Raw genomic sequence first — 100,894 nt, 5'->3', positions numbered from 1 at the left:
TGAACGGAGTCCGAGAAGTCGAAATTGAAATCCAGGAGCACGCTCGATGACGGTCGAAGACGATCAGGAATCGGAGAAAGACCGTGAGGAAGCGTCAGCCCAATCGATGCTCCCCTCGGCTCCACCAGGCGTCTTCCTTTCTCTATGATACCGGCAGTGCGATCCCCGCGCTTGTCCATGCGCAATATTTCCATTATTCGCCAAATATGGAAATGATCTCCGCCTCCGAAACCCTGTCGGCCCTCGCGCATGAAGGCCGACTCGCCCTCTTCCGCGCGCTGGTCAAGGCGGGTCCGGAGGGTCTGGCTGCCGGCCGCCTGGGCGAGGCCGTCGGCATGGCGCCCAGCACCCTGTCGAACAATCTGGCCATCTTGACGCGGTCCGGGCTGGCGACCTCCGTGCGCGACGGGCGCTCCATCATCTATGCCGCCGACTATCGCCGGATGAGCGAGCTGCTGGCTTTCCTGATGGAGGACTGCTGTGACGGGTCGCCCGAGATCTGCGCGCCGCTGGGCGATGTGCTGTTGCGGATGTCCTGCTGTCCGCCGGATGCCCGGCCCGGAGCTGCCTGAGCGCCATGTCGATCTTCGAACGCTATCTGACCCTGTGGGTCGCCCTCTGTATCGTCGTGGGTGTGGGGCTGGGCGCCCTGATGCCGGACGTGTTTGCCGGGCTGGGCGGGATGGAGATCGCCGCGATCAACCTGCCGGTCGCGGTGCTGATCTGGCTGATGATCGTGCCGATGCTGGTGCGGATCGATTTCGCCGCCCTGGGCCAGGTCAGCCGCCACTGGCGCGGCATCGGCGTGACGCTATTCATCAACTGGGCGATCAAGCCGTTTTCCATGGCGCTCCTGGCATGGCTGTTCGTCGGCGGCTTGTTCCGAGAGTGGCTGCCTGCGGATCAGGTCGACAGCTATATCGCCGGGCTGATCCTGCTGGCGGCGGCGCCGTGCACGGCCATGGTATTTATCTGGAGCCATCTGACCAAGGGCGAGCCGCACTTCACCCTGACCCAGGTAGCGCTCAATGACGCCATCATGATCGTGGCCTTTGCCCCGATTGTCGGCCTGCTGCTGGGGCTCTCGGCAATCATCGTGCCGTGGTCGACCCTGACGCTGTCGGTGCTGCTCTATATTCTGGCGCCGGTGGTGGTGGCCCAGATCATCCGCCGCCTGCTGCTGGCCCGGGGGCAGGACCTGTATGAGCGGGCGCTGGCCCGTATCCAGCCTGTGTCGCTGGCCGCCCTGCTGATCACCCTGGTGCTGCTGTTCGGATTTCAGGGCGAGCAGCTTCTGGCCCAGCCGCTGGTCATCGCCCTGCTGGCCGTGCCGATCCTGACCCAGGTCTATCTGAATGCGGGCCTCGCCTATGGGCTGAACAGGTTGACGGGGGAGGCGCATTCGGTGGCCGGCCCCTCGGCCCTGATCGGGGCCAGCAATTTCTTCGAGCTGGCTGTGGCGGCGGCGATCGGCCTGTTCGGGATCGGCTCGGGCGCGGCACTGGCGACCGTCGTCGGGGTGCTGATCGAAGTGCCGGTGATGCTGTCGGTGGTGGCTATCGTGAACCGCTCGCGCGACTGGTATGAGGCAGGCCGCGCGGTCCAACGCGTCCAGAAGGAGCCCCGTCCATGACCGTCACCGTCTATCACAACCCGAAATGCGGTACGTCGCGCAATGTGCTGGAAATGGTCCGGGCCTCGGGGGTCGAGCCGAAGGTCGTCGAGTATCTGAAGACCGGCTGGACGGCCGATCAACTGACCGATCTGGCCGAACGGACGGGTGAGGGGCTGAAGGGTCTGCTGCGGGTGCGGGGCACCTCGGCCGAGGACCGTGGACTGACCGCCGACGACGTCAGCGATGAGATCCTGCTGGAAGCGATGGTCGAGGACCCGGTGCTGGTCAATCGCCCGATCGTGGTCACGCCGAAGGGCGCCGCCCTCTGCCGCCCGTCGGAGCGGGTGCTGGATATGCTGGATCAGCCGCCGTCGCGCTTCGTCAAGGAAGACGGCGAGATCGTCGGCAAATAGGCTTGGTGCCTATTGATCCTCGTCAAAGCGACGGGCCACCAGATCGCGCAGGGCGGCGACCGCCGCCTCGGCATCCGGCCCCTCGGCCGCAATCGTCAGGCCGCAACCGTTGCCGGCGCCCAGCGTCAGGAGGCCCATGATCGACAGGGCATTGACCGTGACGCCGTCGCGCGTCACGCGGATGTCGGCCTCATACTCCGAGGCCAGTTTCACGAATTTCGCCGAGGCGCGGGCGTGCAGGCCGCGCGAATTGCAGATGTCGACGACGGTGCTGGCGGTCGGCGGGGTGTCGGCGTCGCTCATTTTTCCCCCGACAGCACCCACGAGGCGACCGAGATATATTTGCGGCCGGCGTCCTGCGCGTGGGCCACGCACGCCTCCATCGGCTCGCGTCCCCGCACGCTGGCCAGCTTGATCAGCATGGGCAGGTTCAACCCGGCGATGACCTCGGCGTGAGTCTCTTCCATGACGGAAATGGCGAGGTTGGAGGGCGTGCCGCCGAACATGTCGGTCAGCAGGATGACGCCGTCCCCGTCGTTGACCGCCCCTGCGGCATCGACGATGTCCCGGCGGCGGCGCTCCATGTCGTCGTCCGGCCCGATGCAGATGGCCGCGACGCCGCGCTGCGGCCCGACGACATGCTCCATGGCCGCCAGGAACTCCGACGCCAGACCGCCATGGGTTACGATCACAAGCCCGATCATACAGCCTTCACCACGACGGCTTCCGCCCCGACAGCATCCCCGGCCGGGACGTCCGGTCCGGGCCACAAGCCGCGCTTGATAGGGCAAAGCGGGCCCGGGTTAAAGCATCAAGGTGAGGCGGGTCGCCGCAGAGCCTCTGCGAGGGCCAGCGCTACAAGGCGGGGAGCGGCGGTGCTGTGGGCCCGCAGGGCGAGGGCCGGGAGCGCTGTATCCAGCCACACGGTTTGCGTCGGCTCGGGCAGTCGCTCGGGCTCTTCGGCGGTCAGGGTGACGGCCAGCGCCAGCCGGCAGTGGTCCAGACAGGGTACCGACAGAATGCTCAGCCCCCGCGCCTCGATCAGGCTCCGGGTCGGCTCGGGTGCGCGGGCCCACAGCCGCCCGCCGCTGGTCCAGACGAGCGCCCCGTCGTCGGCCACAAGCCGCCATCCCCGTCCGATAAGGGCCAGCGCCAGTCCTGACTTGCCCATCCCCGGAGGCCCGCTGAGGGCCACGCCGACCCATCCATCGGGAGACGGGCGGGCGACCACTGTGGTCTGGATTTGGACCGGACCCGTCACGCGCGCGGCGGCAGGGTGACGGTGAACCGGGCGCCCGCCACCCGGTCGGGGCTTTCGGGGTCGACGATGTTCTCGGCCCGGACCTCGCCGCCGTGGGCCTCGACGATCTGGCGAACGATCGACAGGCCGAGGCCGGAGTTGGTGCCGAACACGGTCCCCTTGGGCCGTGAGGTATAAAAGCGCTGGAAGACGGTCTCGAGATTCTCCTCCGGGATGCCGGGGCCATCGTCCTCGACCCGGATGCGCAACAGGGGCGAAGCTTCGTTCAGCCGGTCCAGAATGATCCGCACGGACCCGTCCGGCGGGCTGAAGGAGCGGGCATTGTCGATCAGATTGCGCAACACCTGACCCAGTGGACCATCGCGGCCGATGATGCGGGTCGGCCCTGGCGTCTCAATGGTCAGCTCAAGCGGTACATCCCCCGGCTTGGGCGAGGTCTGGTAGACATCGACGATGTCAGTGAGCAGGGCCGCGAGGTCCAGGGTACGCGGCCGGTCGCGCGCCAGCTCGGCATCCAGCCGCGAGGCATTGGAGATGTCGGTGATCAGACGGTCCAGCCGGCGGACATCCTGTTGCAACAGGGCGGTCAGCTTTTCGCGCTGGGCCTCGGCCTTGACCAGCGGCAGGGTCTCGAGCGCCGAGCGGATCGAGGTCAGGGGATTCTTGATCTCGTGCGAGACGTCGGCGGCGAAGCGCTCAATGGCCTCCATCCGGTCGGACAGGGCGCGCGTCATGGTCTCCAGCGACCGGGCGAGGTCACCGATTTCGTCGCGGCGCTCCTCCAGATCGGGCAGGGAGATGGCCCGGGTCTGGGCCAGACGTACGCTGTCCGCCGCCGCCGAGAGCCGCATGACGGGGCGCGCCACGAACAGGTGGAGCAGCAGGGACGAAAACAGCGACACGACCAGCGCCACGATGGCAAACGGCATCAGGGCTGCGCGCTGGGCTGCCAGAATTTCGTCGACGTCGGCGGCCTCCAGTGTCAGCACGCCCAACACCTGTTCCACATGCCGGACGGGGATCGAGACCGAGACCACCCGGTCGCCGCTTTCGGACCGTCTGAGCTGGGCCTGGGGTTCGCCGGTCAGGGCCGCCTCGACCTCGCCGGCCAGGGCCCTGCGGGCTTCCTCAAGCCGGGCCGATTCCCGGCGGGTCTGCTCTGGATCGACCTCGGCGGGAGGGCTGCCGGCGGGAAGGGCGGGCTCGAGCGGCCGGCCGGGGATGGTATCGGAGACCTCATAGCTGTCGATCACCAGCGCGCCGTCGGCATCGTACAGGCGCGCCCTCTGATTGCGCGGCACGAAGGTGTCGCGCAGCACAAGCCCGGCCTCATACGGATCGAGCGCCGGATAGGGCACGCCCTGGGTGGCGTCACGGTCGCCCAGAACCTTGGCCAGCAGCTCGGCCTGGGCGGTCAGGGCGTCCTGGCGTGCCTCTATCAGGCCCCGCCGCCATTCGTTGAGGGCCAGGGCCCCCACGAACAGGATCAGCAGGCTGAGCAGATTGAGGGCAAGGATCAGCGCGCCGAGGCGCGATCCGACCAGGCGCCGCGGCCGGGGCCGGTCCTCGCGCGCCTCGCCGGGATCAGCTTTCGCGGTATCGATAGCCAACGCCGTACAGGGTCTCGATGGCATCGAACTCCGGATCGACGACCCGGAACTTCTTGCGCATGCGCTTCACGTGACTGTCGATGGTGCGGTCGTCGACATAGACCTGGTCGTCATAGGCCGCGTCCATCAGGTTATCGCGGCTCTTCACGAAACCGGGGCGCTGGGCCAGGGCCTGCAACAGCAGGAACTCGGTGACGGTCAGCTTGACCGGCTTGCCGTCCCAGGTGCTCTCGTGGCGGGCCGGGTCCATGGTCAGCTTTCCGCGGCGGATGGCGCGCGCGGCGCTGTCGCCGGCCCCCTCGCCTTCGCCCACGCCAATGCCCGAACGACGCAGCAGGGCCTTCACCCGCTCCAGCAGCAGCCGCTGGCTGAAGGGTTTGTGAATGTAGTCGTCGGCGCCGAGGTTGAAGCCGAGGATCTCGTCGATCTCCTCGTCCTTGGACGTGAGCATGATGACCGGGATCTGCGAGCTCTGGCGGAGCTTGCGCAGCACCTCCATGCCGTCCATGCGCGGCATCTTCACGTCGAGGATGACGAGGTCCGGCGGGGAGGCCAGCAGCGCCTCGAGACCCGAGGCCCCGTCATGATAGGCCGTGATCTTGTGTCCGTGGCTTTCGAGCGCGAGGGACACGGAGGCGACAATGTTCTCGTCGTCGTCGACCAGGGTAATATTCGCCAAGGTTTACTCCTCAGAGGTTCGGCGCGGCACGCCGCCAGACGATCCAACGCGCAGCAAGCGTAACCGTTCGGATGCAATCGCGGTGACATTAGGGCGCGTCGGCCCGTGTCGCCATAGCGAAACCCCGCCTTAAGGCCTCATGGGGCACAACGGAGGCCAGTTGCGTTCTCAGGTGTATCATGGCCGGCCCCGTTCACTACGAAGTCTTCATCCGAAAGACCGCCCCCGCGCCATGGGCCCTGCTGATGGCGACAGAGAGCCGTACCCACGCCATCGAGACCGCCGAGGATACTCTGGCCGACAACCGTGCCGTGGCGGTCCGCGTGACCAAGGAGACGCTCGACTCCGAAACCATGGAGTTCTCCAGCGTCACCGTGTTGACCCGGGGCGCACCCGAGGTCCGCAAGAAGCGCGTCATTCCGGATGAGGAAGTCGGTCCACGCTGTTCGGGCGTGCAGGACTTCTACACGCCCCATGCCCGCGAGCTGATCGGCCGGGTGCTGGAGGACTGGCTGACCCGGCGCGGCATCACGGCTTTCGAACTGCTGCATCGCCCGGATCTGGCGGAGGTGCTCGAAGCTTCGGGCGTCGAGCTTCAGCATGCCGTCCAGAAGGTCTCCGTTCCCGAAAGCCAGGCGGTCGGCCAGCCGGTCCACGAGCTGATCCGCCACTACCAGAAGCTGGCCGACACTGCGATCGAGCGGCTGGTGGCGGCCGGCCGGTCGCAGCGGTTTCCGGGGCTGGAGGGGCGCTCGCTCGCCGATCTGGCCCACCGGCTGGCCGGGACTGCGGATCGCGCCTTCATTATGGGCGGGATTGTCTCGGGTGAGTTGAAGGACCTGAAGGGGGCCCGTGCACGACTGGACCGGTTGATGGACATGGCCGATGCCGCGCCGATGGACGGTCCGCCGCGCGCCATCGTCATGGTGGCGATCGAGCAGATCCTCTGCGAGATGATGGCCCAGCGCACCAGCCTGGCCGACATTCTCGGGCCGTCTCTGGACCAGGGCGCCAGCCTCGCGGCCGTGGTGCGAATGGTTGCTCCGACGGAGATCGAGGCCCTGATCGCCCAGGACCATCGCCTGCGCCTGCTGATCCCGTCGATAGAGGGCCCCGCCCGGCGGCTGGGCATGCGCCTGCAGGGGGCGGAATATCCGCTGTTGTCGGCCGCGCTGGCGCGCATGGTCCTGCGCGAACTGCGCTCGCCCCGGCGCCTGCGGCCGACCGATCCGGAGGGCGAGATCGACATCCTGCGGGCGCTCGCGGTGTCGCTGACGGCGACCGCCGGGCGCCTGCTGACGCTGGAGGAGGTGCAGGAGGCCTTCACCGAGCGCTCCAAGAGCCTGATCACGGCGGATTTCGTCGCCGCCTTCGTCAAGCCGTGCAGCACGGTGCTGTGCGAGGCCGAGCATCTGATGCGCCTGTGCGAAAACGTAACCGGTGCCGCCAACAAGCGGTCCGCCGCGCGCTGGCTGCACGCCTGCCTCAGTTCGCTGCGGTTCGAGACCGAGATGCGCAATGGCGATACGCCCCCGGGTCAGGTGCTGGCCACCCTCGCCGGACTCCAGCGGGCGGCGCGCAAGGTCGATCTGTCCGACACGGATGAGGGCCAGATCTGCGAAGCGCTGGGCAAGGTCGGGGCCTCGGTCGAACGGGCGGCCCGTCTGATCGACCAGATGGTCCGCGCGCCCGTGTCGGTGCCCCACAAGCTGCAGGTGCTGCTGCGACTGGCGGCCGGGGAAACCGGTCCGCAGGGTCCGGTGACCGACCGTGCCCGGGCCGAGGCGCTGAAGCTGCTGCGTCACCCCAAGGTGCGGGCCGAACTGGGCTCCACCCCGGCCGAGCTGGAGCCCATTCGCGAACTGATGCGGACGGCGGGCCTCGCGGCCTGAGCCGGCTCAGTCGAAGTCGAAAATCTCGAAAATACTGTCGCGCTTCTTCTTGCGCGGGCGGCTCCGGTCGTCATGGCGCCGGTCATCACGATAGGGGTCGTCCCGATGCGTCACCCGTCCCGGAGGCGCGGACCACGCCGGGGCAGGGGCGGCCGGGGCCGTCGCCCTGCCCTCGTCAGCAGCGGACGCCATCAGCTTTTCCAGCTCGCCCCGATCCAGCCATACCCCCCGGCAAGCGGGGCACATGTCGAACTGGACGCCAGAGCGCTCCAGCGTCTGCATGGCGGAATTGTCATTGGGGCACATCAGAAGGGGCATGGTCTCTCCGGGCACGGGACCGCCTGCTCTGCGGCAGGCCGTTGATCAGGAAGCAAATGCACCCGGTGCCGGTATCGTCTGAATGGGGTCAGGACCGACACCGGGCGCACCCGATGCGGTCCGACATCACACATCCCGGGGCGGAGGACGAGGGGGGCCCCGGAACGTGCCAGAGGGGCCCGTCCCGCGTCGCCAATCTCTCCGGCTTTACGCGACGGAACAAGGTGACAGGACGTCACAGGCCCGGCGGCGACCTTCCATCAGACGACCTGTCCTGCCGCCCAGCCAGAACTCCAGGCCCACTGGAAATTATAGCCACCCAGCCAGCCGGTTATGTCGACCGCCTCGCCTATGATGAACAGGCCCGGGACGCGCCGGGCTTCCATGGTCGTCTGGTCCAGTTCAGCGGTATCGACCCCGCCCAGCATGACCTCGGCGGTGCGATAGCCCTCGCTGCCGACCGGGGTGACGGTCCATTGGTTCAGTTGCTCCGCCAGCCGCGCCAGCACCTTGTCGGGCAGGTCGGCCATATTGCCTGACAGGCCGTGGTGGGCGGCGATTCGCTCGGCCAGCCTCTGGGGCACGATCCGCGACAGGATGGTGGTGACCTGGCGCCGGCCCTCGGCCTGCTTCTGGGCCTTCAGCCAGTCGAAGGTGGCCACCTCCGGCACAAGGTCGAGGCGGATGGCCTCGCCCTCGCGCCAGTACGAACTGATCTGCAGGATGGAGGGGCCGCTCAGGCCCCGATGGGTGAACAGCAGGCCTTCGCGGAACCGGGTGGTGCCGGTGGGGCGGCCCGTCCGGGGCGCGCCCTTCGGCAAGGTATGGGCGACCTCGGCCTCGACCGACACGCCCGAGAGACCCTCCCATCGCGAAAGAAAGCCGGGCTCGAAGGTCAGGGGCACCAGCGCGGGACGGGTTTCGGTCACGGCCAGGTCGAAAGCGCGGGCCGTGTCCAGTGCCCAGTCCGTCGCCCCCATCTTCGGGATGGACTTGCCGCCGGTCGCCAGCACCAGAGAGCGACCCCGCTGGGTGGTGCCGTCCGACAGGGACAGGACAAAGCCGTCGGCCTCCCGCGTCACCCGATCCACCGACAGCCCCAGTGACAGAGCGACGCCTGCATCGCGCATCTGGTCCGTCAGCATGCGGATGATCTGTTTGGCGCTGTCATCACAGAACAGCTGGCCGAGGGTCTTTTCGTGCCAGGCGATGCCCGCCTGATCCACCCGCTTGATGAAGTCCTGCTGGGTGAAGCGCTTCAGGGCCGAGGTGGCAAAGCGCGGGTTGCGGCCCAGGAAGGCATGCGGGCCACAGCCGAGATTGGTGAAGTTACAACGCCCGCCGCCCGAGATACGGATCTTCTCGCCCGGCGCCCGGGCATGGTCGATGATGCGCACGCTCCGGCCGCGACGTCCGGCCTCGATGGCCGCCATCATGCCGGCGGCGCCGGCTCCGACGATCAGGACATCGACATCCGTGGAAGACACGCGGGAAACCCTTTTCCGGCGACCGCCGTTGTGTGGCGCATCGCTTTGTGAGAGGCGGGTTCTAGCAGGGGGGTGTTGTCCATGACCATGACCTACGGCTTGCTGATGGCTGGCCTGGTGCTGCTGATCCTCGGCGGCGATACCCTGGTCCGTGGGGCCACCACGGCGGCGCGCAGCTTGGGGGTGTCGCCCCTGCTGATCGGCCTGACACTGGTCAGTATGGGGACATCCGCCCCGGAATTGGTCACCAGCCTGACGGCTGTGCTCCAGGGCTCGCCCGGCCTGGCCATGGGCAATGTGGTCGGCTCGAACATCGCCAATGTGCTGCTGATCCTGGGCGCGACCGCCCTGATTGCCCCCATCGCTGTGGACCGGGGTGCCTTCCGTCGCGATGGCTGGATGCTGATCCTCTCGACGGCGGTCTGCGTGGGCGCGGTTCTGGTCGGCACGATCGATGCGCGCTGGGGCGCCGCCATGCTGGTGCTGCTGCTGGCCTATATGGTCTGGGCCTGGTGGGGCGAGCGCCGGCACCGCGACCGCGAGGCCCGCAAGTTCGAACATATGACCGAGGATGCGCCCGACGCCCGGGGGGGCTTCTGGTCAGGACTGGGGCTGGCCGTGGTCGGGATCGCCCTGACCATCGGCGGGGCCCGCCTGCTGGTCGACAATGCGGTAATCGTCGCGCGCGACATCGGCGTATCGGACACGGTGATCGGTCTGACCGTGGTGGCGGTGGGGACGTCGCTCCCAGAACTGGTCACCTCGGTGGTCGCGGCCTTCCGGCGGCACGCGGATGTGGCGCTGGGCAATGTCGTCGGCTCCAACATCTACAACGTGCTGGGCATTCTGGGCGTCACGGCCGTGGTCACGCCCATACGAGTGCCGCCCGAGATCATCCGGCTGGACATCTGGGTCATGGTCGCGGCCACTGCCCTCGTGATCCTGTTCGTGCGCACGGGGATGCGCATCGTCCGCATCGAGGGCCTGGCCCTGCTGGTGGCCTACGGGGTGTACGTCACCTGGCTGGCGCGGGACCTGCTGCCGCTCGGCTAGTGGGCGTCGTCCCAGTTGTTCGCCGCCCGGGCGTCGACGACCAGCGGCACGCTCAGCGCGACGGCCGGCTGGGCCGCGCTCTCCATGACCTGACGGATGACGGTGATGGCCCGCTCGGCCTCGGCCTCCGGGGCCTCGAACACCAGTTCGTCGTGGACCTGCAACAGCATGCGCGTCTCGAGCCCTTCAGCCTTCAGCGCCCCCGGCATGCGGATCATCGCGCGGCGGATGATGTCGGCGGCGGTGCCCTGGATCGGGGCATTGATGGCCGCCCGCTCGCCGAACTGGCGCTCGGCGCCCGACTTGGAGTGGATGGCCGGAATGTGCACCTTGCGGCCGAACAGGGTCGACACGAAGCCGGCCTGTTTCACCTCGGCCCGGGTGCGGTCCATATAGGTGCGGATGCCCGGGAAGCGCTCGAAATAGGTCTTGATGTAGGTCGCGGCCTCGCCGTTATCGATGCCCAGCTGGGCCGCGAGGCCAAAGGCGGAAATGCCGTAGATGATGCCGAAATTGATGGCCTTGGCGCGCCGCCGGGTCTCGGATGACATGCCCTCGACCGGCACCCCGAACATTTCGGACGCCGTGGCGGCGTGAATGTCGAGGCCCGCGCGGAAGGCAGACTTCAGCTCGGGGATGTCACCGATGTGCGCCAGCAGTCGCAACTCGATCTGGCTGTAGTCGGCGCTGATCAGCACCTGTCCCGGTGAGGCAATGAAGGCCTGCCGGATCTGCCGTCCCGTTTCGGTGCGGATCGGAATGTTCTGCAGATTGGGGTCGGAGCTGGCCAGTCGACCGGTCGAGGCCGCAGCCAGCTGATAGGCCGTGTGCACCCGGTTGGTGGCCGGGTCGGCGGCTTCGGTGAGGGCGTCGGTATAGGTGCCCTTCAGCTTGGCCAGCTGGCGCCAGTCCAGAATGACCCGCGGCAGGTCGTGGCTCTCGGCCAGCGCCTCCAGCTGGGCGGCATCGGTGCCCCACTGGCCCGAGGCCGTCTTCTTGCCGCCGGGCAGGTTCATCTCGCCGAAAAGGATCTCGCCGATCTGGCGCGGGCTGGCGATGTTGAACGGGCGACCGGCCACTTCGTGGGCGCGGGCCTCCAGCTCGGCCATCTTCAGTCCGAACTCGGACGAAAGCCGCTTCAGACGATCCGGATCGACGCGGATGCCGGCCAGCTCCATGTCGGCCAGCACGGCGGGCATGCCCCGCTCCAGCGTCTCATAGACGGTGACCAGCCGCTCCTCGGCCAGGCGCGGTTTCAGGATCTGCCACAGCCGCAACGTCACATCCGCGTCCTCGGCCGCATAGGCGGTGGCGGGCTCCAACGCCACGTGGCGGAAGCTCTTCTGCGACTTGCCGGTGCCGCACACCGATTTGAACGGGATGGGCTCATGACCGAGATGCATACGCGACAGCTCGTCCATGCCGTGTCCGTGCACCCCGCCCTCCAGCACATAGGAGATCAGCATGGTGTCATCGATCGGCCCGACCGCGATGCCGTGACGGGCCATGACGGCCAGGTCGTATTTGATGTTCTGTCCGACCTTGAGCACCGCCGGGTTCTCCAGCAGGGCCTTCAGCAGGGGCAGGGCCTCGTCCGGCGAAATCTGGTCGATGGCTTCAGGGGCCGCGTCGCCGTCGAAATCCAGCCCGCCCGACTGTGCCTTCGGCTCGGCCTCGTGCGTCAGGGGGACGTAGCAGGCCTCGCCCGGGGCAACGGCCAGCGATACGCCACACAGGCCCGCATGGCTGGACGACAGGGCGTCGGTCTCGGTGTCGAAGCCGACCACGCCCGCTTCGGTCGCCCGCGCGATCCAGGCCTTGAGGTCGTCCACGGTCCGGACGCAGGCATAGGCGGTGGTGTCGAAGATCTGGGCCACCTCGGCGACCGCCGGACGGGGCGCATGCCGGGGTGCGGCCACCGGCGCGTTGAGCGCCTTCGGCCGGCCGTTGGGCGCGGGCTCGAGCGGGGTGGCCTTGCCGTCGCCGACCCGTCGCGCCAGCGAGCGGAACTCCATCTTTTCGAGGAAGGCCGACAGCGTCTCCGGGTCGGGATCGCGCACGGCAAAGTCGGCGATCGGCTCGGGCGCCGGAGCATCGCACGTCAACCGCACCAGCTGCCGGGACAGCAGGATCTGCTCGGCGTGGGTCTGCAGGGTCTCGCGCCGCTTGGGCTGTTTGATCTCGCCAGCCCGGGCCAAGAGGGTGTCGAGGTCGCCGTACTCGTCCAGCAGCTGGGCGGCCGTCTTGGGACCGATGCCGGGCGCGCCCGGCACATTGTCGACGCTGTCGCCGACCAGGGCCTGCAGGTCGATCATCTTGTCGGGCGTCACACCAAACTTCTCCATGACCGCCTCCTCGGCCATGACCCGGTCCTTCATCGGATCCCACATCACGACCCCGCCGCCGATCAACTGCATGAGGTCCTTGTCGGATGACACGATGATCGTCTCGCCCCCCGCATCCCGCGCCTTGCAGGCATAGGTAGCGATCAGGTCGTCGGCCTCGAAGCCCGGCAGTTCGACGCAATGGACGCCAAAGGCCGCCGTGGCCTCGCGGACCAGGGCGAACTGCGGCACCAGATCCTCGGGCGCCGGGGGGCGATGGGCCTTATAGTCCGCATACAGATCATTGCGGAAGGTCTTCTCGGAATGGTCGAAGATGGCGGCCAGATGGGTCGGTCCGCCCTCGCCCTTCATCTCGCGCAACAGCTTCCACAGCATGTTGCAGTATCCCTGCACCGCCCCGACGGGCAGGCCGTCCGACTTGCGGGTCAGCGGCGGCAGGGCGTGATAGGCCCGGAAAATGTAGGCCGAGGCATCGATCAGCCACAGGCGCAGGTCGCCGCCGGATGCGGAGGTGTCAGATTCGGGGAGGGAGGGCTCGCTCATGCGGTGACCATAGAGCGGCCGGGGCCGTCCGTCAGCCGCCAAGCACGGCGCCGCTCGTCAGAACTCGAACCAGCTGTCGCCCGGCTCGCGATCGCCCGGATCCAGCCGCTGTTGCCCCCAGGCGAAGATCATCAGCATCTGGTGGCTGCGAATGCGGAACTGGCCCGTCATCGGCACGATAGCGCCCAGCGCCTCGCCGGTCCTGGAATCGTAGACGAAGCCCGAGAACTCGGCGACGCCCACCCGGTCGCGCCGGCTGTAGACCGACAGTTCGGGAAGGGAGACGACATTGAAGCTGTCGTTGATCGGCAGGCGCACGGCCGGGATGCCGAACACGCGACGCATCTGCTCCAGCGACAGGGCTCCGGCCCGGATTTCCAGAATGACGTCGGCCTCGTCCCGGGTGCGGGCGAGGCGATAGCCGCCCTCGGCCACCGCGCCGCGAATGGCGCTGACGGCATAGGGGGCGCTCTCGGCGCGGAAATAGGTGTCGTCCACGAACACCCGCGTTCCGGGCGGCACCGGCAGGCGCAGGCTCTCGACCGCCGCGTCGGTCGCGCGCGCCACCAGCAGCTGTTCGGTCGCCGTCCGCCCCGGGTTGGTCTCGGTGGTCGAGGCGCAGGCCGCCAGCGTCAGGGCCATCAGGCCGGTCGCGAGCGCGCCCCTCACCAGCTGCCCTCGTTGGGCATGGAAATCCAGGGCTCGCACGGCGTCAGGGCCTCACCCTCCTGCAGCAGTTCGATCGAGATTCCGTCGGGCGAGCGCACAAAGGCCATGCGGCCGTCGCGGGGCGGGCGGTTGATGGTGATGCCCGCGTCCATCAGACGTCGACAGGTCGCGTGGATGTCCTCCACCTTATAGGCCAGGTGGCCGAAATTCCGGCCGCCGGTGTAGGTCTCGGGATCCCAATTGTACGTCAGTTCCAGCTCGGGCGAGCGGTCTGCGGCAGAGCGGTCCATGTCCTTCGGCGCCGCGAGGAAGACCAGGGTGAACCGGCCCGCCTCATTGTCCATGCGCCGCACCTCGGTCAGGCCGAGATGGTCGCAGTAGAAGCGGAGCGAGGCGTCCAGGTCGGACACCCGGACCATGGTGTGCAGATAGCGCATGACGTCAGGCCGGTTCGGGGAGAGGGAACAGGAGGGCCGAGGTCTAGCCGCTCACCGTCCGTCCGGGGAATCAATTCGCGTAAAAGGCGGAGGCGGTCGCCTCAGTGCGCGTCGTGTCGGGGGGCCGGGTCGCGATATTCGGCGTCGGCCACCAGCTCGGCGACCAGCACAAACCGGCGGTCGCAGTAGCCGCATTCGACGAAACCCTCATCGCCGATCTCCATATAGACCAGCGGATGTCCAAGAGCCCCGCCACCGCCGTCACAGGCGACGCGGTGATGGACGACGGCGATTTGCTCGGGGGTCAGTTCCGAGGAACCGGGAGCGGGAAGCGGGTGACGCGGCGGCATTTGTGAACCCTGATCTTGGCGTGGAGGCGGGCGAGGCATACCTATGCGGCGCGCCCATCGGCGTCAAACGCCTGATCTTGCCTCCCGGGACCTCATGACTTCTGATTCCTCGCTACCCGACTCCGCCATCCGTATCCGGGGTCTGACCAAGACCTACGCCGGGTCAAAGAAAGCTCCGCCCAAGGAGGCACTGAAGGGCATCGATCTCGAGATTCCGCGCGGGGCCATGTTCGGCCTGCTGGGCCCCAACGGGGCGGGCAAGTCGACCCTGATCAACATTCTGGCCGGCGTGGTGAAGAAGACCTCGGGCGAGGTTTCGATATGGGGGCGCGATATCGACACCCAGCCCCGGGATGCCCGCGCCGCTCTGGGGGTGGTCCCGCAGGAAATCGTCGCCGACGTCTTCTTCACGCCGCGTGAGGCGCTGGAGGTCCAGGCCGGGTTCTATGGCGTGCCGGCCGACGAGCGCCGGTCCGACGCCCTCCTGGCGGCGCTGGGCCTGTCGGACAAGGCCCATGCCTATGTCCGGGCCCTGTCGGGCGGGATGAAGCGGCGACTGATGGTGGCCAAGGCACTGGTGCACGCCCCGCCCGTGCTGATCCTCGACGAGCCGACCGCCGGGGTCGACGTCGAACTGCGTCGCCAGCTCTGGGAGTATGTGCGGCGGCTGAACGCCGAGGGCGTGACCATCCTGCTGACCACCCACTATCTGGAGGAAGCGCAGGAGCTGTGCGACTCCATCGCCATCGTCAACCGGGGCCAGGTCGTGGCCTGCGAGCCCACGCCCCAGCTGCTGCGCCGGCTGGATACGCGCAATGTGGTGGTGACGCCCGAAACGCCGCTGGAGACGCCGCCGGTGCTCGACGGCTTCGATGTGACCGCCCGGTCAGGCGGCGGCTTTGCCGTCACCTACCGCAAGGGGCGCTCATCGGTGGAACAGGTGCTGGCCGCCGTGCGTGCGGCCGGGGTGACCATCGCCGACATCTCGACGGAAGATCCGGATCTGGAGGACGTCTTCCTGGCCCTGACCTACGGCGACGAAGCCCAGGGCGATCCCACGAGGGACTGAGGCGCCTCAGTAGGCCATCACCGTGCCCAGCAGGAACCGTGCGCCGGACTGGCCCAGTGTCTGGTCGGTCGCGGCCTGCAGCTCGCGCGCCAGCCGTTCGACGTCCGGCGGGGCATCCCCCCTCAGACTGCCGGCCACGCGGGTGATCACGCTGTTGTAGGCGGCGCGCAGACGGGGAGCGGACTGTCCGGCGCGCGTGTGCAGGGCCGCATCGGCCACATCCAGCCCGGTCTCGACCGTCAGCACGCCCCGACGCCCGCCCGAACGGGTGTAGTTGGCTGTCGAGGTGCCGATCTGGATATAGGTCTGGCGGGTTCCACCGCCGCCACCGCCGCCCGACATGGCTGTCTCCCGAAACTGTCGTCGGGCCAGTCCTGCCACACCGGGCTTAAGGGCCGGTTACGCTGCGCTTGCGACCCCGGCAGGGCGATCCGTGATCATCGGCCTCAGGTCCAGCTGATCGAACAGACGGGTGTCGGCGTCGGCGTCCGGGTTGGCGGTGGTCAGCAGGCGGTCGCCCACGAAGATCGAGTTGGCCCCGGCAAGGAAGCACAGGGCCTGCATCTCGGGGCTCATGGTCTCGCGGCCTGCGGACAGGCGCACCATGGACCGGGGACAGACAATCCGGGCCACGGCGACCGTGCGGACGAATTCGATCGGGTCGATCTCGCCCTCGCGCTTCACCCGCTCGCCCAGCGGCGTCCCGGTGACGGGCACGAGGGCATTGACCGGCAGGCTGTCCGGATGGGCAGGCAGGGTGGCCAGGGCGTGCAACAGGCCCGCGCGGTCCCGCCGCGCCTCACCCATGCCGACGATGCCGCCACAACAGGTGCTCATCCCCGCGTCCCGCACATGCTTCAGCGTCTCCAGCCGGTCCTGCCAGGTCCGGGTTGTGACGACGTCGGCGTAGTAGTCGGGCCCGGTGTCGAGGTTGTGGTTGTAATAGTCGAGGCCCGCTTCCTTGAGCTGGCGGGCCTGATCGGCGGTCAGCATGCCCAGTGTCGCGCAGGTCTCTAGCCCCAGTGCCTTCACGCCCGAAATCATGGCCGCCAGCTTCGGCGTGTCCCGGTCCTTCAGCTCGCGCCAGGCCGCGCCCATGCAGAACCGGTCGGCGCCTCCGGCCTTCGCCGCCATGGCCTCGGCCAGCACGGCCTGGGTATCCATCAGCTTTTCAGCCTTGAGGCCCGTGTCGAAGCTGGCCGACTGCGAGCAGTAGCCGCAGTTCTCGGCACAGCCGCCGGTCTTGATCGACAGCAGGCGGCTCAGCTGGATTTCCGACGGGTCGAAGGTCCGGCGGTGCACCTCGGCGGCCTGGAACACCACCTCCATGAACGGCTGTTCGAACAGGGCCTCGACCTCTTCAAGGGTCCAGTCGTGGCGGGGGGTGGCGAGGTCACGGGTCATGGGGCGCTTGATGCGACGACCCGCGCGGCGGGGCAAGAGGGGCGCGGGATATAAGGATATCCTTATATGATTGTTGCCCCGGCGGCCCTTGCGGTCTATAGCGGCCCCCTGTCCGTGACCGGCCGAAAGGCCCCTGCCGCGAAGGTACCCCATGACCGACTACATCGTTCGCGACATTTCGCTCGCGCCCTACGGCAACAAAGAGATTGCCATCGCCGAGACCGAAATGCCCGGCCTGATGGCGCTGCGCGAGGAATATGGCGCGGCCCAGCCGCTGAAGGGCGCCCGTATCGCCGGCAGCCTGCACATGACGATCCAGACCGCCGTGCTGATCCAGACGCTCGAAGCGCTGGGCGCCGAGGTCCGCTGGGCCTCGTGCAACATCTATTCGACCCAGGACCACGCCGCCGCTGCCATCGCGGCCAACGGCACGCCGGTGTTCGCCACCAAGGGCGAGACGCTGGAAGAGTACTGGGACTATGCCCACAAGATCTTCGAATGGGCCGATGGCGGCTATCCGAACCTGATCCTCGACGACGGCGGCGACGCCACCCTGCTGTGCGTGCTGGGCCCCAAGGCCGAGAAGGACGCCTCGATCCTCGACAATCCCGAGAACGAGGAAGAAGAGGCCCTCTATGCCGTGATGAAGCGGTATCTGAAGGAAAAGCCGGGCTTCTATTCGGCCATCCGTGACGCCATCGGCGGCGTCTCGGAGGAAACCACCACGGGCGTGCACCGCCTGTACCAGATGGCCGAGCGCGGCGAGCTGCCGTTCCCCGCCATCAACGTCAACGACAGCGTCACCAAGTCCAAGTTCGACAATCTGTACGGCTGCCGGGAGTCGCTGGTCGACGCCATCCGTCGCGGCACCGACGTCATGCTGTCGGGCAAGGTCGCGGTGGTCTGCGGCTATGGCGACGTGGGCAAGGGCTCAGCCGCTTCCCTGCGTCAGGGCGGCGCCCGCGTGATCGTGACCGAGATCGACCCGATCTGCGCCCTGCAGGCGGCGATGGAAGGCTATGAGGTCCAGACCCTCGACGACGTGGCCGACAAGGCCGACATCTTCGTCACCGCGACCGGCAACAAGGACGTCATCACCGTCGATCACATGCGGGCCATGCGCAACAACGCCATCGTCTGCAACATCGGCCACTTCGACTCCGAGATTCAGGTCGCGGGCCTGAAGAACATGAAGTGGGACGAGATCAAGCCGCAGGTCGACCACGTCGAATTCCCGGACGGCAAGAAGATCATCCTACTGTCGAAGGGGCGTCTGGTGAACCTGGGCAACGCCACGGGCCACCCCAGCTTCGTGATGTCGGCCTCCTTCACCAACCAGACGCTGGCCCAGATCGAACTGTGGACCAACAAGTCGAAGTACGAAAACCAGGTCTACGTCCTGCCCAAACATCTGGACGAGAAGGTCGCGGCCCTGCACCTCGACAAGCTGGGCGCCAAGCTGACGACCCTGTCCAAGGCCCAGGCCGACTACATCTCGGTGCCGACCGAAGGGCCGTTCAAACCCGACCACTACCGCTACTAGACCGAAGTCGGTTCAGCTGACCTTGAAACGGGGCCGGAGGCGTTTGCTTCCGGCCCCGCTTTTCATGCCCGTAGGGGCTCAGAAGGTCGCCACCACCGACAGCCACAGGCGGCGCGGCTCCTGGTTGTTGGCGTACTCCGGCGTATAGGCGACCGGGGTCCCGTAGGGCAGCAGACTGACGAAGTCGGTGTCGAACAGGTTATAGATCGTCGCATTGACCGTGACCCGGTCATTGACGGCGTATGACCCGCCGAGGTGGACGAGGCCGTATTCGGCATAGTCGCCCCAGGCGTCGCGCGCCGCCCCCAGTCCGCGGAAGCGTTCGCTGCGGTACTCACCGCGCAGGGTGGCCGAGAACCGGTCCGTTGCCTGCCAGCGCAGCCGGGCGTTGACCATGTGCTCGGGCGTGTTGGTCAGGGGCAGGCCCTCGGCCGCGCCGCTCTTTTGCTCGCTGTCGGTCCAGGTGTAGTTGCCCGACACACTCCAGTCCGGCGACAGGTCCCGCCGCGCCGACAGCTCCACCCCCCGGGTGACCGCCTCGTCGATGTTTACCCGCTGACCGAAGGTGGCAAAGTTCGGCCAGAAACCGACGTCGATGCAGCCGGTCGTCGGATAGCCGCCGGCGTCGTACTGGGCCTGGGTCAGGCCGAAGGTGCAGTTGGCCACGGGCGTACCACTGGCGATCTTGTCCTCGAACCGGTTATGGAACAGCGTCACACTGGCCCGGAAACCGCCCCCGTTGTCATAGAAGGCCGCGACCTCGGTCGAGGTCGAGGTCTCCGGCTTCAGACCCGGCGAGCCCAGCAGCGGCAGCCGCCCCTGCTGTCCGAAGCCGTTGATGCCCTCGGCCAGCTGTTCCAGCTGGGGCGTCTTGAAGCCCTGGCTGATGCCGCCCTTGAAAGTCCACGCCTCGCTTGCGTTCCACACCAGATAGGCGCGCGGGCTGAAGTGCGAACCGAATTTCGAATGGTCGTCGTGGCGCGCTCCGACGGTCAGGGCGAGGCCGTCGGCCAGGCGCCACTCATCCTCGAGAAAGACCGCCCACTGGGTGTGCTCAAAGGTCGTCGGCGCGACGCCGTCAACCATCTCGGCCTCCCAGTACTGACCGCCGACGGTGAAGGTGTGGTCTCGCCACTGCGAAAACAGCTTGGTGTCGAAGATGCGGTTCTCGCTCTCCAGGGTCCGCGGGTTGCCGGCGCCGGCGACGCCGTTGGGAATGATCCGTCCGATCGTCTCGGTGCGTCCGATCGACAGATTGCTCTGCAGCTCGCCAAACGGAAGGCGCCAGTCGTGGGCCAGGGCGACCTGGTCGCGGTTGAACTCCAGCGCGTCAGCATAGCCGCCGGCGGTGGTGTTGGTCCCCATCTGGCGGTTCGAATTGTCGTACCATTGGCGCGCCACATCGATGTCGATCCACAGGTCGTGATCGGCATGCGGCGTCCATGACAGCCGGGCCCCGGCCGTCCAGATCTCGTTCTCGGTCGAGCTGCGGCCGAATCCGCCGACCGGTGTGGGGACACCGTTGACGTCCTCATAGGTCAGGCTGGATTGCTGCCGCCCGGACCAGCTGCCGCGCACGGCCAGACCCAGCCGGTCGGTGACCAGCGGCCCGCTGGCATAGAAGTCGCCGCCGTAGAGGTCGCCGAAGGCGTCGTCGGATTGCAGGGTGTAGTTGGCCGAAACCGCGCCGCCCCAGACGTCGCCGACCTTGCGGGTAATGATGTTGACCACCCCGCCCATGGCGTCAGACCCGTACAGGGTCGACACCGGACCGCGCACCACCTCGATCCGCTCGATGGCTGACGCCGGCGGCAGGAAGCTGGTCGACGTCTCGCCGAAGCCGTTCGGCGTCACGCTGCCGGCGGTGTTCTGGCGCCGGCCGTCGATCAGCACCAGGGTGTAGTCCGAGCCCATGCCGCGGATATTGATGGTCTGGCCCCCCGTCTTGCCGACCGCCGTACCGGTATCGACGCCCTCGACCCCTGACAGGATTTCGGCGATCGAGCTGGCCCGCTGCTGCTGGATTTCCGCGCGCGAGATCAGGGTGATGCTGGCCGGCGCCTGACGCACCTGTTGCTCAAAGCCGGCGGCGGTGACCACCACCTCCTCCAGCACGGTCGGCTCTTCACCTCTCTCCGGTTCGACGCTTTGCGCCGCCGCTCCGCCCGCCATCATCAAGGGAAGGCAGGCGCTCGCCAGCCAGGCTCCGCGACGGGTGAGAGAAGAGATGACAGCCATGAGAACGCCCCTTGTTTGAGAGCGCTCGTCAAGCCGAAGTTGCGAACCATTTGCAAGCTAATTCTGCGAACGTGTCGCATTTTCAATTCAATCCGCCGCTGGCGCTGCGACCGGCGCGGGCCTAGAACTGGATCATGGGCAACATCGTCGACATCCTGATCCTCGGCGCCATCGCGGCGGTCGCCATCACCCTGGGCTTTGGTCTCAAGGCGCTGTTCACGCCGGGGGACGCGGCCCGCAGCCGCTCGAACCATCTCATGCGCCTCCGGGTCGCGCTTCAGGCCGTGGCCGTCGTGCTGCTGGTCGCTGCCATGTGGTGGAAATCCACGCACGGGGCCTAGGCCATGGTGGTGCTCAACAAAATCTACACCCGCACCGGCGACGAGGGTCAGACCCGTCTGGCCAATGGTGCGCCGGTGTCCAAGACCGATCTGCGGGTCGAGGCCTATGGCGCGGTCGACGAGCTGAACGCCGTCATCGGCCTGGCCCGCCTGAACTCCGGCCAGAACGACCGGATCGACGCCATGCTGGCCCGCATCCAGAACGAACTGTTCGATCTGGGCGCCGATCTGGCCACCCCGCTCGACCCACCCCCCGAATGGGAGGCCTTGCGCATCATCGACAGCCAGGTCGAACGGCTGGAACAGGAAATCGACTGGATGAACGAGAGCCAGAAGCCGCTGGACAGCTTCATCCTCCCGGGCGGGTCACCGCTTTCGACCCATCTGCATCTGGCCCGGACGGTCTGTCGTCGGGCCGAACGGTGCGCCGTGCGTCTCGCCGAGGCCGGGGTGGCGGTGACGCCGGCCGCGCTGCGCTATCTGAACCGGCTGTCCGATCACCTGTTCGTGGCCGGTCGCCGGGCCAATCACCACGGCGCCGACGACGTCAAATGGCGCCCGGGCGCCACGCGCTAGCGCCTATTTGCCCTGCAGGGCCCGGACGCGGGCCCGTTCCGCATCGGTCGCTTCCTGCCGCGCCCGCCTTTCGGCCGCCACCTGTCGCTCCAGCTGGACCAGCTCCTGTCCCTTGGCCTTGGACGCCTCGGCCCGCGATACGCCCGGCGGTCGGCCGGTGATGTCGGGAATATAGATGGGCGTGGCGCAGGTGCGGGTCTCGATATCGTACCAGTTGCCCCTGGCCTCGCAGCGTTCGCCCGGCGTCACCCAGAAGAAATGGAACACCAGAACGCCCGCGACGATTACCCCGAACACGCTGAAGAACAGGACGGTCAATCGCGGAAGGGTCAGAAAGCGACGCATGGGGGCCTCAAGGCTCGATTACAGGGCGCGCGGCGCCTTTGCCGCAGAAAGCTTGACCCCACGTTACATTGACAGTCCGGTTCGACCGTTCCATGTCCCTCGCCACATATTGCGGCGTTTCAATGGATAGACTCATGAAGGTTCTCGTCCCTGTCAAACGGGTGATCGACTATAACGTCAAGGCCAGGGTCAAGGCCGACCAGAGCGGTGTCGACCTGGCCAACGTCAAGATGAGCATGAACCCCTTTGACGAGATCGCCGTCGAGGAGGCCGTCCGCCTGAAGGAAGGCAAGGGGCATCACGCGGCCAACACGGCCGAGGAAATCGTCGCCGTTTCGGTTGGCGTGACCCAGGCCCAGGAAACGATCCGCAACGCCCTGGCCATCGGCGCCGACCGCGGCATCCTGGTGCAGTCCGACACGGATCTGGAGCCGCTGGCCGTGGCCAAGGTGCTCAAGGCCGTGGTCGATGAGGAAAAGCCCGATCTGGTGCTGATGGGCAAACAGGCCATCGACGGCGACAACAATGCGGTCGGCCAGATGCTGGCCGCCCTGCTCGACTGGCCCCAGGCCACCTTCGCCTCGAAGGTCGAGATCAAGGACGGCAAGGCCCAGGTCACGCGCGAAATCGACGGCGGCCTGCAGACGATCGAGGTCGCCCTGCCGGCGGTCATCACCGTCGACCTGCGCCTCAACACGCCGCGCTATGCCTCGCTGCCCAACATCATGAAGGCCAAGAAGAAGGAGATCGCCACCAAGGCGGTCGCCGACTACGGCACCGATACGGCGCCGCGCCTCAAGGTCATCAAGGTCACCGAGCCGCCCAAGCGCGAGGCGGGGGAAAAGGTGGCCGACGCCGCCGAACTGGTTGCCAAGCTCAAGTCCAAGGGAGTCATCTGATGGCCGTTCTCGTCATTGCGGACCACGACGGCGTGACCGTCCGGGACACCACCCACAAGACCGTGACCGCTGCCTCGAAGATCGGCGGCGACATCGATATCCTTGTCGTGGGCGAAGGCGCCAAGGGCGCGGCCGACGCCGCCGCGAAGATCAAGGGCGTGCGCAAGGTCCTGCTGGCCGAGAGCGCCGGTTTGGGCAAGGTGCTGGCCGAGGCCGTCGAGGCCACCGTCCTGCCGCTGGCTGGGGGCTATGACGCCATCCTCGCCCCGGCCACGACGGACGGCAAGAATTTCGCCCCGCGCATCGCCGCCAAGCTGGATGTCGCCCCGATCTCGGACATCATCGAGGTCGTCTCGCCTGACACCTTCGTGCGCCCGATCTATGCCGGCAATGCGCTGGAGACGGTCCAGTCTTCGGATGCCAAGAAGGTCATCACCGTCCGCCCGACCGGCTTCGATGCCGCGGAAGAAGGCGGCTCGGCCTCGGTCGAGTCCGTCACGGGCGGTGATGCTCCGAAGACGACCTTCGTCTCGGAAGAGATGGTCAAGTCGGATCGTCCGGAACTGGGTGCGGCGAAGATCGTCGTCTCCGGCGGCCGGGCCCTTGGCTCATCCGAGGAGTTCCACGCGGTCATGGATCCGCTGGCGGACAAGCTGGGCGCCGCCGTCGGCGCCTCGCGCGCCGCGGTGGATGCCGGCTATGCCCCGAACGACTATCAGGTCGGCCAGACCGGCAAGGTGGTCGCTCCCGAGCTCTACATCGCCATCGGCATTTCGGGCGCCATCCAGCACCTGGCCGGCATGAAGGACTCCAAGATCATCGTCGCGATCAACAAGGATCCCGATGCCCCGATCTTCCAGGTCGCCGACTATGGCCTGGTCGCCGACTACAAGACCGCCGTGCCCGAACTGATGACGGCGCTGGGCTGATCCGTTCTGCAGACTGAAGGCAGGGGGCGCGGCGTCACGGACCCGCGCCCCCTTTCTCGTTCACCCACAGGAGCGCCCGTGACCATCGAAAGCGAAGACCAACTGGAAAAGCTGCGTGCGGTCGGCGGGCTGGTTGCGCGAACCCTGGCCGCCATGGGCAAGGCGCTGGAGCCCGGCATGACCACGCGCGAGCTGGACGCCCTCGGGCGGGCGATGCTGGAGGCGGAAGGCGCCCGCTCCGCGCCCGAGCTGACCTACGGCTTTCCCGGCGCGACCTGCATCTCGGTCGGACCCGACTGCGCCCACGGCATCCCGGACGACACGCGGGTGAAGGCCGGCGACCTGATCAACATCGACGTCTCGGCGGAGCTGGACGGCTATTTCGGCGACACCGGGGCCAGTTTCGCGGTGCCGCCGACCCGGCCGCGCGTCGAACGCCTGTGCCGTGACGGCCGTCGCGCCATGTGGGCGGGCATCCGGGCGGTCAAACCCGGCGGGCGCCTCAATGCCATCGGTCGTGCCATCGAAACCTTCGCCGACCGGAATGGCTACAGCCTGGTCCGCAACCTCTCCAGCCATGGCGTCGGGCGGTCCCTGCACGACGATCCGGCCGAGATCGCGACCTGGTACGAGCCCGAGGACCGGCGCGTGATCCCCGAGGGCTTGGTCTTCACCATCGAGCCCTTCCTCTCGCTGGGCGCGGACTGGGTCGATGAACGTGACGATGGCTGGACGCTGTACCCGCCTCTGGAAGAGCCCACGGTCCAGTACGAGCACACCCTGGTGGCGACCCGGCGGGGGCCTGTGATCCTGACGCTGGCCTGATGGCCCGACTGTTCGTGAAGCTCACACCCGGGGCGGCGCAGGACCGGCTGGATGGCTGGGACAGCGATCCGGAGGGGCGGCCCGTGCTCAAGGTGCGGGTGCGCGCCCGCCCGGTCGAGGGCAAGGCCAATGAGGCGCTCGTCCGTCTGGTCGCCGATGCCCTGGGCGTGCCCCGTCGTGCCGTCTCTCTCGTGCAGGGTGACCGCAGCCGGATCAAGCGGCTGGAGGTCGACGGCCTCGACGACGACAAGGTCCGGGAGCGCCTTACAGCTTTGTAATGAATCGGGCTTTGACGCGGCCAGCGGAAGCCTCTTGTAATCGCGTCTTCGCTCGCCCTGCCCGGGGCGTGTGACGATCCGGTTGACTGGGGAGCTGACCACCATGTTCACATCACGTCTGCGGGGGTCCGCGTCCGGGCCGCTCGCCCTTGTTCTGGCGGCCACGCTTGGCCTGTCGGCCTGTGCCACGACCGATGAGGGGTCATCCTCCGGCAATGGCGAGGCCACGCCCGCGCGCGAGGCTCGGGCCCTGCCGACCGGTATGGATGCCGCGACCAATCCGGACCCCTATCCCTCGACCTATCGCGGCCTGCCGCGTGAGAACCTGGCCATCGTCGGCGCCACGGTGCTGACCGGTGACGGCCGCAAGATCGAGAACGGCGTGGTCATCCTGACCGACGGCAAGGTCTCCGCCGTGGGCGACGCCTCGACGGCCGTCCCGGGCGGGCACCGGGTGATCGATGCGCGCGGCCGCTATGTGACGCCCGGCATCATCGATGTGCACAGCCACCTCGGCGTCTATCCGTCCCCCGGTGTTCAGGGGATGAGCGACGGCAATGAGGCCACCAACCCCAACACCGCCGAGGTCTGGGCCGAGCATTCGGTCTGGCCGCAGGATCCGGGCTTCAACACCGCTCGCGCCGGCGGTGTGACCACCCTCCACATCCTGCCCGGTTCGGCCAATTTGTTCGGCGGTCGCGGCGTGACCCTGCGCAATGTGCCCTCGGTCACCATGCAGGGCATGAAGTTCCCCGACGCCCCCTATACGGTGAAGATGGCCTGCGGCGAGAACCCCAGCCGCGTCTATGGCGGTCGCGGCCGCTCGCCGGCCACCGGCATGGGCAATATGGCCGGCTATCGCGCCGCCTTCATCGCCGCCCGGGACTACAAGCAGAAGTGGGACAAGTGGCGCGAGACGGGCGAGGGCTCGCCGCCGACCCGCAACCTGCAGCATGAGACACTGGTGGGCGTGCTGGACGGCTCGATCCTGATCCAGAACCACTGCTATCGCGGGGACGAGATGGCCCTGATGATCGATATGTCGAAGGAGTTCGGCTATCGCATCACCACCTTCCACCACGCGACCGAGGCCTACAAGGTGGCGCCCCTGCTGGCCCGCGAGGGCATCTGCGCGGCCATGTGGACCGGCTGGTGGGGCTTCAAGATGGAGAGCCTCGACGCGATCGAGGAGAACGTCGCCCTGGTCGACGCGCCGGAAGGCTCCTGCGCCGTGGTCCACTCGGATGACGCCGAGCTGATCCAGCGCCTGAATCAGGAGGCCGCCGCAGCGCTCGCCGCCGGTCGCCGTGCCGGAATGGACATCAGCGAGGAGCACGCCATCAGCTGGATCACCCTGAACGCCGCGCGCGCCATCGGCATCGACGACCAGACCGGCTCCCTCACGCCCGGCAAGCGCGCCGATGTGGTGATCTGGAGCGCCGATCCCTTCTCGATCTATGCCCGCGCCGATCAGGTGTTCGTGGACGGGGGCCTGGCCTTTGATCGCTTCGACCCGGCCTATCAGCCGGTCTCCGACTTTGAACTGGGTCAGCCGGGCTATGGCCTGTCGGCCGCCGGTACCCGTCAGGGAGCACGCTGACATGACCCTTCGTCTTTCACCTCTGAAGTCGCTGGTCCTCGGCGCTGTGGCCGCCGTCGGTCTGGCCGCAGCGCCCGCCCTCGCCCAGGACACCGTCGCCGTCACCGGTGGTCGCGTGCTGACCGGCACATCGGTCATCGAGAACGGCACCGTGGTCATGCGCGGGGGCCGGATCATCTCGGTCGGCACGGGCGCGGCTCCGGCTGGTGTCCGCGTCATCGACGCCACGGGCCAGGTCGTGGCCCCCGGCTTCGTCGCGGTCGACTCGGGCCTCGGCGGATCCGAGGTCTCGTCGGTCGGCGGCACCAATGACCTCCGTAACGCCTCCAACACCCTGAGCGCCGCCTTTGACGTGTCCTACGGGCTCGATCCCTGGTCCATCGCCCTGCCGGTCGCGCGGCTGGGCGGGGTGACCCGCGCCATTGTCGTGCCGAACCACCCCGGCTCCTCCAGCGGCCACTATCACGAGGAAGACACCGCCGGCGCGGGCGAGGGCGGCTATCACTCGCCGGGCCTGTTCGCGGGTCAGGCGGCGGTCATCCATCTGGCGGCGGGGACCGACATTCTGGTCAAGCCGCGCGTGGCCATGGTCGCCCCGTTCGGTGAAGCCGGGGCCGGTGTGGCCGGTGGGTCGCGCGGCGGGGCCATGGTCCTGTTCCGCGAGACCCTGGCCGAGGTGCGCCTCTATGCCCGCAACAAGGCCGCCTATCAGCGCGATGACCTCAGGCCCCTGTTGCTGTCGCGCGCCGACCTCGAGGCCCTGATCCCGGTGGCCGAGGGGCGGATGCCGCTGATCATCACCGTGTCGCGCGCCGCCGACATCCTGCAGGTCCTGCGCCTCGCCGAGGAGGAGGGCCTCAAGGTCATCCTCGACGGCGCCGAGGAGGGCTGGCTGGTCGCCGACCAGATCGCCGCCGCCGGCGTGCCGGTGCTGCTCAACCCCATCACCAACCTGCCCGGCAATTTCGAGCGCCGGGCCGCGCGGATGCAGAATGCCGCGGCCCTCAATGCGGCCGGGGTGGTCATTGCCATCAAGGGCAATGAGGGCTCGATCCACCGGGCGCGCGAGACCCGCTACAATGCCGGCAACGCCGTCTCGCACGGCCTGCCCTATGAGGCGGCGATCGCGGCGATCACGGTCAATCCGGCGCGCATCTTCGGCATGGACGGCCAGTTCGGAGAGCTGCGCGCGGGCGCCGCCGCCGATGTGGTCATCTGGACCGGTGACCCGCTGGAGCCGCTGAGCCAGCCCGTGGCTATCTACATCGGTGGCGTCGAGCAGCCGCTGGAGAGCCGGCCGTATCTGCTGCGCGACCGCTATCTGGGCGGGGGCGAGGGGGCGCGTCCCCCCGCCTACTCCGCGCAGTAGGCGGCGTCAGGCGCCCGGCAGGAAGGGCGAGAAGGTGATGACGGTGAAGGTGTCGCGGATGTGGGGCCGGGTCTGGACCTCCTTCGTGACGAAGGTGCCGATGTCCATCTCCTTGGGCAGCTGGAACTTGGCCAGCAGGTCGTACTGGCCCGAGGTCGAATAGACCTCCGAGACCCGCTCGACGTTGTCGACGATGTCGGCGGCGACGTCGTTGGCGTGCCCCAGCTCGCATTTGATGAAGACGAAGATGGCGGTCATCATGGGCGGTCCCTCCGGTCGGTCGGAGGTCTGTAGCGGAAGCGGACGGACGGAGTAAGGGCCTGGACCTCGAAGCCGAATACAACAACCGCCGGCGGGTGCCCGACCACGCGGCCGTCATGGCCAAGTGGGCCGACCGGGCCGAGGCGGCGCGCGCCGATCACCCGCACCAGCGCATCGCCTATGGCCCCGGCCCCCGCGAGGTCATGGACCTGTTCACACCGGAGGGGCAGCCGGAGGCACCGGTCGCCGTCTTCCTGCACGGCGGCTACTGGCAGGCGCTGGACGGGGCGGCCTTCCACGGCATTGCGCCTGCGCTGCTGAGCCACGGCATCGCGGTCGCCCTCCCCACCTATGACCTTGCGCCGACCGTCAGCCTGGGCCGGATCCTGCGGCAGGTGCGGACGGCGACAGAGCTGATCCGCGACCGGACCGGCTACCGCCCGCTGGTGTTCGGCCATTCGGCGGGCGGACACATGGCGGCGGCCCTGCTGTCCGAGGGCCGGGCGGGCGCGGCCGTGGCGATCTCGGGCGTGTTCGACCTCCTGCCCCTGACCCGGACCAGCCTGAACGAGGCGCTCCAGCTCGACCCCCTGATGGCCACCGCCCTGTCGCCGATCCACTGGCCGGTGCCTGACGGATCCAGTCCCGGCGGCACGACGCTGGACTGCTGGGTCGGGGCCGACGAGAGCGCCGAGTTCCGGCGCCAGTCGCGGGCCATGGCCGGGCGCTGGGGGGCGGCGGGGGCCGACGCCTCGGTCCGGGAGCTGGCCGGGCTGAACCACTTCACCGTGCTGGACCCGCTGTTTGACCCCGGCAGCCCCGAGGTCGCCCGGCTGGTCCAGCTGGCCAGAGACGCAGCAGGCGAAACCAGCCGTGAAGCCGCCCCGGCTTGACGCGCGGCCCGGTTGGTCGCACCCCTCGGACTGACCCAGCCTCCGGAGCCTGCCTCATGTCCGCCTATCCCGCCGACCGCCTGACCGTCGTGGCCGCGCTGGAGGCGCAGGGCATCTGCCCGGTCTTCTACCACCCCGAGGTCGAGGCCTGCCTCGGCATCATCCGCGCCTCGGCCCGCGCCGGGGCCCGGGTGATCGAGTTCACCGACCGGGGCGACCACGCCGCCGACCTCTTCGCCGAACTGTCCAAGACGCTCGCCCGCACCGACCCCGAGGTGATCCTCGGCATCGGCTCGATCGTCGATCCGGGCACGGCGGCCCTCTATCTGTCGCGCGGCGCCCGCTTCGTGGTCAGCCCCTGCGGCGTCGAGGCCGTGGCCAGGCTGTGTAACCGCAAGCGGGTGGCCTATATGCCCGGCTGTGGCTCGGTCACCGAAATCAGCCAGGCCCACGAATGGGGCTGTGACGTCGTCAAACTGTTCCCCGGGGCCCAGGTCGGCGGCCCGGCCTTCGTCAAGGCGGTCATGGGCCCCATGCCCTGGACGAAGATCATGCCCACCGGCGGGGTCGAGCCCGAGGAGGCCTCGCTCAAGGCCTGGTTCGACGCCGGCATCATCGCCGCCGGCATGGGCTCGCGCCTGATCCCCGACAAACTGGTCGACGAAGCCGACTGGGACGCGCTGGAAGCCCACATCGGCCGGGCGGTGCAGATGGCCCGGTCGGTGCGCGGGTAAAAAAGACCGTCTGAAGGGTCTGAAGGGTCTGAATGGTCTGAATGGTCTCCTCCCTATCGAAGATGGGGAGGTGGCGCGGCGCGTCAGCGCCGTGACGGAGGGGCTCCTGAGGGCGAGTGCGCGGTGAAGAGCCCCTCCACCACTTCGTGGTCCCCCTCCCCGGCTTCGCCAGGGAGGAGACAAAAATTACCGTCTGAATCGTCTGAATCGTCTCGATTGGCCTCCATCCGGTGAGGGGAGCGGGTAACCGGACATCCTGCACCACCCCGGGACCAGGGCGGGCAGATCGGGGCGGGAACGGGTGGGGGTGTTGAAAGGACTGCGAAAACGGCGGACGGGTGTGTGGGGGAACGGCAGGAGGTTCATCACAGCGAACACAGCGAGGCCACGGCGGGCACAGCGGGGTGTGCCGATCTCGACTCGCCGTGTTCGCTGTGAAATCGCCGTGGCCGCTGTGATGAACCCGCTTCGCGGATGACGGGCGACACGGCTGACCTTTTGCGCGCGCCGACAGCCCCCATCTAGAGCCAAAAGGAGCCCCCCATGACCGCATCGCCCAAACCCCTGCAGATCGATTTTGTCTCGGACGTCGTCTGTCCCTGGTGTGTGGTGGGGCTGGGCGGGCTGGAGACGGCGCTGGGGGCGTTGGCGGCCGAGGGGATCACGGCCGAGATCCATTTCCAGCCGTTCGAGCTGAACCCCGACATGGCGCCCGAGGGGGAGGACATCACCGAACACATCGGCCGGAAATACGGCGCCACCCCCGAACAGTCGGCCAAGAACCGCGCCATGATCCGCGACCGGGCGGCCGAGGCTTGGTCCAATCTTGGGCCCGACGACGGCAAGGGCTTCGAGATGCGGATGGGCGAGACCAGCCGCATCTGGAACACCTTTGACGCCCACCGGCTGCTGCACTGGGCGGGCACGGTGGGGCCAGCCGAGCAAAGGGCGCTGAAAGAGGCCCTGTTCCGCGCCCACTTTACCGACAACCGCCCCCTGCCTGACGCCGAGGTGCTGGCCGATGCCGCAGAGGCGGCCGGTCTGGACCGGACGGAAGCCGCCCGCGTGCTGGCCGACGGCCGCTATGCCGCCGAGGTCCGCGAGGCCGAGGCCCTGTGGCGCTCGCGCGGCATCACCGGCGTGCCCGCCGTGGTGGTGGAGGGCAAATATCTGATCAGCGGCGGCCAGCCGGCGGCGGTGTTCGAAGAGGCGCTGCGGAAGATCGCGGGGGAGGGGACCTGAAGAGGTTCATCACAGCGAACACAGCGGAAGGCACAGAGGGCACAGCGGGGGCGGTCCATTTTTAGCGCGCCGTCTCGACTTCTGGGCACTCCTTGACGTAATCGAGATCGATGCCGGTTCACGCCCCCGTCTTCGATGAACGTACCATCAAAGCCGAACTTCTTACGAAGCTGTGGCGGGAAGGCTCCATCGACAAGACGACCGTGCTGACAAGCGAGTTTCGACTGCAAAACACCGGCGTTCGAGCGGACATCGCGATCCTTACCAACCACCTCACCGGTGTGGAGATTAAGTCCGGTAAGGATTCTCTCAAACGTCTCCGGCAGCAGATGGACGTCTACCGGGCCTATTTCGACCGGGTAGTGCTGGTCGTCGCCCCAAAGCATCTCGCTTCGCTTGCCGAGATCGACATCGTGGGAGTTGAGCTATGGAGTATTGATTCAACAAAACATTTTCGCATGTTGAAGCCTGGCTCGATTTGCGACAACGCAGCCGCGCGTTACGCGAAAATGCCGGAGCGTGATCGAAAGAGGTATGCGCACCTCTCGGAGAGAGACGCCTTCGACATGATATTCCGCGACAGATTCCATCAAACGAGCGACGCTTTCTGGAAGTCGATCGGTAGAGCTCGAAGAATCCCGAAGGACAGCCTAAAATATTTGAGCCGGTTCCGAGAGAAACGCGAGCTTCATATCGAATGGGAACATAATCAGGAGCGTCGTTGGGTCGAGTGGCATCGAAAGGCGTCTGACGCATTTTCTAACAATGCGAGTAGTGACAAGACATCCGACTAATCACTCCAATCCTCGTCAGTTTCGTGAAGGCGTGCAGGCTCGCCGTAAAATAGCTGTTGGTGCAAATGGATGTTTATACGCACTGCCGTCGACCGAGCAGGTGAAATAATCGCATCCAAGTCGCCTAGCGACGTCCGTTCGATCATTTGCGTGCCCCATAGGCGTAGTTCCGGATCCCAAACTTGGGTATCGTCGATCAAGGCTTCAGCTTGAGCTTGGTAGTCTGACATTCGGTCTCCACCGTTGTCAGCCCTATAAAACCGCCAGCGGCTAGCCTGTGCGTAATCAATTCTTGGAGCTGGTAGTCCGCCCCCGCCGCCTTGCCTTTCCGCACGCGCACTTCCTCGGTCGCTGTAGATCAACTGGGTGCCAGGCAAAGCCAGCCGCACGCCGTCGAACAATTGCCGCTCATAAATCTCTTGATGGTCAACGCCAGCAAATGAGTCCGGGAATGATGAGGCTGAAAACGAGACCACTGCCAAGGGGCAAAGAGCGAAAATCGTTTGAGCATATCCTGCGCAGATAATTTGCTGTTGAAGCAGCTCTATGCCTGCTTTTCCGAAGTCCAACAGAAAGCAAACGTTCTGCCCGCCATTAGTCTCTTCGCTCACGGTTCGTGCAATACCTTCGATTTGATTGAAGGCACGCTGTGGCACAGGTACGACTAATCCCCGATCAAGACCAAAAAGTCGTTCAACTTGGAGCCTGATTTCTGCGGGCTCGTTCACCTGTACGGCCGGCATTACGTGGCGAAACTGGGAAACGAACCGGCACCAATTTGCATATCCATCCGCCGATACCCGCAGAGCAGAGAGTTCGTCGTGAACCGGACGAGGTGTCGCGGGTGCGGGCTCTTCTTCTGCTAAATCAAGGAAGTATGGACGCTCTCCGTATGCGTCCTCAATCCTATCAAGAGCGCTGGAAAGGTGGTGGGCGCCCGCCCACGGGCGAAGCTTGAAGCATGGCAAGAGCAGGTCTTTGTCGCGCTCTGGTAGCTCTTGAAGCGCCTTCATTTCAGCGGGTCGAATGGACAATATCGGTATGTACGAAACGCCGCCTAGCTCACGATTGGCCATGCCATTCCCTACTTATGCCAAGCCAAGTCGGATTTTCATTGCTTGCTCAGAAACATTGAACGCCTGCGCTAGGTATTCAACTGGATTCTCCACCCTGAGCGCCGTTGATCTTCGGAGCCACTCATCAATTAAATCGGCGGGCATGATGAGATCGGCAGCCAGTCGATTTGCTTCCGCTTCTCGCCGATCGGATAGACGTGAACGATAAAGAATGTCGTCCTTTATGCCGTCGCCAATTTGATCGCGATGAATAAGAAAATGGGCCAGTTCGTGGGCCACTGTAAAACGCTGGCGCTTCGGAGAGTCGTGTCGATTTACGCGCACGAGAAAACCACCCTGCCGTTCTGGGTCCGGACGAATTTCGCCGGAGATTCCCGCAGGGAGTGTCGAGGACTGGACACGAACGCCCAATACCCGGGCCAAAGATGAAAGCCTTACCGGCGTTTCCGCCTGAATGCGTTGTATTGACGTCTTTGTCTCAGCGTCGAGAGAATGCCATTCGTGGCTGGTTATGGCCATGGATCGCTACCCCTAAGCGTCGTCATCATTGTCGAGCGCTCGATCGATGGCATTATCGGTTCGTCTTCCGGGTATCATTTGGTGTATTCGAGCCTCGATCATTTGATTTAGTCTGTTGTCGTCATACCTGTCTGTAAGGAAATCCATCACGAGGGTCTCTATATTGGTTCGAAGGGACCCTGAATCTAGCTCGTCTTTCACGTGCTTCACTGCTGATTCCTCACCAACACGCTGAGCCATACGCTTCATCTCAGTGTAGCCAGCGAGTGCCAGTATGGCGACGAACACTCCTAGTGCTGTCACTAGGACCGCGACTGCCGTCAGAAGGACGGCACTGTAAGCAGTAAAATCTTCAGGCCCGGGTTGCCGAGGCCCGGCAAAGCCAAGCCAGAGCACGGCAAGCGTGGAAACCACCCCAAAGATGAATTTCTTCACTGAGTGCCCCCCATGGCCGATCTGCCCCGAATAATAGCAGATTGGGCGATGTTCTTAAAGTGTTCTATTTTGCACTCTCACACCTTCACCTCCACCACCCCGCCACCCGCCCGGAATTTCGCGCTCATCTCGGCCATGCCCTTTTCGGCCTCGTCGGCCTTGGCGGCGTCGCGGATGTCCTGGCTGATCTTCATGCTGCAGAATTTCGGGCCGCACATGGAGCAGAAGTGGGCGGTCTTGTGGGCTTCCTTGGGCAGGGTCTCGTCGTGGTATTTGCGGGCGGTTTCGGGGTCGAGGCCGAGGTTGAACTGGTCTTCCCAGCGGAACTCGAACCTCGCGCGGCTGAGCGCATCATCATGCAGTCTCGCCGCGGGGTGGCCCTTGGCCAGATCGGCGGCGTGGGCGGCGATCTTGTAGGTGATGACGCCGTCCTTGACGTCCTGACGGTCGGGCAGGCCCAGGTGCTCCTTGGGCGTGACGTAACAGAGCATGGCCGTGCCGAACCAGCCGATCATGGCCGCCCCGATGGCGCTGGTGATGTGGTCATAGCCGGGGGCGATGTCGGTGGTCAGCGGCCCGAGCGTATAGAAGGGCGCCTCGTGGCAGTGCTTCAACTGCTCATCCATATTGGCCTTGATCTTGTGCATGGGCACGTGGCCGGGGCCCTCGATCATGACCTGACAGCCGTGGTCCCAGGCGATTTTGGTCAGCTCGCCGAGGGTGCGCAGCTCGGCGAACTGGGCCTCGTCATTGGCGTCGGCGATGGAGCCGGGGCGCAGGCCGTCGCCGAGGCTGAAGCTGACGTCATAGGCGCGCATGATCTCGCAGATCTCGGCGAAATTCTCGTACAGGAAGGACTCGCGGTGGTGGCTGAGGCACCACTTGGCCATGATCGAGCCGCCGCGCGAGACGATGCCGGTCACGCGGTTGGCGGTCATCGGCACGAAGGGCAGGCGGACGCCGGCGTGGATGGTGAAATAGTCCACGCCCTGTTCGGCCTGTTCGATCAGGGTGTCGCGATAGACCTCCCACGTCAGGTCCTCGGCGATGCCATTCACCTTCTCCAGCGCCTGATAGATGGGCACGGTGCCGATCGGGACGCTGGAGTTGCGGATGATCCAGTCGCGGATGTTGTGGATGTTGCGGCCGGTCGACAGGTCCATGACGTTGTCGGCGCCCCAACGGGTGGCCCAGACCAGTTTGTCGACCTCGTCATCGACGCTGGACAGGACGGCGCTGTTGCCGATGTTGGCGTTGATCTTCACCAGGAAGTTGCGGCCGATGATCATCGGCTCGACCTCGGGGTGGTTGATGTTGTGCGGGATGATGGCCCGGCCGCGGGCGATCTCCTGACGCACGAACTCGGGCGTGACGAAGTCGGGGATCGAGGCGCCGAAGTCCTCGCCGTCCCTGGGTGGCGAGTGGCGAGTGGCGAGTGGCGAGGAGGGTACTGGCAGGGTGGAGCCGTCGGCGAGGGTGATGGTCTGGCCCTCTTCACTCGCCACTCGCCACTCGTCTCTCGCCACTTCTCTCCGCAGGTTCTCGCGGATGGCGACATATTCCATCTCGGGCGTGATGATGCCGGCGCGGGCATATTCCAGCTGGGTCACCGGGCGGCCGGGCACGCCCTTGAAGACCTTGTGGTTCGAGGTGTCGAAGCGCGGGGCGAGGTGCCGGCCCGAGGCATGGCCGTTGTCTTCCGGCTTGACCTCGCGCGGGTTGGCCACGGGGGCGATGTCGCCACGGTCCAGCTGCCAGCTGGATTTGACGGGGGGCAGGCCCTTCCTGATGTCGATGGTGACGGTCGGGTCGGTATAGGGGCCCGAGGAGTCATAGAGGGTCACCGGCGGCTCATTGGCGCTCGGGTGCACCGCGACCTCACGGAAGGGGACGCGGATGTCGGGGTAGAGCTCGCCCGCCACATAGACCTTGCGGCTGCCCGCCCGCTCGCCGGTCGGGATGGTGCCCGTCTCCTTCATCACGGCTTCCCGCGCATCCTTGAGAGGGAGGCTATCGCTCGCGACGCGGTCGCTCGCTGCTTGAGCCTCGGGAGTCTCGGACTTGTCGGCGGGGACGTGGATGTTCATGGCAGCCTCTGCGTGTGAGGGCGCCAGCGAACGGAGCGAGGGTCCTGTCGCGTGGACCTGTGTCTCATCCCTTCGCCGGCATGACCCGGATCAGGTTCGACGGGTCAGGACGCGGTCCTATCTCAGCCGCCTTGCGCGGCCCCCCGGAGAACCCGCGCACGATAGGCCGATCTCAGGGCTCGGACCAGCCCCGGATGCGAAATGGCGTGTCGGGGCCCGGGCGGGCGGGCAGGACGAGGCTGAGCCGCTCGCGGCCGTGGCCGGGGGCATAGTCGAGCGTGGCCGATGCCACGTCCGGGGCCGTGCCCCCCTCGACCGCGACCGAGGCGGCGGTGGCGTCGCCGCGATTGCTGACCTCGACCTCCGCCACCCACTGATCGCCCATGGGCCGGGCCTCGACCATGCGGACCTCCAGCGACGGGGGCGAGGGGCGCGAATGGGCATCGCGCAGCACCAGACCGACCGCTGCCAGCGTCAGCGCCAGCCCAAGCGCGCCCATGATCCACTCCAGCACCGGGCGGCCGGTGTCTGACTTCGGGCCCTTGCCCTTGGTCGCCATCAGACCAGCAGCCTTGCAGCGGCGGCTCCCAGAGAAGCGGGGAAGCCGAGGACCACGACCATGGAGACGATCTCCGACAGGGCCTGACCCTCGGTGCGGCCGAAGATCCACAGCATGAAGAGGCTGACCAGCAGCACCAGGCCGTAGCCCGCGAGGGTGAAGTGGAAGAAGGCGGTGACCGGCTGACCGGCCTCTTCCTGACCGGCGAATCCGACCTGGAAGACGATCACATGCATGAGGGTCAGCGACAGAAGCAGGAGGGCTACGGCGTGCCACGGCGTGGTCTGGACCGCGATGAGCAGGATTTCCTCGGTCGGGGCGACATTGAGGGCGAGGAACAGGGCGCCGGCCACCATCAGGAAGAGCTCGCCCGGATAGGAGGCCTGGTCCTCATCCTGTTCGCCGGAGTCGTCGCGGCCGCTGAGTTGCCGCCGGGCCAGCAGCGCGCCGATGGCGCCGGGTATGGCCTGCAGCAGGACCTGGCCGAGCGTCTGGTCGAGGGTGGCGTCCGCATTCAGGACATTGAGCAGAAGCAGCAGGATGCCGGCCGTGAGGAAGCCGACCGCCAGCGCCACAAGGGTGTCGAGCAGGTCGGGCAGCCAGCCCCGGTGGCGGCTGAACCCGGCATAGTGGGCAAGGCCGTAAAGCAGCGGCAGGGCCGTCACCACGAACAGGGCCAGCCGGGTGCGATCCAGATGCAGGCCGAAGCGCCACATCTCCATGGTCATCAGCAGGGGCACGGTGAACAGCAGGGCGCCGCCGAAGGCCCGCGCCAGATCGCGCCCGTAGGCGGCCTCCTGTGACCGGTCGATGCGGAACGCCTGGATCATGGCCCCGGAACGCACCAACCGGCCGGACGGCTCCGCTTCAGGCGGGCGGCAGCTGGCCCTTGATGACGGTGCCGCCGAACAGCCAGATCAGCAGGGTGACGGCGCCGATGCCCGCGCCCGCCAGCGCCAGCAGGCCCAGCATCCAGAACAGGGCGCCCGAGGCCGCCGCCAGCCACAGGATCAACAGGGCCGCGCCGAGGCAGGCGACGATCCAGACGACGATGAAGACACCCATGAGCAGGTGGTTGGTCAACATCCCGGGGCCCAGCTTGCGACACGAGGGGCAGCGCACGGCCTCGCCGCCCATGCCCTCGGACAGGCGATCCAGCTCGGCGTGGGCCGCCTCGACCGTGCCGTCATCGGGCTGGCTGAGGCCGCCGGCGTCACGCTTGACCTCGACCGTGCGGGTGAACTGGTAGCGGGTCGAACAGTGGGGGCAGTCGATGTCGTGGGTCAGGTTCCGCGAGAATACGAACTGCTGTTTCGCCATGGGGCGGTCCTCCTGCCGGGCTGGCGCCATAGGAACCGCGCCGGGCCGGAGGGTCAACCGCCGGCCCGGCTCGCGTCAGGCCCCGTCAGCTGAATTCGGCCTCGAGGTCGGCGAGGCGGGCGGCCTGGTCCTCGGCAATCAGGGCGTCGAGCAGGGGATCGATGTCGCCCTCGAGGATTTGCGGCAGGCTGTGCAGGGTCAGGCCGATGCGGTGGTCGGTCACGCGCCCCTGCGGGAAGTTGTAGGTGCGGATGCGCTCGGACCGGTCGCCCGAGCCGACCTGGGACTTGCGGGCGTCCGAGCGGGCTGCGTCCTTGGCCTGACGCTGCTGGTCGTACAGGCGGATGCGCAGGTTCTTCATCGCCTTGTCGCGGTTCACATGCTGAGACTTTTCCGAGCTGGTCACGACGATGCCGGTCGGAAGGTGGGTGATGCGCACGGCGGAGTCGGTCTTGTTGACGTGCTGGCCGCCCGAGCCGGAGGCGCGGAAGGTGTCGATGCGGATGTCCTTGTCCTGGATCTCGATCTCGACGTCCTCGACCTCGGGCAGGACGGCGACGGTGGCGGCCGAGGTGTGGATGCGACCCCCGGCCTCGGTGACCGGCACGCGCTGCACGCGGTGGACACCCGACTCGAACTTCAGCCGCCCGAACACGCCATCGCCCGAGACAGTGGCGATGATTTCCTTGTAGCCGCCGGCCTCACCCTCGGTCGCCGAATCCAGCTCGACCCGCCAGCCGCGAGACTGGGCATAGCGGGAATACATGCGGAACAGGTCACCCGCGAACAGGGCGGCCTCGTCGCCGCCGGTGCCGGCGCGGACTTCCAGGACGGCGGAGGCCTGTTCGTCGGCATCGCGGGGCGCCAGCAGCAAAGCCACCTGACGCTCCAGCTCGGGCAGCTGTTCGGACAGGGTCTCGCGCTCGGCCTCGGCCATGGCGGCCATTTCCGGGTCGTCGGCGAGCGCCTCCAGATCCTCCAGCTCGGAGCGGGCGCGGGCCAGGGCGCTGACAGCCTCGGCCACCGGCTTCAGCTCGGCATGCTCCTTGGACAGGCGGACGATCTCCTGACCGTCGGTGGCCGCGCCCATCCGGGCCTCGACCTCCTGAAAGCGGTCAATCACCTGATCGAGACGAGCCTGGGGAAGTCGCAAGGGAAGGGTATCCGCAATGGTTCAAGGGTGCAGCGAGGACATCGCCGCCGGTGCTGTATCACAAGCGAGGCGAGTCCGGACGGTTCCGAAGGGGCCTTGAACGGCAAAAGAGGGACGGAGCCAAGCCCCGTCCCTCCCTCAATCCTCGCGAAGCGGGTGGATCAGCGAACGCGCGTCCGGAAATCCACCAGGAAGAGGCGGATGTTTTCCTGGATCGACTTCTCATTGGCGATCCGGAGGCGTTCGGTGCCGACGAAGGCGTCGCTCATCGTCCCCTTGCCGACGGCCTCGATGGTCTGGTTGTAGATTTCCCGGTCGCCCTGGCGAACGACGTAGCGCACGCGGCTGGTGACGTTGAAGTCGATGCCCATGGCCGGCTGGTCGAGGCCCATCAGACTGACCTGAACGGTCAGGGGCTGGCCTTCTTCCCCCATATAGCCGGCCGCCTGCAGGGACTGTCTGACAGCGCTCTCGAGGGCCTCATTCGAGACCTGCGACGCCCACATGGGATTGGTCTCGCTGCCCCCGGAGGCGGTCACCGATCGTACGGACCGGTAGCCCGTCTGACCGGGTTGGGCGGTCAGGCCATCGACGGAGGTCAGCCTCATCGCCTCGGGCCGGGACGGGGTCGCGCAGGCGGCAAGTCCGAGCAGCGAGGTCAGCGCAAGGGCGGGCGCCAGACGGCGCAAGATGGTGGAGCGTTTCATGGATAATCCTATGGCGAATGACAGAACGATGCCCGCTGAAGGATTCCCGAAAACTCAACGCCTGAGCGTGCGAGGCGCACCGAACGCGCCACACAACCCTCAGGAGCCCCCCCTCATGAGCGAGCTGCAGTCTGCATCAGAACCCCGGTCTGTCAATCTCGACGAAGGACTTGCCACACCGCAAAAAACTGTCTCACTATGGGGACTTACAGAGGGGGCTCTCATGAAGATTCAAGGTCTGGCGCTGGCCGCAGCGCTTATGGTTTCCGCGTGCGCGAGTGGCAGCGGCAGCTCGGCCATACAACCGTTGCCTGCGGATGTGGCGGCCAATGCCCGCATCACCGGCGTGAGCGTGACCGGCGTTCCCGAACAGGGCGTGAGCGACGAATTCGAAACCGTTTTCGTGAGCCGCGTCCAGTCGCAGCTGAGCGACTGCACGGGCGGCACCCAGCCGCTCACCGTTGAAATCAGTCTGGACACTTTCGACCGCGCCAATCCGGCCATGACCTGGCTGATTGCGGATCAGAACGAGATCTCAGGCATCGCCCGGATCACGGATGCCTCCGGCGCGCTGGTGGGCGAATACCTGATCAAGCGCGCCTTCGTGGCTTCGGGGCTGGTCGGCATTGCCCTGATGGCCCAGGCCGAGGAGCAGATGAGCGACGCCTTCGGCGACGAACTGTGCAAACAGGCCTTCGCCGACTGACGCCGACTGGGGATCAGGCCGGCCGCGTTTCCCTGAAGCTCGGCCGGGCTTCCAGCCGCTCCGTCAGGGCGACCAGACGCGGATGGCCGGTGCGCCAGTCCATGTCGGGGTGGCGAAAGCCGGTCCAGGTGGTGGCGACTGCGGTGGCGATGACGCCGAGATCCAGCGCCGCGTCGTCCGGCAGGGTGTGTTCGAGGGCGTCGAACGACCGGTGCATGTTGCGCGTCCAGCGCTCGATCCACGAAGGGGACTGCTCGCTCTCGGGGCGGCGCCGCTCCAGCACGCGTTTGACCCCCATCTCCAGCGCGCCATGAGCGAGGGTCTGGAGGCGGCGGACCCGCCAGCGCTCCGGTCCTTCGGCAGGCAGCAGTCGGGGGCCGGTGGTTCCGTGGGCATCCAGCCATTCACAGATGACCGGGCTGTCGGTCAGCGGCAGGCCGTCGCCTGCGATCAGGGCCGGGACCTGCACCAGTGGGTTGGAGGCCATCAGGCCGGAATCGTCCGCATAGGGATCGGCGACGATCTCCTCGATGCCGTCAGCCAGGCCGCGCTCGCGCGCCACGATCCGGCACAGGCGGGCATAGGGGGAGGCGGTCGAGATATAGAGCTTCATGGTCACTCCGCTGCGGTGCGGGTCGCCTGACGGGCGGCTTCCAGCTCGGCGGCCTTGTCCTCCACCCGGGCGACGATTTCGTCGATCATGCCCTCATTGGCCTGTTTGTGGGCGATCTTGCCGTTCAGATAGACCATGCCCGCGCCCTTGCCGCCGCCGGTGAAGCCGACGTCGGTGTAGAGGGCCTCGCCCGGGCCGTTGACCACGCAACCGATGATCGACAGCGACATGGGGGTGGTGATGTGGGCCAGCTTTTCCTCAAGGATGCCGACGGTCTCGATGACGTTGAAACCCTGACGGGCGCAGGAGGGGCAGGCGATGATGTTGACGCCCCGGTGGCGCAGGCCCAGCGACTTGAGGATGTCGAAGCCGACCTTGATCTCCTCGACCGGATCGGCGGCGAGACTGACGCGGATGGTGTCGCCGATGCCCGACCACAGCATGTTTCCGAGGCCGATCGATGACTTGATCGTGCCCGAGCGCAGCGGGCCGGCCTCGGTCACGCCGAGGTGCAAGGGACAGTCGATGGCGTCGGCCAGCTGCTGGTAGGCGGCCACCGTCAGGAACGGGTCGGACGCCTTCACCGAAATCTTGAATTCGTGGAAGTCGTGGTCCTGAAGGATGCGGGCATGGTTGAGGGCGGACTCGACCATCGCCTCGGGGCAGGGCTCGCCGTATTTCTCGAGCAGCTCGCGTTCCAGCGAGCCGGCATTGACGCCGATGCGCATGGAGCAACCGTGGTCGCGGGCGGCCTGGACCACTTCGCGCACCCGGTCGGCCGAGCCGATATTGCCGGGATTGATGCGCAGGCAGGCGGCGCCGGCCTGGGCCGCCTCGATGCCGCGCCTGTAGTGAAAATGGATGTCGGCCACGAGCGGGACGCGGGCCTCGCGCGCGATTGCTTTGAAGGCGGCGGTCGACTCCTCATCCGGGCAGGAGACGCGGACGATATCGGCGCCGGCGGCCTCCAGCTGGCGGATCTGGTCGATCGTGGCGGCCGCGTCCGAGGTCGGCGTATTGGTCATCGACTGGACGGTGATCGGCGCGCCGCCGCCCACAGGCACATTGCCGACCATGATCTGGCGGCTGGGGCGGCGCTCGATATGGCGCCAGGGGCGGACGTGGGCGAGCTCGGACATGGCGAGGTTCAGATAGTCCCTATCGACGCCGATTGCCACGGCCCCCTATGTCACGGCCCTGATGCGACCGGAGCCGGTGTCAGCCCTCGGTGGCCAGTCCCTGGGCCGAGGCGACGGCGGCGCGGGTGCGACGGGCGATCTCCTCGCTGGCCTGACGGGCCAGGGCCTCGGCGCGGCGGTTCAGCTGCGACAGGGGGGTCAGGGCCTGTTCCAGACGGCCGCCATGCTCACCGTTCAGATAGACGTCGAAGGCGGCGGGATCGGCCACGTCAATGATGGCCTGAACGCCGATCGGCGCGCGCCAGGCCTCGCCGGCGGCCAGCTGGCGGGCGAACAGCACCCGGCCGTCCGACATACGCACGACCAGGATGGTCGCCTTGCGTGCCTGGAGTACCACATTGGAGGCGGTGGCCGCCGCGCCATAGACGGCGCCGCGCGGGTTGAAGGCCTTCTGCACCGGGACGGCCTCGGCCGCGGCGGCCGCAGCCGCCTCGCCCTCGGCGGCGTTGAGGCCGGTCAGTTCGGCCTCAAGGCCCGGGGTGACGTAGAGAGTGGGGATGGTCTGGTCCGGCGGGGCCGCGCGCGGCACGTCAAGGACCACGGCACCGTCCGTGCCCGGAACGGCGCCCACCGACCAGCTTTCCGGAACGGCCACGAGGTCCGACGGCTTGGCCGGGGTCATCAGGCTGACGCGCTGGAAGACGTTCCATCCGAGGACGGCCAGGCCCACGAGGACCAGCACGCCGATGATGCGGGGCGAATAGCGGCGGACCTCCTCGAAGGCCACGCCGACGGGGGCCTGCAGGGGGACCGAGGGATCGGGCACATCGCGCTTGAAGCGCTCGACCGCCAGCTGTTCGTCGAGGCCGAGGGCGCCGGCATAGGCGCGCACATAGCCGATGGAGAAGACACGCGAGGGCAGGATGGAGGCGTCGTTCTGTTCCAGGGCGCGCAGATAGCGGACGTGGACGCGGGTGACGGCAGACATGTCTTCGAGCGAACGGCCCGAGGCCTTGCGCGCCGCGCGGAGCCCGTCACCGAGGGTCGGTGCGTCCGTGATGGGCGGCACAGGCTCCCTCCAGTCGGGATGCGCCCGAAACTCGTCGGGGACATTCCCCGTATCCAGTGCCATGTGGCCCGACCCCACAACCGACATCGATGATGTCGTACTCAACCAAGACGCAGCGCCTAGCAGACCCGGGTGACGGCTGGTGCCTCCCCCCGGAGGTCGTCTGCGATCCTCTTGTGGATAACCCATCGGCGCCCTCCGATCAACGTCCCGTTAAGCATTCCGGACCGTTTCAGGGCGGGACGCTTCAGAGGGCGACGTTCAACTTCCGGGCCAGAGACTCGATCTCGTTGCGGATCGAGCCGGCCGACGAGCCGAGCAGGCTGGCCATGGCGCGCTGGGCCTGACCGAGGTCGGTGGACAGGCACATGCGCTTGACCGGGCCGACGCCGGCGGCCGGGGCCGACAGGCGGGTGAAGCCGAGGGTCAGAAGGGCAAAGGCCTCCAGCGGCTTGCCGGCCAGTTCTCCGCATACGGACACGGGCGTTCCGGTCTCGGCGCATTTGCGCTGGATCTCGGCCAAGGCCCGGAGCGCCGGGGGCGACAGCGGATCGTAGCGGTCCGAGACCATGGGATTGGTCCGGTCCGCAGCGAACATGTACTGCAAGAGGTCATTGCTGCCGACCGAGACGAAGTCGGTCAGGGGCAGCAGGGCATCGAGATGCCACAGCAGCGACGGGCATTCGATCATGGCGCCGACCCGCAGCAGGCCGGGCAGGCTGCGCCCCCGCCGGCGGGCCCAGGCACACTCGACATCGACCAGCTCACGCGCGGCACGGAACTCGTCGACGGTGGCGATCATCGGGAACATGACCCGCAGCTCGCGCCCCTCGGCGGCCGACAGCAGGGCGCGCAGCTGCAGCCGCAGCAGTCCGGGCCGGTCCAGGCCCAGACGGATGGCGCGACGGCCGAGGGCCGGGTTCTCCTCCCGCTCGGCCTCGAGATAGGGCAGCACCTTGTCGCCGCCGATGTCGAGGGTGCGGAAGACGACGGGACGGTCGCCGGCGGTGTCCAGCACCTTGCGGTAGAGGTTGGTCTGGGCGTCCAGCCGCGGCAGTTCCTCGGACACCATGAACTGGAATTCGGTGCGGAACAGGCCGATGCCCTCGGCCCCGGTCTGGTCGAGGTTGTCGAGATCGACGGCGAGCCCGGCATTGGTCAGCAGCTGGATGCGTTTGCCGTCGAGGGTGATGGCCGGGGTGTCGCGCAGGCGGGCGAACTCGGCCTGGCGCTTGCTGCGCAGGTCGAGACGCGCCTGAACGGCTTCGAGCACATCGGGGCGGGGGCGCAGATAGGCTTCACCCGTCTCGCCGTCGGCGATGACCAGATCGCCCTCGCTGAGGCGGTCGCGCAGGCCGGCCATGCGCCCGACGCAGGGGATCTGCAGGGCGCGGGCGACGATGGCGGCGTGGCTGGCGGCGGAGCCCTCCTCCAGCAACAGGCCCTTCAGCCGCTCGCGCGGATATTCGAGCAGATCGGCGGGGCCGAGGTTCCGGGCCACCAGAATGGTGTCCTCGGGCAGGTCGCGCTCGCCCGGCCGGTCCCCCGCAAGAAGGCGCAGCAGGCGGTTGGCCAGATCCTCGAGGTCATGCAGACGCTCGCGGATATAGGGGTCGCGGGCCTTGGCAAAGCGGGCGCGGTGTTCGTTGCGAACGCGGTCGACGGCCCCCTCCGCTGTCAGGCCCGAGCGAACGGCCTCTTCCAGCGAACGATTCCAGCCCCGGTCGACGGCGAACATCCGGTAGGTTTCCAGCACCTCGAATGAGGGGCCGGACAGGCCCTGGCTGCCGTCGAGCATGGAGTCGATATTGGCCTTGAGGGCCTCCAGCCCCTTGGCCAGGCGGATCTCTTCCAGCGCCGTATCGTCGGCCAGCAGCTTTTCGGGGGGCAGGGGCGCCTCGTGCAGCACCACATGGCCGAAGGCGAGGCCGTCCGAGAATTTCTGGCCCTTGAAGCGCTCGGGCCGGTGGGGCGCCACCTCGACATCGCGCAGTTCGTCGAGACCCATGAGTTCGCCCGAGGCGACCGTCTCGGCCAGCACCATGGCGATGGTCTGGATGTCCTCGATCTCGTCCTCGTCATAGCGACGCTCGGACTGGTTCTGGACGACCAGCACGCCGATGGCCCGGCCGCCGCGCAGCAGGGGGGCGCCAAGGAAGGCGTGATAGGGGTCTTCGCCCGTTTCCGGCCGGTAGGAGAAGCTGGGGTGGGCGGGGGCGTTCGACAGGCTGATGGGTTCGGCCACGCGGGCCACCTCGCCGACCAGACCCTCGCCGGGGCGCAGGCGGGTGTTGTGCACGGCTTCGCGGTTCAGGCCCTGGGTGGCGAACAGCTCCAGCTCGCCCGAGGCGCGCCGCAGATAGATGGAGCACACCTCGGCTACCATGGTCTGGGCGATGATCCGCACGACCAGATCAAGGCGTTCCTGGGCGGGCCCTCCGCCGGCCATAGCCTCGCGGATCTGGCGCAGCAGGTTCCTCGGTCCCCGTGTCGTCAATCCGCTAGCAGTCGGCATGGCCCCTCCGTCAGACCCGAAAGATAGGGGGTCCGGGCGATTTTCCCATCCTAGACCGACTCAAGGCCATAGGCGGCATGCAGGGCGCGGACGGCCAGCTCGGCATAGGCGGCATCGATCAGCACGCTGATCTTGATTTCCGAGGTCGAGATGGCCTGGAATTTGATGCCCTTGTCGGCCAGGGCGCGGAACATGGTCTGGGCGACACCCGCGTGGCTGCGCATGCCGACGCCGACGACCGAGACCTTGGCCACGTCCTCGTCGAGGCGGATTTCCTGAAAGCCGATGTCGGCCTGGGCGGCGCGCATCAGCTCCGCGGCGCGGGTGGCGTCACGACGGCCGGTGGTGAAGGTCAGGTTGACCGCGCCCTCGGTGCGCGACTGGCTCTGGACGATCATGTCGACATTGACCCCGGCGTCGGCCAGCCGGGTGAAGACGTCGGCGGGGGCGTCGGTCCGGTCGCCCAGGCCGAGCAGGGTGATGCGGGCCTCGTCGCGGCTCATGGTGACGCCGGACACGATACGTTTTTCCACGATCTCTTCCTCGTCGCAGATCAGGGTGCCGCCCTTGTCGGGCAGGACACCGTGGTCATCGGGTTCAATAAAGCTGGAGAGCACCCGCACGGGTACCCGTTTGGCCATGGCCAGTTCGACCGAGCGGGTCTGGAGCACCTTGGCGCCCAGGGAGGCCATCTCCAGCATTTCCTCATAGGAGATGCGCTCGATCCGGCGCGCGCGGCTCTCGATCCGGGGGTCGGTCGTATAGACGCCGTCCACGTCGGTGTAGATGTCGCACGGACAGTCGAGCGCGGCCGCCACGGCCACCGCCGAGGTGTCGGACCCGCCCCGGCCAAGGGTGGTGATCCGCCCGTCGCGGGTCATGCCCTGGAAGCCCGGAACCACGGCGATCTCGCCGCTGTCGACGGCCGCGCCGAGCGTCTCGCCGGGGATGTCCACGATGCGGGCCTTGCCGTGCTGGTCGTCGGTCAGGATGGGAATCTGCCAGCCCATCCAGCTGCGGGCGCGCAGGCCCATGTTGCGGAGCGTCAGGGCCAGCAGGCCGGCCGTCACCTGTTCGCCCGAGGCCACCACGGCGTCGTATTCATCATCGGAAGGATCGATGCCCTGGGCGGGGCGGCCGGCGCCGTCGGTCCAGGCCACCAGCTCATTGGTCTTGCCCGCCATGGCCGAGACGACCACGGCCACGCGCCGGCCGGCATGGTACTCCGCGGCCACGATCCGCGCGGCGCGCCGGATCCGGTCGAGGTCGCCCATGGAGGTCCCGCCGAACTTCAGCACCAGGCGCGTCATTCTGACCGGGATCCTCTCTTGCAACCGATGTCGGGGGCGTTCATGCCATAGCCTATGGGCGCTTCTAACGACACGGCCGAGCCGCGCAAACCGAAAACCGGTCCGGAGCGGACCTCAAGCGTCGATCCGGCGGATGTGGCGCGATTTTCGGCGCTTGCCGAGGAATGGTGGGACCCGAGAGGGCCCTTTGCACCGCTGCATCGCTTCAATCCCGTTCGGCTGGGCTTCATCCGGCGCGAGGCCCTGGCGCGGTTCGGTCGCGACGGCGCGGCGCGACGTCCGTTCGAGGGGCTGAAGCTTCTGGATATCGGCTGCGGCGGCGGACTGCTTTCCGAGCCCATGACGCGGCTGGGCTTTCAGGTCACGGCGGTCGATGCCTCGGAGCGCAACATCGGCACGGCGCGCATGCATGCCGAGGCGCAGGGTCTGGAGATCGACTTCCGGCACGGCACCGCCGAGGGACTGATGGCCGAAGGCGAGCCCCCGTTCGACGTGGTGCTGAACATGGAGGTGGTCGAGCACGTCGCCGATCCGGCCGCCTATCTGCGCGACACCGCCGCCCTGGTCGCGCCGGGCGGGATGATGATCGTGGCGACGCTCAACAAGACGCTGAAGTCTCTGGCCCTCGGCAAGGTCGCGGCGGAATATGTGCTGCGCTGGGTGCCGCCGGGCACCCACGACTGGCGCCAGTTCCTCAAGCCCGAGACCCTGCGGGACTGGCTGGAGGCCGCGCCCGGCATCGCCGCCCGTGGTCCCTATGGCGTGACCTATGATCCGCTGACCGGACGTTTCTCGGAAAGCGATGATGTCGACATCAACTATATGATGATCGCTGAGCGGGCCTGAAGCTTACCGCGAATTCATCCAGATTTCAGACTTGTAACGGGAATGCGCCGGGGGCGGGGGGTACAGGTGAGGTCCAAGCTTTACCGGAGATACCCCATGAAACGCCTGTTCCTGACCGCCACCCTGATCGCCGCCGGCCTGGCCACCTCGGCCTGTGTGACCATCATCGACGCGACCCATGAGGACGGCTGGAAGGCCACGGCCGCCACCCCGTTCGACGAGGCGCGCGACCAGTGCCGCCAGACCGCCGATGTGAACAGCAGGGCCTTCGAGACCTGCATGGCCGGGCACGGCTGGACCCGCGACTAGGTCGGGCATCGGGCGTTGAGGGGCGCGGCGTCGAAGCGCCACTCAACGCTGCGCGGTGCCCCTGAAATCTCGCCGTCGATGCGGGCCCTGAGCCCGTCGCCGTCGCGCTCGTAACGAATATGGGTGGGGAAGTCGTTTTCGGCATTCGAGAAGACGACATAGTCCTCGCCGTGATCGCTCATCGCAAAGGTCGTCTGCTGTTGTCCGGACGGCAGGACGACCATGGCCGGGCCTGCAGGCAGGACGGCGATATAGGCCAGCTCAAATCCGGGTCTTCCCGAGGCCGAAACGCTGAGGGACTGACCGACCATCAGGCCGCCGCGCGGGTCGCTCCAGGTTTCAGAGGCCTCGCGCCCGTCTGAACAGTCCAGCCAGTAGCCGCTCATCCAGGAGAGATCGGGCAGGGTCACGGGATCCTGATCGGGGGTGGTGCTCGCAAGGAATGCGGCGGCGAGGGCAGGCAGCAGATACATCGAAGAGCTCCGTTCCAGAGGCCTTCGTTCTAGGACGGCTCGGGTACGCCCGGCTTGTAGGTTTGCGACGCGATGGCCCGGGCCAGTTCGACCTGTTCGCGGGCCCATTCGGTCGCGGTGCAGCCGAGGAAGCGACGGAATTCACGGGCCAGCTGGGGCTGGTCGAAATAGCCGGCGTCCAGCCCGGCCGAGAGCCAGCCTTCGGCCTCGTCGGACATGGCGTGGTCGAAGACGCGCCGGAAGCGGACGACGGCCCTCAGGGTGCGGGGCGCGATGCCCACCCGGTCCAGAAAGCGCCGCTGCAGGGCCCGGCGGGCCGAGGCGTCGCGGGGCGGCGAGGGCTGCTCCGCGTGAAGGGCCTCGATCTCGGCCCGGACAAGCGGGTCGACGGACCAGTCGTCCCGGCGCTGGCCGGCCATCCAGTCGATCATCTGTCGGGCCTGCCCCTCGGGATCACCGGCGGGCGGCGAGAGGTCCCGCAGACGATCGGTCATGTCCAGACGCTGGTCGGTTGCCGTGCGCAGGGACTGCCCCAGCCAGTCGCGGGCGCCATCGGGCTGGAAGCGCAGACCGACCATCTCGACCGGTCCGGTCGGGCGAATGGCGATGGGCCGGGTCATCTGGCCCGCGAACAGGGCGCGGGACTGGAGGTGGAACGCGCCGTCCGCGTCGGCCTCCTCATAGGGGTCGCCGAGATCGAGGATCAGTTCGGGACAGCCGTCGGGGGCGATCCTCTGGATCGTGCGGCTGGGGTTCGGGCAGGCATAGGTCCAGACCTTGCGCACCCATGGCCTGAGCGCCTCGGGCGGGTCGAACTCGTGATAACGCTCCCCCCCGTCCATGGCCTAGTGCGCCTTTGACGGATCGGGGGGCGCGGCCGGAAGGGGCGCGCAGGGGATGCCGTCCTCCTTGAGCGCCCGGACCTCGTCGGCGGTGGCCTCGCCATAGATTTCGCGCTGCTCGGACGTGCCCTCGTGGATGGCACGGGCCTCGCGGGCGAAGGTGTCGCCGACATAGTCGAAATTGGCCTCGACATGGGCGCGGACCTTGCGGGCCATATCGGACATCAGGGTCTGGAGGGGGGCGCCCGTACTGTCGCGCTTCTTCGTGCCGGCGACGGCGGGCGCCATGATCTGTTTCGACACCTCGCGCGACCCGCAGAAGGGGCATTCCACGAGGCCACGGGCGGCCTGATCGTCATAGTCCAAGGAGCTCGAGAACCAGGCCTCGAACGGATGGTCGGCCGCACAGGTCAGGGCGTAGCGGATCATGCGTCGGATGCGGAGCGGAAGGGGCGATCGTGGGTCAGGGACGGGATGGCGCGCCTTGCCCGATCGACGGCCTCAAGGTCAAGCCGGGCATGCAGCACGCCGGGCTGGTCATGATCGAGGGTGGCGATGACCCTGCCCCAGGGATCGACGACGGTGGACCGGCCCCAGGTGGCGCGCCCGTCCTCATGGGTGCCGCCCTGGGCCGCGGCCAGGACGAAGGCGCCGGTCTCGATGGCGCGGGTCCGAAGCAGGGTCTGCCAGTGGGCCTCGCCGGTCGGCACGGTGAAGGCGGCCGGAATGGCGATCAGGCGGACGTCGGGCCGGGCCCTGGCAAGGTCGCGATAGAGCTGGGGGAAGCGCACATCGTAGCAGATGGAAAGGCCCAGCCCGCCCCAGGGGGTGTCGGCCACGACGGCGCGGTCGCCGGGGCGCACGGCCTTGCTTTCGCGCCAGCTTTCGCCGGTGTCGAGGTCGACGTCGAAGACGTGCAGCTTGTCGTATCGGGCCGTGATGCGGCTCTCGGGGTCGATCAACAGGGCGCGGTTGGCGGCGCGACCGGCGTCATCTTCCTCCGCCCGGACCATGACCGATCCGACCTGAAGCCAGATGCCCAGCTCACGGGCGAGGCCCCGCAGGCCCGAGACGGCGACGTCCGCGTCCTCGGGGGCGAGGGAGGCCCGCCCCTCGGGGCGACGCTCCAGCCGGTTGGTGGCCTCGGGCGTCAGCACCAGTTGCGCCCCGCCGGACGCGGCCTGCCGGATCAGGGGCGCGACATGGTCCAGACCGCCCTGGCTGGTCGCCGGCGTGCGGGTCTGGACCAGGGCGATGTCGAGCGTGTCGGCCATGGAGGAGCGTCAGGCCTCGAGCAGTTTGTCCAGCTCGCCCCGGGCGTCGAGGGCGTGCAGGTCGTCCGAGCCGCCGACGTGGCGCTCGCCGATGAATATCTGCGGGAAGGTCGCGCGGCCGCCCGACTTGGCCGTCATTTCGGCCTTCAGCTGGGGGTCGTTGGAGGCGACGATCTCCTGATAGTCCACGCCCTTCTTCTTCAGCAGCATCATGGCCGAGATGCAGTAGGGGCAGCCCGGCTTGGTATAGAGGACGACGTCGGACACTGGTGGTTACTCCGTTGGTTGCAGATGGGGGATGAGCCCCCGGACGGGCGGTTCGTTCCCTATCTAGGCATGGTGCGCGCACTCTGCACCCGGGCGACCACCGCAAGATCGACGGCGCGGGCTCCGGCGTCCAGCAAGGCCTTGGCACAGGCCTCGGCGGTGGCGCCGGTGGTCAGCACATCATCGACCAGCAGGATATGCCGCCCTCGCAGGCGCGCGCGGCGGGTGTCCGGCACCGAGAACACGCCCTTCACATTCTGGTGGCGCCTGCGGAAGCCCAGTCCGCCCTGGGAGGCAGTGCGGGTGCGCCGCACGAGGGCGTCGGGCAGGTAGTCGAGCCGTTCGGCCCTGGCCAGCGGGCGGGCGATCTCGGCGGCCTGGTTGAAGCGGCGGGCCAGCAGCCGGGAACGGTGGAGCGGCACGGGCACCACGGCGTCCGCCTGCTCCAGCAGGGGGCGGGCGGCGCGGGACAGCCAGCGGGCGAACAGCGGCGCCAGCGGCTGATCGTCGGCATGTTTGAAGCGCAGGATCAGCGGACGCGACCCGTCGTCGTACAGACAGGCGGCCCGCGCCCGTCCGAAGGCCATGGGATGGGAGAGACAGGGCGCGCACCGACCCTCGCCAAAGTCGCCGGAATCGACGGTGAAAGGGGCCCCGCAGCCGTCACAGACCGGGTCCTCCAGAAAGGTGATGCGCGACCATTCGAGCGGCGACAGGGCGGCCCCGATACGGCCGGCGGGGCCCGGCGCCTCGGGCGGGGGCAGGATCAGATCGGCCAGACCGCGCCCCACCGACCGCGCGAGGGACTGGACACGCGCGCCCGGACCGGCTTTCCAGAAGTCGCCCTCAGCCCCCATATCGATCCGCATGACCTCATCCGCACCGCCCCGACTGTTCGACCCTGCCCGCAGGATGGCGCGCGTGCAACGGGCGGAGGGGGCGGGGACGCCGGTCGACTTCCTGCACCGCCGCGCCGCAGAGGGACTGGCCGACAGTCTGGATGCCATTCCGCGAGATTTTCCGGTGGTGGTCGACCTGTCGCCCCGTGCCGGAATTTTCGCCGAGGTGCTGGCTGATCATGACGCCGCCGCGCGGCTGGGACCCGTGACGACGCCCGTCCCGGATTCCGGGCGGGCCGTGCCGGGCGAGGGCCCGCTGGGGATCGAGGACGGATCGGTCGATCTGATCGTCTCGGTGCTGGGCCTGCACTGGGCCAATGACCTGCCGGGGGCGCTGGCCCAGATCCGGCGGGCGCTGAAGCCGGACGGCCTGTTCCTCGGGGCGATGTTTGGGGCCGGGACGCTGACCGAGCTGCGCGATGTCCTGACGCGGGCCGAGCTGGAGGAAACCGGCGGGGCGGCGCCGCGGGTCTCGCCCTTTGCCGACGCCCTTGATGCGGCGGGCCTGATGCAACGCGCCGGGTTCGCCCTGCCGGTGGTCGATGGCGACACGGTGGCGGTGCGCTACCGCGACATGAGGGCGCTGGTCCGGGACCTGCGGGGCATGGGCGAGGCGGGCGCACCGGAAGGGCCAAAGCCGCCCCTCAATCGCCGGGTGATGGCACGGGCCTCGGCCCTCTATGACGCCCGTCATTCGGTGACGGGCGACGATGCGCGGCCGCGGGTCGTGGCGACCTTCGAGACCCTGTTCCTGACGGGATGGGCGCCGGCGCCGGACCAGCCAAAGCCCCTGAAGCCCGGCTCCGTGGCGACCGGATTCCGGGTGGCGCCGCGGACGGCCTAGCCGCCCATCGCGCTCCGCAGGGTGTTCATGGCGGTGTTGAAGATGCCGGAACTGGTGCCCCCGAATGCCGTGAGCGCTGACAGGATGACCAGAAAGATCAGCGAGACGATCAGGCCGTACTCGAGCGAGGTGGCGCCGGAGTCGTCGTCGAGGAAGCGGTGAAGTCTGGTCACGGCTCCTCCTGTGATGCCCGGGTGCCTGACCGGCACCATGGCCGACCGCCGGTTAAGAAACCGCGTTGATCGTCACAGAAGGTCGCGAAGCCAGGCGATCAGGGGCGCGTCGGCGGGCGGCATGGGCCAGTCCGACAGCTGGTTCGGCCGCACCCATTTGAGCGCCGCATGCTCGCGCGCCACGACCGTGCCCTCCCACCGGCGGCACAGGTAGAGCGGCATCAACAGGTGGAAGCTGTCATAGGCGTGGCTGGCGAAGACGAAGGGCGCGAGGCAGGACTCCTTCGTCTCGATACCCAGCTCCTCACGCAGTTCGCGGATCAGGGCGGCTTCCGGCCGCTCGCCCGGCTCGACCTTGCCGCCCGGGAATTCCCACAGGCCAGCCAGCTGCTTGCCCTCGGGGCGCTGGGCGATCAGCACCCGCCCGTCCGTATCGATCAGGGCGACGGCGACGACGAGAACGGTGGGGAGGGTCACGACCGGTAATCGCCGTTGATCTCAATGTAGCGCTTGGTCAGATCACAGGTCCAGACGGTGGCCGAGGCCCGGCCCGCGCCGACCTCGACCGTGATGTCGATCTCGGCATTCTTCATATAGGCGCTCATCTTCGCCTCGTCGTAGGTGGGCGAGGGGGCGCCATCGACCGCGGCCACATGCGGTCCGAAGCGCACGGCCAGCCGGTCGCGGTCGACGGCTTCCTCGGTCTTGCCGACGGCCATGACGATCCGGCCCCAGTTGGCGTCCTCGCCGGCGATGGCCGTCTTGACCAGCGGGCTGTCGGCGATCGACTTGGCCAGCTTGCGGGCCGAGGCAGGGCTGGAAGCACCGTCCACCGTGACCTTTACGAATTTGGTCGCCCCCTCGCCGTCGCGGACCAGCTGGTGGGCGAGGTCCAGCATCACGCCGTCGAGCGCGCGGGTGAAGGCCTTCAGCCGCCGATCCCCGACCCGGCCGATGCGCGGCGCGCCCGAGGCACCTGTGGCGAACAGCAGGCAGGTGTCGTTGGTCGAGGTGTCCCCGTCGACCGTCACCGAGTTGAAGGTGGTGCGCACATGCAGGCCCAGCATGGCCCGCAGCACATTGGGGTGGATGTCGGCATCGGTGACGATGAAGGCCAGCATGGTCGCCATATCGGGCGCGATCATGCCCGATCCCTTGGCGATGCCGGCGATGCGGACCTTGAAGCCCTCGATCTCGGTCTCGACATAGGAGCCCTTGGGGAAGGTGTCCGTGGTCATGATGCCCTGACCGGCGCGCGTCCATTGCTCGGCGGGCGGGGTGTCGGCGTCGAGGCGCGTCTCGATCTCGGACAGGCGGGCGGCGATCTTGCGGTCGTCGAGGGTGACGCCGATGACCCCGGTCGAGGCGAGCATGACGTCGCGCTGGCGACAGCCGAAGCGCTTGGCCACCTCGGAGGCGGTGCGACGCGCGGCATCGGCCCCCGGCTTGCCGGTAAAGGCATTGGCACAGCCCGCATTGACCACGAGGGCTCGCACATCCTTGCCCCCATCATCGGAATCCAGATGGCGCCGGCACCAGTCGACCGGTGCCGAACCCACCTTGTGCCGCGTGAAGACCCCCGCGCAGCTGGTGCCCCGGGCAAAGCGGAACACCACCAGATCGTCGCGCTGGTGCTTGTAGAAGCCCGCGCGGGCCGTGGCGATCTCGACCCCACCGACATGACCGAAGGCCGGAAAGGGCACGGCCAGGGGGGAAATCTCGAGCCCGGGTTTGCCCGGCGCTGCGGGGGTCTCGGGGGCAGCGACCGGCTTCCCGCCGCGCTTCAGGGCGGTGGTGATCGGGTCGAAGGCCTTTTCGAGCGCGTTGCGGCCGGCGGGGCGGGTCTTCGGAGTCTTCATTCGCCGGTTCCTGCGGAGACGGGCGCCGAGGCGGGTTCCTCGGCCGGGGACTCGGCCTCGGCACCGAGCAGAAGTTCGACATCGGCGCGGCCGCGCAGCTGTTCCAGAAGCTGGCGCACCCCCTCATAGGTCAGATAGCGGACGATCTGGGGCCGGGCCTGTTCCAGCGTCGGGGGGGTCTCGCGGCGACGGTCCTCGACCCGGACCACGGCCCAGCCGCCCTCGGTCTCGAACGGGCCGACGGTCGAGCCGGCCGGCTTGTCGCGCAGGGCATTGGCGAAGGCTTCCGGCAGGACATCCAGGGTGCGATAGCCCAGATCACCGCCCGAGAAACGGGTCGCCTCGTCGATCGAGCTTTCGGCGGCGACGGCCTCGAAGGCGGCCCCGGTGCCCAGCACGCCCATGACGGTCTCGGCCTCCTGGCGGGTGCGCGACAGGATCAGGCGGATGCGGACCTCCTCGGACGAGCGGGCCAGTTGCAGCTGCTCCTGATAGAGGGCCTCGACCGACTGGTCGGTGATGGTGCCGTTGACGACGGCCTCGACCAGAACGTCGCCCAGGATACGGTCGCGGGTGATTTCCAGACGGCGCTGGACCAGTGGGCTCTTGTCGAGGCCCCGGCGCTCGGCCTCGCGGGCCAGCAGCTTCTGGTCGATGACCTCGTCCAGCACCCGCCGGAACAGGCTGGAGGTGACGTCGAGGGGCTCACCCTCGCCGATCAGGCCCTGGGCCACCGCCTCGCGCTTGACGTCAGAGGCCCAGATGGTCTCGCCCGCGACCCGGGCCACGGCCTGATCGCCGGGCTGGGGCGGGCTGTCGCCGCCGCGGTCGCCGGTACAGGCGGACAGGGCAAGTGCCAGCATCAAGGCCGTCAGCAGGCCGGCAATCGGGTTGGACGACAGTCGCATGGTGCGCTCCTCGACCCGGGCGAGGGGGCGCCCCGGAGGCCGGGGAAAGCCTGACGGAATGCCCCTCGCGTTGACAGGGATAAGGCCGGTGCTTAAGTCCCGCCTGCGCCCAAGTCGAGGGGTTTCCACCGTTCGCGTGGCCGGGTTCCGGGGTTTTTGCCCCCGCCGGCGCCGGATGGCGCGAAGGCCCGCGCCGCGATGGCGTGTATCGCTGTTCGCCGCCGCCCCGAAGACAGGGCCCCACAGATTGAGCCCGCCGGCTCACCGTACCTTTCCCGGATCCCCCATGCTCGGCTTTGCCAAGAAATTCCTCGGTTCCTCGAACGATCGCAAGGTCAAGGGCTTCATGGCCCAGGTCCAGAAGATCAATGCCATGGAGGAGAAGTACGCCGCCCTTTCGGACGGTGAGCTTCGCATGATGACGGACGCCTTCCGCGACCGGTTGGCCAAGGGCGAGACGCTGGACAAGCTGCTCAACGAGGCCTTTGCCGTGGTGCGCGAAGCTTCCAAGCGGGTGCTGGGCCAGCGGCAGTACGATGTGCAGCTGGCCGGGGGCATGATCCTGCACGAAGGCGGCATCGCCGAAATGCGGACCGGTGAAGGCAAGACGCTGGTCGCCGTCGCGCCCGTCTATCTGAACGCGCTCGAGGGCAAGGGCGTCCACGTCATCACCGTCAACGACTATCTGGCCCGCCGCGACGCCGAGTGGATGGGCCGGGTCTATCGCTTCCTGGGCATGGAAGTGGGCGTGATCGTCAACGGCCTGTCGAGCGGTCAGCGCCAGGCCGCCTATGCCGCCGACATCACCTACGGCACCAACAACGAGTTCGGCTTCGACTATCTGCGCGACAATCTGGTCTATGACCGGCGCGAGATGGTGCAGCGCGGCCACCACTTCGTCATCGTCGACGAAGTGGACTCGATCCTGATCGACGAGGCGCGCACGCCGCTGATCATCTCGGGCCCGACCGAGGACCGCTCGGACCTCTACGTGACGCTGGACGGCATCATGAAGGAGCTGATCCAGGAGCCGTCCTACTTCGAAGTCGACGAAAAGCAGCGTCAGGTCCTGCTGACCGAGGAGGGCTCGGAAGCGATCGAGGCCATCCTCGAGGAACGCGGCCTGTTCGCCGAGGACACCACGGGCCTGTACGACGCGGCCAACATCACCCTGGTCCACCACATGAACCAGGCCCTGCGGGCCAACACCCTCTACCTGCGCGACAAGGATTACATCATCCGCGGGGACGAGGTGATGCTGATCGACGAGTTCACCGGCCGGATGATGCAGGGCCGCCGTCTGTCGGAAGGCCTGCACCAGGCGCTGGAGGCCAAGGAAGGCGTCAAGATCCAGCCCGAGAACCAGACTCTCGCCTCGGTGACCATCCAGAACTATTTCCGCCTGTATTCCAAGCTGTCGGGCATGACCGGCACGGCCGCGACCGAGGCCCAGGAGTTCCTCGACATCTACAAGATGGATGTGCTGGAGGTGCCGACCAACCGGCCGGTCCAGCGCATCGACTATGACGACGAGGTCTACCGCACCTCGCGCGAAAAGAACGAAGCCATCGCCAAGCTGATTGCCGAGCGCCATCTGGCGGGCCAGCCGATCCTGGTCGGTACGGTCTCGATCGAGAAGTCCGAGACCCTGTCGAAGCTGCTGCAGACCTATGAGTACAAGGTCGAGGTGGACCGCACGCTCAAGGCCGAGTTCAAGGGGCGCGAGAAGGAAGCCCAGAAGGCCGGCGATGCGGCCTATGACATCCGCTATGAGACCAGGCTGCGCGGCATCCCGCACAATGTGCTGAACGCCCGCCAGCACGAGCAGGAAGCCTATATCGTCGCCGACGCGGGCCTGCCGGGCGCGGTCACCATCGCCACCAACATGGCCGGTCGCGGCACCGACATCCAGCTGGGTGGTAACCTGGAAATGCGCCTGCAGCGCTGGCGCCAGGAACAGCGCAACATGGCCATCGAGGTCACGCCCGAGGCCGAGGCCGCGCGCGAGGCCGAGCTGAAGGCCGAGATTGCCGAGCAGAAGAAGATCGCCCTCGAGGCCGGCGGCCTGTTCGTTCTCGGCACCGAGCGCCACGAGAGCCGCCGGATCGACAACCAGCTGCGCGGCCGGACCGGCCGTCAGGGCGACCCGGGCACCTCGAAATTCTATCTGTCGTGCGAGGACGACCTGCTGCGCATCTTTGCCGGCGACCGTCTGGACTCGATCATGAAGACCTTCGGCGTGGCCGAGGGCGAGGCCATCACCCACCCGTGGCTGAACAAGGCGATCGAGCAGGCCCAGAAGAAGGTCGAGCAGCGCAACTACGACATCCGCAAGAACCTCCTGAAGTACGACGACGTCGTAAACGACCAGCGCAAGGCCGTGTTCGAGCAGCGTCAGGAGTTCATGGACGCCGACGACATGTCGGAGCTGGTTGGCGAATTCCGCCACGATGTGATCACCGACCTGGTCGAGCGCTTCATGCCGCCCAAGGCCTATGCCGAGCAGTGGGACATCGACGGGCTGGACGAGAAGGTCCGCACCACCCTGGGTCTGGAACTGCCGCTCAAGGAGTGGGCCGCCGAGGAAGGCGTGTCGAACGAGGAGTTCGAGGAGCGCCTGCTGGCCGCCGCCGATGCCCGGGCCGAGGAGCGGCTGAAGCTGATCGGGGATGATCGCATGCGGGGGCTGGAGAAGCAGTTCCTGATGCAGATGATCGACATGAAGTGGCGCGAACACCTGGTCCACCTCGACCATCTGCGCGGCGTCATCGGCCTGCGCGGCTATGGCCAGCGGGATCCGCTGAACGAGTACAAGACCGAGGCCTTCGCCCTGTTCGAGACCCTGCTCTACGAGCTACGCCACGATGTGACGCGCTGGCTGATGACGGTCGAGTTCCGCTTCGAGGCCCCGCCGCCCATGCCCGAGTTCGAGGAAATCCACCTCAATCCCGGCACCGGCGAGAACGAAATGGCCAATCCGAACGCCCAGCTGCCGGAAGGCCGGCTGGACGGCGACGACCGTTCGCGTATGCCGGTCGAGATGCTGCCGGAAGGCTGGCAGCGCACGGGCCGCAATGCGCTGTGTCCCTGTGGCTCGGGCCGCAAGTTCAAGCACTGCCACGGGGCGCTCGTTTAAGGCGCGTTGCGCCGCGCTAACGCTCGCGACGCGGTCGCTCGCTGCTTGAGCGAGGACGGGCGGACGGATGACAGCTTGGGAGGCTGACGCATGACCACGGCGCGCAAGGATCTGTTCAAACGGGCGCTCGCGGCGGCGCCGGGGCGGCTGCATTTCGCGGCCCACAGCCACCACCTGTGGCCCGACGCCAGCCTCGATGGCCAGGTCGAGGCCTGGAATGACGGCGTGCGGCTGGCGGACAAGAAGTGGGACCGCGTGTTCGGCGAGGTGGTGCCCGAGGCCCAGGGCCATGTGGCGGGCGAGCTTTCGTTGCCCGATCCCGAAACGGTCGTCTTTGCCCAGAACACCCACGATTTCCTGATCCGCATCGTGTCGGGCATGCAGCAGCGGCCTGTGCGCATCCTGACCACGGGTGGCGAGTTCCACGCCTTCCGGCGGCAGGCCGAGCGCTGGGAAGAGTCCGGGCAGGCCGTGGTGACCCGCGTCGCGCCCGACCCGGCCGAAACCCTGACCGAACGCTATCTGGACGCGGCTCGCTCAGGCGACTTCGATCTGTTCGTCATCAGCCAGGTGTTCTTCCGCACCGGACAGGTGTTCCGTGGGCTTGAGGGCTTGGCCGACCTGTGCCGCCGGGAAGGACCGTGGGGCATCGTCGACGGCTATCACGGCTTCATGGCGACCCCGACCGATCTGTCGGTGGTGGCGGACCGACTGTTCTATGTGACCGGCGGCTACAAATACGTCATGGCGGGCGAGGGGGCCGGTATCCTTCATGCGCCCCACGGCTATTGCGAGCGCCCGGAGATAACGGGCTGGTTCGCCGAGTTCGGCAATCTGATGGGCCCGCCCGAGGGTGTGCGCTATCGCGGCGATGCCGGCCGTTTCTGGGGCGCGACCTTCGATCCCACGCCGCTCTATCGCTTCAACGCGGTGCGCCGGATGCTGGCGGCCGAGGGGCTGACCACGCCGGTCATCACCGACCATGCGCTCAGCCGGCTGGCCCAGTTCCAGGGTGCCGTACAGGACGGGGAATGCGGCCTCCTGGGCACGGCCGAGATCGTCAATCCGATCGCGGGGGCACCGGCCAATGATCTGCCGGCGCGGGCGCGGTTCCTGGCCATCCGCCACCCCGAGGCCCAGGCCTGGCGCGCACGCCTGCTGGAGGCCGACATCATCACCGATGTGCGCGACGACATCATCCGGTTCGGCTTTGGCCTCTATCAGGACGAGGACGACGTCGCCCGCCTGATCGAGGGCTGTGCCCGGGTGCTGGCCGACTGATTTAGTAGAAGGTGGTGTCGTCCTGACGCTGGGCCTTGGGCGCCGGGCGCGGGGTGGACGGCTGACGTGGTGCCGGGCGGGCCTCGGACGACGTGGGCGTATCCGGGCCGGTCTCCGCCGCCGACGCGTCGCTGTCCGGGATCGGCGGCAGGTCCGGATATTCCAGCGGCGGCAGCGACCCTTCGGGCGACTGTTCAGGCTCAAGGCCCAGCTCAACCGGCGCGTCGGCATCGATGCGGTCCGGCGCGCCCAGATCGTCGCGGATGAACACCCATGACCGCGGATCAGTACAGGCGCAGGCGCGCATATAGCCCTGCTCGTCGCGCCACAGGATCAGCGGATAGCCCGGCTGCAGGCCCGAATTGCGCAGATAGCCGGTCAGGTCGGTCACGAATTTCTGGCCGGCGTCGACGACGGCGCTGCGGGCCAGATTGTCGTCGGCCGAGGGAATGCCTGCGGCGGTCCAGCTGGCGGTGGGGGTGGCCGTCCAGCGCTCGTAGAGGGGCCAGTCGCGGGTCAGCCACAGCTCCGCGACCGTGGCGCGCTCGGCCTCGGTCGATTGTTCCATGCCCTCGCGGTCGGGACGGGCGAAGACGATGATGCGTACCTCGGCACCGGCCGCTCGCAGCTTGGGCACTTCCTCGCGCTCGTAGCGTTGCATGGCGGCGCTGTCGCGATAGCCGACGATATAGACCGGCGCACCCCCGCCTCCGGCCGAGATCCAGCCTGCCTCGTCCAGGAGGGCCTGGATGGCCGCCTGATCGCGCGAGACTGTGACCGGCTGGAACCGGGCGTAATAGGTCCAGTAGGCCCAGTAACCGCCACCGGCGATCAACAGGCCTACCAGCGCGGCCAGGGCCGACCAGACGAGAAACCGACGCATCCCCGGAACTGCTCCTCAGTGGTTAGAGGTTAACCCTAGCACCGTTCTGTCGGCATTACGAAGACGGTCAAGCGGTTTCGCCCGGAGGCAGACCGCCTATCCCATCGTCGGGATGACGAAGGAGCTGTCGGCGTGTTCCAGCTCGCTGTCGGGCCAGCGGGCGGTGACGGTCTTGACCTTGGTCCAGAACTTCACGCCCTCCATGCCGTGCTGGTTGGTGTCGCCGAACGCGGAACGCTTCCAGCCGCCGAAGGTGTGATAGGCGACCGGCACCGGGATCGGCACATTGATGCCGACCATGCCGACATTGACCCGGGCGGCGAAGTCGCGGGCCGCGCGGCCGTTCTGGGTGAAGATGGCGACGCCGTTGCCGTACTGGTGCGTCGACGGCAGGGCCAGGGCCTCCTCGAAGCTCTGGGCCCGGACGATCTGCAGGACCGGGCCGAAGATCTCTTCCTTGTAGGAGTCCATTTCGGGCTTGACGTGGTCGAACAGCGACGGGCCGACGAAATAGCCGTTCTCGTGACCCTGCAGGGTGAAGCCCCGGCCGTCGACGACCAGTTCGGCGCCGTCCTGGACGCCCTGGTCGATCCACCCCTCGACGCGCGCCTTGTGCTGGGCGGTGACCACGGGGCCGTAGTGGGCGCCGTCATCGGTCGAGATGCCGACCTTGAGGGTCTCGATCTCGGCGATCATCCGTTCCCGGAGGATGTCGGCGGTCTTGTCGCCGACCGGCACCACGACCGGCAGGGCCATGCAGCGTTCGCCGGCCGAGCCGAAGGCGGCGCCTGACAGGTCCTTGACCACCTGGTCCATGTCGGCGTCGGGCAGGACGATGCCGTGGTTCTTGGCGCCGCCCATCGCCTGGACGCGTTTCCCGTGGGCCGCGCCGGTCTGATAGACATAGTTGGCGATGTCCGAGCTGCCGACGAAGCTGACGGCGTGGACCTGGGGGTGGGTCAGGATGGCGTCGACCGCCGTCTTGTCGCCGTGCACCACGTTCAGCACACCGGCGGGGGCGCCCGCCTCCATCATCAGCTCGGCCAGACGGACCGGCACGGACGGATCGCGCTCGGACGGCTTGAGGATGAAGGTGTTGCCGACGGCGATGGCCACACCGAACATCCACATCGGGATCATGGCGGGGAAGTTGAACGGGGTGATGCCGGCCACCACGCCCAGCGGCTGGCGCATGGAATAGACGTCGATGCCGGGGCCCGCGCCCCAGGTGTATTCCCCCTTGACCGCATGCGGGATGCCGCAGGCGAATTCGATGACCTCGAGCCCGCGCTGGACGTCGCCCTTCGAGTCGGCGATCACCTTGCCGTGCTCGCTGGACAGCAGCTCGGCCAGCTCGCCCATATTGGCCTCGACCAGACGCTTGAACTCGAACATCACGCGGGCGCGGCGCTGCGGGTTGACGCTGGACCAGCCCTCGAAAGCGGCCTGGGCCGCCTGGACGGCGCGGTCCATTTCCGCCTCGGTGGCCAGTTGCACGCGGGCCTGGACCTCGCCGGTGTTCGGATTGAAGACGTCGCCGAACCGGCCCGAGGTACCGGTGACGCTCTGGCCGTTGATGAAATGGTGGATGTCGCGCATGGGCGTCTCTCTCCTGGAAGGCGGGCGTTCTTGTGATTGCGGGCGGTTTACCGTGCGGAACCGGGCGAGGCCACCCCGTCCGCATCAAGCTGCTGCAACAGCGCGGCGCGGACGGCGTCGGGGTTCAGCATGGGCAGGAAATGCGTGGCCCCGGCGAGGCGCTCGCTGCGCACATGGGACAGGCCGGGCGGCCGGTCCGGCGCGTGACAGGTCGAGCGGGTCCGGGCCCTCAGGATGTGAATCGGTCCCCGGAACCGCGTCAGGGCGCCCCAGGGGTTGTGTCCCTGGGCGGCATAATTGGAGGCCTCCCATTCCGGACGACAGGACAGGGTCAGCCCCTCGTCGGCGGGCTTGAGGCCGGTTTCCAGCCATGCATCGAGCACCGCATCCGGCCAGCCGGCGAAGGCGCCCCGCCCGCGATAGGCCCTTCGCGCCGTCTCGCGATCCGGAAAGTCGGCACGCCGTTTCAGGGCATTGCGGACCAGCGGAATGCGTTCTGCCATGCGGCCCACGCCGGGCAGGTTGAAAGCAAGCGTGGTCAGCGGCAGCCAGATGACGGGGTCGAGTAACAGCAGGCTGCGGACCCGTTCAGGCCGGTGGGCGGCGGCCAGCAGGCTGACGGTACCGCCCATGGAATGGCCGGCCAGAACCGGGTCTCCTTCGGTCTGGTCGATCAAGGCGATCAGATCACCCCGCAAATCCTGCCAGCCGCGCCGTCCGGCCGGATCGGCGGGCAGGTCGGTCAGGCCGTGTCCGCGTTGGTCGACCAGCCATATCCGCCGCGCCTCGGCCAGTGGCGCCAGCAGGGGGCGGTAGGTGGACGCATTGAAGCCATTGGCGTGCAGGAAGACCAGATCGACCGGTCCCTCGGCCCGTCCCAGCTCCAGCACGGACAGGGCCCCCTCCGTCCCGACGGGCAGTGAGAGGCGGCGTTCCGCCGGCTTCACGCGCGGCAGGCCGGGCAGCGGCCGTGGGCCTCGATGGTCGTGTGGTCGATCACATAGCCGGCCGTGGCGGCCGCCCGGTTCAGGCTGACCGCCTGTTCGCCGGTCACCTCCTGGGTGGCGCCGCAACAGTCGCAGATGAGGAAGGCGGCGGCGTGTACGGGGTCGCCGTCCGCTTCGGGCTCGGCGCAGGCGACATAGGCACTGATGGAGGCGATGCGGTGGGCGAGGCCCCGCCGCTCCAGAAACTCCAGCGCCCGATAGACAGTGGGCGGCTTGGCGGCCTGCCCGTCCTCGCCGAAACGGGCGATCAGATCATAGGCCTTCATCGGCTCGCCGGACTCGACCAGCAGCTCCAGCACGCGCCGCCGGGGGGCGGTCAGGCGCTCGCCGTCGGCCCGACAGCGGGCATCGGCCACAGCGATCCTCTGCTGCACCGAGGCCGCGTCGGGCGGTGCCGTGTCGTGATCGTGGTCGCAGGCGTGTCCCATGGTCCCTCACAGCTAGCGATGCGGAGGCCCGGTCGCAACCGGGCTTGACTGGCTGTGATGTTATCTCATAACACTTCGCCGTCCGAGTATCTGACGTCTTCCCCGAGGTATCCATGTCCATCCGCTCGTCCCGCCTGGCCGGCGCCGCCCGCGCCGCCCTGCTGACCGCCCTTCTTCTTCCGGTGGCGACCCCCGTGCTGGCCCAGGCGGCCGGACAGGACCCGGAGGCGACCGAGCGCACGACGCAACTGGACGACATCATTGTCACGGGCGCACCGTTCGGCATCAGCGCCGAGGCCAGTCTGATCGCCGTCGATGTGCTGGACGAGGAGGCGCTGGTGACGGCGCCGTCGGGCACGCTGGGCGATGTGCTGAGTGGACTGCCGGGCGTGCGGTCGACGGCCTTTTCGCCCGGCGCCAGCCGGCCGGTCATCCGGGGCCTCGCCGGACCGCGGGTGCAGGTGCTGACCAATGGCATGGGGCTGATCGATGCCAGTTCGCTGTCGCCCGATCACCAGGTCGCCGCCGATCCGGGCGAGGCCGTGCGGATCGAGGTCCTGCGGGGGCCCCAGACCCTGGCCTTTGGCGGATCGGCCATCGGGGGCGTGGTCAATGTGATCGACGGCCGCATCCCGGAAGAGGCGCCTCTCGATGGCTTCGACGGCCGGGTGACGGCCCAGGCCTCCAGCGTCGACGACGGCCGCTCCATCGGGGCCGGGGTGACCATCGGGCAGGGTCCCTGGGTGATGACGTTCGACGGCATGGATCACCGCAGCCGCGACTATGACATCCCCGTCCCGGCCGAATCGCGCCGCCAGGTCGAGGACGAGGGCGAGGTCTATGAAGACACCGGCAGCACCACAGTCGAAAACAGCGCCTCGCACGTGCGCGCCTTTGGTACCGGCCTGAGCTACATCGGCGACCAGGGCTTCCTCGGCGTGTCGGTCAAGCGGACCGAGAGCGACTATGGCGTCCCCGGCCATGCGCACGAGGATCACGGCGGTGGCGCCACGCCCCCGGACGAGGAGGAAGAGGTCACCATCGGGCTGGAACAGACCCGTTACGACCTGCGCGGCGAGTGGCGGTTCGTGGATGCCCCGGTTGACCGGGTACGCCTCTCGGTCGGCTACGCCGACTATACCCACACCGAATTCGAGGGAGACGAGATCGGAACCGTCTTTACCTCCGAGGGTCTTGAGGGCCGGCTGGAAGTGGTTATGCCGCGCCGGGGCGGCTGGAACGCCGCCTATGGCCTGCAGGGGCTGAGCCGCGACTTCGATGCGGCCGGGGACGAGGCCTATGTGCCGCCGGTCGAGATCACCGAACTCGGCGTCTACACCCTGCATCGCTATGACCGGGATGACTGGGGGCTGGAAGGTGGCCTGCGGTTCGACACCCGGGACCTGGACAGCCCGATCGGCGGACAACGGGACTTCTCGAACGTGTCGGCCTCGGCAGGGGCCTATTTCAAGCCGGTCGACTCGCTGTTCCTCGGACTGTCGCTGGCCCGCAACGGCCGGGCGCCGACCGAGTCGGAACTGTTCGCCAACGGTCCGCACGTCGCCACGCGCGGGTTCGAGGTCGGGGACGCCGATCTGGACTCCGAAAAGGTCACCTCGCTCGAGGCGACCGTTCACTGGGAGCAGGGGCCCTGGGCCGCCGACATGCACCTGTTCCGGGCGGACTATGACGGCTTCATCGACCTGCGGCCGACCGGCGCCGAGGAGGATGGCCTGCCGGTCTTTGCCTATGTCCAGACCGATGCCGAATTTCACGGGCTGGAGAGCAAGCTGGACTACCGGGCCTGGGAGTCGGGCGAGGACAGCCTGACCCTGGGGCTGGGCTATGACTATGTCCGTGGCGACACGGACCTTGGCGCTCCGGCCCGTATCCCGCCGTGGGCCCTGAACGCCCGGGCCGAGCTGGATCTCGGTCCGTGGACCACGCGCCTGACCGTGCGCAAGGTCGGCGATCAGGACCGGGTGACCGATTTCGAGCTGCCGACCGACGGCTATACGACGGCCGACCTCTATCTGGGCTGGAGCCCGGATCGGGAGCAGGGCCTGACCCTCTACGTCGAGGGGCGGAACCTGACGGATGAGGAGGTGCGCGAGCACACCTCGTTCCTGAAGGACCTGACGCCGCTGCCGGGCCGCAACCTGCGCGCGGGCATGGCCTGGCGTTTCTGACGGGGGTGGAATTCCCTTCGGGGGCGGGCCGGTTTGCCGCCCGCCCCGGCATGGGCTAGAAGGCGCGACCTTCTTTCCTTCGTTCCAATCCCAGAGCCTTCATGACCGACACAACCTCCACGCAAACCGGCACCATGACCGGCGAACTCGCCGGCACCGTCCTGTTCTACGGCAAGCCCGAGCCCCTGTCGGCCGAGACCCATGGCAACCTGGGCATCAACCCGTCTGACAAGCCGTATGCCTTCGTGGCGCAGTCGAACATCGTGCCGCTGACGGTCACCGAGTTCGCGCCGGCGGCCCTGTCCTTCCCGGTCATCTTCGTGGGCGACAACCGCCAGCCGGTGGCCGTGCTGGGTCTGCGTCAGGGCGAGAACGTCTACGTCGAGGACGGCGCCTTCCGTCCCGACGCCTACATCCCCGCCTATGTGCGCCGCTATCCGTTCGTGTTCGCCAATGACGAGGCCCAGAAGCGCCTGATCCTGTGCGTCGACCGTGAGGCGCCCTTCCTGGTCGAAGGCGGCCAGCAGCCGTTGTTTACTGACGGCCAGCCCAGCCAGTTCACCCAGCAGGCCATGGAGTTCTGCAACAATTTCGAGCAGGAGCGCGTGCGTACCGAGTCGTTCGTCAAGCTGCTGCAGGACCTGGACCTGCTGGACGTGCGCGAGGCCAACTTCACGCCGCGCGGCCCGAACGGCGAGCCCGGCCAGCCCCAGAAGATCGCCGAATACTATGCCGTGTCGGAAGACAAGCTGAAGGCCCTGCCGGCCGAGAAGCTGGTCGAGCTGCGCGACAACGGCGCCCTGGGCCAGATCTACAGCCACCTGACCTCGCTGCTGGGCTGGGATCGTCTGATCGCCCTGACCTTCCAGCGCGCGGCCCGGCAACCGGCTGCCGCCAACGCCTGATCGTCTTTCCGACGGAAGACCTGACGCCCGGCCTGCGGATCGCAGGCCGGGCGTTTTCGTATGGAGATGGCGAAAATCCCCGCCGGGCTGACGCAGCGTCACGCAAGAAAGCCTGATAGGTTTCCGCAAAACGAAACGAACGGGGAGCCGATGCGCGATCTGGAGACTTTTCGGGCCGAGGTCAGGACCTGGCTGGAGGCTAACTGCCCGCCCGAGGTGCGTGGGCCCATGGAGTCCGAGAGCGCGGCCATCTGGGGCGGGCGCAAGGCGGTCTTTGCCACGCCGGCCCACAAGGCCTGGCTGAAGGCCATGGGTGACAAGGGCTGGACGGCGCCGGAGTGGCCGGCGGAATACGGCGGCGGCGGTCTGTCACGCGAGGAGGCCAAGGTGCTGACGTCAGAGCTGCGCCGCATCGACGCCCAGCCCGCCCTGATGAGCTTCGGCATCTGGATGCTGGGGCCGGCCCTGCTGAAGTTCGGCACCGAAGAGCAGAAGAAGCGCTTCCTGCCCGGGATCGTGCGCGGCGAAATCCGCTGGTGCCAGGGCTATTCCGAACCGGGGGCCGGGTCAGACCTCGCGGGTCTCCAGACCCGGGCCGAGGACCGCGGCGATCACTGGATCGTCAATGGCCAGAAGGTCTGGACCTCCTATGCCGACAAGGCCGACTGGATCTTCTGCCTCGTGCGGACTGATCCGGATGCGCCCAAGCATCTCGGCATTTCCTTCGTGCTGTTCGACATGGAGACGCCCGGCGTCTCGACCCGGCCGATCACCCTGATCTCGGGCAAGAGCCCCTTCTGCGAGACCTTCTTCGACGACGTGCGGGTGGAGAAGGAGAATCTGGTCGGTACGCTGAACCGCGGCTGGGACGTGGCCAAATATCTGCTGGCGCACGAACGCACCATGATCGGCGCCATGGGCGAGGTCGGCGGTGGACGTCCCCTGGGCCAGGTGGCGACCGGGGCCATCGGCACCGACGACGAAGGCCGGCTGGACGATCCCATGCTGCGGGCACGGATTGCGGAACTGGAAATCGACGCCGCCGCCTTCCGCCTCGCGCTGGAGCGGACCGGAGACCAGATGAAGGCCGGGCAGGCCCATCCGGCCATCGCCTCCATGCTGAAATACTACGGGTCAGAGCTGAACAAGCGGCGCCACGAACTGCTGATGGCGGCGGGCGGAATCGACGCGCTGGAGTGGGAGGGAGAGCGTTCGCACGACGGCGCCATGGCCCGCGACTGGCTGCGCACCAAGGCCAACTCCATCGAGGGCGGCACCAGCGAGATCCAGCTGAACATCATCGCCAAACACCTGCTTCAGCTGCCGGGAGCCTGACACGATGCCGCTGATCCTGACCGAAGAACAGGCCATGCTGAAGGAGGCGGCGGACGGCTTCCTCGGCGAGAATGCCCCGCTGTCCCACCTGCGCAAGCTGCGCGACAGCCGCGATGCGGACGGGGTGTCGCGCGAGCTGTGGCGCGCCTTTGGCGAAATGGGGCTGGCCGGCGTGATCATTCCCGAGGCGCACGGCGGCGCAGGCCTTGGCGCCGTCGAGGCGGGCGTGGTGGCCGAAAGCCTGGGCCGCACCCTGACACCTTCGCCCTTCATGGGCTCGGCCGTTCTGTCGGCGCGCGTGCTGGTCGACGGCGGATCGGACGCCCAGCAGGCCGACTGGCTGCCCCGGATCGCGGCGGGCGAGGCGATCGTGTCGCTGGCCGTCGACGAGGGGGCCAAGCATGCGCCTTCCCGGATCACCACCACGGCCGAGCGCTCGGGCAACGGTTTCCGCCTGAATGGCGCCAAGGCCATGGTGCTGGACGGCCATGTGGCCGACGCCCTGATCGTCGCGGCCCTGACCGAAAAGGGTCTGACCCTGTTCCTGGTCGATCCGAAGACGGCCGGGATGGAGGTCGAACGGACCGTCATGGTCGACGCCCACAATGCCGCGCGCCTGACGCTGACGGATGTCGAGGTCGACGCCGATGCGGTGATCGGCGCGGTCGACGGCGGCGAGGGTCTGCTGGAGGGGGCGCTCAACCTCGGCCGGGCCTGCGCGGCGTCCAGCCTGACGGGGGCCGGAGATCAGGCCTTCCAGATTACCATGGAGTATCTAAAGACCCGCAAGCAGTTCGGGCGCGCCATCGGCGAGTTTCAGGCCCTGCAGCACCGTGCCGCCCATTTGTTCTGCGAGCTGGAGATCGCCCGGGCGGCGACGCTGGGTGCCCTGCAGAGGCTGGATGCCGGCGATGAGGCCGCGCCGCTGGCGGTGGCCGTCGCCAAGGCCAAGGCCGGCCGCGTCGCCGAGCTGGCGGTGCAGGAAGCCGTGCAGATGCACGGCGGCGTCGGCATGACGGATGAGTTCGACGTCGGCCTGTTCATGAAGCGGGTGCGGGTGCTGAACGAGCTGCTGGGCGATTCCGGCTTCCATCAGGAAGCGGTGGCGCGCAGCCAGGGGTTCTGAGGAAGGCGGGCGCCTGATCCGATTGCCGCATGGGGTGGCGAGGTCCGGTCTGCGGGTCTAAATCTCCCGGCAAGGGAGAAACGCACCATGACGCGATCCAACGCGCCCACCTACATGCCGGGCTTTGGCAATCACTTCTCGACCGAGGCGGTGCCGGGCGCCTTGCCGGTCGGGCAGAACTCGCCGCAAAAGACGCCGCTGGGGCTTTATGCCGAGCAGCTGTCGGGCACGGCCTTTACTGCCCCGCGCACCGAGAACCGCCGCAGCTGGCTGTATCGCCTGCGGCCGTCGGCCCAGCACCCGGCCTATCAGAAGATCGACCGCGGCCTGATCCGGTCCGGTCCGTTCGATGAGGTGCCGCCCAATCCCAACCGCATGCGCTGGAACCCGCTTCCGGTGCCGGAAACGCCGACCGACTGGGTCGAGGGGCTGGTGACCTACGCCGGGAATGGCGATCCGGACGCCGACGCGGGGATCGGCATCCACCTGTATGCCGCCAACCGGTCGATGACCGACCGGGTCTTCTATTCCGCCGACGGCGAACTGCTGATCGTGCCCCAGCAGGGGGCACACCGCTTCGTGACCGAGTTCGGCATTGTCGAGGCGGAGCCCGGCCATGTGGTCCTGATCCCGCGCGGGGTGCGGTTCCGGGTCGAGCTGTTCGGGCCGTCGCGCGGCTATATCTGTGAAAACTACGGGGCGGCCTTCCGCATTCCGGACCTGGGCCCAATCGGCGCCAACGGCCTCGCCAATCCCCGTGACTTCGAGACGCCGGTCGCGGCCTTCGAGGATGTGGATCGCCCGACCGAGTGCATCCAGAAATATGGAGGCGAGCTGTGGACCACGACCTTTGACCACAGTCCGCTGGACGTTGTGGCCTGGCACGGCAACTATGCCCCCTGTCGCTATGACACGGCGCGCTTCAACACCATCAACACGGTCAGCTACGACCATCCGGACCCGTCGATCTTCACGGTGCTGACCAGCCCGTCGGACACACCCGGGACGGCGAACTGTGACTTTGTCATCTTCCCGCCCCGGTGGATGGTGGCCGAGGACACCTTCCGCCCGCCGTGGTTCCACCGGAACGTCATGAGCGAGTTCATGGGGCTGGTGACCGGGGCCTATGACGCCAAGGCCGACGGCTTTGCCCCCGGCGGCGCCTCGCTGCACAACCGGATGAGCGGGCACGGACCGGACCAGGCGACCTATGAGGCCGCGGTGGCCGCAGACCTGACGCCGCACAAGATCGAAGGCACCCTGGCCTTCATGTTCGAGACCCGGGCCCCGATCCGCGTCACGAAATGGGCGGAATCCAGTCCCCTGATGCAGCTGGACTATGACGACTGCTGGTCCGGCTTCGAAAAGGGCCGGGTCTGACGCATCAGGGAGTGACGAGGATGAGCCGGATGACACATATGGCCGGGGTGCTGGCCGGATTGGTGCTGCTGGCGGGGCCCGGGCTAACCTCGTGTATGGGGCAACCGATGACGCCGGAGCAGCGGGCTGAGGCTGACTGTTCCGCCCGCGGCGGCAAGATGCAGCGGGTGGGACGCCTGCAGAGCCTGCAGTGCGTGATCCAGTATTCCGACGCGGGCAAGACCTGTCGGGATGCGGCCGACTGTCAGGGCGACTGCCGGGTGCCGGGCAATGTGATTGTGGACGACGGCCGCGCGGTCGACGGCCAGTGCACGGCCGATTCCAACCGCTTCGGCTGCTACACCCGGGTCGAGAACGGCCGGGCGACCGCCGCCATCTGCGTCGACTGATACCCTGCACGGGCAAATGAAAACCGGCCGGACATTGCTCTCCGGCCGGTTTGTCATGTCAGCCTGTGACGGGGCCTCCGCAGAGGCCCCGCGGCCGGATCAGTAGCGGATCCGCAGGGTCATGCCATAGGTGCGCGGAGCACCCAGGAAGGCATCGATGGTCTGGGTGTCCAGCGCCGGGTTGTAGAAGGTCCCGTTCGGCTGGACAGTCGTCTGGAACGCCGAGCCTTGCAGCGGGGCGTTGTAGGCGACTTGGGTATATTCCTCATCCGTCAGGTTCTGGGCCCAGATGTCCAGCATCCAGCGCTCGTCTTCCGTACCGATCGAGATCCGGCCGTTCACCATGGTGAAGGCGTCCTGCGACTTGGTGGGCAGCAGGTCAGAGCCGGTGTTGTAGTCGCTCATGTATTTGGCCGACAGCGAGAAGCCGCCGCGCAGGCCGCCGCCCAGGTTGCGGTCAAAGTTCAGCGAGGCCGAACCGGACCATTCCGGAGCGAACGAGGCCGTGGCGCCCGGCAGCAGCGACAGCTGCGGGAAGTTCGCCGGGTTGGCCAGATCGGCCGCGACGAACTCGCCGTACTGGCTCTCGGTGTAGGTCACGCCGCCCGAGAAGGTCAGGCCCTCGATGGGCGAGAACCACAGGAAGTCGGCGTCGACACCGCGCGAGGTCAGCTCGGGGATGGATTCCACCACGAAGGCGGTGCCCAGGAAGGTGTTGAGCTGGAAGTCCTCGAAGGTCTGGTCGAAGTAGGTGGCGTTCAGCAGCAGGGTGCGGTTCAGCAGGGTCATCTTGACCCCCGCCTCATAGCTGTCGACCACTTCCGACGGGAACAGCAGGCTGGCGGTCGGGGTGATGCCCGACTGCACGCGGTCCAGGTTGTAGCCGAAGCTCTTGTAGCCGCGGGCATAGGACACATAGGCCATGACCGACTCATTGAGACGGTACGACGCCTTGATGGTGCCGCTCAGTTCGCTGTCGTCGAAGGATTCCGACACCGTGCGGTTGTTGAAGGCGGCGTTCGACCAGGGCAGGCAGAAGTTCCCGAGGATGGTCGAGGCGCTGGCCCCCAGAACCGTGCCGATGGCGCCGGCATTGGCCAGCGCACGGGCGCAGGTGGTCCCGTTGCCGTTCACGTTCATCTGCTGACCGTCGACGGACTTTTCGTCCATCGTGTAGCGCAGACCCAGAGTGATATCGAACTGGTCGGTCAGCCGGAAGGTGTTGTTGGTGAACACGGCGATCGAGGTCGATTCCTGCTCATAGGTGTCGGCATAGCCGGCGCCGACCGTGAAGCCGATGCCGCCCGTGCCGCCGAGCGCACCACCGGTGCCGAGGCAGGTCTGCAGGCCGACCGCCGTCTGCGACGGAGCGGTGAAGCAGGGGATGATGCCCGGGCTGATCGGGATCAGCGGGTTGGCGCCGTTCAGACGGGCGCTGAGCAGCAGCGACAGGAACGGGGTGTAGTCGGCCCCATAGTTCCAGGCATCGGCGCGGGTGATGTCTTCCTGGGTGGCGAAGAAGCCGACCAGCCAGTCCAGACGGTCAGTCGAACCGGCCAGGCGGAATTCCTGGGTCAGGTTCTCGACGCCGTAGCCGTACTCACCGTCATCGAAGCGATAGGCGATGTCGGCACCGGTGTAGTCGATGTCCTGGCCCTGATCGCCGGTCCACTTCCGCCACGACGTCAGCGACGTCAGGGTGGCGTTCATCGACGGCATGTCGAAATTGGCCTCCAGCGAGACGCCGCGATCCTCGACGCGCTGGCCGGTGCTGCGGTTGGCATAGGCCAGACGCGAGAAGGGCAGGGGGCCGAAGCCGGTGGCCGGCGGAGTCTGGCCGTTGCCGGTCGAGAGCATGTCCACAAACGGATAGGTCGGACCGACACGGGTCTGGACGCCCACGCAGCAGTATTCGTCGCGCGACGAATAGTCGGCGATGAAACGGAACGAGGCGGTATCGGACGGCAGCCACAGCAGCTGGCCACGGATGGTCCAGAAATCCTTGTTGGCGTCGTCGGTCTGGGTGCGCGGGCCGTCGCCGGTGTCGACCTCGTAGAAGCCGTCACGCTCGCTGACGCCGGCGTAGAGGCGCATGGCCAGGGTGTCGCTCAGCGGGCCGGTGACCGAGCCGTTCAGCGAACGGGCACCGTAGTTGCCGACCGTGATTTCCGCATTGTAGCCCGGGGTGAACGAGGGCTGCTCGGTGATGATGTTGATGACGCCGGCCGAGGTATTCTTGCCGAACAGGGTGCCCTGCGGGCCCTTCAGCACCTCGATGCGCTGCAGTTCGCCCAGGTCGCCGAAGCCGACGGAGTTCCGCGAGCGATAGACGCCGTCGATCACCACGCCGACCGAGCTCTCGAGGCCGGGGTTGTCACCCACGGTGCCGACGCCGCGGATACGGGCGGTGGTGGACGTTTCCGACGAGGTCGAGGTGACCGTCATGCCGGGGGTAAGGATCTGCAGATCCTTGATGTCGCTGACGCCCGCGTCCTGCAGGGTTTCCTGCGACAGGGTCGTGACCACGATCGGCACGTCCTGCAGGTTCTGCTCTCGCTTCTGGGCGGTAACGATGATGTCGTCGACCGTGGTTTCCTGTGCCGAGGCGATTCCGGCGAAACCGAAAGTCACGGCACCGACGACGGCGGCGGACGCAGTGGTACGAAGAAGGGTAGTGAGGCGCATGCTGGCTCCCGGCTTGATGCCCGACGGGGCTTAGGCCGCCGAGCCGTTTCCTGATCCCGTGGACCTGCCCTTCTCCGGGGCGAGGATCCTCCGACCCTTGGGGTAATCCAAGCCGGGGTCAGCGACAAGGCAAACGCCCTGTCGCCGCCGGGTTTTGGCCGTGTGGTGGACCTGACTGTGACGCAAAAGCGACAGAAACCGGTGACCCTACGTCAATATTCATCTAATGTTTGACAGTATCCGGGGCGGCTTCGGCCAATTCCTTGCGTTTCCGGATACGCGCCGCCGCGTTGAGCACCAGGCAGCCCGCGATGGCCGACAGGATGGAGCCGCCCAGCACGCCCAGCTTCACCTCGGTCTGGGCGACGGAGTCGATATCCCCGGGGAAGGCCAGAATCCCGATGAACAGGCTCATGGTGAAGCCCAGCCCGCAGAGCAGGGCGACGCCATAGACCTCCAGCCAGGTCGACCGCGTGGGTTTGGCGCCGATCTTCAGCCAGGAGGCCAGGCGTGCGGCCCCGAACACCCCGATCTGCTTGCCGAAGAACAGGCCCAGCGCGATGCCGACGACGAGGGGCGCGAACGCCTGCTCCAGCGACAGGCCCTGGAAGGAGACGCCGGCCTTGGCGAAGGCAAACAGCGGCAGGACGAGGAAGGCCACATAGGGGTGGAGGTCATGCATGGCCTCCTTGAGCGGGCTCTGGTTGTCCTCGCGGCGCGGGCGAACCGGCACGATCATGGCAAAGGCCACGGCCGTCAGCGAGGTCGACAGGCCGGACTCGACCGTCAGATACCAGACCGCGAGGAAACCGAAGACCCAGAAGGGCGCCGGAATCTTCATTCGCTGTGCCCAGACGGCGCCGATCGCCAGCAGGCCGGCGGCCCACAGCAGCGGGGTCACCACCATCTCGCGGCTGAACAGGATGGCGATCAGGGCGATGGCGCCCAGGTCGTCCACGATGGCCAGAGTCAGCAGGAAGATGCGGAGCGACGGCGGCAGGCCCCGCGCCACCATGGCGAAGACCGCGAGCGCAAAGGCAATGTCCGTGGCCAGCGGGATGGGCCATCCGCCCGTGGGGGCGCCCAGCACACCCACGACCGCCATATAGACGAGGGCCGGGCCGACCATGCCGCCCAGCGCCGCAATGATAGGCGTCGCCAGTTTCTTGGGATCGCTGAGTTCACCGCGCAGGATCTCGTATTTGATCTCGAGCCCGACGACGAGAAAGAAGACCGCCATCAGGCCTTCCTTGATCCAGGTCGAAATCTGCTCTTCCAGCCGGATCGGGCCGATCTGGACGACGTGATAGCTCTTGAGCCAGGCGAAATAGTCCGCCGACCACCAGGAATTGGCCACGATCAGGGCCGCCAGCGCCGCGATGCCGAGCACGGCCCCCGACGCGGTCTCGGTTCTCAGGAAGTCGAGCGTGTTCTTACGCGCCATCAGGCTCTCCGCTTCTAGCTACAGATCTTTGCGTGGCGACCGGTTGTCGACGGTTGCCGGACCGGATTCACCTGACCGCGAGGGTCAGACGCCGGCCAGACTCCTTCGGCCGCGACCGGGGGGAGCCTGATGCGTGGCCCTACCTATAAGGTCCCGAGAGCCGCGTTCAAGCCATTTGGGCTTGTTTGCGGGCAGGGGCCGGCGCATCTGCGGGGCATGCCCGTCGATCCTGCGTACCAGCCCGCTCCCCGTTTCCATGCCCTGGGCGACGAATTCTTCGATCCCGTGCGCGCCGCCGACCTGCCGTTGAAGGCCGTGCGTTTCCGCAATGATGCGGCGGCCGCGACTGTCGGTCTGGCGGGTCTGAGTGAAGCCGAATGGCGGGCGCATTTCGGACGGTTCGAGCCCCTGCCGGGACAGCCGGGCCCGATGGCCATGCGCTACCACGGCCACCAGTTCCGCACCTACAACCCCGATCTGGGCGACGGACGGGGCTTTCTGGCGGCCCAGCTTCTGGATGCTCGGGGGCGGCTGATGGATCTGGGCACCAAGGGCTCGGGCCAGACCCCATGGTCGCGCGGCGCCGACGGGCGACTGACGCTGAAGGGCGGAATGCGTGAGGTGCTGGCCGCCGAAATGCTGGACTCCCTGGGTGTGCCGACCAGCCGCGCCCTGTCGCTGATCGAAACGGAGGAGGCGCTGGAACGCGGCGACGAGCCCTCGCCGACGCGGGCCGCTGTGCTGGTCCGGCTGTCGCACAGCCACATTCGCTTCGGCACCTTCCAGCGCACAGCCTATCTGGAGCGCCCCGATCTGACGGCGGCCCTGGTCGAGCACGCGCGGGCGAACTATCACCCGACCGTCGCCGAGGGAGATGTGCCGGCCCTGATGGAGGCTGTGGTCGCGGCCTCGGCCCGTCTGACGGCCCGCTGGGTGGCGGCGGGCTTCGTCCATGGTGTGCTGAACACCGACAATCTGAATGTCACGGGCGAGAGTTTCGACTATGGCCCATGGCGGTTCCTGCCTCATTATGAGCCCGGCTTCACCGCCGCCTATTTCGACCAGTTCGGCCTCTATGCCTTTGCCCGACAGCCCGAGGCGGTGTTCTGGGCCCTGACCCAGCTGGGTGGCGCGCTGAAGCCGATTGCGGAGGTTGAGCCCCTGACCGCCGCGCTCAACACCTTCGGGCCCCGCTACATCGCCGAGCTGCGCCTCGCCTTCCTCGAACGGCTGGGGGTGAAGTCCCTGGGCGAGGCGGCCGACCAGCGGCTGGTCGATACCACTCTTGCCCTGCTGCGGGATGGGGGCGAGGCCCTGCGGTGGGAGCCGCTGTTCCACGACTGGTTCTGTGGCTTCTCCTCGTCCGAACGGGCGCTGCGGGGACCGCGGGCGCGCCTGTATCAGGGTGAGGCCTTCGACGCCTTCCGCTTTGCCCTGTTCGAACACGAACCGGACCGACCCGAGCGCCTGGCCCATCCCGTCTTTGCGGCAGCCGAGCCCGAGGAAATGCTGATCGATGAGGTCGAGGCCCTCTGGGCCGCGATAGACCAGGGCGACGACTGGTCGCCGTTCCACGCCAAGATCGACAGGCTGAGGGCGGCCCGCGCGGCCCGGCAGGGTTAACCGCCCGGAAAGCCCGTCGGGATTACACATCCGTATGGATACGGCCACGCTTTGGCCGTGGACCCGGCGCAGAAGGCGATCACGGATGGTTACGCTCACGCTTCGCACCCTTGCGGGACAGGCTCGCCGTTCCGACATCGACACTGTTACCAATAAAGCGAAGCCCCTCCCCGGGCCAAAGACAATGCACTCTCGGACCTATCCCACGGCGCAGGCGCGCCTGAACGCCAGCTATCTGAACCTGACCCTGTGGACCCTGCAGGGCTGGGTCGCGATGTTCTTCATCGCGGCCGGTTACGCCAAGCTGACCGAACCGCTTACCACCCTGACGGCGCTGATGGGCTGGCCGCAGTATGTGCCGGTCGACCTCGTGCGGGGCGTGGGTCTGGCCGAGGTCGTTCTGGCGCTCATGGTGCTGACGCCGCTGATCAGCTGGAAGATCGGGCGTCCCCTGCTGGTCGTCGCGGCGGCGGGCCTGCTCGTCCTCCAGACGGTCATGATGAGCGTGCACATCGTGATGGGCGATGTCGGCCATACGGTCGTCAATCTGGCCCTGATCCTGGCGACCGCGCCGCTGCTGTGGTTCCGGATGCGCGAGGCCTGCCCGCTCCGTCAGGCGCCCTTCGCCCGGCAACGGTCCGAGCAGAATTTCACCTGATCCCAGTCGCGCGCCCATTTGCGGCGCCAGCTGAACGGACGGCCACAGGCCGGGCAGACCTTCTCCGGAAGGTCTGCCTTTGCCGTGCCCCGGTCATTGACGTGACGTCGCGTCATCAAAAAGCTTCCCTTTACGTGCGCGTCAAGTTATGACGCAGGCATGGCCAGTGCCGACGATCATCGCACCTATTCCATCCGCCAGCTGTGCCGAGAATTCGGCGCGACCGCGCGGGCCCTGCGCTTCTATGAGGACAAGGGCCTGCTCACGCCGGCGCGCAAGGGCCAGACCCGCGTCTATTCCGCGCGCGACCGGGCGCGGCTGAAGCTGATCCTGCGGGGGCGCCGCATCGGCTTCTCGCTGCAGGAGATTCAGGAGATGCTGGATCTGTATGACCACAACGACCACAACGTGCACCAGATGGCGGTCGCCCTGCGCCGTCATCGCGCCCAGATCGAGGCCCTGAAGCAGCAGCGTCTGGACCTCGACGAGGCCATCGCCACGGCCGAGGAAGCCTGCCGCGTCATGGAGCAGCGCCTGGGCCAGTATCGGCCCGACCTGTTGCCCGGCGCCGAGGAATACGCCAGCCTGCTCAAAGCCCGCCTCAACCCCGACCACGGAGCTGTGCCGCCCGCGCACAGTCTTCACACCCCCCTTGCCCATTCCCAGAAGCCGAGAGTCTGACCCATGGCCTACAAGGCGCCTGTCCGCGACCTGACCTTTGTGCTGAACGAAGTGCTCGAGATCGACCGCTATTCCAACCAGACGGGATTTGCCGAGGTCAGTTCCGATCTCGTCCAGCAGATCCTCGAGGAAGGCGCCAAATTCGCCGAGGAGGTCATCGCCCCGCTGAACAAGGTCGGCGATCAGGAAGGCTGCACGTGGGATAACGGCAAGGTCACCGGCCCGACGGGCTGGAAGGAAGCCTATCAGCAGATGGTCGAGGCCGGCTGGCCCGGCCTGTCGTCCGACCCCGAATTCGGCGGTCAGGGCATGCCGGCCATCGTGGGCATGGCGTTCGGCCAGTTCACGGCAGCGGCCTCTCCGGCGTTCTCGATGTATCCGGGCCTGACCCACGGCTGCTACGAGGCGCTGCACGCCAACGGCTCGGACGCGCAGAAGGCCACCTATCTGCCCAAACTGGCGACCGGCGAATGGGGCGGCACCATGAACCTGACCGAGCCGCAGTGCGGCACGGACCTGGGCCTGATCCGCACCAAGGCGGTGCCGAACGGGGACGGCAGCTACAACATCACCGGCCAGAAGATCTGGATCTCGTCGGGCGAGCACGACTTCACCGACAACATCATCCACCTGGTGCTGGCCCGCATCGAGGGCGCGCCGGCGGGCATCAAGGGCATCAGCCTGTTCGTCGTGCCGAAATTCTTCGTCAATGAGGACGGCTCGGTCGGCGACCGCAATGAGGGCGTCCAGTGCGCCGGCCTCGAGCACAAGATGGGCATCCACGGCAACGCCACCTGCGTGATGTCGTACGAGAACGCGAAGGGCTGGCTGGTCGGCACCGAGAACAAGGGCATGGCGGCCATGTTCGTCATGATGAACGAGGCGCGTCTGGGCACCGGCCTGCAGGGTCACTCGATCGGAACCGCCGCCTATCAGGCCGCCGTCGAATTCGCCAGGGACCGCCTGCAGGGCCGTTCGCTGACCGGGCCGAAGAATGCCGACGGTCCGGCCGATCCGATCATCGTCCACCCCGACGTGCGGCGCATGCTGCTGGAAGCCAAGGCCTATGTCGAAGGCGGCCAGGCCTTCATCCTGTGGACCGCGCTGCAGGCCGACCTGCAGCGGTCGGACGATGAGGCGACCGCGCAGAAGGCCCGCGACTACATGGGCCTGATCACCCCGGTGGTGAAGGCTTTCCTGACCGACCGCGGCTTCCACGTGGCCTCGCTGGCCATGCAGGTGCACGGCGGCTCGGGCTACACCGAACACTTCCCCGCCAGCCAGTATCTGCGCGATGCGCGCATCACCATGATCTACGAGGGCACCAACGGCGTGCAGGCCCTCGACCTCGTGGGCCGCAAGCTGCCGGCCAACGGCGGCCGGGCGGTCATGACCTGGTTCGGCGAGATCGACGCCTTCGTGTCGGACAATGCCGGCAACGAGGCCGTCAAACCCTTCATCGACGGACTGGCCGACGCCAAGAAGAAGCTGCAGGAGGCCACCATGTGGCTGATGCAGAACGGCATGCAAAATCCGGACAACGCGGGTGCCGCCTCGACCGACTATCTGCACATCTTCGGTCTGACCGCCATGGCCTATGTCTGGGCCCAGATGGCGATCGCCGCGCATAAGGCCATCGACGGCGGATCGGACGATCCCTTCTACGCCACCAAGCTGCAGACCGGCCGCTATTTCGTCGAGCGCATCCTGCCCGACGCCGGTTCGCACCTGGCCAAGCTGAAGACCGGCGCCGAGGTCCTGATGCAGATGCCGGCAGAGGCGTTCTGACTTGGTTGAAGGCAGATGCCCCGTTTGTGGCTATGCCGACGGTTTGAGTTCGGAAGAACGCTATCAGGCAATTTGCCCGTGTTGCGGCGTTCAGTTCGGTTACGATGACGCTGGGAATGGCGCATCCCATGCCGATCTGCGTCGTCGATGGATCGCGGCCGGAATGCACTGGTGGTCTCGTTCCCTGCCCCCTCCGCCCGACTGGAATCCGCGCCAGCAGCTGACCCTGACCTTCTCTGGAGACCCGGAATGAACATCCTCAACAGCCCCGATCCCGACTTCATGCAGGACGAGGAGATCACCCTCTTCTCCGATTCCGTCGGCAAGTGGATCGACGAGCATGCGCCTCCGGAAAAGGTGCAGGAGTGGATCGCCAACTCCTCGGTCCCGCGCGAGCTGTGGACCCAGGCGGGTGAGGCCGGCCTGCTGGGCCTGTCGATGCCCGAGGAAGACGGCGGCATGGGCGGCGACTATCGCCACGAGGTCGTGCTGATGCGTCAGCTGGGCTGGAAGGGCGCGGACCACTTCGGCATCTCGCTGCACAACGCCATCGTCGCCCCTTACATCTGGCACTATGGCACCGAGGAGCAGAAGGCCCGCTGGCTGCCGAAGCTGGCCTCGGGCGAGCTGGTCGGCGCCATCGCCATGACCGAGCCGGGCGCAGGCTCCGACCTGCAGGGCGTCAAGACGACCGCCATCAAACAGGGCAACCAGTATGTGGTGAACGGGTCCAAGACCTTCATCACCAATGGCCAGCTGGCGAACTTCATCATCGTGGTGGCCAAGACCGATCCGTCGGAAGGGGCCAAGGGCACCAGCCTGATCGTGGTCGAGACCGACGGCGCCGAAGGCTTTGAGCGCGGGCGGAACCTCCACAAGATCGGCATGGAGGGCAATGACACCTCCGAGCTGTTCTTCAACGATGTGAAGGTGCCGGGCGAGAACATCATCGGCGGCGTCGAGGGCCAGGGCTTCGTCCAGCTGATGCAGCAGTTGCCGCAGGAACGCCTGAACATCGCCGTCCAGGGCGTGGCCGCTGCCGAGCGGGGCCTCTCCGAGACCATCGCCTACGTCAAGGAACGCAAGGCGTTCGGCAAGCGCGTCATCGAGTTCCAGAACACCCAGTTCAAACTGGCCGAGGTCAAGACCAAGCTGACGGTGGCCAAGGTGTTCGTCGACCACTGCATGGGCCTGCACCTGCAAGGCAAGCTGGATGCGGCGACCGCCTCCATGGCCAAATACTGGGTGACCGACATCCAGGGCGAGACCATCGACGAGATGCTCCAGCTGCACGGCGGCTATGGCTATATGAACGAATATCCGATCGCCCAGCTGTACAAGGATGCCCGCGTCCAGCGCATCTATGGCGGCACGAACGAGATCATGAAGCTGCTGATCGCCCGGACGCTTTAGTGCCTGACAATCTGATTTTTTCGGATGGGAACTATGAGGTGTTCCAACGCAAGGGCATCCTCGGGCGTCGGCTCCTTCTCCGCTACGACACCGGGGATCTATTCGGTACCATCCGGACAGATCACATCAGCGCAGGTGAGGCGGAACGGGTCATGGCAGGGGCAGGGCACGACGTCGTCATGGAGTTGAAGCTAAAGCTGGGGTGGTAGTCCGTTGGCTTGGGGCAGGCCGAGTCCTCCCATGAACGGTTCGCCGCTCCCCGACCTACCGCGCCATCCGCCCGTCGTTCAGGGCCTCGGGCTCAAACGGGAAGGCGATCGCCGGGTCGACCGGGCGGGTCGTGACGCTGAGGCCGTGCACGCCGAGGCGCTCCACCAGATGGCGCATGACGTTCAGGCGAGCCTGCTTCTTGTCGTCGGTGGCGACGATCAGCCACGGCGCGAGCGGCGTATGGCTGCGCAGCAGCATGGTGTCGCGGGCCTCGGAATAGGCGTGCCAGCGCTTCTGGGCCTCGGCGTCCAGCGGCGAGGTCTTGAAGTGTTTGAGCGGGTCCTCGACCCTGGCCTCAAGTCGCCGCGCCTGCTCGTCCTTGGTGATGTCCAGCCAGATCTTGATCGGGACGATATTGGCCTCGGTCAGCATGGCCTCGAAGGCGGGCACGTCGCGGATGAAGTCGGACTGTTCCTCTGCGGTCGAGAACCCCATCACCACCTCGACCCCCGCCCGATTGTACCAGGAGCGGTTGAAGACCACGATCTCGCCCGCCGCCGGGAGATGGGCGACATAGCGCTGGAAATACCACTGGGTCTGCTCGCGGTCGCTCGGCTTGGGCAGGGACACGACCCGGGTCTGGCGCGGGGCCATGTGCTCGGTCACGCGCTTGATGGCGCCATCCTTGCCGGCGGTGTCGCGCCCCTCGAACAGGATCAGCACCTTGCGGCCCTCGGCGATCAGGCGGGCCTGGCTCTCGACCAGCGCGATCTGGAGGGTGCGCAGCTCGGCCTTGTAGGCCTGTTTTTTCTTTCCCATGGCTGACACTGGAGCCAAGGCGGTCGATAGATGCAAGGGAAACCCGCCGCAGCTCCCGATCACCTGTTCATGATCCGCCTCTACATCCCCCAGCCCCTGTCGCCCGGAGCGGCCCTGGCCCCAGGCCTCGACCAATCGCGCTATCTGACCCAGGTCATGCGGCTGAAGGCCGGCGACGACCTGCTGGTCTTCAATGGGGCCGACGGCGAGTGGCGCTGCTCGGTGGCTGAGGTGCTGAAGCGGGGTGTCGTTCTGAAGGCCGAAGAGCGGGCGCGGGACCAGATCCTGCCGCCGGATGTCGAGCTGCTCATGGCCGCCGTGAAGAAGAGCCCGCTGGAGTTCGCGGTCGAGAAGGCTACCGAACTGGGGGTGCGCCGCATCCGGCTGGTGCGCACCGAACGCACCCAGCCCCAAAATCTGCGTCTGGACCGGCTGGAGACCATAGCGGTGGAATCCGCTGAACAGACGGGCCGCATTGATGTGCCGGACATCCTGGCCCCGGAGCCGCTCGAGGCTGTGCTCGACGGCTGGAATCCCGACCGGCGCCTGATGTTCTGTGACGAGACGGGCGGCCCGCCGGCGAAGGTGGCATTGCCGCAAGCCGGCGGCACCAGCTGGGGCATAGTGATCGGGCCGGAGGGCGGCTTTTCTCCGTCGGAGCGGCAGCGGCTTCGAGAGCTGCCGTTCACCACGCCCGTGTCGCTGGGCCCGCGTGTCCTGCGCGCCGACACGGCGGCGACTGTGGCGCTCGCCCTGTGGCAGGCGAGCCTGGGCGACTGGGAGCGATGAGGCCACTTGTGCCCGTCGTCCGGACTGCCCAATTGGCCAGACGAACGAGGGACCCCTTTGATGTCTGACGCCGAACCCCTGAGCCGCGAGGCCCTGATCGGGACCCTGTCGAAGGGGATCAAGCCCAAGGATCAGTGGCGGATCGGGGCCGAGCACGAGAAGTTCGGCTTCGACAAGGCTACCCTCCGTCGCCCGGCCTATGACGGCCCCGCCGGCATCCGTGCCATGCTGGAGGGCCTGCAGCGCTTCGGCTGGAGCCCGGTCGAGGAGGGCGGTCACGTCATCGCGCTCGAGCGCAGGAACGCCGAAGGGATGACCGCCTCCATCAGTCTGGAGCCCGGCGGCCAGTTCGAGCTGTCAGGCGCGCCCCTCAAGGACATCCACGACATCTGTTCCGAGACCGGCCAGCATCTGGTCGAGGTCAAGATGGTGGCCGACGAGCTGGGCCTGGGCTTCCTCGGGGTCGGCTTCGATCCGTTGTGGAGTCGCGAGGACGTGCCGGTCATGCCCAAGGGCCGCTACGACATCATGCGCGCCTATATGCCCAAACGCGGCGGGCTGGGCCTCGACATGATGCTGCGCACCTGCACCATCCAGGCCAATCTGGACTTCGATTCCGAAGCCGACATGGTGACGAAGTTCCGCACCTCGCTGGCCTTGCAGCCCGTGGCCACGGCCCTGTTTGCCAATTCTCCGTTTACGGACGGTCGACCGAACGGCTTCCTGACCGCCCGGGCCAATGTCTGGACCGACACCGATCCGGACCGCACCGGCATGCTCGATTTCGTATTCGCCGACGGCTTCGGCTTTGAGGCCTATGTCGACTATGCGCTCGATGTGCCCATGTATTTCGCCAAGCGCGACGGGCGCTATGTGGATCTGTCGGGTCAGTCGTTCCGCGCCTTCATGGATGGAAAGCTGGACGTCCTGCCGGGTGACCGGGCCAATGCCAGGGACTGGGCCGACCACCTGACGACCCTGTTCCCCGAAGTGCGTCTGAAACAGTATCTGGAGATGCGCGGCGCCGACGGCGGCCCGTGGAGCCGCATCTGTGCCCTGCCCGCGCTGTGGGCCGGAATCTTCTATGACGCGCCGTCGCTGGCGGCGGCCTGGGACCTCTGCAAGGACTGGCAGATCGAGGATCACGAGCGTCTGCGCCGCGAGGTGACGCGGCTGGGCCTGCGCGCCGAGATCGGGGGCCGGTCGCTGCGCGATGTGGCGGTCGATATGGTCGCCATCGCCCGCCAGGGCCTGAAGAACCGGGCGCGCTTCTCGGGCGGCATGGTCGACGAGCGCGGCTATCTGTCCGAGCTGGAGGACACTGCCGACAGCGGGGTGACGCCGGCCGAGCGCCTGCTGGACCTGTACCACGGACCCTGGGGCGGGGACGTGCGCCGGCTGTATTCCGACTTCGCCTACTGAGGCCCAGGCCGGGACAAGCGGACGCAGGCCGGAACTACGGTGGCGCTTGCGGGTTCAGTCAGCATGAACACCGAAAACCGCCCCCCCGAAGAGCCCACTGACGTCCTGCCCGGTGAGGGTCCCGCCGAGGCCGATGCCCGTGAATCCGATGGCCCCGTCGTGGATGCCCAACGGACCAAACAGGGCCGCAGCGGGCTTCGCATCGTGGTCGTTCTGGTGGTGTCGGTCACCCTCCTGCTGATCATCTATGCGATCATGGTGATGGCCAGCCAGCCGGGTCTGGATGCCGTCGAGGACGAGAGCAACGCCCGCCCGGTGCCCGAGGAACTGCAGCCCGTGCCGGAAGCGTCCCCGGAAGGATCGCCTGCGGCCACGGACTCCGAAGCCGGGGCCATGACCTCCGACTCGAACCCGCCGCCGGTGACGCAATAGCCCGGCGACCTCTGGACTTGTGACGACCAGTGCCGGACGATCCGCAGATCGACGGCACAGGGGCGCGGCATGAGCGGCAAAATCCACATCGGCATCGGCGGCTGGACCTATGAGCCGTGGCGCGGGGTCTTCTATCCCGAGGGCCTGGTGCAGAAGCGCGAGCTGGAATATGCGGCCGGCAAGCTGACCTCGATCGAGATCAACGGCACCTACTATTCGACCTTCAAACCCGACAGCTGGATGAAGTGGCGCGACGAGACGCCCGACGGCTTCGTCTTTGCGGTGAAGGCCAGCCGCTACTGCACCAATCGCAAGGTGCTGTCCGAGGGCAAGGAGAGCTTCGACCGGTTTCTGGATCAGGGGCTGACCGTGCTGGGCGACAAGCTGGGTCCGATCAACTGGCAATTCATGGCCACCAAGAAGTTCGATCCGGCCGATTTCGAGGGCTTTCTGAAGCTGTTGCCCAAGGACAAGGACGGCGTGCGCCTTCGCCACGCGCTGGAGGTCCGGCACGCCAGCTTCGACACGCAGGAATTCTATGATCTGGCGGCGAAGTACGACTGCGCCATCGTCTATGCCGAGGACGAAGAGGCGCCGGAATGGCCCCGCATTGACCAGCCGACCGCCGACTTCTCCTATGCCCGCCTGATGTCCAGTCGCGAGGACGAGCCGACCGGCATGTCTTCCGATGAACTGGACGCTGCGGCCGACCGCCTGCGGGGCTGGGCGAAGCGTGGCGATGTGTTCGCCTATATGATCGCGGGCGCCAAGGTCCGGAACCCGGCGGCCGCCATAGCCCTGATCGAACGGGTCAGCTGACTCCGCTGCCTTGCGCCCCGGGGCTTCGGTACACACCTGAAGGGTCGATTTTCGAGGAGTCCCCATGCCCATCGCCACCCGCGCCTTTGCCGCCGTCGCCGCCGACCAGCCGCTGGAGCCCTGGAGCTTCGACCGGCGCGATCCCGGCCCGGACGATGTGGTGATCGAGATCAAATACTGCGGCGTCTGTCACTCGGACCTGCATGTGGCGAAGAACGATCTGGGCGGCACCCGCTATCCGATCGTCCCGGGCCACGAGATCGCCGGTGTGGTGACCGCTGTCGGGTCCAACGTCACGCGCTTCAGCGAAGGCGATCGCGTCGGCGTTGGCTGCATGGTCGACAGCTGCCGGACCTGCGCCGCCTGTCAGGAGGGGCTGGAGCAGTATTGCGAGCCCGGCATGACCCAGACCTATGGCTCCGCTGACCGCAAGGGGGCCGAGGTCGGCCAGAAGATCACCCAGGGCGGCTATTCCGACCGGATCACGGTCGATCAGAACTATGTGCTCAGCATTCCGGATTCGATCCCGCTGGATGCCGCGGCGCCGCTGCTGTGCGCGGGGATCACGACCTATTCGCCCCTGAGAACCTGGGGCGTGGGACCGGGTTCAAAGGTGGCCGTGGTGGGGCTGGGCGGACTTGGCCACATGGCCGTCAAACTCGCTGCGGCCATGGGTGCCGAGGTGACGGTTCTGTCGACTTCCGACCGCAAGAAGGCCGACGCCGAGCGCATGGGGGCCAAACACTTCCTGATCAACTCCGACGCCGACGCCATGAAGGCGGCGGCCGAGAAGTTCGACCTGATCATCAATACGGTCTCGGCCACCCATGAGATCGCCAGTCACCTGAACCTGCTGGCGCGGGACGGCACCATGGTCATGCTTGGCCTGACGACCGAGGGCATGCCGGTGTTCGCCATTCCGCTGCTGATGCGCCGCCGCCGGGTGGCCGGCTCGCTGATCGGGGGCATTCGGGAGACGCAGGAAATGCTCGACTTCTGCGCCGAGCACGGCATCGCCTGCGATATCGAGGTGATTGCGCCCGACCGCATCAACGAAGCCTATGAGCGGATGCTGAAGTCGGACGTCCGCTATCGCTTCGTGCTGGATATGGCACAGCTGTGAAGTTGACCACCTAGCCGGGAACCCCGCGTTTCGTTAAGGCTTGGATGACGGAGGGGCGCGCTGAGACGCCCCCCGCACCGGAAACGCAAGGGACTGCATATGGCACGGGTGGCACTGGTCACCGGGGGAACCCGGGGCATCGGCAAGGCGATTGTTCAGCGGCTGAAGGAAGACGGCCTGTCGGTCGCGGCCGGCTATTCCGGCAATGCCCAGGCGGCCGAGGCGACGGCCGCCGAGCTGGACGTCATGGTGGTGAAGGGCAATGTCGGCTCGTTCGAGGACTGCGCGCGGGCCGTGCAGGAGGTCGAGGCCGAACTGGGCCCGATCGACGTGCTGATCAACAACGCCGGCATCACGCGCGACGGCTTCTTTCACAAGATGACCGCGGACCAGTGGTCGGACGTGATCCGCGTGAACATGGACTCGGTGTTCAACATGACACGGCAGGTGATCGGCGGCATGCGCGACCGGGGCTTTGGCCGTATCGTCAACATCAGCTCGATCAACGGTCAGAAGGGCCAGATCGGCCAGACCAACTATTCCGCCGCCAAGGCGGGCATGATCGGCTTCACCAAGGCTCTGGCGCTCGAGAATGCGCGCAAGGGCGTGACCGTGAACTGCATCGCCCCCGGCTACATCGACACCGAAATGGTGGGCGCCATGGACCAGAAGGTGCTGGATTCCATCATCGCCCAGATCCCCGTCGGACGGCTGGGCAAGGGCGAGGAAATCGCGGACATGGTGTCATGGCTGGCCGGCGAACGTGCCGGATATGTCACAGGATGTACGCTATCGCTGAACGGCGGACAGTATCTGGTCGGCTGACGGGCGCCTGCCCAAAATCTGCCGGGGTGCAGAGTCACACGTTTTGACATGACGCGCGGTAGACAGGTCGGATCGACATGGCGACCGGCGCCCTCGGCCGTATTGGCGGGGGTGCTCGCGCTCGTCTGTCTGGCCCAGGCCCCAGTGGCCCACGCCCAGTCCAGCGCCAATTTCCAGAGCGAGTCGGCCCGCAGCCAGCGCGAGCGCAGTCCATCGACCAATCTGCCCGACAGTGGACGCTATGTGTCCGAGACGGGACAGGGATTCATCCTGGACCGGTCCCGTCCGGCCACCCTGATGCGGTTTGACCGCTCGACCGAGGTCTGGGTGCTGCGCCCGTCGCCCGCCCCGCGCGGCGACATCATCTTCCGCAATGACGCCGGAGATCAGGTTCTGCGGGTCACGCCCGATGGGGGCATGACCCTTTACACCACGACCACCCCCCAGGGGTCACCCGTGTCACTGGCCGGCCCGGCACCGGAGCTTCTGGCGCCGACCCTGACGGCCTTCCAGTTGATGGATTTCATCCTGCGTCAGAGCGACCGGGCGACCCGCGCCGTCGGACGGATCGTGGTCGTGGACATGGACATCGAGCCGGGGTCCGAACCGGTGGCCACCGATGCCCTGTCGACCGCCGTCGACGCGATTGTCCGTATGGCCCGCTCGCCCAGCCTCCGTCGGGACGTGGCCCGCGTTCAGGCCATCATCATCACGGACATCGGCCCGCGCCAGGTCAGTTTTTCCCGGGGCACCCTGCGGATTGTGATCGATCCGGACGCCGGTTTCGCCGGGCGACCGTCCTCCGCCCGGATCGTGCGCGTCATCGCCGGCGCCGAGTAGTCAGCCGCGAAATTCGTCCTTGGCCGCGCGGCGGCGGGCGAAGGTCCCGGCATCGCCCGCCGTCAGGAACGGATTGAACCGCCGCTCTTCCCCCAGGGTGGTGGGCACGGTCGGCTGACCCGCGTCGATCCGGACCCGCAGGGCCTCGACATGGGTGCGCAATTCCGGTCGGTCATCGACGCTCAGCGCAAACCGGGCATTGGCGGCGGTGTATTCATGGGCGCACCAGATCTCCGTCTCGTCCGGCCAGGCCATCAGGGTCGCAAGACTGTCCCACATCTGTTCGGGCGTGCCCTCGAACAGTCGCCCGCAGCCGAGGGTGAACAGGACGTCCCCGACAAAGGCGGTCCGGCCCTCCGGGTCGTGAAACACCACATGGCCGAGGGTGTGGCCGGGGGCGGCGATGACATCGAGGCGCGTGTCCCCGACCTGGACGGTGTCGCCATCCCGGATCTCATGGTCGAGGGGCGCGGCACGGCGAACCTCGGCCGGGCCATGGATGGTGCACCCGGTCGCTGCCTTCAGTGCCGCATTCCCGCCGGTGTGATCCGGGTGCCAGTGGGTGTTGAGCACCTGACCGAGTGGTCCCCAGCCGAGGGTCGACAGCTCCTCGAGAATGCGGTCGGCATCCGGCGTGTCGATCGTGGCCACAGCCCCGGCGGTCCGGTCCCGGACCAGCAGGCCGTAGTTGTCCGACAGGCAGGGGAAGAGGTGCACATCCAGCGTCATGGCCATGACCCTAGCAGGGGATGGGCGTCCGGGGCTATCCTCAGCCCATGCGCATGCCCATCGAGGAGCTCAGGCAGTTCTACGGCGAGCCGTCCGGCCGGCTGGTCCGTCGGCTGCTGGCTGACCGGCTGGAGGGCGCCTGGGGCGAGGCCGACGGCTGTGACGTGCTGGGGCTGGGCTATGCGACGCCCTGGCTGGGGGCGTTCGTCGGGGCTCGCCGGCTGATCGCGGCCATGCCGTCGGGGCAGGGGGTCGAAGTCTGGCCGCGCGGCGCCCGCAACCGGGCGGTGCTGGTCGATGACCGGGCCTTGCCGTTCGCCGCAGGCAGTTTCGACCGTGTGCTGGTCGTTCACGCGCTTGAGGAGGCCGACGATGTTCGTGCCCTGATGGCCGAGGCGATCCGGGTACTCAGCCCCGCGGGACGGATCATTCTGGTCGCCGCTGCGCGCGGCGGCTTGTGGGCGCGGGCCGAGAGCACCCCGTTTGGCCACGGCCGGCCCTTCACGCGGCGCCAGCTGGAACGGCTGGTCCGGGAAGTGGGCCTCGAACCGGCCGCCTGGTCCCAGACGCTTTATGTCCCGCCATGGCCCGTGCTGTACGGGATGGCGGACGGCTTCGAGCAGGTGGGGCGCCGTCTCGTACCGGGGGCGGCCGGTCTCATCCTGCTGGAGGCGACCCGTCAGGCCTATGCCCTTGCCCGGACAGCGGAGCAGACCGAACGCGTCCCCCTGCTCGAAGGCGGACTGGAGCCCGCCCGGGCGGGACGAGACAGTCGCCGGGCTCTGGTCGAGCCGGTCGAACACGCCTAGAGCGTCGGCATGCACCGACTGATCCTGATGCGCCATGCCAAGGCTGAACGCGGCTCTCCCTCGGGTCGTGATCGCGACCGTCCGCTGTCCCCCCGCGGCGAGGCCGATGCCCTGCGCGTCGGCCGGATTCTGGCCGACCGGGGCCTGAAGCCCGACCGGGCCCTGGTCTCGTCGGCCGAGCGGACGCTGCAGACCTGGGAGCTGGTGCACGAGAGCCTGGGGGACGTCGAGGTCCGTCAGGTCGATGCCCTGTACGAGGCCGATGCCGCGACCCTGCGCACCCATGTCGAGGACGAGGCGGACCTGGCCGGCTGTCTGATCCTGGTCGGTCACAATCCGGGTATCCATCAGCTGGCCGTGGAGCTGCTGATGGAGGGGGCGGCGGCGCCCTCGGTGCTGGACCGGCTGGCGGCGGGTTTCCCGACGGGTCAGGCGGTGGTCTTCTCCGTCGACGTGGCCGGGCGCTATGCGCTGGAAGGTCTGGTGCGGCCCGAGGACAGCGACACGTGACCGGGACCATCTTCAAGCTGGTGGATGCGGAGGAGTGGGAGGCGGCGACCGCCGACGGCCACTATCCGGGCTCCGAGGTCGATCTGCGGGACGGCTACATCCACATGTCGACGGCTGAGCAGCTGCCGGGCACGGCCGGCAAACACTATTTGGGCCGGACGAACCTTGTGCTGGTGACCCTTGAGACGGCCGCGCTGGTGGATCTGGTATGGGAGCCCTCGCGCGGGGGCGCCTTGTTTCCGCACCTGTACCGACCCCTGCCCCTGGGCGCGGTCCGTGCGGTCGAGGCCTGCCACGTCGATGGGGAGGGCACCCTGCACATCGACGCCGGAGAGCCGGCATGAGCCTGCTCGACCTCGGTACGGCCCTGCTCCGGAAGATGGACGCCGAGCGTGCGCACGAGATGGCCATTGCCGGCCTGCGTTACCTGCCCTTGGGTGCGCAGAAGGACGACCCGATCCTGCGTACCCGCGTGGCGGGGCTGGGGCTGCCCAATCCGGTCGGACTGGCCGCGGGACTGGACAAGAATGCGGTCGCGATCCGGGGTTTGGCGGGACTGGGCTTTGGCTTTGTCGAATGCGGCTCGGTCACGCCCCGGCCCCAGACCGGCAATCCTCGCCCGCGCCTGTTCCGGCTGGAAGAGGACCGGGCGGTGATCAACCGGATGGGGTTCAACAACGACGGCCTGGACGCCTTTGCCGACCGGCTGGCCCATCGTCCGCCCGGTGTGGTGGTCGGGGCCAATCTGGGCGCGAACAAGGATGCCGACGACCGGATCGCTGACTATGAGACCGGCCTGCGGCGACTGGGCGGCCTCGCCGACTATCTCACCGTCAATGTGTCTTCGCCCAATACGCCGGGCCTGCGCGGCCTGCAGACCGTCGAGGCGCTCGAGCCCTTGCTGGCCCGCATCCAGGGCGCGCGCCCGGTCGACCGGCCGGTCTTCCTGAAGATTGCCCCCGACCTGTCGGACGCCGACATCGGCCGGATCGTCGAGGCCAGCCTGCAATACGGGCTGGACGGACTGATCGTGTCGAACACGACCCTCGATCGGCCCGACACCCTCAGATCGGCCCATGCCGGTGAGGCGGGCGGCCTGTCGGGAGCCGCTCTGAAGGATCGCGCGCGGCGGGCCCTGGCGGCGGCAGCGGAAGCGGCCGACGGGCGCCTGCCGCTCATCGCCGTGGGCGGGATCGCGGACGGGGCCGAGGCCTATGCCCGCATCCGCGCGGGGGCCAGCGCGGTGCAAATCTATTCGGCGCTCGTCTTCGAGGGGCCGGGTCTGGTCCGGCGGATCAAGGCCGATCTGATCGCGCGCCTGAAGGCGGACGGCTTTTCCACAGCGGGCGAGGCCGTCGGCACCGCGCGTTGACGGAGCGTTAGGCCTGACGCGCCATAGTGGTGAAAAGGGCTGAAAGGCCCACCCACGGGGATGCGAATGACCATGGCAACGGCCGACTTGTCGTCAGGCTGGGTTGAGGCAATCCGGCAGCGCCGCAAGGCGCTGCTGCAGCGACTGGGCATGGGCGCCGCCAGCGCCCTGGTGTTCAGCCCGATCCTGGGCTGGGACTTCTCGATCGCCTGGGTGGCCGGTTACTTCCTGGTGCAGCTGCTGGACCTGTGGGTGTTCGGGCCGGTCAACGCCGGCAAGTCCGAGTCCTTCGGCCTGCCGCGCTTTGCGGCCGCCTGCGTCATGCTGGTGGCGAACGCTGCCTATTTCGGCAGCCTGTCGGTGCCGCTGTGGCTGATCGGCGGACCCATGGGCGGGGTTTGCGCCGCGATCCTTCTGTCGTCAGGCGCCATCTATGCCGTGGTGAACGCGCCCCGGTCCCGGACGGTCCTGGCGCTGACCGTTGCGCCGCAGTTCCTGTATCTCGCGATCACACCGATCTTCATGGTGACCAACGGCGCTTCGGCCCCCTTTGCAACGGCCTTCGCCATCGCCATCGCCGTCTTCATGACCTACTGCCTCAGCACCTGGCAGCGGATGGAAACGGCCCGCAAGTCCGAGGAGGCCGCCCGGCTGGATGCCGAGAGCCGCCGTCTTCACGCCGAAGAGGTGATGGAGAGCCGACAGGCCTTTCTGGCCGCCGTCGGACACGATCTGCGCACCCCGATCAGCGCCATCATGGCCGGCGCGGGCGTCATCCAGGACAGCACCGACGACTATCACACCCGAAATCAGGCCCGCCTGATCACCGACGCCGGCCTGATGATGAAGGCCCTGCTCGACGACCTGCTGGACCACGCCAAGATCGAGGCGGGGCGCATGACGGTCGAGGTCGACGACTTCAACCTGCGCTCCCTGATCGCCCAGACCGCCCGCCTGTGGCAGGGTCCGGTGGCGTCCAAGGGGCTCAAGCTGCGCATCGAGGGAGCTTCCCAGGTGCCGGCCCATGTGCGGGGCGACGCCATGCGCCTGCGCCAGATCCTGAACAATCTGATCTCGAACGCGGTCAAGTTCACGGACACCGGCAGTATCACCCTGAAGCTCAAGGCCTGGGAGGAGGAACCCTCCGGCTATTCCGTGCTGATCGAGATTCAGGATACCGGGCCGGGCATGACGCCGGCCCAGATCCAGCGCCTGTTCAGCCCGTTCGATCAGACCGCCTCGGGCGTCAGCGCGCGCCATGGCGGAACGGGCCTCGGACTGGCGATCAGCCGCCACCTGAGCGAACTGATGGGCGGACGCCTGACGGCCCACAGCCGTCTGGGCGAGGGATCCAGCTTCACCGTGGCCCTGAGTTTCCCGCGCGCCAATTCGGAGACCAGCAGCCTGCCGCCACCGGAACGGGCCGGACGGGAAGTGGTGGCGCGCGCCCTCGGCGGTCTGCCGGACAAGGCGCCGGTGGCCCCGCCCGCACCCTCGCCTGCGCCGGCGCCGGCGGTCGAGACCGTGGCGGTTGCCGCCGAACCGGTCGAGGCTGCCCCCGTCGCCGAACCGGAAGCCCCAGTGGAAGAGGTCGCAGAGGATGATGCCCCCATGCGGGTGCTGGTCGTCGACGACCACGATATCAACCGGCGGGCCATCCAGCTGATCCTGCAACCCCTTGGGTGCGAGGTCACCACGGCTGCCGATGGCCTGCTGGCGCTCAAGGCCTGCGACGCCCAGACCTTCGACCTGATCTTCATGGATGTGCGTATGCCGGAGCTGGACGGTCGCGAGGCGACCCGACGCCTGCGGGCCTCGGACAACGCCAATGCCGAAGTGCCGGTCATTGCCGTCACGGCCGACACCAGTCCCGAGGACATCACCGCCTGTGGCGAGGCAGGCATGACCTATTTCGTGCCGAAACCGATCACGCCGGCGTCGCTGCTGGGTGCGGTGACCCACGTCATGAACGGTGCCACGATCCGGCCCCCGCAAGAAGACCGGATCGAGGCCGTGGCCTGACCTAGAGCTGGCCCAGAAGGTGTTCGGCCGAGGACACCTTGAACTCGCCGCCCTGCTCGATGTTCAGCTGCTCGACCACGCCGTCCTTGACCAGCATGGAGTAGCGCTGCGAGCGCTCGCCCATGCCAAAGCCCTTGGCATCCATGGTCAGGCCGACCGCGCGGGTGAATTCGCCATTGCCGTCGGCAAGCATGAGGATCTTGTCGGCGCCGTCCTGGGAATTGGCCCATGCGCCCATGACGAAGGCGTCATTGACCGAGACACAGGCGACGGTGTCGACGCCCTTGTCCTTCAGGGTGTCGAGGTTCTCGGCAAAGCCCGGCAGGTGACGCGCCGAACAGGTCGGGGTGAAGGCGCCCGGCACGGCGAACAGGGCCACGGTCTTGCCGTTGAAGATTTCCGAGACATTCACCGGCTTGGGCCCCTCGGAGGTGGCCTTCATCAGGGTGGCTTCGGGCAGGCGGTCGCCGATCGAGATGGTCATGGAGTGTCTCCGTTGGGGCTGGGGCCGTCGGGGCCGGTCCTGCCCAGATAGACATCCGCCGCGCCTGCACCAAGGGGCTTGGGGGCCAAAGCGCGCTCCCGCCCCTTGCGTCGGACCGGGCCAGACCCGATGATCCCCTCATGAACGGCTTTTCCTCCCTCGCCGGTCGTCTGCTCATCGCCATGCCCGGTATCGACGATGACCGGTTCCGACAGGCTGTCATTCTGATCTGTGCCCACGGGCCGGATCACGCCATGGGCGTGCGCATCGACCAGCCGCTGGAGGGGATCGATCTGTCGACGGTGCTGGAAAAGCTGGACATGCCCCCCCCGGCCGAAGGCTATGAGGCGCCGGTGCTGGTCGGCGGGCCGGTCGAGCGCGAGCGCGGCTTTGTGCTTCACACCGACGACTGGATTTCGGACGGGACCAGCCTGGCCTTCGGGGACGGTCTGGCCCTCACAGGCACCCGCGATGTGCTGGTGGCCATGTCCGATCCCGTTACCGGCCCGCGCCGGTCGCGCCTGATGCTGGGCTATGCGGGCTGGGACGAAGGCCAGCTCGAGGCCGAGCTGACCGAGAACATCTGGCTCACCGCCGATGCCGACACCGAAATGGTGTTCGACGACGATCACCCCACCAAATGGGCCCGGGCCCTGGCCGCCATCGGCGTGGATGCAGCCCGCCTGTCGGGCACCGGCGGTCGGGCCTGAGGCGTCAGTCGGCGAAGCAGCTTCGCTCGATGAAGCTGACCGCTGCGGCCTTGGCCTCGTTCGGGTTATGGCCTCCGGGAAATTCGAGGGCCGCGAAGGGTACCTCCGCCGCGCGCAAGGCCGCGACCAGCGGCCCATAGTGGTCCGTGAAAGGGGCCGCGGGGTCCGATCGGCCACCGGCCACGAAGACGGGCCGGTCCGCCAGCGCCGCCGCCTTCGGAGAGAACCGCGCCTCCTCTGCCCCGGCGATGGAAGCCTGCATGAAGGCCCCGGGACCTCCGGCGCCGAAGCGCGCGAGCTCGGTATCGGCGGCAAAGCTGTCCAGCTCGGATCGCCAAAGGGCCGCGTATTCGGGATCCCGACCCCATCGATCCGCGATCACGCCCATGTCTGCAGGAACGAGAGCGACCACGCATCGGATGTCGGCGTCCAAGGCCGCTGTATGCAGCGCCAGCCAGCCACCGAAGCTGACCCCGAACACCGCAACCTGATCCGGATCGATCCCTTCATGATGGCGCAGCCAGTCGACGACGGCCTGGCCATCCACCCGCGCATTGTCGAGGCTGAACTCGCCCCCGGACGCTCCGGTCCCGCGGTAGCTCGGCACGAGGACCGTGTAGCCGGCGGCCTGCAGTTCGCCCGCGACACGCGGCACATTCGATCCCGAGGGGAAGCCGTTGAACAGGGCGATGGCCGGTCGGTCCCCTTCCCCGTCGCCGACCAGAAGCCGGGCCGAAACGGTCTCGCTGCCGGAAGGGATCGATACCTCTATCGGCGCCTGCTGGGCCGTGGCCGCAAGGGGGGCGGACAGAGCAGCGAAGCAGGAGGCGGCGGCGGCAAGGAGGGTCAGTTTCATGGGGGCCTCGTGACACGAAATCCCCACTTCTTTGCCATCGGGTCCGCAATGGCACAGCTTACAATGCTGTAATTACGGATGTTTAATTTCGGCCGACGGCTCCTTCTGTCGGCAGACCGTCAATCACCAGCCGGCCGCCGGTGTAGCGACTGTCGTCGGTGACCTCGCGCGTGGCGAAGTCCGGCGTCGGATAGAGGGCCATGGCTTCCGGGTCCGGGAACTCGGCCTCGGCCATGATCAGGCCTTCGAGGGCTCCGGAGAAGACGTCGACCGATAGGTCCGCGCCGTCGACATTGCCGAGATAATGACGGGTCTTGGTCAGCCGGCGGCCGGGCAGGGTGGACAGCAGCCGGAACTCCTCGGGCGACAGGTAGATGGAGGTCAGCAGCCGGACGGCCGGGCTGACATCGGCCTTGCGGCCCAGCCGCAGCATCGCCGGTCCCCCGTCATCCGGCAGGGCCTCGCGCAGACGCAGCTGTGTGCCCTCGACGTACAGGTCAGTGAAGTGCTCGACCCGCACCACCCGGTCATGCGGGACCGCGCGGCACAGCCACCGTCGTTCGCGCTCGACCCACGCATATTTTGACTTGGGCCATCCGAGGGCGCGGGCGACGTCGGGATCAATCTCGGGGCTGCTTGGGTCCATGGCGTTATCCTGTGGCACGGGTCGCAACAGTGCACGGAACAGGGCGCGGCCGCTGCGGGTTCAGGACATATGCCAATACAGGAGGCTCCCATGCCCGACACCCCCGCGACCGAAACCGAAACACGCGCCGACAAGATCGAGCGTCTGGAAGACGAAGCCGAGGCCCTGGAACGCCCGGATCGCGTCATTCCGCTGGACGACGGCGAGGACGATGAAGGCGTCGGAGAGGTCACGCATCTGGTGCCCTGAGCGAAGCGTTGGCCCCGTCAGGCGCGCAGGATCTTGTCCATCGCCTTGCCCCGGGCCAGCTCGTCGATGAGCTTGTCGAGATAGCGGATCTCCCGCATCAGCGGCTCGGCGACCTCCTCGACGCGGATGCCGCAGATGACCCCGGTGATGGCCTCGCGCGCCGGGTTCATCGCCGGGGCATCGGCGAAGAAGGTCTGGACGTCCTTACGGTCCGCGATCTGCTGCTCCAGCCCCGCCTGGTCATAGCCGGTCAGCCAGCGGATCAGGGTATCGACCTCCTCGCGTGTGCGACCCTTGCGTTCGGCCTTGGCCACATAGGCCGAATGGACCCCGGCGAAGGCCATACCATAGATGCGGTGCCCGGACACGGACCTAGCCCGCCCCGGCGGCGATCTGCATCATGACCAGACCGGTGAACCAGGCGGCGGCCGTGCCGACGATGTAGCCGACCACGGCCAGAAGCACGCCGACCGGGGCGAGGGAGGGGTGGAAGGCCGCGGCGGCCACGGGGGCGGAGGCCGCTCCGCCGATGTTGGCCATCGAGCCGACGCCGAGGAAGAAGCTGGGTGCCCGGATCAGGAAGGCGACCAGAACCATCAGGGCCACATGCACCAGCATCCAGACGGCGCCGATCAGGAAGTAGACCGGGCTGTCGAGGATGGCCCCGATGTTCATGTTCAGCCCGACGGTGGCCACCAGCACATAGACGAACACTGACCCGACCTTGGCCGCGCCTGGGCCCTGCAGCTTGCGGGCCGGGGTGAAGGACAGGACCACGCCGATCACGGTGGCGATCAGCACCAGCCAGAAGAAGGCCGAGTCCAGCGACAGGCGCTGGGCCCAGGGCCAGGTCTCGCCGAACCAGGTGGACAGCGGGTCCGCGATCGCATGCGACAGGCCCACTGCGCCGAAGCCGACCGCGAGGATGAAGATCAGATCCTTGAGCATCGGGATGCGGGCGTGCTCGGCTTCATAGGCCTCGGCCTTGTCGCGGACACGGTCGACGGCCGAGGCGTCGGCCCGGAACAGCTTGTCGACGCGGCGCTGATTGGCGGCCATCCAGAGGACGACAGCCATCCAGACGTTGGCGACGATCACGTCGACGGCGATCCAGATCGAGAAGGTGTCCGGCCCCGCGCCATAGATCTCGTAAAGGGCGGTCTGGTTGGCCGACCCGCCGATCCAGCTGCCGGCCACGGTCGCCATGCCGCGCCAGATAGCTTCGGGGCCTGCTCCCATCAGTTCGGGCGCGAACCAGCTGGTCAGCAGCAGGGCCACGGGCCCGCCGATCATCACGCCGATGGTGCCGGTAAAGAACATGATCAGCGCCTTGGGCCCCAGACCCACGACGGCGGGCAGGTCAGCCGAGACGGTCAGCAGCACGAGTGCGGCCGGCAGCAGATAGCGCGAGGCGATATAGTAGAGCCGGGATTCCTCGGGATCGACGACGCCGAAGGTCGTCAGCAGGGACGGCAGGAAATAGCAGAGCAGCAGGGCCGGAATGACGGTGAAGAACCGCTTCACCCAGACGTTGTCCCGGCTCGAGATCCAGAAGACGGCGCCCAGGATCACGGCCAGAAGGCCCAGCACCACGGCGTCATTGGTGATCAGGGCGGTGGTGGCGGCCTCTTCGGTCGGCATGGACGTGTCTCCCCTTGGTTGGGGGCATAAGGGCAACCGGGGTGCGATTTGGCAAGCCGTGACAGGCCGTTGCATCCAACGGCGGCGCGCGGCAGGGAGAGGGGATGACATCCCTGATCATCGATTGCGATCCCGGCGTGGACGATGCCGTGGCCCTGCTGACCGCCTTTGGCAGCCCGGCTCTGGACCTGTTGGCCGTCACCACCGTGGGCGGCAATGTCCCGGTCGAAAAGACGGCCCGGAACGCCTGCATCCTGCGCCAGATTGCCGCGCGCGAGGATGTGCCGGTCTATCGCGGCGCTGAACGCCCGCTGGTGCGCGAGCCGGCAGGTGCCGGAGAATTCCATGGCGCCGAAGGTCTGGGCGATATGGCGCCCTTCGATCCGGCAAAAGGCTGTGAGCCCGGGGGCGCGGTCGAGGCCATCGTGGAGCGGGTCATGGCGCGGCCGGCGGGGACGGTCTCGATAGCGGTGCTGGGTCCCCTGACCAATCTGGCGCTGGCGCTGCGTGCCGAGCCACGGCTGGCGGAGCGTCTGGGGCGGGTCGCGGTCATGGGCGGCGCGCGGGCCGAGGGCGGCAACATCACGGCCTCGGCCGAATTCAACATCTGGGCCGACCCGGAGGCGGCGGCCGAGGTGCTGGCCAGCGCCTGCGACGTGGTCCTGTTCGGCCTCGACGTCACCCATCAGGTGTGCGCGACCGAGGCGCGGATCGCCGACGTCGAAGCCCTCGCTACCCCGCCGGCCTTGGCTGCTTCGTCAATGATGCGCTTCTCCCAGAGAATCGAGCGCGAGATCGTCGGCTGGGATGCGCCACCCGTCCACGACCTGTGTCCGGTGGCCTGGATGCTCCGGCCCGAGCTGTTCACCCTCCGGCCGTGCCATATTGCGGTCGAGACCGGCAGCGGCCTGACGCGGGGGCATACGGCGGTCGAGTTCCGCGACGGCGTCGCCGGGCCGCTTCGTCATCGGTGGGCGACCGCAGCCGATGCCGACGGCGTCTTTGACCTGCTGAAGGGAGCGACACGATGAGGATCACCGTGGTCGGGTCGATCAATGTCGACATGGTGGCCACCGCGCCGTCCCTGCCACGCGCGGGCGAGACGGTGACAGGGGCCGTGCTGGCGCGCCACCCGGGCGGCAAGGGCGCCAACCAGGCGCTGGCCGCGCGGCGTCTGGGCGCCGACGTTGCCCTGATCGGAGCCGTGGGCGAAGGTCCGCTCTCGGACGAGGCCCTGGTGCTGCTGGAAGACGCCGGCGTGGACCTGAAGGGGGTCGGCAGCGCCGAGGGCACGCCGACCGGCGTCGCCCTGATCGCCGTCGACCCGTCGGGCGAGAACCAGATCGTCGTGGCCTCGGGTGCCAATGGCCAGGTCCGGCCCGAGCATCTTCCCGCGCGGATCGAGGATCCGCTGATCGTGCAGCTGGAGCTGCCGGTCGAGACGGTCGAGGCCGCCGTCGGCCGCGCGACCGGCTTCGTCTGCGCCAATCTGGCGCCAGCCGCTCCGGTGTCCGAAGCCCTTTTGCGGCGCTGCGACCTGATCGTGGTCAATCAGACCGAGGCGGAATTCTATGGTGACGCCCTGCACTCCGGAGGCGGGCAGGTGGTCATCACCCGGGGGGCGGAGGGGGCGAGCCTCTACAAGCGCGGGGCGGTGGTCGCCGAGGTCGGGGCGCCGCGGGTCGAGGCGGTGGATGCGACCGGAGCGGGCGATGCCTTTGTC

General features: G+C 67.5%; 106 protein-coding genes and 1 riboswitch. Of the genes, 52 read left to right on the top strand and 54 right to left on the bottom strand.

Annotated elements, in window-relative coordinates:
- Positions 1-206: 206 nt before the first annotated feature.
- From J7346_RS09950 to arsC, 3 genes are read left to right on the top strand one after another with little or no spacing between them, the layout of a single operon-like run.
- The gene (locus J7346_RS09950; RefSeq protein WP_209119762.1) at positions 207-572 is read left to right on the top strand and encodes a metalloregulator ArsR/SmtB family transcription factor; all 366 of its coding nucleotides are present in this window, start codon (positions 207-209) and stop codon (positions 570-572) included.
- A gap of 5 nt (positions 573-577) precedes the next feature.
- Entirely contained in the window at positions 578-1,633 is a 1,056-nt protein-coding gene (gene arsB / locus J7346_RS09945) for an ACR3 family arsenite efflux transporter (RefSeq protein WP_209119761.1), read from the top strand.
- Positions 1,630-2,028 carry an arsenate reductase (glutaredoxin) gene (arsC, locus tag J7346_RS09940; RefSeq protein WP_209119760.1) on the top strand — a complete coding sequence of 133 codons (399 nt, stop codon included), beginning with the start codon at positions 1,630-1,632 and terminating at the stop codon, positions 2,026-2,028. The genes arsB and arsC overlap by 4 nt, the downstream gene beginning before the upstream one ends.
- A gap of 9 nt (positions 2,029-2,037) precedes the next feature.
- On the opposite strand, the gene J7346_RS09935 is transcribed toward arsC, so the two are convergent.
- From J7346_RS09935 to J7346_RS09915, 5 genes are all read right to left on the bottom strand, one after another.
- Positions 2,038-2,331: an HPr family phosphocarrier protein gene (locus tag J7346_RS09935; protein WP_209119759.1), complete on the bottom strand. Its 294-nt coding sequence runs from the start codon at positions 2,329-2,331 to the stop codon at positions 2,038-2,040.
- Positions 2,328-2,732, bottom strand: a complete 405-nt coding sequence (locus J7346_RS09930) for a PTS sugar transporter subunit IIA (RefSeq protein WP_209119758.1) — start codon at positions 2,730-2,732, stop codon at positions 2,328-2,330. Before J7346_RS09930 ends, J7346_RS09935 begins: the two co-directional genes overlap by 4 nt.
- Positions 2,733-2,839: 107 nt before the next feature.
- Positions 2,840-3,223 (bottom strand): serine kinase, encoded by a 384-nt coding sequence (locus tag J7346_RS09925; protein ID WP_348521491.1) that lies wholly within the window; start codon positions 3,221-3,223, stop codon positions 2,840-2,842.
- Positions 3,224-3,285: 62 nt separating this feature from the next.
- Positions 3,286-4,899 (bottom strand): ATP-binding protein, encoded by a 1,614-nt coding sequence (locus J7346_RS09920; RefSeq protein WP_348521490.1) that lies wholly within the window; start codon positions 4,897-4,899, stop codon positions 3,286-3,288.
- Positions 4,874-5,578, bottom strand: coding sequence for a response regulator transcription factor (locus J7346_RS09915; protein ID WP_209119756.1), 705 nt, complete (start codon positions 5,576-5,578; stop codon positions 4,874-4,876). The genes J7346_RS09920 and J7346_RS09915 overlap by 26 nt, the downstream gene beginning before the upstream one ends.
- 179 nt (positions 5,579-5,757) lie before the next feature.
- Here J7346_RS09915 and J7346_RS09910 point away from each other — a divergent pair, with 179 nt between their 5' ends.
- Complete coding sequence (locus J7346_RS09910; protein ID WP_209119755.1) at positions 5,758-7,470, top strand: hypothetical protein; 1,713 nt, start codon at positions 5,758-5,760, stop codon at positions 7,468-7,470.
- A gap of 6 nt (positions 7,471-7,476) precedes the next feature.
- Here J7346_RS09910 and J7346_RS09905 read toward each other — a convergent pair whose 3' ends face one another.
- Positions 7,477-7,788, bottom strand: coding sequence for a zf-TFIIB domain-containing protein (locus tag J7346_RS09905; RefSeq protein WP_209119754.1), 312 nt, complete (start codon positions 7,786-7,788; stop codon positions 7,477-7,479).
- 260 nt (positions 7,789-8,048) lie between these two features.
- The gene (locus tag J7346_RS09900) at positions 8,049-9,275 is read right to left on the bottom strand and encodes an NAD(P)/FAD-dependent oxidoreductase (protein ID WP_209119753.1); all 1,227 of its coding nucleotides are present in this window, start codon (positions 9,273-9,275) and stop codon (positions 8,049-8,051) included.
- Between the two features lie 81 nt (positions 9,276-9,356).
- Between J7346_RS09900 and J7346_RS09895 the strand changes: the two genes are divergently transcribed.
- On the top strand, positions 9,357-10,328 hold the full coding sequence (locus J7346_RS09895; protein ID WP_209119752.1) for a calcium/sodium antiporter: 972 nt from the start codon (positions 9,357-9,359) through the stop codon (positions 10,326-10,328).
- On the opposite strand, the gene polA is transcribed toward J7346_RS09895, so the two are convergent.
- From polA to J7346_RS09875, 4 genes are all read right to left on the bottom strand, one after another.
- Positions 10,325-13,216: a DNA polymerase I gene (gene polA / locus J7346_RS09890; RefSeq protein ID WP_209119751.1), complete on the bottom strand. Its 2,892-nt coding sequence runs from the start codon at positions 13,214-13,216 to the stop codon at positions 10,325-10,327. The genes J7346_RS09895 and polA overlap by 4 nt on opposite strands.
- A gap of 57 nt (positions 13,217-13,273) precedes the next feature.
- Complete coding sequence (locus tag J7346_RS09885; RefSeq protein ID WP_348521489.1) at positions 13,274-13,885, bottom strand: DUF6655 family protein; 612 nt, start codon at positions 13,883-13,885, stop codon at positions 13,274-13,276.
- Positions 13,882-14,322, bottom strand: coding sequence for a VOC family protein (locus tag J7346_RS09880; protein ID WP_209119750.1), 441 nt, complete (start codon positions 14,320-14,322; stop codon positions 13,882-13,884). Before J7346_RS09880 ends, J7346_RS09885 begins: the two co-directional genes overlap by 4 nt.
- 101 nt (positions 14,323-14,423) lie before the next feature.
- A complete protein-coding gene (locus J7346_RS09875) occupies positions 14,424-14,672 on the bottom strand; it encodes a zinc-finger domain-containing protein (protein ID WP_209119749.1) in 249 nt (82 codons plus the stop codon).
- 94 nt (positions 14,673-14,766) lie between these two features.
- Between J7346_RS09875 and J7346_RS09870 the strand changes: the two genes are divergently transcribed.
- Positions 14,767-15,741 carry an ABC transporter ATP-binding protein gene (locus tag J7346_RS09870; protein WP_209119748.1) on the top strand — a complete coding sequence of 325 codons (975 nt, stop codon included), beginning with the start codon at positions 14,767-14,769 and terminating at the stop codon, positions 15,739-15,741.
- A 6-nt stretch (positions 15,742-15,747) separates the two neighbouring features.
- Here J7346_RS09870 and J7346_RS09865 read toward each other — a convergent pair whose 3' ends face one another.
- Positions 15,748-16,083: a Tat pathway signal protein gene (locus J7346_RS09865; RefSeq protein ID WP_209119747.1), complete on the bottom strand. Its 336-nt coding sequence runs from the start codon at positions 16,081-16,083 to the stop codon at positions 15,748-15,750.
- A 57-nt stretch (positions 16,084-16,140) separates the two neighbouring features.
- Positions 16,141-17,145 (bottom strand): biotin synthase BioB, encoded by a 1,005-nt coding sequence (bioB, locus tag J7346_RS09860; RefSeq protein WP_209119746.1) that lies wholly within the window; start codon positions 17,143-17,145, stop codon positions 16,141-16,143.
- A 151-nt stretch (positions 17,146-17,296) separates the two neighbouring features.
- Here bioB and ahcY point away from each other — a divergent pair, with 151 nt between their 5' ends.
- Positions 17,297-18,688: an adenosylhomocysteinase gene (ahcY, locus tag J7346_RS09855; protein ID WP_209119745.1), complete on the top strand. Its 1,392-nt coding sequence runs from the start codon at positions 17,297-17,299 to the stop codon at positions 18,686-18,688.
- Between the two features lie 78 nt (positions 18,689-18,766).
- Here the strand turns inward: ahcY and J7346_RS09850 are convergent, their stop codons facing one another.
- A complete protein-coding gene (locus J7346_RS09850; protein ID WP_209119744.1) occupies positions 18,767-20,926 on the bottom strand; it encodes a TonB-dependent receptor in 2,160 nt (719 codons plus the stop codon).
- Between the two features lie 134 nt (positions 20,927-21,060).
- On the opposite strand from J7346_RS09850, the gene J7346_RS09845 reads away from it, so the two are divergent.
- On the top strand, positions 21,061-21,267 hold the full coding sequence (locus tag J7346_RS09845) for a twin transmembrane helix small protein (RefSeq protein ID WP_209119743.1): 207 nt from the start codon (positions 21,061-21,063) through the stop codon (positions 21,265-21,267).
- Positions 21,268-21,270: 3 nt separating this feature from the next.
- Entirely contained in the window at positions 21,271-21,843 is a 573-nt protein-coding gene (locus J7346_RS09840; RefSeq protein WP_209119742.1) for a cob(I)yrinic acid a,c-diamide adenosyltransferase, read from the top strand.
- Between the two features lie 3 nt (positions 21,844-21,846).
- Here the strand turns inward: J7346_RS09840 and J7346_RS09835 are convergent, their stop codons facing one another.
- Positions 21,847-22,188, bottom strand: coding sequence for a hypothetical protein (locus J7346_RS09835; RefSeq protein ID WP_209119741.1), 342 nt, complete (start codon positions 22,186-22,188; stop codon positions 21,847-21,849).
- A 134-nt stretch (positions 22,189-22,322) separates the two neighbouring features.
- Between J7346_RS09835 and J7346_RS09830 the strand changes: the two genes are divergently transcribed.
- The 6 genes from J7346_RS09830 (at position 22,323) to J7346_RS09805 (ending at position 28,088) form a co-directional block, all read left to right on the top strand.
- Entirely contained in the window at positions 22,323-23,087 is a 765-nt protein-coding gene (locus J7346_RS09830) for an electron transfer flavoprotein subunit beta/FixA family protein (protein WP_209119740.1), read from the top strand.
- The gene (locus tag J7346_RS09825; protein ID WP_209119739.1) at positions 23,087-24,016 is read left to right on the top strand and encodes an electron transfer flavoprotein subunit alpha/FixB family protein; all 930 of its coding nucleotides are present in this window, start codon (positions 23,087-23,089) and stop codon (positions 24,014-24,016) included. The genes J7346_RS09830 and J7346_RS09825 overlap by 1 nt, the downstream gene beginning before the upstream one ends.
- A 78-nt stretch (positions 24,017-24,094) precedes the next feature.
- A complete protein-coding gene (gene map, locus J7346_RS09820) occupies positions 24,095-24,841 on the top strand; it encodes a type I methionyl aminopeptidase (protein ID WP_209119738.1) in 747 nt (248 codons plus the stop codon).
- Positions 24,841-25,119 carry a DUF167 domain-containing protein gene (locus tag J7346_RS09815; protein ID WP_209119737.1) on the top strand — a complete coding sequence of 93 codons (279 nt, stop codon included), beginning with the start codon at positions 24,841-24,843 and terminating at the stop codon, positions 25,117-25,119. The genes map and J7346_RS09815 overlap by 1 nt, the downstream gene beginning before the upstream one ends.
- Positions 25,120-25,222: 103 nt before the next feature.
- The gene (locus tag J7346_RS09810) at positions 25,223-26,719 is read left to right on the top strand and encodes an amidohydrolase (protein WP_209119736.1); all 1,497 of its coding nucleotides are present in this window, start codon (positions 25,223-25,225) and stop codon (positions 26,717-26,719) included.
- Position 26,720: 1 nt separating this feature from the next.
- Positions 26,721-28,088 (top strand): amidohydrolase family protein, encoded by a 1,368-nt coding sequence (locus tag J7346_RS09805; protein ID WP_209119735.1) that lies wholly within the window; start codon positions 26,721-26,723, stop codon positions 28,086-28,088.
- A 6-nt stretch (positions 28,089-28,094) separates the two neighbouring features.
- Here the strand turns inward: J7346_RS09805 and J7346_RS09800 are convergent, their stop codons facing one another.
- On the bottom strand, positions 28,095-28,349 hold the full coding sequence (locus J7346_RS09800; protein ID WP_209119734.1) for an Lrp/AsnC family transcriptional regulator: 255 nt from the start codon (positions 28,347-28,349) through the stop codon (positions 28,095-28,097).
- 116 nt (positions 28,350-28,465) lie between these two features.
- Between J7346_RS09800 and J7346_RS09795 the strand changes: the two genes are divergently transcribed.
- From J7346_RS09795 to J7346_RS09780, 4 genes are all read left to right on the top strand, one after another.
- A complete protein-coding gene (locus tag J7346_RS09795) occupies positions 28,466-29,242 on the top strand; it encodes an alpha/beta hydrolase (RefSeq protein WP_209119733.1) in 777 nt (258 codons plus the stop codon).
- A 56-nt stretch (positions 29,243-29,298) separates the two neighbouring features.
- Positions 29,299-29,976, top strand: coding sequence for a bifunctional 4-hydroxy-2-oxoglutarate aldolase/2-dehydro-3-deoxy-phosphogluconate aldolase (locus J7346_RS09790; protein WP_209119732.1), 678 nt, complete (start codon positions 29,299-29,301; stop codon positions 29,974-29,976).
- A gap of 543 nt (positions 29,977-30,519) precedes the next feature.
- Positions 30,520-31,218, top strand: coding sequence for a DsbA family oxidoreductase (locus tag J7346_RS09785; protein WP_209119731.1), 699 nt, complete (start codon positions 30,520-30,522; stop codon positions 31,216-31,218).
- 110 nt (positions 31,219-31,328) lie between these two features.
- Entirely contained in the window at positions 31,329-32,012 is a 684-nt protein-coding gene (locus J7346_RS09780; protein ID WP_209119730.1) for a sce7726 family protein, read from the top strand.
- Here J7346_RS09780 and J7346_RS09775 read toward each other — a convergent pair.
- From J7346_RS09775 to J7346_RS09735, 9 genes are all read right to left on the bottom strand, one after another.
- Positions 32,009-33,088: a beta family protein gene (locus tag J7346_RS09775; RefSeq protein ID WP_209119729.1), complete on the bottom strand. Its 1,080-nt coding sequence runs from the start codon at positions 33,086-33,088 to the stop codon at positions 32,009-32,011. The genes J7346_RS09780 and J7346_RS09775 overlap by 4 nt on opposite strands.
- Positions 33,089-33,100: 12 nt before the next feature.
- Complete coding sequence (locus tag J7346_RS09770) at positions 33,101-33,607, bottom strand: ImmA/IrrE family metallo-endopeptidase (RefSeq protein WP_209119728.1); 507 nt, start codon at positions 33,605-33,607, stop codon at positions 33,101-33,103.
- A 12-nt stretch (positions 33,608-33,619) separates the two neighbouring features.
- Positions 33,620-34,042, bottom strand: coding sequence for a hypothetical protein (locus J7346_RS09765; RefSeq protein WP_209119727.1), 423 nt, complete (start codon positions 34,040-34,042; stop codon positions 33,620-33,622).
- A 77-nt stretch (positions 34,043-34,119) separates the two neighbouring features.
- Positions 34,120-36,021, bottom strand: coding sequence for a phosphomethylpyrimidine synthase ThiC (thiC, locus tag J7346_RS09760; RefSeq protein WP_209119770.1), 1,902 nt, complete (start codon positions 36,019-36,021; stop codon positions 34,120-34,122).
- A gap of 157 nt (positions 36,022-36,178) precedes the next feature.
- A riboswitch (TPP riboswitch) is annotated at positions 36,179-36,285 on the bottom strand.
- A gap of 16 nt (positions 36,286-36,301) precedes the next feature.
- Entirely contained in the window at positions 36,302-36,688 is a 387-nt protein-coding gene (locus J7346_RS09755) for a hypothetical protein (protein WP_209119726.1), read from the bottom strand.
- Entirely contained in the window at positions 36,688-37,518 is an 831-nt protein-coding gene (locus J7346_RS09750; protein ID WP_209119725.1) for a TIGR02587 family membrane protein, read from the bottom strand. The genes J7346_RS09755 and J7346_RS09750 overlap by 1 nt, the downstream gene beginning before the upstream one ends.
- 37 nt (positions 37,519-37,555) lie before the next feature.
- Positions 37,556-38,008, bottom strand: a complete 453-nt coding sequence (locus tag J7346_RS09745) for a hypothetical protein (RefSeq protein WP_209119724.1) — start codon at positions 38,006-38,008, stop codon at positions 37,556-37,558.
- A gap of 85 nt (positions 38,009-38,093) precedes the next feature.
- Positions 38,094-39,161 (bottom strand): peptide chain release factor 1, encoded by a 1,068-nt coding sequence (gene prfA, locus J7346_RS09740; protein WP_209119723.1) that lies wholly within the window; start codon positions 39,159-39,161, stop codon positions 38,094-38,096.
- A 161-nt stretch (positions 39,162-39,322) separates the two neighbouring features.
- Positions 39,323-39,868, bottom strand: a complete 546-nt coding sequence (locus J7346_RS09735) for a hypothetical protein (RefSeq protein ID WP_209119722.1) — start codon at positions 39,866-39,868, stop codon at positions 39,323-39,325.
- A gap of 115 nt (positions 39,869-39,983) precedes the next feature.
- Between J7346_RS09735 and J7346_RS09730 the strand changes: the two genes are divergently transcribed.
- A complete protein-coding gene (locus J7346_RS09730; RefSeq protein WP_209119721.1) occupies positions 39,984-40,574 on the top strand; it encodes a hypothetical protein in 591 nt (196 codons plus the stop codon).
- A 13-nt stretch (positions 40,575-40,587) separates the two neighbouring features.
- Here the strand turns inward: J7346_RS09730 and J7346_RS09725 are convergent, their stop codons facing one another.
- From J7346_RS09725 to J7346_RS09705, 5 genes are all read right to left on the bottom strand, one after another.
- Positions 40,588-41,187, bottom strand: coding sequence for a glutathione S-transferase N-terminal domain-containing protein (locus tag J7346_RS09725; protein ID WP_209119720.1), 600 nt, complete (start codon positions 41,185-41,187; stop codon positions 40,588-40,590).
- A 2-nt stretch (positions 41,188-41,189) separates the two neighbouring features.
- On the bottom strand, positions 41,190-42,326 hold the full coding sequence (gene ispG, locus J7346_RS09720) for a flavodoxin-dependent (E)-4-hydroxy-3-methylbut-2-enyl-diphosphate synthase (RefSeq protein WP_209119769.1): 1,137 nt from the start codon (positions 42,324-42,326) through the stop codon (positions 41,190-41,192).
- Between the two features lie 79 nt (positions 42,327-42,405).
- Positions 42,406-43,458: a helix-turn-helix domain-containing protein gene (locus J7346_RS09715; RefSeq protein WP_209119719.1), complete on the bottom strand. Its 1,053-nt coding sequence runs from the start codon at positions 43,456-43,458 to the stop codon at positions 42,406-42,408.
- Positions 43,459-43,642: 184 nt separating this feature from the next.
- On the bottom strand, positions 43,643-45,910 hold the full coding sequence (gene ptsP, locus J7346_RS09710; RefSeq protein ID WP_209119718.1) for a phosphoenolpyruvate--protein phosphotransferase: 2,268 nt from the start codon (positions 45,908-45,910) through the stop codon (positions 43,643-43,645).
- Between the two features lie 50 nt (positions 45,911-45,960).
- Positions 45,961-47,220 carry an aspartate kinase gene (locus J7346_RS09705; RefSeq protein ID WP_209119717.1) on the bottom strand — a complete coding sequence of 420 codons (1,260 nt, stop codon included), beginning with the start codon at positions 47,218-47,220 and terminating at the stop codon, positions 45,961-45,963.
- A gap of 54 nt (positions 47,221-47,274) precedes the next feature.
- On the opposite strand from J7346_RS09705, the gene ubiG reads away from it, so the two are divergent.
- Positions 47,275-48,066, top strand: coding sequence for a bifunctional 2-polyprenyl-6-hydroxyphenol methylase/3-demethylubiquinol 3-O-methyltransferase UbiG (gene ubiG / locus J7346_RS09700; RefSeq protein ID WP_209119716.1), 792 nt, complete (start codon positions 47,275-47,277; stop codon positions 48,064-48,066).
- A gap of 96 nt (positions 48,067-48,162) precedes the next feature.
- The gene (locus tag J7346_RS09695; RefSeq protein WP_209119715.1) at positions 48,163-48,375 is read left to right on the top strand and encodes a hypothetical protein; all 213 of its coding nucleotides are present in this window, start codon (positions 48,163-48,165) and stop codon (positions 48,373-48,375) included.
- On the opposite strand, the gene J7346_RS09690 is transcribed toward J7346_RS09695, so the two are convergent.
- From J7346_RS09690 to J7346_RS09665, 6 genes are read right to left on the bottom strand one after another with little or no spacing between them, the layout of a single operon-like run.
- Positions 48,372-48,848, bottom strand: a complete 477-nt coding sequence (locus J7346_RS09690; RefSeq protein WP_209119714.1) for a DUF6265 family protein — start codon at positions 48,846-48,848, stop codon at positions 48,372-48,374. The genes J7346_RS09695 and J7346_RS09690 overlap by 4 nt on opposite strands.
- 29 nt (positions 48,849-48,877) lie before the next feature.
- Positions 48,878-49,690, bottom strand: a complete 813-nt coding sequence (locus J7346_RS09685; RefSeq protein WP_209119713.1) for a helix-turn-helix domain-containing protein — start codon at positions 49,688-49,690, stop codon at positions 48,878-48,880.
- A 3-nt stretch (positions 49,691-49,693) separates the two neighbouring features.
- Entirely contained in the window at positions 49,694-50,119 is a 426-nt protein-coding gene (locus J7346_RS09680; RefSeq protein WP_209119712.1) for a DUF1178 family protein, read from the bottom strand.
- Complete coding sequence (locus tag J7346_RS09675) at positions 50,116-50,964, bottom strand: carbon-nitrogen hydrolase family protein (RefSeq protein WP_209119711.1); 849 nt, start codon at positions 50,962-50,964, stop codon at positions 50,116-50,118. The genes J7346_RS09680 and J7346_RS09675 overlap by 4 nt, the downstream gene beginning before the upstream one ends.
- A 9-nt stretch (positions 50,965-50,973) precedes the next feature.
- Entirely contained in the window at positions 50,974-51,231 is a 258-nt protein-coding gene (grxC, locus tag J7346_RS09670; protein WP_209119710.1) for a glutaredoxin 3, read from the bottom strand.
- Positions 51,232-51,290: 59 nt separating this feature from the next.
- The gene (locus J7346_RS09665; protein ID WP_245157777.1) at positions 51,291-52,100 is read right to left on the bottom strand and encodes a ComF family protein; all 810 of its coding nucleotides are present in this window, start codon (positions 52,098-52,100) and stop codon (positions 51,291-51,293) included.
- Between J7346_RS09665 and J7346_RS09660 the strand changes: the two genes are divergently transcribed.
- A complete protein-coding gene (locus tag J7346_RS09660; RefSeq protein ID WP_209119709.1) occupies positions 52,099-52,974 on the top strand; it encodes a methyltransferase domain-containing protein in 876 nt (291 codons plus the stop codon). The two genes, J7346_RS09665 and J7346_RS09660, sit on opposite strands and share 2 nt — an antisense overlap.
- On the opposite strand, the gene J7346_RS09655 is transcribed toward J7346_RS09660, so the two are convergent.
- The 4 genes from J7346_RS09655 to J7346_RS09640 all read right to left on the bottom strand — a co-directional run bounded on the left by J7346_RS09655 (position 52,971) and on the right by J7346_RS09640 (position 55,914).
- Entirely contained in the window at positions 52,971-53,147 is a 177-nt protein-coding gene (locus J7346_RS09655; protein WP_209119708.1) for a Flp family type IVb pilin, read from the bottom strand. The genes J7346_RS09660 and J7346_RS09655 overlap by 4 nt on opposite strands.
- Positions 53,148-53,219: 72 nt before the next feature.
- Entirely contained in the window at positions 53,220-53,624 is a 405-nt protein-coding gene (locus J7346_RS09650) for a (deoxy)nucleoside triphosphate pyrophosphohydrolase (RefSeq protein ID WP_209119707.1), read from the bottom strand.
- Positions 53,621-55,006, bottom strand: coding sequence for a bifunctional glutamate N-acetyltransferase/amino-acid acetyltransferase ArgJ (gene argJ / locus J7346_RS09645; RefSeq protein ID WP_209119706.1), 1,386 nt, complete (start codon positions 55,004-55,006; stop codon positions 53,621-53,623). The genes J7346_RS09650 and argJ overlap by 4 nt, the downstream gene beginning before the upstream one ends.
- Complete coding sequence (locus J7346_RS09640) at positions 55,003-55,914, bottom strand: peptidylprolyl isomerase (RefSeq protein WP_209119705.1); 912 nt, start codon at positions 55,912-55,914, stop codon at positions 55,003-55,005. Before J7346_RS09640 ends, argJ begins: the two co-directional genes overlap by 4 nt.
- A 286-nt stretch (positions 55,915-56,200) precedes the next feature.
- Here J7346_RS09640 and secA point away from each other — a divergent pair, with 286 nt between their 5' ends.
- Positions 56,201-59,050, top strand: coding sequence for a preprotein translocase subunit SecA (gene secA / locus J7346_RS09635; RefSeq protein WP_209119704.1), 2,850 nt, complete (start codon positions 56,201-56,203; stop codon positions 59,048-59,050).
- A 90-nt stretch (positions 59,051-59,140) separates the two neighbouring features.
- Positions 59,141-60,331 carry an aminotransferase class V-fold PLP-dependent enzyme gene (locus J7346_RS09630; RefSeq protein ID WP_209119703.1) on the top strand — a complete coding sequence of 397 codons (1,191 nt, stop codon included), beginning with the start codon at positions 59,141-59,143 and terminating at the stop codon, positions 60,329-60,331.
- Position 60,332: 1 nt separating this feature from the next.
- On the opposite strand, the gene J7346_RS09625 is transcribed toward J7346_RS09630, so the two are convergent.
- From J7346_RS09625 to J7346_RS09610, 4 genes are all read right to left on the bottom strand, one after another.
- Entirely contained in the window at positions 60,333-61,214 is an 882-nt protein-coding gene (locus J7346_RS09625; RefSeq protein ID WP_209119702.1) for a hypothetical protein, read from the bottom strand.
- A 96-nt stretch (positions 61,215-61,310) separates the two neighbouring features.
- Positions 61,311-62,813 (bottom strand): CoA-acylating methylmalonate-semialdehyde dehydrogenase, encoded by a 1,503-nt coding sequence (locus tag J7346_RS09620; protein ID WP_209119701.1) that lies wholly within the window; start codon positions 62,811-62,813, stop codon positions 61,311-61,313.
- 47 nt (positions 62,814-62,860) lie between these two features.
- Positions 62,861-63,703 carry an alpha/beta hydrolase gene (locus J7346_RS09615; RefSeq protein ID WP_348521488.1) on the bottom strand — a complete coding sequence of 281 codons (843 nt, stop codon included), beginning with the start codon at positions 63,701-63,703 and terminating at the stop codon, positions 62,861-62,863.
- Between the two features lie 53 nt (positions 63,704-63,756).
- Positions 63,757-64,248: a Fur family transcriptional regulator gene (locus J7346_RS09610; RefSeq protein ID WP_209119700.1), complete on the bottom strand. Its 492-nt coding sequence runs from the start codon at positions 64,246-64,248 to the stop codon at positions 63,757-63,759.
- A 113-nt stretch (positions 64,249-64,361) separates the two neighbouring features.
- On the opposite strand from J7346_RS09610, the gene J7346_RS09605 reads away from it, so the two are divergent.
- The 6 genes from J7346_RS09605 (at position 64,362) to J7346_RS09580 (ending at position 71,572) form a co-directional block, all read left to right on the top strand.
- Positions 64,362-66,437: a TonB-dependent receptor gene (locus J7346_RS09605; protein WP_209119699.1), complete on the top strand. Its 2,076-nt coding sequence runs from the start codon at positions 64,362-64,364 to the stop codon at positions 66,435-66,437.
- 101 nt (positions 66,438-66,538) lie between these two features.
- A complete protein-coding gene (locus tag J7346_RS09600) occupies positions 66,539-67,342 on the top strand; it encodes a SapC family protein (protein WP_209119698.1) in 804 nt (267 codons plus the stop codon).
- Between the two features lie 150 nt (positions 67,343-67,492).
- Positions 67,493-68,677, top strand: a complete 1,185-nt coding sequence (locus J7346_RS09595) for an acyl-CoA dehydrogenase family protein (protein WP_209119697.1) — start codon at positions 67,493-67,495, stop codon at positions 68,675-68,677.
- A gap of 4 nt (positions 68,678-68,681) precedes the next feature.
- Positions 68,682-69,803: an acyl-CoA dehydrogenase gene (locus tag J7346_RS09590; protein WP_209119696.1), complete on the top strand. Its 1,122-nt coding sequence runs from the start codon at positions 68,682-68,684 to the stop codon at positions 69,801-69,803.
- 87 nt (positions 69,804-69,890) lie between these two features.
- On the top strand, positions 69,891-71,183 hold the full coding sequence (gene hmgA, locus J7346_RS09585) for a homogentisate 1,2-dioxygenase (protein WP_209119695.1): 1,293 nt from the start codon (positions 69,891-69,893) through the stop codon (positions 71,181-71,183).
- Between the two features lie 20 nt (positions 71,184-71,203).
- The gene (locus tag J7346_RS09580; RefSeq protein WP_209119694.1) at positions 71,204-71,572 is read left to right on the top strand and encodes a hypothetical protein; all 369 of its coding nucleotides are present in this window, start codon (positions 71,204-71,206) and stop codon (positions 71,570-71,572) included.
- Positions 71,573-71,671: 99 nt separating this feature from the next.
- On the opposite strand, the gene J7346_RS09575 is transcribed toward J7346_RS09580, so the two are convergent.
- Positions 71,672-74,257, bottom strand: coding sequence for a TonB-dependent receptor (locus J7346_RS09575; protein ID WP_209119693.1), 2,586 nt, complete (start codon positions 74,255-74,257; stop codon positions 71,672-71,674).
- 223 nt (positions 74,258-74,480) lie between these two features.
- Positions 74,481-75,701 carry a Na+/H+ antiporter NhaA gene (gene nhaA, locus J7346_RS09570; RefSeq protein WP_209119692.1) on the bottom strand — a complete coding sequence of 407 codons (1,221 nt, stop codon included), beginning with the start codon at positions 75,699-75,701 and terminating at the stop codon, positions 74,481-74,483.
- A 216-nt stretch (positions 75,702-75,917) separates the two neighbouring features.
- Between nhaA and J7346_RS09565 the strand changes: the two genes are divergently transcribed.
- Both J7346_RS09565 and J7346_RS09560 read left to right on the top strand, forming a co-directional pair.
- Positions 75,918-77,324: a protein adenylyltransferase SelO family protein gene (locus J7346_RS09565; RefSeq protein WP_209119691.1), complete on the top strand. Its 1,407-nt coding sequence runs from the start codon at positions 75,918-75,920 to the stop codon at positions 77,322-77,324.
- A 184-nt stretch (positions 77,325-77,508) separates the two neighbouring features.
- Positions 77,509-77,982 carry a DoxX family protein gene (locus J7346_RS09560; RefSeq protein WP_209119690.1) on the top strand — a complete coding sequence of 158 codons (474 nt, stop codon included), beginning with the start codon at positions 77,509-77,511 and terminating at the stop codon, positions 77,980-77,982.
- Here J7346_RS09560 and J7346_RS09555 read toward each other — a convergent pair.
- Complete coding sequence (locus tag J7346_RS09555; RefSeq protein ID WP_209119689.1) at positions 77,937-78,098, bottom strand: DUF2256 domain-containing protein; 162 nt, start codon at positions 78,096-78,098, stop codon at positions 77,937-77,939. The two genes, J7346_RS09560 and J7346_RS09555, sit on opposite strands and share 46 nt — an antisense overlap.
- Positions 78,099-78,141: 43 nt before the next feature.
- Here J7346_RS09555 and J7346_RS09550 point away from each other — a divergent pair, with 43 nt between their 5' ends.
- The 3 genes from J7346_RS09550 (at position 78,142) to J7346_RS09540 (ending at position 81,864) form a co-directional block, all read left to right on the top strand.
- A complete protein-coding gene (locus J7346_RS09550) occupies positions 78,142-78,663 on the top strand; it encodes a MerR family DNA-binding transcriptional regulator (RefSeq protein ID WP_209119688.1) in 522 nt (173 codons plus the stop codon).
- A gap of 3 nt (positions 78,664-78,666) precedes the next feature.
- Entirely contained in the window at positions 78,667-80,451 is a 1,785-nt protein-coding gene (locus J7346_RS09545; protein WP_209119687.1) for an acyl-CoA dehydrogenase C-terminal domain-containing protein, read from the top strand.
- A 249-nt stretch (positions 80,452-80,700) separates the two neighbouring features.
- Positions 80,701-81,864 (top strand): acyl-CoA dehydrogenase family protein, encoded by a 1,164-nt coding sequence (locus J7346_RS09540; protein WP_209119686.1) that lies wholly within the window; start codon positions 80,701-80,703, stop codon positions 81,862-81,864.
- 264 nt (positions 81,865-82,128) lie between these two features.
- Here the strand turns inward: J7346_RS09540 and ppk2 are convergent, their stop codons facing one another.
- On the bottom strand, positions 82,129-82,893 hold the full coding sequence (gene ppk2 / locus J7346_RS09535; protein ID WP_209119685.1) for a polyphosphate kinase 2: 765 nt from the start codon (positions 82,891-82,893) through the stop codon (positions 82,129-82,131).
- Between the two features lie 69 nt (positions 82,894-82,962).
- Between ppk2 and J7346_RS09530 the strand changes: the two genes are divergently transcribed.
- The 7 genes from J7346_RS09530 to J7346_RS09500 all read left to right on the top strand — a co-directional run bounded on the left by J7346_RS09530 (position 82,963) and on the right by J7346_RS09500 (position 89,143).
- Positions 82,963-83,682, top strand: a complete 720-nt coding sequence (locus tag J7346_RS09530) for a 16S rRNA (uracil(1498)-N(3))-methyltransferase (RefSeq protein WP_209119766.1) — start codon at positions 82,963-82,965, stop codon at positions 83,680-83,682.
- Positions 83,683-83,742: 60 nt separating this feature from the next.
- Entirely contained in the window at positions 83,743-85,104 is a 1,362-nt protein-coding gene (locus tag J7346_RS09525; protein WP_209119684.1) for a glutamate--cysteine ligase, read from the top strand.
- Positions 85,105-85,167: 63 nt separating this feature from the next.
- Positions 85,168-85,536, top strand: coding sequence for a hypothetical protein (locus J7346_RS09520; protein WP_209119683.1), 369 nt, complete (start codon positions 85,168-85,170; stop codon positions 85,534-85,536).
- A gap of 69 nt (positions 85,537-85,605) precedes the next feature.
- Positions 85,606-86,355, top strand: coding sequence for a DUF72 domain-containing protein (locus tag J7346_RS09515; RefSeq protein WP_209119682.1), 750 nt, complete (start codon positions 85,606-85,608; stop codon positions 86,353-86,355).
- Positions 86,356-86,419: 64 nt separating this feature from the next.
- Entirely contained in the window at positions 86,420-87,478 is a 1,059-nt protein-coding gene (locus J7346_RS09510; RefSeq protein WP_245157775.1) for an NAD(P)-dependent alcohol dehydrogenase, read from the top strand.
- Positions 87,479-87,577: 99 nt separating this feature from the next.
- Positions 87,578-88,303 carry an acetoacetyl-CoA reductase gene (phbB, locus tag J7346_RS09505; RefSeq protein WP_209119681.1) on the top strand — a complete coding sequence of 242 codons (726 nt, stop codon included), beginning with the start codon at positions 87,578-87,580 and terminating at the stop codon, positions 88,301-88,303.
- A gap of 48 nt (positions 88,304-88,351) precedes the next feature.
- Positions 88,352-89,143: a DUF4908 domain-containing protein gene (locus tag J7346_RS09500; RefSeq protein ID WP_209119680.1), complete on the top strand. Its 792-nt coding sequence runs from the start codon at positions 88,352-88,354 to the stop codon at positions 89,141-89,143.
- Here the strand turns inward: J7346_RS09500 and gloB are convergent, their stop codons facing one another.
- Positions 89,144-89,872, bottom strand: coding sequence for a hydroxyacylglutathione hydrolase (gene gloB, locus J7346_RS09495; RefSeq protein ID WP_209119764.1), 729 nt, complete (start codon positions 89,870-89,872; stop codon positions 89,144-89,146).
- Positions 89,873-89,919: 47 nt separating this feature from the next.
- Between gloB and J7346_RS09490 the strand changes: the two genes are divergently transcribed.
- From J7346_RS09490 to J7346_RS09470, 5 genes are all read left to right on the top strand, one after another.
- Positions 89,920-90,681: a methyltransferase domain-containing protein gene (locus J7346_RS09490; protein WP_209119679.1), complete on the top strand. Its 762-nt coding sequence runs from the start codon at positions 89,920-89,922 to the stop codon at positions 90,679-90,681.
- 9 nt (positions 90,682-90,690) lie between these two features.
- The gene (locus tag J7346_RS09485) at positions 90,691-91,191 is read left to right on the top strand and encodes a histidine phosphatase family protein (RefSeq protein ID WP_209119678.1); all 501 of its coding nucleotides are present in this window, start codon (positions 90,691-90,693) and stop codon (positions 91,189-91,191) included.
- Complete coding sequence (locus tag J7346_RS09480; RefSeq protein ID WP_209119677.1) at positions 91,188-91,535, top strand: DUF952 domain-containing protein; 348 nt, start codon at positions 91,188-91,190, stop codon at positions 91,533-91,535. Before J7346_RS09485 ends, J7346_RS09480 begins: the two co-directional genes overlap by 4 nt.
- On the top strand, positions 91,532-92,563 hold the full coding sequence (locus J7346_RS09475; RefSeq protein WP_209119676.1) for a quinone-dependent dihydroorotate dehydrogenase: 1,032 nt from the start codon (positions 91,532-91,534) through the stop codon (positions 92,561-92,563). Before J7346_RS09480 ends, J7346_RS09475 begins: the two co-directional genes overlap by 4 nt.
- 66 nt (positions 92,564-92,629) lie before the next feature.
- The gene (locus tag J7346_RS09470) at positions 92,630-94,585 is read left to right on the top strand and encodes an ATP-binding protein (RefSeq protein ID WP_209119675.1); all 1,956 of its coding nucleotides are present in this window, start codon (positions 92,630-92,632) and stop codon (positions 94,583-94,585) included.
- Position 94,586: 1 nt separating this feature from the next.
- On the opposite strand, the gene J7346_RS09465 is transcribed toward J7346_RS09470, so the two are convergent.
- Positions 94,587-95,069 (bottom strand): peroxiredoxin, encoded by a 483-nt coding sequence (locus J7346_RS09465; protein WP_209119674.1) that lies wholly within the window; start codon positions 95,067-95,069, stop codon positions 94,587-94,589.
- A gap of 140 nt (positions 95,070-95,209) precedes the next feature.
- Here J7346_RS09465 and J7346_RS09460 point away from each other — a divergent pair, with 140 nt between their 5' ends.
- Positions 95,210-95,779, top strand: a complete 570-nt coding sequence (locus tag J7346_RS09460) for a YqgE/AlgH family protein (RefSeq protein ID WP_209119673.1) — start codon at positions 95,210-95,212, stop codon at positions 95,777-95,779.
- 4 nt (positions 95,780-95,783) lie between these two features.
- Here the strand turns inward: J7346_RS09460 and J7346_RS09455 are convergent, their stop codons facing one another.
- Positions 95,784-96,635: an alpha/beta fold hydrolase gene (locus tag J7346_RS09455; protein WP_209119672.1), complete on the bottom strand. Its 852-nt coding sequence runs from the start codon at positions 96,633-96,635 to the stop codon at positions 95,784-95,786.
- Positions 96,636-96,717: 82 nt separating this feature from the next.
- Entirely contained in the window at positions 96,718-97,281 is a 564-nt protein-coding gene (locus tag J7346_RS09450) for a hypothetical protein (protein WP_209119671.1), read from the bottom strand.
- Positions 97,282-97,371: 90 nt separating this feature from the next.
- Here J7346_RS09450 and J7346_RS09445 point away from each other — a divergent pair, with 90 nt between their 5' ends.
- Entirely contained in the window at positions 97,372-97,530 is a 159-nt protein-coding gene (locus J7346_RS09445) for a hypothetical protein (protein ID WP_209119670.1), read from the top strand.
- Between the two features lie 17 nt (positions 97,531-97,547).
- On the opposite strand, the gene J7346_RS09440 is transcribed toward J7346_RS09445, so the two are convergent.
- Together J7346_RS09440 and J7346_RS09435 are read right to left on the bottom strand one after the other, a co-directional pair.
- Positions 97,548-97,898, bottom strand: coding sequence for a DUF2200 domain-containing protein (locus J7346_RS09440; protein WP_348521487.1), 351 nt, complete (start codon positions 97,896-97,898; stop codon positions 97,548-97,550).
- A gap of 4 nt (positions 97,899-97,902) precedes the next feature.
- Complete coding sequence (locus tag J7346_RS09435; protein WP_209119669.1) at positions 97,903-99,171, bottom strand: DUF819 family protein; 1,269 nt, start codon at positions 99,169-99,171, stop codon at positions 97,903-97,905.
- A 104-nt stretch (positions 99,172-99,275) separates the two neighbouring features.
- Between J7346_RS09435 and J7346_RS09430 the strand changes: the two genes are divergently transcribed.
- Positions 99,276-100,202 (top strand): nucleoside hydrolase, encoded by a 927-nt coding sequence (locus tag J7346_RS09430; protein WP_209119668.1) that lies wholly within the window; start codon positions 99,276-99,278, stop codon positions 100,200-100,202.
- Positions 100,199-100,894: ribokinase (locus J7346_RS09425; protein WP_209119667.1), on the top strand; the 696-nt coding region annotated here is incomplete at its 3' end. The genes J7346_RS09430 and J7346_RS09425, both read left to right, overlap by 4 nt.

Origin of the sequence: Brevundimonas sp. A19_0 (genome assembly GCF_017744255.1) — a bacterium.
GTDB lineage: Bacteria > Pseudomonadota > Alphaproteobacteria > Caulobacterales > Caulobacteraceae > Brevundimonas.
This window is presented reverse-complemented; position numbering and strand designations above follow the sequence as displayed.

Bases quoted from the DNA above. Each gene is read 5' to 3' on its own strand.
- J7346_RS09950 (WP_209119762.1), top strand. From the start codon at position 207: ATGGAAATGATCTCCGCCTCCGAAACCCTGTCGGCCCTCGCGCATGAA.
- arsB (WP_209119761.1), top strand. From the start codon at position 578: ATGTCGATCTTCGAACGCTATCTGACCCTGTGGGTCGCCCTCTGTATC.
- arsC (WP_209119760.1), top strand. From the start codon at position 1,630: ATGACCGTCACCGTCTATCACAACCCGAAATGCGGTACGTCGCGCAAT.
- J7346_RS09935 (WP_209119759.1), bottom strand. From the start codon at position 2,331: ATGAGCGACGCCGACACCCCGCCGACCGCCAGCACCGTCGTCGACATC.
- J7346_RS09930 (WP_209119758.1), bottom strand. From the start codon at position 2,732: ATGATCGGGCTTGTGATCGTAACCCATGGCGGTCTGGCGTCGGAGTTC.
- J7346_RS09910 (WP_209119755.1), top strand. From the start codon at position 5,758: ATGGCCGGCCCCGTTCACTACGAAGTCTTCATCCGAAAGACCGCCCCC.
- J7346_RS09905 (WP_209119754.1), bottom strand. From the start codon at position 7,788: ATGCCCCTTCTGATGTGCCCCAATGACAATTCCGCCATGCAGACGCTG.
- J7346_RS09895 (WP_209119752.1), top strand. From the start codon at position 9,357: ATGACCATGACCTACGGCTTGCTGATGGCTGGCCTGGTGCTGCTGATC.
- polA (WP_209119751.1), bottom strand. From the start codon at position 13,216: ATGAGCGAGCCCTCCCTCCCCGAATCTGACACCTCCGCATCCGGCGGC.
- J7346_RS09880 (WP_209119750.1), bottom strand. From the start codon at position 14,322: ATGCGCTATCTGCACACCATGGTCCGGGTGTCCGACCTGGACGCCTCG.
- J7346_RS09875 (WP_209119749.1), bottom strand. From the start codon at position 14,672: ATGCCGCCGCGTCACCCGCTTCCCGCTCCCGGTTCCTCGGAACTGACC.
- J7346_RS09870 (WP_209119748.1), top strand. From the start codon at position 14,767: ATGACTTCTGATTCCTCGCTACCCGACTCCGCCATCCGTATCCGGGGT.
- J7346_RS09865 (WP_209119747.1), bottom strand. From the start codon at position 16,083: ATGTCGGGCGGCGGTGGCGGCGGTGGAACCCGCCAGACCTATATCCAG.
- bioB (WP_209119746.1), bottom strand. From the start codon at position 17,145: ATGACCCGTGACCTCGCCACCCCCCGCCACGACTGGACCCTTGAAGAG.
- ahcY (WP_209119745.1), top strand. From the start codon at position 17,297: ATGACCGACTACATCGTTCGCGACATTTCGCTCGCGCCCTACGGCAAC.
- J7346_RS09850 (WP_209119744.1), bottom strand. From the start codon at position 20,926: ATGGCTGTCATCTCTTCTCTCACCCGTCGCGGAGCCTGGCTGGCGAGC.
- J7346_RS09845 (WP_209119743.1), top strand. From the start codon at position 21,061: ATGGGCAACATCGTCGACATCCTGATCCTCGGCGCCATCGCGGCGGTC.
- J7346_RS09840 (WP_209119742.1), top strand. From the start codon at position 21,271: ATGGTGGTGCTCAACAAAATCTACACCCGCACCGGCGACGAGGGTCAG.
- J7346_RS09835 (WP_209119741.1), bottom strand. From the start codon at position 22,188: ATGCGTCGCTTTCTGACCCTTCCGCGATTGACCGTCCTGTTCTTCAGC.
- J7346_RS09830 (WP_209119740.1), top strand. From the start codon at position 22,323: ATGAAGGTTCTCGTCCCTGTCAAACGGGTGATCGACTATAACGTCAAG.
- J7346_RS09825 (WP_209119739.1), top strand. From the start codon at position 23,087: ATGGCCGTTCTCGTCATTGCGGACCACGACGGCGTGACCGTCCGGGAC.
- J7346_RS09815 (WP_209119737.1), top strand. From the start codon at position 24,841: ATGGCCCGACTGTTCGTGAAGCTCACACCCGGGGCGGCGCAGGACCGG.
- J7346_RS09810 (WP_209119736.1), top strand. From the start codon at position 25,223: ATGTTCACATCACGTCTGCGGGGGTCCGCGTCCGGGCCGCTCGCCCTT.
- J7346_RS09805 (WP_209119735.1), top strand. From the start codon at position 26,721: ATGACCCTTCGTCTTTCACCTCTGAAGTCGCTGGTCCTCGGCGCTGTG.
- J7346_RS09800 (WP_209119734.1), bottom strand. From the start codon at position 28,349: ATGATGACCGCCATCTTCGTCTTCATCAAATGCGAGCTGGGGCACGCC.
- J7346_RS09795 (WP_209119733.1), top strand. From the start codon at position 28,466: ATGGCCAAGTGGGCCGACCGGGCCGAGGCGGCGCGCGCCGATCACCCG.
- J7346_RS09790 (WP_209119732.1), top strand. From the start codon at position 29,299: ATGTCCGCCTATCCCGCCGACCGCCTGACCGTCGTGGCCGCGCTGGAG.
- J7346_RS09785 (WP_209119731.1), top strand. From the start codon at position 30,520: ATGACCGCATCGCCCAAACCCCTGCAGATCGATTTTGTCTCGGACGTC.
- J7346_RS09780 (WP_209119730.1), top strand. From the start codon at position 31,329: ATGCCGGTTCACGCCCCCGTCTTCGATGAACGTACCATCAAAGCCGAA.
- J7346_RS09775 (WP_209119729.1), bottom strand. From the start codon at position 33,088: ATGGCCAATCGTGAGCTAGGCGGCGTTTCGTACATACCGATATTGTCC.
- J7346_RS09770 (WP_209119728.1), bottom strand. From the start codon at position 33,607: ATGGCCATAACCAGCCACGAATGGCATTCTCTCGACGCTGAGACAAAG.
- thiC (WP_209119770.1), bottom strand. From the start codon at position 36,021: ATGAAGGAGACGGGCACCATCCCGACCGGCGAGCGGGCGGGCAGCCGC.
- J7346_RS09755 (WP_209119726.1), bottom strand. From the start codon at position 36,688: ATGGCGACCAAGGGCAAGGGCCCGAAGTCAGACACCGGCCGCCCGGTG.
- J7346_RS09750 (WP_209119725.1), bottom strand. From the start codon at position 37,518: ATGATCCAGGCGTTCCGCATCGACCGGTCACAGGAGGCCGCCTACGGG.
- J7346_RS09745 (WP_209119724.1), bottom strand. From the start codon at position 38,008: ATGGCGAAACAGCAGTTCGTATTCTCGCGGAACCTGACCCACGACATC.
- J7346_RS09735 (WP_209119722.1), bottom strand. From the start codon at position 39,868: ATGAAACGCTCCACCATCTTGCGCCGTCTGGCGCCCGCCCTTGCGCTG.
- J7346_RS09730 (WP_209119721.1), top strand. From the start codon at position 39,984: ATGAGCGAGCTGCAGTCTGCATCAGAACCCCGGTCTGTCAATCTCGAC.
- J7346_RS09725 (WP_209119720.1), bottom strand. From the start codon at position 41,187: ATGAAGCTCTATATCTCGACCGCCTCCCCCTATGCCCGCCTGTGCCGG.
- ispG (WP_209119769.1), bottom strand. From the start codon at position 42,326: ATGTCCGAGCTCGCCCACGTCCGCCCCTGGCGCCATATCGAGCGCCGC.
- J7346_RS09715 (WP_209119719.1), bottom strand. From the start codon at position 43,458: ATGGCACTGGATACGGGGAATGTCCCCGACGAGTTTCGGGCGCATCCC.
- ptsP (WP_209119718.1), bottom strand. From the start codon at position 45,910: ATGCCGACTGCTAGCGGATTGACGACACGGGGACCGAGGAACCTGCTG.
- J7346_RS09705 (WP_209119717.1), bottom strand. From the start codon at position 47,220: ATGACGCGCCTGGTGCTGAAGTTCGGCGGGACCTCCATGGGCGACCTC.
- ubiG (WP_209119716.1), top strand. From the start codon at position 47,275: ATGGGCGCTTCTAACGACACGGCCGAGCCGCGCAAACCGAAAACCGGT.
- J7346_RS09695 (WP_209119715.1), top strand. From the start codon at position 48,163: ATGAAACGCCTGTTCCTGACCGCCACCCTGATCGCCGCCGGCCTGGCC.
- J7346_RS09690 (WP_209119714.1), bottom strand. From the start codon at position 48,848: ATGTATCTGCTGCCTGCCCTCGCCGCCGCATTCCTTGCGAGCACCACC.
- J7346_RS09685 (WP_209119713.1), bottom strand. From the start codon at position 49,690: ATGGACGGGGGGGAGCGTTATCACGAGTTCGACCCGCCCGAGGCGCTC.
- J7346_RS09680 (WP_209119712.1), bottom strand. From the start codon at position 50,119: ATGATCCGCTACGCCCTGACCTGTGCGGCCGACCATCCGTTCGAGGCC.
- J7346_RS09675 (WP_209119711.1), bottom strand. From the start codon at position 50,964: ATGGCCGACACGCTCGACATCGCCCTGGTCCAGACCCGCACGCCGGCG.
- J7346_RS09660 (WP_209119709.1), top strand. From the start codon at position 52,099: ATGACCTCATCCGCACCGCCCCGACTGTTCGACCCTGCCCGCAGGATG.
- J7346_RS09665 (WP_245157777.1), bottom strand. From the start codon at position 52,100: ATGCGGATCGATATGGGGGCTGAGGGCGACTTCTGGAAAGCCGGTCCG.
- argJ (WP_209119706.1), bottom strand. From the start codon at position 55,006: ATGAAGACTCCGAAGACCCGCCCCGCCGGCCGCAACGCGCTCGAAAAG.
- J7346_RS09640 (WP_209119705.1), bottom strand. From the start codon at position 55,914: ATGCGACTGTCGTCCAACCCGATTGCCGGCCTGCTGACGGCCTTGATG.
- secA (WP_209119704.1), top strand. From the start codon at position 56,201: ATGCTCGGCTTTGCCAAGAAATTCCTCGGTTCCTCGAACGATCGCAAG.
- J7346_RS09630 (WP_209119703.1), top strand. From the start codon at position 59,141: ATGACCACGGCGCGCAAGGATCTGTTCAAACGGGCGCTCGCGGCGGCG.
- J7346_RS09625 (WP_209119702.1), bottom strand. From the start codon at position 61,214: ATGCGTCGGTTTCTCGTCTGGTCGGCCCTGGCCGCGCTGGTAGGCCTG.
- J7346_RS09620 (WP_209119701.1), bottom strand. From the start codon at position 62,813: ATGCGCGACATCCACCATTTCATCAACGGCCAGAGCGTCACCGGTACC.
- J7346_RS09610 (WP_209119700.1), bottom strand. From the start codon at position 64,248: ATGGGACACGCCTGCGACCACGATCACGACACGGCACCGCCCGACGCG.
- J7346_RS09605 (WP_209119699.1), top strand. From the start codon at position 64,362: ATGTCCATCCGCTCGTCCCGCCTGGCCGGCGCCGCCCGCGCCGCCCTG.
- J7346_RS09600 (WP_209119698.1), top strand. From the start codon at position 66,539: ATGACCGACACAACCTCCACGCAAACCGGCACCATGACCGGCGAACTC.
- J7346_RS09595 (WP_209119697.1), top strand. From the start codon at position 67,493: ATGCGCGATCTGGAGACTTTTCGGGCCGAGGTCAGGACCTGGCTGGAG.
- J7346_RS09590 (WP_209119696.1), top strand. From the start codon at position 68,682: ATGCCGCTGATCCTGACCGAAGAACAGGCCATGCTGAAGGAGGCGGCG.
- hmgA (WP_209119695.1), top strand. From the start codon at position 69,891: ATGACGCGATCCAACGCGCCCACCTACATGCCGGGCTTTGGCAATCAC.
- J7346_RS09580 (WP_209119694.1), top strand. From the start codon at position 71,204: ATGAGCCGGATGACACATATGGCCGGGGTGCTGGCCGGATTGGTGCTG.
- J7346_RS09575 (WP_209119693.1), bottom strand. From the start codon at position 74,257: ATGCGCCTCACTACCCTTCTTCGTACCACTGCGTCCGCCGCCGTCGTC.
- nhaA (WP_209119692.1), bottom strand. From the start codon at position 75,701: ATGGCGCGTAAGAACACGCTCGACTTCCTGAGAACCGAGACCGCGTCG.
- J7346_RS09565 (WP_209119691.1), top strand. From the start codon at position 75,918: ATGCCCGTCGATCCTGCGTACCAGCCCGCTCCCCGTTTCCATGCCCTG.
- J7346_RS09560 (WP_209119690.1), top strand. From the start codon at position 77,509: ATGCACTCTCGGACCTATCCCACGGCGCAGGCGCGCCTGAACGCCAGC.
- J7346_RS09555 (WP_209119689.1), bottom strand. From the start codon at position 78,098: ATGACGCGACGTCACGTCAATGACCGGGGCACGGCAAAGGCAGACCTT.
- J7346_RS09550 (WP_209119688.1), top strand. From the start codon at position 78,142: ATGGCCAGTGCCGACGATCATCGCACCTATTCCATCCGCCAGCTGTGC.
- J7346_RS09545 (WP_209119687.1), top strand. From the start codon at position 78,667: ATGGCCTACAAGGCGCCTGTCCGCGACCTGACCTTTGTGCTGAACGAA.
- J7346_RS09540 (WP_209119686.1), top strand. From the start codon at position 80,701: ATGAACATCCTCAACAGCCCCGATCCCGACTTCATGCAGGACGAGGAG.
- ppk2 (WP_209119685.1), bottom strand. From the start codon at position 82,893: ATGGGAAAGAAAAAACAGGCCTACAAGGCCGAGCTGCGCACCCTCCAG.
- J7346_RS09530 (WP_209119766.1), top strand. From the start codon at position 82,963: ATGATCCGCCTCTACATCCCCCAGCCCCTGTCGCCCGGAGCGGCCCTG.
- J7346_RS09525 (WP_209119684.1), top strand. From the start codon at position 83,743: ATGTCTGACGCCGAACCCCTGAGCCGCGAGGCCCTGATCGGGACCCTG.
- J7346_RS09520 (WP_209119683.1), top strand. From the start codon at position 85,168: ATGAACACCGAAAACCGCCCCCCCGAAGAGCCCACTGACGTCCTGCCC.
- J7346_RS09515 (WP_209119682.1), top strand. From the start codon at position 85,606: ATGAGCGGCAAAATCCACATCGGCATCGGCGGCTGGACCTATGAGCCG.
- J7346_RS09510 (WP_245157775.1), top strand. From the start codon at position 86,420: ATGCCCATCGCCACCCGCGCCTTTGCCGCCGTCGCCGCCGACCAGCCG.
- phbB (WP_209119681.1), top strand. From the start codon at position 87,578: ATGGCACGGGTGGCACTGGTCACCGGGGGAACCCGGGGCATCGGCAAG.
- J7346_RS09500 (WP_209119680.1), top strand. From the start codon at position 88,352: ATGACGCGCGGTAGACAGGTCGGATCGACATGGCGACCGGCGCCCTCG.
- gloB (WP_209119764.1), bottom strand. From the start codon at position 89,872: ATGACGCTGGATGTGCACCTCTTCCCCTGCCTGTCGGACAACTACGGC.
- J7346_RS09490 (WP_209119679.1), top strand. From the start codon at position 89,920: ATGCGCATGCCCATCGAGGAGCTCAGGCAGTTCTACGGCGAGCCGTCC.
- J7346_RS09485 (WP_209119678.1), top strand. From the start codon at position 90,691: ATGCACCGACTGATCCTGATGCGCCATGCCAAGGCTGAACGCGGCTCT.
- J7346_RS09475 (WP_209119676.1), top strand. From the start codon at position 91,532: ATGAGCCTGCTCGACCTCGGTACGGCCCTGCTCCGGAAGATGGACGCC.
- J7346_RS09470 (WP_209119675.1), top strand. From the start codon at position 92,630: ATGACCATGGCAACGGCCGACTTGTCGTCAGGCTGGGTTGAGGCAATC.
- J7346_RS09465 (WP_209119674.1), bottom strand. From the start codon at position 95,069: ATGACCATCTCGATCGGCGACCGCCTGCCCGAAGCCACCCTGATGAAG.
- J7346_RS09460 (WP_209119673.1), top strand. From the start codon at position 95,210: ATGAACGGCTTTTCCTCCCTCGCCGGTCGTCTGCTCATCGCCATGCCC.
- J7346_RS09455 (WP_209119672.1), bottom strand. From the start codon at position 96,635: ATGAAACTGACCCTCCTTGCCGCCGCCGCCTCCTGCTTCGCTGCTCTG.
- J7346_RS09450 (WP_209119671.1), bottom strand. From the start codon at position 97,281: ATGGACCCAAGCAGCCCCGAGATTGATCCCGACGTCGCCCGCGCCCTC.
- J7346_RS09445 (WP_209119670.1), top strand. From the start codon at position 97,372: ATGCCCGACACCCCCGCGACCGAAACCGAAACACGCGCCGACAAGATC.
- J7346_RS09435 (WP_209119669.1), bottom strand. From the start codon at position 99,171: ATGCCGACCGAAGAGGCCGCCACCACCGCCCTGATCACCAATGACGCC.
- J7346_RS09430 (WP_209119668.1), top strand. From the start codon at position 99,276: ATGACATCCCTGATCATCGATTGCGATCCCGGCGTGGACGATGCCGTG.